This window comes from Mycolicibacter acidiphilus, from assembly GCF_018455725.1.
GTDB lineage: Bacteria > Actinomycetota > Actinomycetes > Mycobacteriales > Mycobacteriaceae > Mycobacterium > Mycobacterium acidiphilum.
In genome coordinates this window covers 1-84,915 of record NZ_JAHCLR010000027.1, presented here as the reverse complement: position 1 = coordinate 84,915, position 84,915 = coordinate 1, and the positions used below count along the sequence as shown (strand labels likewise).

General features: G+C 69.4%; 79 protein-coding genes, 1 tRNA gene, 5 pseudogenes and 1 riboswitch. Of the genes and pseudogenes, 38 read left to right on the top strand and 47 right to left on the bottom strand.

Annotated elements, in window-relative coordinates; genetic code table 11:
* From KIH27_RS13795 to KIH27_RS13775, 6 genes and pseudogenes are all read right to left on the bottom strand, one after another.
* Positions 1-612, bottom strand: a pseudogene (locus KIH27_RS13795) (phosphoenolpyruvate carboxykinase (GTP)); the annotation flags it as partial.
* A 168-nt stretch (positions 613-780) separates the two neighbouring features.
* Entirely contained in the window at positions 781-2,025 is a 1,245-nt protein-coding gene (locus KIH27_RS13790) for an MFS transporter (RefSeq protein WP_214093521.1), read from the bottom strand.
* Between the two features lie 41 nt (positions 2,026-2,066).
* A complete protein-coding gene (locus tag KIH27_RS13785) occupies positions 2,067-3,323 on the bottom strand; it encodes a PPE family protein (RefSeq protein WP_214093520.1) in 1,257 nt (418 codons plus the stop codon).
* 52 nt (positions 3,324-3,375) lie between these two features.
* Positions 3,376-3,585, bottom strand: a complete 210-nt coding sequence (locus KIH27_RS23300; protein ID WP_372451382.1) for a PPE family protein, SVP subgroup — start codon at positions 3,583-3,585, stop codon at positions 3,376-3,378.
* A gap of 564 nt (positions 3,586-4,149) precedes the next feature.
* Positions 4,150-4,635: pseudogene (locus KIH27_RS23295) on the bottom strand (PPE family protein); the annotation flags it as partial.
* Positions 4,636-4,650: 15 nt separating this feature from the next.
* Positions 4,651-4,950 (bottom strand): PE family protein, encoded by a 300-nt coding sequence (locus KIH27_RS13775; protein ID WP_214093518.1) that lies wholly within the window; start codon positions 4,948-4,950, stop codon positions 4,651-4,653.
* Between the two features lie 277 nt (positions 4,951-5,227).
* Positions 5,228-5,400: riboswitch (M-box (ykoK) riboswitch) on the bottom strand.
* A 381-nt stretch (positions 5,401-5,781) separates the two neighbouring features.
* Here KIH27_RS13775 and KIH27_RS13770 point away from each other — a divergent pair.
* Entirely contained in the window at positions 5,782-6,282 is a 501-nt protein-coding gene (locus KIH27_RS13770; protein WP_214093517.1) for a ferritin, read from the top strand.
* Positions 6,283-6,422: 140 nt separating this feature from the next.
* Entirely contained in the window at positions 6,423-7,559 is a 1,137-nt protein-coding gene (gene nicT / locus KIH27_RS13765) for a Nickel transporter NicT (RefSeq protein WP_214093516.1), read from the top strand.
* Between the two features lie 18 nt (positions 7,560-7,577).
* On the opposite strand, the gene KIH27_RS13760 is transcribed toward nicT, so the two are convergent.
* From KIH27_RS13760 to KIH27_RS13730, 7 genes are all read right to left on the bottom strand, one after another.
* Positions 7,578-8,015: an MTB12 C-terminal domain-containing protein gene (locus KIH27_RS13760; RefSeq protein ID WP_214093515.1), complete on the bottom strand. Its 438-nt coding sequence runs from the start codon at positions 8,013-8,015 to the stop codon at positions 7,578-7,580.
* A 227-nt stretch (positions 8,016-8,242) separates the two neighbouring features.
* Positions 8,243-8,503 carry a hypothetical protein gene (locus KIH27_RS13755; RefSeq protein ID WP_214093528.1) on the bottom strand — a complete coding sequence of 87 codons (261 nt, stop codon included), beginning with the start codon at positions 8,501-8,503 and terminating at the stop codon, positions 8,243-8,245.
* 424 nt (positions 8,504-8,927) lie between these two features.
* Positions 8,928-9,000 (bottom strand) — tRNA-Ala (locus tag KIH27_RS13750).
* 49 nt (positions 9,001-9,049) lie between these two features.
* Positions 9,050-10,051, bottom strand: coding sequence for a divisome protein SepX/GlpR (gene sepX, locus KIH27_RS13745; RefSeq protein ID WP_214093514.1), 1,002 nt, complete (start codon positions 10,049-10,051; stop codon positions 9,050-9,052).
* 135 nt (positions 10,052-10,186) lie between these two features.
* A complete protein-coding gene (locus KIH27_RS13740; RefSeq protein ID WP_214093513.1) occupies positions 10,187-10,849 on the bottom strand; it encodes a GNAT family N-acetyltransferase in 663 nt (220 codons plus the stop codon).
* A gap of 12 nt (positions 10,850-10,861) precedes the next feature.
* Positions 10,862-12,130 (bottom strand): molybdotransferase-like divisome protein Glp, encoded by a 1,269-nt coding sequence (gene glp / locus KIH27_RS13735; protein WP_214093512.1) that lies wholly within the window; start codon positions 12,128-12,130, stop codon positions 10,862-10,864.
* A gap of 41 nt (positions 12,131-12,171) precedes the next feature.
* Positions 12,172-13,083 carry a UTP--glucose-1-phosphate uridylyltransferase gene (locus KIH27_RS13730; RefSeq protein ID WP_214093527.1) on the bottom strand — a complete coding sequence of 304 codons (912 nt, stop codon included), beginning with the start codon at positions 13,081-13,083 and terminating at the stop codon, positions 12,172-12,174.
* A gap of 86 nt (positions 13,084-13,169) precedes the next feature.
* Between KIH27_RS13730 and KIH27_RS13725 the strand changes: the two genes are divergently transcribed.
* The 3 genes from KIH27_RS13725 (at position 13,170) to KIH27_RS13715 (ending at position 14,908) form a co-directional block, all read left to right on the top strand.
* Positions 13,170-13,808: a 5-formyltetrahydrofolate cyclo-ligase gene (locus KIH27_RS13725; RefSeq protein ID WP_214093511.1), complete on the top strand. Its 639-nt coding sequence runs from the start codon at positions 13,170-13,172 to the stop codon at positions 13,806-13,808.
* Positions 13,809-13,853: 45 nt separating this feature from the next.
* The gene (locus KIH27_RS13720; protein ID WP_214093510.1) at positions 13,854-14,186 is read left to right on the top strand and encodes an FmdB family zinc ribbon protein; all 333 of its coding nucleotides are present in this window, start codon (positions 13,854-13,856) and stop codon (positions 14,184-14,186) included.
* Positions 14,187-14,251: 65 nt separating this feature from the next.
* Positions 14,252-14,908: an SAF domain-containing protein gene (locus KIH27_RS13715; RefSeq protein ID WP_214093509.1), complete on the top strand. Its 657-nt coding sequence runs from the start codon at positions 14,252-14,254 to the stop codon at positions 14,906-14,908.
* 6 nt (positions 14,909-14,914) lie between these two features.
* Here KIH27_RS13715 and KIH27_RS13710 read toward each other — a convergent pair whose 3' ends face one another.
* From KIH27_RS13710 to rpmF, 6 genes are all read right to left on the bottom strand, one after another.
* Complete coding sequence (locus KIH27_RS13710; protein ID WP_214093508.1) at positions 14,915-15,352, bottom strand: large conductance mechanosensitive channel protein MscL; 438 nt, start codon at positions 15,350-15,352, stop codon at positions 14,915-14,917.
* A 231-nt stretch (positions 15,353-15,583) separates the two neighbouring features.
* Complete coding sequence (locus KIH27_RS13705; protein ID WP_214093507.1) at positions 15,584-16,078, bottom strand: MogA/MoaB family molybdenum cofactor biosynthesis protein; 495 nt, start codon at positions 16,076-16,078, stop codon at positions 15,584-15,586.
* 47 nt (positions 16,079-16,125) lie between these two features.
* On the bottom strand, positions 16,126-17,460 hold the full coding sequence (locus tag KIH27_RS13700) for a S1C family serine protease (protein WP_214093506.1): 1,335 nt from the start codon (positions 17,458-17,460) through the stop codon (positions 16,126-16,128).
* A gap of 58 nt (positions 17,461-17,518) precedes the next feature.
* Complete coding sequence (locus KIH27_RS13695; RefSeq protein WP_214093505.1) at positions 17,519-18,988, bottom strand: HAMP domain-containing sensor histidine kinase; 1,470 nt, start codon at positions 18,986-18,988, stop codon at positions 17,519-17,521.
* Entirely contained in the window at positions 18,988-19,680 is a 693-nt protein-coding gene (locus KIH27_RS13690) for a response regulator transcription factor (RefSeq protein WP_214093504.1), read from the bottom strand. Before KIH27_RS13690 ends, KIH27_RS13695 begins: the two co-directional genes overlap by 1 nt.
* Positions 19,681-19,744: 64 nt before the next feature.
* Entirely contained in the window at positions 19,745-19,918 is a 174-nt protein-coding gene (gene rpmF / locus KIH27_RS13685; protein ID WP_214093503.1) for a 50S ribosomal protein L32, read from the bottom strand.
* Positions 19,919-20,096: 178 nt separating this feature from the next.
* Between rpmF and KIH27_RS13680 the strand changes: the two genes are divergently transcribed.
* The 8 genes from KIH27_RS13680 to KIH27_RS22615 all read left to right on the top strand — a co-directional run bounded on the left by KIH27_RS13680 (position 20,097) and on the right by KIH27_RS22615 (position 29,465).
* On the top strand, positions 20,097-21,797 hold the full coding sequence (locus KIH27_RS13680; protein WP_214093502.1) for an acyclic terpene utilization AtuA family protein: 1,701 nt from the start codon (positions 20,097-20,099) through the stop codon (positions 21,795-21,797).
* Positions 21,794-22,942: an acyl-CoA dehydrogenase family protein gene (locus tag KIH27_RS13675; RefSeq protein WP_214093501.1), complete on the top strand. Its 1,149-nt coding sequence runs from the start codon at positions 21,794-21,796 to the stop codon at positions 22,940-22,942. The genes KIH27_RS13680 and KIH27_RS13675 overlap by 4 nt, the downstream gene beginning before the upstream one ends.
* Positions 22,939-24,534: an acyl-CoA carboxylase subunit beta gene (locus KIH27_RS13670; RefSeq protein WP_214093500.1), complete on the top strand. Its 1,596-nt coding sequence runs from the start codon at positions 22,939-22,941 to the stop codon at positions 24,532-24,534. Before KIH27_RS13675 ends, KIH27_RS13670 begins: the two co-directional genes overlap by 4 nt.
* Before the next feature lie 8 nt (positions 24,535-24,542).
* The gene (locus KIH27_RS13665) at positions 24,543-26,531 is read left to right on the top strand and encodes an acetyl/propionyl/methylcrotonyl-CoA carboxylase subunit alpha (protein ID WP_214093499.1); all 1,989 of its coding nucleotides are present in this window, start codon (positions 24,543-24,545) and stop codon (positions 26,529-26,531) included.
* Positions 26,528-27,694, top strand: coding sequence for an acyl-CoA dehydrogenase family protein (locus KIH27_RS13660; protein WP_214093498.1), 1,167 nt, complete (start codon positions 26,528-26,530; stop codon positions 27,692-27,694). The genes KIH27_RS13665 and KIH27_RS13660 overlap by 4 nt, the downstream gene beginning before the upstream one ends.
* Positions 27,694-28,470 (top strand): enoyl-CoA hydratase family protein, encoded by a 777-nt coding sequence (locus KIH27_RS13655; protein WP_214093497.1) that lies wholly within the window; start codon positions 27,694-27,696, stop codon positions 28,468-28,470. The genes KIH27_RS13660 and KIH27_RS13655 overlap by 1 nt, the downstream gene beginning before the upstream one ends.
* A gap of 46 nt (positions 28,471-28,516) precedes the next feature.
* Positions 28,517-29,116, top strand: a complete 600-nt coding sequence (locus tag KIH27_RS13650; RefSeq protein WP_214093496.1) for a DUF1707 SHOCT-like domain-containing protein — start codon at positions 28,517-28,519, stop codon at positions 29,114-29,116.
* An 85-nt stretch (positions 29,117-29,201) separates the two neighbouring features.
* Positions 29,202-29,465: a hypothetical protein gene (locus KIH27_RS22615; protein WP_250150106.1), complete on the top strand. Its 264-nt coding sequence runs from the start codon at positions 29,202-29,204 to the stop codon at positions 29,463-29,465.
* A gap of 99 nt (positions 29,466-29,564) precedes the next feature.
* On the opposite strand, the gene KIH27_RS13645 is transcribed toward KIH27_RS22615, so the two are convergent.
* The 4 genes from KIH27_RS13645 to KIH27_RS13630 are packed head-to-tail and all read right to left on the bottom strand — an operon-like array spanning position 29,565 to position 33,504.
* Positions 29,565-29,732: a hypothetical protein gene (locus tag KIH27_RS13645; RefSeq protein WP_214093495.1), complete on the bottom strand. Its 168-nt coding sequence runs from the start codon at positions 29,730-29,732 to the stop codon at positions 29,565-29,567.
* A gap of 45 nt (positions 29,733-29,777) precedes the next feature.
* Positions 29,778-30,125, bottom strand: coding sequence for a hypothetical protein (locus tag KIH27_RS13640; RefSeq protein ID WP_214093494.1), 348 nt, complete (start codon positions 30,123-30,125; stop codon positions 29,778-29,780).
* 9 nt (positions 30,126-30,134) lie between these two features.
* Positions 30,135-32,114, bottom strand: coding sequence for a VWA domain-containing protein (locus KIH27_RS13635; protein ID WP_214093493.1), 1,980 nt, complete (start codon positions 32,112-32,114; stop codon positions 30,135-30,137).
* On the bottom strand, positions 32,107-33,504 hold the full coding sequence (locus KIH27_RS13630; protein WP_214093526.1) for a sigma 54-interacting transcriptional regulator: 1,398 nt from the start codon (positions 33,502-33,504) through the stop codon (positions 32,107-32,109). The genes KIH27_RS13635 and KIH27_RS13630 overlap by 8 nt, the downstream gene beginning before the upstream one ends.
* Before the next feature lie 107 nt (positions 33,505-33,611).
* On the opposite strand from KIH27_RS13630, the gene KIH27_RS13625 reads away from it, so the two are divergent.
* The gene (locus KIH27_RS13625) at positions 33,612-34,634 is read left to right on the top strand and encodes an alpha/beta hydrolase (protein ID WP_214093492.1); all 1,023 of its coding nucleotides are present in this window, start codon (positions 33,612-33,614) and stop codon (positions 34,632-34,634) included.
* An 18-nt stretch (positions 34,635-34,652) separates the two neighbouring features.
* On the opposite strand, the gene purH is transcribed toward KIH27_RS13625, so the two are convergent.
* The 4 genes from purH to KIH27_RS13605 form a co-directional block, all read right to left on the bottom strand.
* Entirely contained in the window at positions 34,653-36,230 is a 1,578-nt protein-coding gene (purH, locus tag KIH27_RS13620; RefSeq protein WP_214093491.1) for a bifunctional phosphoribosylaminoimidazolecarboxamide formyltransferase/IMP cyclohydrolase, read from the bottom strand.
* Positions 36,227-36,853 carry a phosphoribosylglycinamide formyltransferase gene (gene purN / locus KIH27_RS13615; protein ID WP_214093490.1) on the bottom strand — a complete coding sequence of 209 codons (627 nt, stop codon included), beginning with the start codon at positions 36,851-36,853 and terminating at the stop codon, positions 36,227-36,229. The genes purH and purN overlap by 4 nt, the downstream gene beginning before the upstream one ends.
* A 67-nt stretch (positions 36,854-36,920) precedes the next feature.
* Positions 36,921-38,417 carry a cell division protein PerM gene (locus KIH27_RS13610; protein WP_214093489.1) on the bottom strand — a complete coding sequence of 499 codons (1,497 nt, stop codon included), beginning with the start codon at positions 38,415-38,417 and terminating at the stop codon, positions 36,921-36,923.
* Between the two features lie 42 nt (positions 38,418-38,459).
* A complete protein-coding gene (locus KIH27_RS13605; protein WP_214093488.1) occupies positions 38,460-39,386 on the bottom strand; it encodes a DUF5336 domain-containing protein in 927 nt (308 codons plus the stop codon).
* A 156-nt stretch (positions 39,387-39,542) separates the two neighbouring features.
* Here KIH27_RS13605 and KIH27_RS13600 point away from each other — a divergent pair, with 156 nt between their 5' ends.
* Positions 39,543-40,394 carry an LLM class F420-dependent oxidoreductase gene (locus tag KIH27_RS13600; RefSeq protein ID WP_214093487.1) on the top strand — a complete coding sequence of 284 codons (852 nt, stop codon included), beginning with the start codon at positions 39,543-39,545 and terminating at the stop codon, positions 40,392-40,394.
* A gap of 97 nt (positions 40,395-40,491) precedes the next feature.
* Here KIH27_RS13600 and KIH27_RS13595 read toward each other — a convergent pair whose 3' ends face one another.
* The 3 genes from KIH27_RS13595 to sucC form a co-directional block, all read right to left on the bottom strand.
* Entirely contained in the window at positions 40,492-42,024 is a 1,533-nt protein-coding gene (locus KIH27_RS13595; protein WP_214093486.1) for an acetyl-CoA acetyltransferase, read from the bottom strand.
* 69 nt (positions 42,025-42,093) lie between these two features.
* Complete coding sequence (gene sucD, locus KIH27_RS13590) at positions 42,094-42,996, bottom strand: succinate--CoA ligase subunit alpha (protein WP_214093485.1); 903 nt, start codon at positions 42,994-42,996, stop codon at positions 42,094-42,096.
* A 4-nt stretch (positions 42,997-43,000) separates the two neighbouring features.
* Entirely contained in the window at positions 43,001-44,176 is a 1,176-nt protein-coding gene (sucC, locus tag KIH27_RS13585; protein WP_214093484.1) for an ADP-forming succinate--CoA ligase subunit beta, read from the bottom strand.
* Between the two features lie 289 nt (positions 44,177-44,465).
* Here sucC and KIH27_RS13580 point away from each other — a divergent pair, with 289 nt between their 5' ends.
* Genes KIH27_RS13580 through KIH27_RS13570 form a run of 3 tightly spaced genes read left to right on the top strand, consistent with a single transcriptional unit; the run spans position 44,466 to position 46,910 of the window.
* Complete coding sequence (locus tag KIH27_RS13580; RefSeq protein ID WP_372451380.1) at positions 44,466-45,431, top strand: M23 family metallopeptidase; 966 nt, start codon at positions 44,466-44,468, stop codon at positions 45,429-45,431.
* A 9-nt stretch (positions 45,432-45,440) separates the two neighbouring features.
* Positions 45,441-46,010: a hypothetical protein gene (locus KIH27_RS13575; RefSeq protein ID WP_372451379.1), complete on the top strand. Its 570-nt coding sequence runs from the start codon at positions 45,441-45,443 to the stop codon at positions 46,008-46,010.
* 3 nt (positions 46,011-46,013) lie between these two features.
* The gene (locus tag KIH27_RS13570; protein ID WP_214093530.1) at positions 46,014-46,910 is read left to right on the top strand and encodes a hypothetical protein; all 897 of its coding nucleotides are present in this window, start codon (positions 46,014-46,016) and stop codon (positions 46,908-46,910) included.
* Positions 46,911-46,916: 6 nt separating this feature from the next.
* Here KIH27_RS13570 and pcrA read toward each other — a convergent pair whose 3' ends face one another.
* Positions 46,917-49,268: a DNA helicase PcrA gene (pcrA, locus tag KIH27_RS13565; protein ID WP_214093482.1), complete on the bottom strand. Its 2,352-nt coding sequence runs from the start codon at positions 49,266-49,268 to the stop codon at positions 46,917-46,919.
* Positions 49,269-49,332: 64 nt separating this feature from the next.
* Here pcrA and KIH27_RS13560 point away from each other — a divergent pair, with 64 nt between their 5' ends.
* Positions 49,333-49,584 (top strand): chorismate mutase, encoded by a 252-nt coding sequence (locus KIH27_RS13560; RefSeq protein ID WP_214093481.1) that lies wholly within the window; start codon positions 49,333-49,335, stop codon positions 49,582-49,584.
* Positions 49,585-49,668: 84 nt separating this feature from the next.
* Positions 49,669-51,330 carry a glucose-6-phosphate isomerase gene (gene pgi, locus KIH27_RS13555; protein ID WP_214093480.1) on the top strand — a complete coding sequence of 554 codons (1,662 nt, stop codon included), beginning with the start codon at positions 49,669-49,671 and terminating at the stop codon, positions 51,328-51,330.
* Between the two features lie 92 nt (positions 51,331-51,422).
* Here the strand turns inward: pgi and KIH27_RS13550 are convergent, their stop codons facing one another.
* Genes KIH27_RS13550 through KIH27_RS13540 form a run of 3 tightly spaced genes read right to left on the bottom strand, consistent with a single transcriptional unit; the run spans position 51,423 to position 53,473 of the window.
* Complete coding sequence (locus KIH27_RS13550; RefSeq protein WP_214093479.1) at positions 51,423-52,172, bottom strand: SDR family oxidoreductase; 750 nt, start codon at positions 52,170-52,172, stop codon at positions 51,423-51,425.
* A 32-nt stretch (positions 52,173-52,204) separates the two neighbouring features.
* Positions 52,205-53,062: an Fpg/Nei family DNA glycosylase gene (locus KIH27_RS23015; protein WP_214093478.1), complete on the bottom strand. Its 858-nt coding sequence runs from the start codon at positions 53,060-53,062 to the stop codon at positions 52,205-52,207.
* Positions 53,063-53,074: 12 nt separating this feature from the next.
* Positions 53,075-53,473, bottom strand: coding sequence for a phage holin family protein (locus KIH27_RS13540; protein WP_214093477.1), 399 nt, complete (start codon positions 53,471-53,473; stop codon positions 53,075-53,077).
* A gap of 135 nt (positions 53,474-53,608) precedes the next feature.
* Between KIH27_RS13540 and KIH27_RS13535 the strand changes: the two genes are divergently transcribed.
* Together KIH27_RS13535 and KIH27_RS13530 are read left to right on the top strand one after the other, a co-directional pair.
* A complete protein-coding gene (locus KIH27_RS13535) occupies positions 53,609-54,511 on the top strand; it encodes an AurF N-oxygenase family protein (RefSeq protein WP_214093476.1) in 903 nt (300 codons plus the stop codon).
* Entirely contained in the window at positions 54,508-55,218 is a 711-nt protein-coding gene (locus KIH27_RS13530) for a DUF4873 domain-containing protein (RefSeq protein WP_214093475.1), read from the top strand. Before KIH27_RS13535 ends, KIH27_RS13530 begins: the two co-directional genes overlap by 4 nt.
* Here KIH27_RS13530 and KIH27_RS13525 read toward each other — a convergent pair.
* Positions 55,215-55,616 carry a hypothetical protein gene (locus tag KIH27_RS13525; protein WP_307856877.1) on the bottom strand — a complete coding sequence of 134 codons (402 nt, stop codon included), beginning with the start codon at positions 55,614-55,616 and terminating at the stop codon, positions 55,215-55,217. The two genes, KIH27_RS13530 and KIH27_RS13525, sit on opposite strands and share 4 nt — an antisense overlap.
* A 181-nt stretch (positions 55,617-55,797) precedes the next feature.
* Here KIH27_RS13525 and KIH27_RS13520 point away from each other — a divergent pair, with 181 nt between their 5' ends.
* From KIH27_RS13520 to KIH27_RS13510, 3 genes are all read left to right on the top strand, one after another.
* The gene (locus KIH27_RS13520; RefSeq protein WP_214093474.1) at positions 55,798-56,676 is read left to right on the top strand and encodes a TIGR03619 family F420-dependent LLM class oxidoreductase; all 879 of its coding nucleotides are present in this window, start codon (positions 55,798-55,800) and stop codon (positions 56,674-56,676) included.
* A gap of 163 nt (positions 56,677-56,839) precedes the next feature.
* The gene (locus KIH27_RS13515; RefSeq protein WP_214093473.1) at positions 56,840-56,986 is read left to right on the top strand and encodes a hypothetical protein; all 147 of its coding nucleotides are present in this window, start codon (positions 56,840-56,842) and stop codon (positions 56,984-56,986) included.
* A gap of 95 nt (positions 56,987-57,081) precedes the next feature.
* Entirely contained in the window at positions 57,082-59,118 is a 2,037-nt protein-coding gene (locus KIH27_RS13510) for a cellulase family glycosylhydrolase (protein ID WP_214093472.1), read from the top strand.
* A 6-nt stretch (positions 59,119-59,124) separates the two neighbouring features.
* Here KIH27_RS13510 and KIH27_RS13505 read toward each other — a convergent pair.
* A pseudogene (locus tag KIH27_RS13505) lies at positions 59,125-60,084 on the bottom strand (fumarylacetoacetate hydrolase family protein); the annotation flags it as partial.
* A 6-nt stretch (positions 60,085-60,090) separates the two neighbouring features.
* The gene (gene ligD, locus KIH27_RS13500) at positions 60,091-61,875 is read right to left on the bottom strand and encodes a non-homologous end-joining DNA ligase (protein WP_214093470.1); all 1,785 of its coding nucleotides are present in this window, start codon (positions 61,873-61,875) and stop codon (positions 60,091-60,093) included.
* A 72-nt stretch (positions 61,876-61,947) separates the two neighbouring features.
* On the opposite strand from ligD, the gene KIH27_RS13495 reads away from it, so the two are divergent.
* The 5 genes and pseudogenes from KIH27_RS13495 (at position 61,948) to KIH27_RS13475 (ending at position 64,114) form a co-directional block, all read left to right on the top strand.
* Positions 61,948-62,367, top strand: a complete 420-nt coding sequence (locus KIH27_RS13495; protein ID WP_214093469.1) for a DUF7144 family membrane protein — start codon at positions 61,948-61,950, stop codon at positions 62,365-62,367.
* Positions 62,368-62,407: 40 nt separating this feature from the next.
* Positions 62,408-63,208, top strand: coding sequence for a non-homologous end joining protein Ku (ku, locus tag KIH27_RS13490; RefSeq protein WP_214093468.1), 801 nt, complete (start codon positions 62,408-62,410; stop codon positions 63,206-63,208).
* 31 nt (positions 63,209-63,239) lie between these two features.
* Positions 63,240-63,398, top strand: a pseudogene (locus KIH27_RS13485) (hypothetical protein); the annotation flags it as partial.
* Positions 63,399-63,467: 69 nt separating this feature from the next.
* A pseudogene (locus KIH27_RS13480) lies at positions 63,468-63,623 on the top strand (type II toxin-antitoxin system Phd/YefM family antitoxin); the annotation flags it as partial.
* A gap of 92 nt (positions 63,624-63,715) precedes the next feature.
* Positions 63,716-64,114 (top strand): type II toxin-antitoxin system VapC family toxin, encoded by a 399-nt coding sequence (locus KIH27_RS13475; protein WP_214093467.1) that lies wholly within the window; start codon positions 63,716-63,718, stop codon positions 64,112-64,114.
* A gap of 259 nt (positions 64,115-64,373) precedes the next feature.
* Here the strand turns inward: KIH27_RS13475 and KIH27_RS13470 are convergent, their stop codons facing one another.
* The gene (locus tag KIH27_RS13470; protein ID WP_214093466.1) at positions 64,374-64,901 is read right to left on the bottom strand and encodes an MTB12 C-terminal domain-containing protein; all 528 of its coding nucleotides are present in this window, start codon (positions 64,899-64,901) and stop codon (positions 64,374-64,376) included.
* Between the two features lie 120 nt (positions 64,902-65,021).
* On the opposite strand from KIH27_RS13470, the gene KIH27_RS13465 reads away from it, so the two are divergent.
* The 4 genes from KIH27_RS13465 (at position 65,022) to KIH27_RS13450 (ending at position 68,611) form a co-directional block, all read left to right on the top strand.
* Complete coding sequence (locus KIH27_RS13465) at positions 65,022-65,423, top strand: styrene oxide isomerase (RefSeq protein ID WP_214093465.1); 402 nt, start codon at positions 65,022-65,024, stop codon at positions 65,421-65,423.
* Positions 65,424-65,493: 70 nt separating this feature from the next.
* Positions 65,494-66,285, top strand: coding sequence for an SDR family oxidoreductase (locus tag KIH27_RS13460; protein WP_214093464.1), 792 nt, complete (start codon positions 65,494-65,496; stop codon positions 66,283-66,285).
* Between the two features lie 11 nt (positions 66,286-66,296).
* Positions 66,297-67,373: an NAD(P)H-dependent amine dehydrogenase family protein gene (locus KIH27_RS13455; RefSeq protein WP_214093463.1), complete on the top strand. Its 1,077-nt coding sequence runs from the start codon at positions 66,297-66,299 to the stop codon at positions 67,371-67,373.
* Positions 67,374-67,378: 5 nt separating this feature from the next.
* Positions 67,379-68,611, top strand: coding sequence for an Nramp family divalent metal transporter (locus KIH27_RS13450; protein ID WP_214093462.1), 1,233 nt, complete (start codon positions 67,379-67,381; stop codon positions 68,609-68,611).
* On the opposite strand, the gene KIH27_RS13445 is transcribed toward KIH27_RS13450, so the two are convergent.
* The 3 genes from KIH27_RS13445 to KIH27_RS13435 form a co-directional block, all read right to left on the bottom strand.
* Entirely contained in the window at positions 68,608-69,540 is a 933-nt protein-coding gene (locus KIH27_RS13445) for an acyl-ACP desaturase (protein WP_214093461.1), read from the bottom strand. The genes KIH27_RS13450 and KIH27_RS13445 overlap by 4 nt on opposite strands.
* A gap of 132 nt (positions 69,541-69,672) precedes the next feature.
* Complete coding sequence (locus tag KIH27_RS13440) at positions 69,673-70,851, bottom strand: lipase family protein (protein WP_214093460.1); 1,179 nt, start codon at positions 70,849-70,851, stop codon at positions 69,673-69,675.
* Positions 70,852-71,056: 205 nt separating this feature from the next.
* Positions 71,057-72,073, bottom strand: a complete 1,017-nt coding sequence (locus tag KIH27_RS13435) for an AraC family transcriptional regulator (protein WP_250150108.1) — start codon at positions 72,071-72,073, stop codon at positions 71,057-71,059.
* Between the two features lie 383 nt (positions 72,074-72,456).
* On the opposite strand from KIH27_RS13435, the gene KIH27_RS13430 reads away from it, so the two are divergent.
* Positions 72,457-73,935, top strand: a complete 1,479-nt coding sequence (locus KIH27_RS13430) for a cytochrome P450 (protein WP_214093458.1) — start codon at positions 72,457-72,459, stop codon at positions 73,933-73,935.
* A gap of 9 nt (positions 73,936-73,944) precedes the next feature.
* Here the strand turns inward: KIH27_RS13430 and KIH27_RS13425 are convergent, their stop codons facing one another.
* Complete coding sequence (locus tag KIH27_RS13425) at positions 73,945-74,781, bottom strand: SDR family NAD(P)-dependent oxidoreductase (protein WP_214093457.1); 837 nt, start codon at positions 74,779-74,781, stop codon at positions 73,945-73,947.
* The gene (locus KIH27_RS13420; RefSeq protein ID WP_214093456.1) at positions 74,778-75,434 is read right to left on the bottom strand and encodes a TetR/AcrR family transcriptional regulator; all 657 of its coding nucleotides are present in this window, start codon (positions 75,432-75,434) and stop codon (positions 74,778-74,780) included. The genes KIH27_RS13425 and KIH27_RS13420 overlap by 4 nt, the downstream gene beginning before the upstream one ends.
* A gap of 44 nt (positions 75,435-75,478) precedes the next feature.
* On the opposite strand from KIH27_RS13420, the gene KIH27_RS13415 reads away from it, so the two are divergent.
* Positions 75,479-76,450: an alpha/beta hydrolase gene (locus KIH27_RS13415; protein WP_250150104.1), complete on the top strand. Its 972-nt coding sequence runs from the start codon at positions 75,479-75,481 to the stop codon at positions 76,448-76,450.
* Here KIH27_RS13415 and KIH27_RS13410 read toward each other — a convergent pair.
* Positions 76,447-76,839 (bottom strand): ArsR/SmtB family transcription factor, encoded by a 393-nt coding sequence (locus KIH27_RS13410; RefSeq protein ID WP_214093455.1) that lies wholly within the window; start codon positions 76,837-76,839, stop codon positions 76,447-76,449. The two genes, KIH27_RS13415 and KIH27_RS13410, sit on opposite strands and share 4 nt — an antisense overlap.
* 123 nt (positions 76,840-76,962) lie before the next feature.
* On the opposite strand from KIH27_RS13410, the gene KIH27_RS13405 reads away from it, so the two are divergent.
* Positions 76,963-81,186: an HAD-IC family P-type ATPase gene (locus KIH27_RS13405; protein WP_372451376.1), complete on the top strand. Its 4,224-nt coding sequence runs from the start codon at positions 76,963-76,965 to the stop codon at positions 81,184-81,186.
* Between the two features lie 43 nt (positions 81,187-81,229).
* Here KIH27_RS13405 and KIH27_RS13400 read toward each other — a convergent pair whose 3' ends face one another.
* A complete protein-coding gene (locus KIH27_RS13400) occupies positions 81,230-81,493 on the bottom strand; it encodes a type II toxin-antitoxin system RelE family toxin (RefSeq protein ID WP_214093454.1) in 264 nt (87 codons plus the stop codon).
* A 93-nt stretch (positions 81,494-81,586) separates the two neighbouring features.
* On the opposite strand from KIH27_RS13400, the gene KIH27_RS13395 reads away from it, so the two are divergent.
* The gene (locus KIH27_RS13395; protein ID WP_214093453.1) at positions 81,587-81,868 is read left to right on the top strand and encodes a type II toxin-antitoxin system prevent-host-death family antitoxin; all 282 of its coding nucleotides are present in this window, start codon (positions 81,587-81,589) and stop codon (positions 81,866-81,868) included.
* 10 nt (positions 81,869-81,878) lie between these two features.
* Here the strand turns inward: KIH27_RS13395 and KIH27_RS13390 are convergent, their stop codons facing one another.
* Positions 81,879-82,358 (bottom strand): hypothetical protein, encoded by a 480-nt coding sequence (locus KIH27_RS13390; RefSeq protein WP_214093452.1) that lies wholly within the window; start codon positions 82,356-82,358, stop codon positions 81,879-81,881.
* Between the two features lie 2 nt (positions 82,359-82,360).
* Positions 82,361-84,739 carry a molybdopterin oxidoreductase family protein gene (locus KIH27_RS13385; RefSeq protein ID WP_214093451.1) on the bottom strand — a complete coding sequence of 793 codons (2,379 nt, stop codon included), beginning with the start codon at positions 84,737-84,739 and terminating at the stop codon, positions 82,361-82,363.
* Positions 84,740-84,915 lie beyond the last annotated feature (176 nt).

Here is an 84,915-nt window from a genome sequence, read left to right as displayed (position 1 = left end):
GATGTACTTCTCGGTGTTGCACGGCCACGGCACGTCCTTCTGGCCGGGCTGCAACGGCGCCCCCACTGAGTGCAGGCCCTTCACGAACGCGCCGTCCTCGCCGATCTTCTCCAGCGCGGCGGTACCCATCCGGGTCATGATCTTCATCGACGCAACCACATACGGCGAGTCGGTGATCTCGATGCCCAGCTTCGGGTCCTCGGCGCCGAGCGGGCCCATGCAGAACGGGATGACGTACATGGTGCGCCCGCGCATGCAGCCGCGGTACAGCTCGGTCATGATGGCCCGCATCTCGATCGGGTCCACCCAGTTGTTCGTCGGACCGGCGTCGTCGGGGTCCGCGCTGCAGATGAACGTGCGGGACTCGACGCGCGCGACGTCCGCGGGGTCCGACACGGCCAGGTAGGAGTTCGGCTTCTTCGCGTCGTCGAGCTTGACGACGGTGCCGGCAACCATCATCTCGGCCATCAGGCGATCCCACTCGCCGTCGGTGCCGTTGGACCACTCCACCCGGTCGGGCTGGGTGAGCTCAGCGACCTCCTGGACCCAGGCCAGCAGTTCCCGATGCTTGGTCGGCGCGTGCTCGAGACCCGGAATCGCCGCTACCGTCATCACACTCTCCTCTGTCGCCCCCACGAGCGCCATGCCCGGTGGCCGCATGCCCGGCCCGCTTGCAGACCGACGCTAGCAGCAATATCCGTGAATTGAAAATATTTTCACATGCTGAATCCGACAGTACCCGGCATCGGCGGGTACGAACGCGGACCGGATAGCCCGGGCTCAGACCACCAGCCGTCGCACCCACGCGTAGGCAGTGAACGTCAGCAACATCAACCCCGCCGAGAACAGCCACGGCGCTGAGGCGTGGCCGGCGAACAGCGTCGTGTACGCCATCGGGGCCAGCACCCCGCCCACCGACCAGGACGCCGAGTGGATCGAGGCGTGCCGGCCGGACAGATGCCGGGGCGCGAACGACAGCGCCACGGCGGTGCCCAGCGCCGCACCCGTCCCGTCCGCCGCCCCGAACAGGCCGGACGCCACGGTCAGCACCACCACGCCCGCCGTCAGACCGACCGCGCCGGACAGGTAGTAGCCGACGAACGCAGCGGCGCCGGCGAGAGCGGCCACCATCAGCATCGGCACGCTGCCGAAACGCTTCGCCAGTCGGTGCACGACCAGTGGGACCGCCGCCGCGACCGCGCAGGCGACCGCGGTGGACAGCGGCACCGACCAGCGCGGCAGCCCGACCGCCAGGACGTACAGCGCCAGCACGCTGTCCAGGCCCATCGTCACCAGCGCCACCCCGAACTGACCGAACACGAACACCATGAACGGCGTCTCGGCCAGCACCGAGGCGTACGACGGCGGGTCGTCGTCGCATTTCTCGGTGTCGCCGTAGGGAATCCAGGTGTCGTCGACGTGCCGGAGCGTCCAGAAGACCACGGCCACCGCGATCAGGACGACGGCGCAGGATTCGACGCCGGCCACCCACAGCCACGGGTGCCGCCGCTCGAACATCAGCACCAGGCCGCCGAACCCGGCCCCCAGCCCGAAGCTGACCAGCCGGGCCGACGCCATCTGCGCGAACATCCGATCGCACTGCTCGGTATCGGCGGAGACACGGCGGATCCCCTCGGTGTCGGCGGTGAAGAAGATGTTGTTGCCGGCCCCGCCGATGAACGCCACCACCGCCGGCAGCGCCAGCGAATGCACCGGGGCCGCGGTGAGCGCCGCCCCGATCGCCTGCAGCACCGCCCCGAGGCTCTGGGCGCGCAGCGGCCCGATCCGGTCGGACAGCACCCCCGCCGGGCGGATCGACAGCACCGCCGCGGCGCCCGCCCCCACCGTCAGCGCGGCGCCGGTGCCGGCGACCGAGAACCCGCGGTACACGGTGTAGAAGACCAGCGCCAACGGCGCCCACACCCCGAACGCCAGGAACCCCATCGCCCCGGCGCCCATGAACCGTCGCCGCGCCGACGGCAGCGCTGCCGCGCGGGCGGCGACGAGGTCCATCTCGGTGTGCACCCGCTCAACAAAAACAGAACGCACACCGCACGGACAACTCGTTATCCGCCGGCCGGCGTGCGCATCAGCGCTCGGGTGGGGCTGCCGTAGACCGGGCCGTCCTCCTCCTCGTCCTCGGCCTTGTCCACCATGCGCGATGCGGTCGACGCGGCCGCGCCGGGCAGGGCGGAGGTGATCACGGGGCTGGGCGTCACGACCGACGGCGCCGCGATCGTCGGCACCGGCGGCGCGGGGACGGCTGCCACCGGCCCGGTCGGCGACGTCCAGGCGGGCGGCACCGACAGCGCCCGGACCAGGCTGGCTTTGCCGACTTCGGCGGTGACGCCCGCGCTCGCCGCCGACGCGGCCGGCGCCGCGCTGACCAGGGTGCCGGTCCCGGCGGTCAGCGGAGTGGCCGCGGAGGTCGGGCCCGCTGTCGCCACCGGCGCCATGGTCCGGCCCAGCACGGTTTCCAGCGCGCTCATGTCGCCGACGACCTGCCCGATGAACGCCGGACTGTAGGGCGCACCCGCGATGGCGGAGTTCACCAGGGTCGAGTTCATGAAACTCGAGAACGGTGTCGCCCCATTGGATCCGGAGAGCAGGTTGAACAGTTCATCGAGACCGAGCGAGGAGTTGCCCGAACCGGGTGCGGTGATGTTCAGCCCCATCGCCTGCAGCGCGTTGGGCAGCGCACCCAGCAGTTGCGACATGTTGGTGGGGGTGGCCGCCGACGCCGACGCGGTGGCCTGCGCCGAGGCCGCCGTCTGACCGGCCGACGCCGACGCGGTGGTGGTCGTCGGGGGTGTGCTCAACGGCTTGAGGGTGGTCGCGACCGCCGCGTCGCCGGCGTAGCGGTACATCGCCGCGGCATCCTGCGCCCACATCTGGGCGTAGGCGGCCTCGGTGGCCGCGATCGCCGGGGTGTTCTGCCCCAGCAGGTTCGTGGCGATCAGCGTCGCCAACCGGGTGCGGTTCTCGGCGATCACCGGCGGCGGCACCGTCGCGGCGAACGCTGCCTCGTAAGCGCCGGCGGCGGCCGCGGCCTGACCCGCGGCGTGGGCGGCGTGACCGGCAGTGGCCCGCATCCAGGCCGTGTACGGGGCGGCGGCCGCGGTCATCGACGCGGCGGCGGGTCCGTACCAGTCGGCGGTCAGCCCGGACAGCACATCACCGCACGCGGTCGCGGCGGCGCCGAGTTCGGCAGCGAGATCCGCCCAGGCCGTCGCGGCTGCGACCAGCGGGCTGACACCCGCACCGGCGTACATCAGGCCGGAGTTGACCTCAGGGGGCAGCGCCCCGAAATTCAGTGCGCTCACGGCGGCGCCTCCTCGGATCGGATCGGAAGTCAGGGACTCAGCGGGTTCGGCGTCAGCCGCCGGCCGGCGGGCGGGACGTGACGGTCGGACGGAACCCATAGCGACGGGCGTAGCGACTCTTGCCGCGGACCGCACCGGGCATCGGTGCACCGGGCAGCATCGTCGGCCCGGCGCCGAAACTCATTGGTGCTGCGGTCGATCCGGCCAATGCGGCGGTCGCACCCGCCGTCGGAGCCACCAGCGCCGCCCACTTCGGCGGCACGGCCAACGACCGCACCAGGGTGGCTTTGCCGGTCTCGGCGCTGACCTGGCCGGGGCCGACGGGGTGCGCACCGGGTGCTGTCGTCGGCGGCACGGGCGTGACGTCGCTGATCTGCGAGACCATCGGTCCCAGCGCACCCAGTCCGCTCTCGGCGGCCTGCGCGGCGGCGGCGTCCTGCGCGGCGTAGATCAGCAGGTAGTCGAACGAGTTGAACACGTTGAACACACCGGTCGGGTTCCACCAGCCCGAGGAGAACACGCTGTTGCCGAAGAATGCGTTCAGCAGATCCCCGAGAGCCGAATTGCTGCGCCCGCTCAGCATGTTCAGCAGGCCCGACAGTCCGGCGTTGGATGCCCCGTTGGCCGGGCTAAAGATGTTCGCCCCGTCCAGCGACGGCGAGGTGAGCGCCTGCAGCGCGCCGGACAGCTGTCCCAGCACCTGGGTCAGGTTGGTGGGGTCGCTGCCGGCCGCGGCGACGGTCGCCTGGGTGGTCGCAGCGGCCTGCCCGGCCTGCGCGTCGGCGGTGGTGGCCGGCGGTGGCGTGCTCAGCGGTGTGAGGGTGGCCGCGGCGGCCGACTCCCCGGCGTAGCGGTACATGGCGGCCGCGTCCTGCGCCCACATCTGGGTGTATTCGCCGTCGGTCGCCGCGATCCCGGCTGCGTTCTGCCCCAGCACATTCGTGGCGAGCAGGTTCGCCAGCCGGGCCCGGTTCGCGGCGATCGCCGGCGGCGGCACGATGGCCGCCAGCGCCGTCTGATAGGCGGTGGCAGCGGCCGCCGCCTGCCCGGCCGCGTGGGCGGCCTGGCCGGCGGTGGTCCGCATCCAACCGGCGTACCGGGTCGCCGCGGCCGTCATCGACGCTGACGACTCCCCCTGCCAGGCGCCGCCGGTCAGCCCCGACAGCGCCGCGGCGCACGCGTCCGCAGCCGAGCCCAGTTCCTCAGCCAGCGCGGCCCAACTCGCCGCGGCCTCGGTCAGCGGGGCAGCCCCGGCGCCGACGTACAGCAGCCCGGAGTTGATCTCCGGGGGCAGTGCCCCGAAATCCAGCATGTCGTTTACGACGGATCAGCCGGCGAGGGCGACGTTGGCGTCTTCGGTCATCGCGTACGAGCCCGCGGCGCCGCGCAACGCGCTGGTGAACAGTTCCAGGATGGTGTCCGCCTGGGCGCTGAGCGTCTGGTAGAGGTGCCCGTACGCGGCGAACTGCGCGGCCGTCAGGACCGAAACCTGGTCTGCCGCAGCGGGAAGCACGGCGGTGATCGAGGCCGCGGCCGCGGTGTCGCGCGCGGCGACGGTGGAGCCGATACCAGCCAGGTTGCCGGCGGCCGCCGCCATCAGTTCGGGCTGGGTGGTGACAAAGGACATCTGAATTCCCTTTCGGGGTGGGCGGATCCACGCTGGGCGCAGCGTCCGCGCAGGCTGGACAGCACCCCGACGCATGGCGCAGCGGGGTGTGTGAGAAGTGTTTTCGGGGAAGCCGATTCAGACTGTTCGACGGCCACGGTGGAACGGAACAGTCATCGGCTCGGCATGCGAACTATCGCCGTTGGGACTCAATTGCGTTCTCACCTCCTTGCCGCCTGGACACACGCGGATGTCAACCGGACGCGCGCGGGGAGGATCGGGCAGCCGACGGCCACCCGACGCACCCCTCTCGTCAGAGCTTCGGCACCACACGGCGTAGTCCGGCCGAAGCCGGTAGCCACTTGGGCTCAACCCTTAAGCCGGGAGGAGCTGTCCTGACCCGAGGCGTCTTTCGACGTTTGGGGTCAGTGGCCTGTGTCCGTGCAGGAGCCTCACCTAGCGAGGCGCTTTTCGGTTGGATCGTTTCAGCCCCGGAGGACCCCGGTCAAATCGAGACGAACGCCCACAGAAACTTGGCAGAATACCCGGACCTGTTGGCGAGCAACCGATTTCATTCCATTGGCACGCCGTTCACCGAGCGTTCACCGACGGCGCGGGCGGGATGCGAGCAACGGCGACCGGAGAGGCCCGGCGGACGCCGTCCCGACCGGGCCGGCCTGCGGAAATGCCGCAGCGGTGAGCCTCAGCTTATTTAATAGAGGCTTCCCTTTCAGCAACAAAAATGCATCAGAACACCCCTGTCAATGGAGCCTAAGTTTACTTTGCAAAGCCTTTCTTGAATGAGTATCACCTTCGTTGCGACACGGATTGACCTGCATTAACGTGCCCTCCATGACCAAAAACAACACCCCTGACACGAAATTTCACCAACTGCTCCAGGAACAAATCCGACACGAATTCACCGCGGTGCAGCAATACACTGCGATCGCTGCGTATTTCGACAACGACGACCTGCCGCAGTTGGCGGAATTCTTCTACCGGCATGCCGCCGAGGAACGCGAGCACGCGATGAAGATCGTCAAGTACTTCATCGACCGTGACTACGCGGTCACGATCCCGGGAACCGATGAGGTTCGCAACCGGTTCGACACCCCCCGGCATGCGCTCGCGCTGACCCTCGACCTGGAGCGCACCGTCACCAAGCAGGTGAGTGCGCTGACGACCGCGGCACGCGAGGACGGCGACCACCTCGATGAGCAGTTCATGTGGTGGTTCCTGGAGGAGCAGCGCGAAGAGGAAGCGGTGATGACGACGCTGCTCAACGTGGCCGAACGCGCCGGGGACAACCTCTTCGACCTCGAAGAATTCGTCGCTCGCGACATCAACTCCTAGCTCGCCCGACTCGCGCCGGTGCCGTCGTCCGCCTTGGGCGACGGCACCGGCCGCTCACACCGGAGTTACTGTCAGCAGCAGGGGAATCCGGCCCAGGCCGCCCCTCGACGCATAAGCACCCAGAGAGAGGATGCCGCTGCATGGAAGTCACCGTCTCCGACCCGGCACCCGATCCAGTCCGTGGCGGCATCCGCGGCCTGACTGCCGTCTTCGACCGCCGCGACCGTATCGACATCGCCGTGCTGCTGGGTGTGATCGCGGTCATGCACCTCGTCGGATTCGGCACCCTCGTGCTGGTGATAGCGCCTCGCGACTACCACGCCGGCACCGAGGCGTTCGGCATCGGACTCGGGGTCACCGCCTATCTGTTCGGTCTGCGGCATGGATTCGATGCCGACCACATCGCGGCGATCGACAACACCACCCGAAAACTGTTGAGCGACGGCCAGAAACCCAAGTCGGTCGGCTTCTGGTTCGCGATGGGCCATTCCAGCCTGGTGCTGCTGATGGCCGTGCTGGTGATCGCGGGTTCCCACTCGGTGGGCACGCTCAGCGATGATGCCTCACCGACCCGCCGAATACTCGGGCTGGCCGGGATCGTGGCGTCGGGACTGTTCCTGTATCTGATCGCGATCATGAACATCATCGCGATGGTGGGGATATTCCACGCGTTCCGGCGCATGCGCGCCGGCTCCTACGCTGACGAAGACCTCGAATCGGCACTGGGCGACCGCGGTCTGCTGGCCCGCATCCTTCGCCCGATCATGCACCGAATCACCCGGCCCTGGCAGATGTTTCCGGTCGGCGCCCTGTTCGGGATCGGCTTCGACACCGCAACCGAGATCACCATCCTGGCGCTGGCCGGCAGCGGCGCCGCCACGGGCATGCCGTGGTACGCGGTGCTGGTGCTGCCACTGCTGTTCGCCGCCGGCATGGCCCTGGCCGACACCGCCGACGGGCTGCTGATGACCGCCGCCTACGACTGGGCGTTCCTGAATCCGGCACGCAAGATCTACTACAACTTCGCCGTCACCGGCCTGTCGGTCGCCGTCGCCATGCTGATCGGCACGATCGAACTGGTGACGGTGCTGCACGACGATCTGCACTGGACCGACCCGGTCAGCACCTGGATCAGCGGGATCAGCCTGAACAACGCCGGCCTGGCGATCGTGGTGCTGTTCGCCGTCACCTGGCTGTGCGCCGTCAGCTACTGGAAACTGGGCAAGCTCGAACAGCGCTGGACTACGAACTCCCAGCCGGTGCCCTCCACCGAGTAGCCGGCTGGCTGAACAGCTTCAGATCCCGGCGAATCCTCGATTGCGGTCGCGGGCCGCATGCCAGATCGCGTACATCAACGGTGTCAGGGTGTCGTCGGTGACCTTCCACTGACCGCCTTGCCGATTCAGAACTATCGGAGTCGGCGGAAGCTCCCACAGGTTCGCGGCGGCCACCGTCGCCCCGGCGTAGTCGATGGGCGCGGGCTGAATGTCGGTGACCACGAAATCCAGGGGCAGTCGGTTCCAGAAGATCAACCGCCGCTGGGCGGCGGCTATCTGAGTCTCATCCTCCGGCGACAGGCTGGGCGTGATCACAGCCGACTTGTCCGCTGAGTCCACGTTCGGGTCGAGAACACGATTCAATATGTCCCCCACCTGATCCGGGGTAGGCACGGCGCCGGGATCGGCAACCGCGGTCGAGGCCATGCCCAGCAGCAGTGCACCGACCGCAGCCACCAGTGCAACCCAACGCCGAAGACGAGGGCACATGGGAAACCACGCTACGCCGCCACCCCGAACGCCCCCCGAGAAACATGAAACCCCCAGATGCGCTGCAGTCGATCGCCGCTATGCGGAAGCACCTGAAACGACTTCTCGTGAACTGCGGAAACAACGACACGCGTTGACTGTGTCAACAACAGCTCACCGTGTCGGCACGCGAACACGGACGACACGATCACAGATCAGCGGGCAGAGATGTAGCGCTGTCGCGCCGCCTCGCCGCTCGTTCCGACCACCCTGCCGATCTTGGCCCAGGAAGTTCCTTCACGGCGTGCGGCGGCAACGGCGGCAGCCACCCGCGCTTCAGCCTTCGCGCGATCTCGGGCGGCGGCGACCAGTTCGTACTCAGCCGGACTGACCTGCTCCCCATCGAAGTCATCGGACTCGAAACGGTCGGCCAGTTCGTCGGCGTGGGCGAGAATCTCTTCAACAGTGCGGGGCATGGCGATCACCTCAGAAACTTCTTGCGCGCGGGCATCGAGTGCAGGATTACGACTTCACCCTCGGCGGACCGGATGAATCCGATCTCCAGGAGAGTTCCATCGCGTGCCGGGCCGATAGCCATGGCCATGTCGTCGTTGCCGACAACGAGATACATGGTGTTCCGGTGGGCATGCAGGGTGTCTTCGACGTCGATTCCATGTCGGTGTGCGGTGCGAGCGACGATTGGTCACCCTGCATGAACCAGCAAGTTACCTTGCTACCCCTTGTGCCGCAAGTGATCTTGCGGTACGTATCGCCAAGTCCACCAACACGATCTCAGTAACCGCGCCATGGAAATGCCCCCGCAGACGGGTCAGCCAGTGAACGGTTGACGCAACCCTCGACCAAGTCGGGAAAACACTTCGCATACCTGCACAAACCCTGTGGAGCTAAGGGGAATCGAACCCCTGACCTTCTCGATGCGAACGAGACGCGCTACCAACTGCGCTATAGCCCCTGACCGCTAGGAGATTACCAGTCGACCACCCGGCGACAGAAACCGGAGGCTACTGGCCGGCCGCGCGCGGCAGATCGCCCCGCCAGCCGTATCCCCGGCCCGCGGACGTGTACTCCAGGTGCTCGAACACCGGGTCCTCGTCGTCGATCTCCAGCACCGCGACACCGGGCCGGCGCAGCCGCGACGGCACGACCTCGAACGCGTTGTCGCGGACGTCTTCCCGGGCTGCCCGCGGGCGCTCCGTGCGGCGCATCCGCCGCGCCCGCACCTGCTGCTCGATCCGGGTCTGCCTGCGCAGGTAGGCCAGGTAGAGCACCGTCACCCCGGCCGTCGCGGCGCACAGCCACCAGGCGCTCGGCACCGCGGTGAACGCCGAGGCGGCCGAGCCCACCAGGACCGCGGCCAGGCCCAGCAGCACTCGCTTGCGGAACTCGAACTTGCGGGCGCTGACGGCCGCGGCCGTGGCGCTGGTCCGACGCTGCCGGGCGGCCGGCGGCGCGGCAGACGGTGCGGCGACCGGTTCCGCCTCGGCCTCCAGCCCGGAGGTGTCGTCGACGTACTCGTATTCGTGGTCGGCGGCGGCTTCAGCCTCATCGGCGGCGTCGAGATCCACTTCGACCTCAACCGAAGCCTCGGCCGGGGGCTCGACCTCGACCTCGATCTCCGCCTCGATCTCGGTTTCGGTCTCGGCGACCGGTTCCGCCGCAGGGGTCTCCTCGACGACGTCGACGTCGAGGTAGTCCAGTTCGGTCTGGCCCTCCGCGGACGCGACGAACACCATCGGCTTCGCCGGCTCGTCGAGGTCGTCCTCGGCCGAGTCGTCGGCGTCACGCACCGAGTGCTTCCAGTCGGGGTCGCTGCGATGGCCGGTCGCCGGTCCGGTGCGCCGGAGCAGGCGCGCACTGGCGCCACTGGTCAGCACTCGGGTGGCCAGGGCGACGTCGCTGGTGCGGCGCACCGCGTCGCGCTTGCTGACCAGCATCGGCACCAGGACGAACAGCCAGAGCACGACGAGCGAGAGCCAGAGCAATGATTGCGGGATGCTGGGCATGGTGACCTGCTCCTTTCCCAGCCAAGGCTAGGTCTGTGACGCACCCGACTCCGAGCGACGCGCCGAGCCAATTACATTCTTGTAATTTACCCGTCGGCCTCGACAGTCACAACTGCAACACCCGTAACATTCGGTTCAAACCCAGGTCGCTCGGCCGGCCTGGACCAGCGCCGACGTCACCGAACCGTGCAGCTCCTCGACCGTCATCGCCACCAGTAGGTGGTCCCGCCAGGCGCCGTCGACGTCGAGATAGCGCTTCAGCAGCCCCTCCTGCCGGAAGCCGACCTTGTCCAGCACCGCGCGGCTGGGCGCGTTCTCCGGGCGCACCGTCGCCTCCACCCGGTGCAGCCGGACCGGGCCGAAGCAGTGGTCGAGGCCGAGCGCCAGCGCCCCGGTGGCCACTCCCCCGCCCGTCACCGCACTGGACACCCAGTAGCCGATCCAGGCCGACCGCAGCGCGCCGTGCGCGATGTTGCCCACGGTCAGCTGCCCGCAGAACTTCCCGTCCAGTTCGATGACGAACGGCAGCATCCGCCCGTAACGGGCCTCGGTGCGCAGGCTGGAGCAGACCGGGGGCCAGGCGGCCGCGGCATGCCGGGTCACCCAGTCCACGGCGACGCTGGGCTCCCACGGCTCCAGGTGCGCCCGGTCCGCCAGCCGGATGTGGCTCCACTGCACGCCGTCGCGCATCCGCACCGGCCGCAGCCGGATCACCCCGGCGCTGACCCGCAGCGGGCCGAGCACAGCAGGCCAGCCGGGGTGTTGAACGCCCTTGAACGGCCACAGATTGACCAGCATGTGGCGTCGGATTCAGCCGCGCTGCGCCAGGAAGGCGACGTTCACGATCTCACCGGTGTCGATCTGCTCGACCCCCTCCGGCACCACCACCAGACAGTTCGCCTCGGCCAGTGAGGTCAACAGGTGCGACGAGCCGCCCGGCGCCCCGTCCAGCACCTGCACCAGGTATTCGTCGGTAGCCTCGTCGCGCATCAGCTGACCGCGCAGATAACCCTTGCGGCCCGGGCTGGAGCTGATCGGGCCCAGCGTCCGCGCCGACACAATCCGGCGCATCGGCTCGCGTTTGCCCAGTGACAGCCGGATCAGCGGCCGGACCATCACCTCGAACACCACCAGCGCGCTCACCGGGTTGGTGGGCAGCAGGAAGGTCGGAACCCCGTCCGGACCGAGCTGCCCGAAACCCTGCACCGAACCGGGGTGCATCGCGATCCGGGCCACCTCCAGGTCGCCGAGGTCGGCCAGTGCCGCCCGCACCTCGTCGGCTGCGGCCCCGCCGACACCGCCGGCGATCACCACCACCTCGGCCCGGTTGAGCTGCCCCTCGACCACCTCGCGCAGCTTCTTCGGGTCACCGCTGACGATGCCGACCCGGTTCACCTCGGCGCCCGCGTCCCGGCCGGCCGCCGCCAGCGCGTAGGAGTCCACGTCGTAGACCTGGCCGTTGCCGGGGGTGCGGGAGACGTCGACCAGTTCGCCGCCGACCGCCAGCACCGACAGCCGGGGCCGCGGATGCACCAGCACCCGCTCCCGCCCGACCGCGGCCAGCAGACCCACCTGGGCGGCGCCGACGACGGTGCCGGCGCGCACCGCGACGTCGCCGGGTTGCACGTCGTCGCCGACCCGCCGCACGTAGGCGCCCGGGCGCACCGCGCGCAGCACGCGCACGCGGGTCTGGCCGCCGTCGGTCCAGCGCAGTGGCAGCACCGCATCGGCCAGGGTCGGCATCGGCGCGCCGGTCTGGATGCGGGTGGCCAGTTTCGGTTGCAGTCGGGTCGGAGTGCGCGCCCCGGCCTCGATCGTGCCGAGCACCGGCAGCGTCACCGCCGCCTCCACCCCCTCGCGAACGTCGGGGTCCTCACCGATCGCGCCGGCGCCGAGCACGTCCACGCTGCGCACCGCGTAGCCGTCGATCGCAGCCTGATCGAAGCCGGGCATCGGCCGCTCGGCGACGACCTCCTCCGCGCACATCAAGCCCTGCGCCTCGGCGATCGCCACCCGAACCGGCCGCGGCGCCACCGCCGCAGCCGCAACCCGGGCCTGCTGCTCCTCAACCGAACGCACGATGCGCCTTTCTCCGGGGACTTCGGGCCTGTGGGCCGACGTTAACCCTCGGCCAAGCCCAACCGCGCCACCAGCCATCGGCGCAAGTCCGGACCGTAGTCGTCGCGGTCCAACGCAAAGTCAACCGCAGCCTTGAGGTAGCCGCCCGGATTTCCCAGGTCGTGTCGCGACCCGCGGTGCACGACGACGTGCACCGGGTGCCCCTCCTCGATCAGCAGCGCGATGGCGTCGGTGAGTTGCACCTCACCGCCGGCGCCCCGGTCGATCCGGCGCAGCGCGTCGAAAACCGCACGGTCCAGGACGTACCGGCCGGCCGCGGCGAACCGCGACGGCGCATCCTCGACCTTCGGCTTCTCCACCATGCCGTTGACCCGCAGTACATCCGGGTGCTCGGCATCGGATGCTGGCTCCACGTCGAACACCCCGTACGCACTGACCTCGTCGGGTCCGACCTCGATCGCGCACAGCACCGACCCGCCGTAGCGGGCCCGCACCTTCGACATCGTCTCCAGCACCCCGGTGGGCAGCACCAGGTCGTCGGGGAGCAGCACCGCCACCGCGTCCTCGTCGGCCGACAGCACCGACTCGACGCAGCCGATCGCGTGTCCCAGCCCCAGCGGTTCGGCCTGCACCACCGACTCGACCTTGATCAACTCCGGCGCGCGACGCACTTTGGCCAGCATCGCCTTCTTGCCGCGCGCCTCCAGCGTGCCCTCCAGCACCAGATCCTCGACGAAGTGCGCGACGACACCGTCCTTGCCCTCCGAGGTGATGATCACCAGCCGTTCGGCGCCGGCTTCGGCGGCCTCGGCGGCGACCAGTTCGATCCCCGGGGTGTCGACAACCGGCAATAGCTCTTTGGGCACGGTTTTCGTCGCCGGCAGGAAGCGGGTGCCCAGACCGGCCGCAGGCACTATGGCAGTGCGCGGAATCGCAACCTTCGGCCTTGACAACATGGACATTGCTCACACGATAACGGCTAGCGGCTCACGTACACGCCCCTGGCGGTGGCGCGGCGGCTGCTGACAGGGTGGAGGGCGTGACCCGGCGTCCCGCGATCGAAACCAAGTCCGCACTGCGGGCCCGGCTGCTGGCGGCCCGGCGCGCGGCCGGCGACGACGTGCGCGACGCCGAGGCCCGCGCCCTGGCCAACGCACTGGAAAACGCCCTGGAACACCTGGTGTCGCCGGGCAGCACGGTCTGCGCCTATGTGCCGGTGGGCGCCGAGCCGGGCGGCCTGGACCTGCTCGACGTCCTGCTGCGCCGCGGCGCGCGGGTGCTGCTGCCGGTGGTGCGCACCGGTGACGACGGCACCCCCGAGCCGCTGGCGTGGGGCGAGTACCGGTCAGGACAACTGGTGACCGCCCGGTTCGGGCTGCTCGAACCCGCGCCGCCGCTGCTGCCGCCCGCCGCGCTGGCGGACGCGGACCTGGTGGTGGTGCCCGCCCTGGCCGTCGACCGTCGCGGCGGGCGATTGGGCCGCGGCGCCGGCTACTATGACCGCTCACTGGCACTGCGGGCGCCGCGGGCACGGCTGGTCGCCGTGGTCCGGGACGCAGAGCTGGTCGACGAGTTGCCGGTCGAGCCGCACGACGTGCCGATGACGCACGCACTGACCCCCGGCCGCGGGCTGGTTCCGCTGGAATGCCCCGGGCCAAATGGCGGTTCTAGCACTTAACACGGTAGAGTGCTAACCCGATTGGCCGATTCACGGAGGTTTTCTGTGCCCACCTACAGCTACGCGTGCACGGAGTGCGACAACCGCTTCGACGTGGTGCAGGCCTTCACCGACGACGCACTGACCACCTGCGACAAGTGCGACGGCCGCCTCCGCAAGATCTTCGGCAAGGTCGGCGTGGTGTTCAAGGGCAGCGGCTTCTACCGGACCGACAGCCGCGAGGCGGGCAAGTCGTCGTCCAACGGCAGCAGCTCCGCCAAGCCCGCCGCGTCGACTGACTCCGGCAGCACGTCGAGCGAGAAGCCGGCATCCACCGAGAAGGCGGCGCCCGCCACCGCCAAGAGCGAGCCGGCCAAGGCCGCCTCCGCGACCGCCTGACCGGTTATCCACAGCCCGGCATTCATCCGGACATTCCCGCGGCGCCGGCCGGTTAACGTGCCGGCATGGGCGACTCGCTCAACCCGACGGCGCTGACCCGGCTCATGCTGGCCCTGCGCCCGGACTGGACCCGCACGGTACGAGCCCGCCGGGTCGCGGCCAGCGCCCTGGTGGTGCTGGCCGGTGTCGCCGCGATCCGCCCCGATCCGCACGGTCACCACGTCGACGTGGCGGTCCTCACCCGTGACATGCGCCCCGGCACGGCACTGACCACCGGCGACGTCGCGCTCGAAAGCCGTTCCGCGGACACGGTTCCCGACGGCGCCACCACGGTGACGGCGGCGGTGGGCAGCACCCTGGCCGGCCCGGCGCGGCGCGGCGAAGTGCTCACCGACGTCCGGCTGCTGGGGCCGCGGCTGACCGAGGCGGCCGCCGGGCCGGACGCCCGCATCGTAGGGGTGCATCCGGCCGACGCCGCCCTGACCGACCTGGTGCATCCCGGCGACGTCGTCGACATCGTGGCGGCGGCCTCGACCGATCCGGCCGCGGACCCGCTCAGCGCGCCCCGGATCGTGGCGACCGGTGCCGTGGTGGTGCTGGTCTCCGCCCGCGGGGATCGCGGCGCCGATGACCGGGTCGTGCTGGTGGCGCTGCCGGCCACCGCGGCTGTCGCGGTGGCCGGCGCCGCCCTCGGTCAGACGGTGACGCTTACCCTGCGGTGAGCCCGGTCAGGCGGCCTGCAGGCTCGTGCAGAACTTGCACTTACGCGCGTCGACCGCGATCTCGGACTTGCACTCCTCGCAGGTCTTGGTCGGTGCGGGGTCGCCGAACACCGTCGTGCCGCGTCGCGCCTGAATGTGCTTGTACGGCAGCACGATCAGGAAGTAGACGGTGGCCATGAAGACGATGAAGTAGATGATCGCGGAGATCAGCGCGCCGTAGTCGACGAACGTCGCTTTGCATTCGTCGACGCCACTGCACGCCGAGCTCAACTGGTAGCCCAGTCCGAGCCCGCCGGTGTCCGGCTGCAGCGCGGCGACGAGCGGGTTGATGATGCTGTCGGTGAACGCCTTGACCAGGTTGGAGAAGGCCAGCGCGACAACCAGACCGATGGCGACCGTGATGACGTCGTCGCGCATCATGAAATTCTTGAATCCCTTGAGCATGCCGTGGCTCCTTCTCGGTGAGGATTCCAATGAGCGGCGCTACACCGCCCATCGGAAAGATAGCCACGTCACAGCCGCTATGGGGCCGGTCGTTATGAACCCGGTTCTCAACCGTGATGCGGCGGGACGTTGTCCCGCAGCCACTCCTCGCGCTCCGCGGCCTCGCGGGCCTCGTCCGGGTCGCGTTCGTCGGACGATTCCCGGCGGTCCTCCAGACCGGGCATCGCAGCCTCAGATCTCCAGCCGGGACAGTTCACCGATGATCGCCGCGGCCAGCGGATTCAGCGTCGCCATGCCGTCCCGCAGCGCCGCACGGGAACCGGGCAGGTTCACCACCAGCGTGCTGCCGGAGATCCCGGCCAGCCCGCGCGACAGGCCGGCGTCGGAGATCCCGGCGGACAGGCCGGAGGCCCGCAGTGCCTCGGCGATGCCGAGCACCTCCCGGTCGAGGATGTCCCGGGTGGCCTCCGGGGTGACGTCGCGCGGGGTCACACCAGTGCCGCCCACCGACACCACCAGGTCCACCCCGCCGATCACGGCCATGTTCAGCGCGTTGCGGATCTCCACCTCGTCGGCCTCCACCGCGATCACCGCGTCGACCATGAACCCGCCCTCACCCAGCAACTCGGTGACCAGTGGTCCGCTGTGGTCCTCGTCGCCGTGGGCGGTGCGGTCGTCGACGACGACGACGAGGGCGCGTCCGGCGAGTTCTGGGGGCTGTTCCATGGCTGCAACCGTATAACCGACGCCCGACCCCGCACCGACTAGTCCCGTTATTGCTGCGCCCTACCCAATTTGACCTGCATGGTCTTGGAGGCGCCGGAGGGATCCAGGAAGGTCAGGGTGACGTCGTCGCCGGGTGCCTTGGAGCGGACCGCGGCGACCAGGGCGTCGGCGCTGGCGATCGGGCGCTTGTCGAACGCGGTCACGACCGACCCCTCCGGCAGGCCGGCCTTCGACGCCGCCTCACCGGGCACCACCTCGACCACCTTGGCGCCGTGCAGGCTGCGCTCACTGGTGACCCGGACACCGAGCGAGGCGCGCGACGCCGTGTGATCCGGCGAGTTGATCAGTTCGTCGGCGATCCGTTTGGCCTGGTCGATCGGGATGGCGAAACCGAGGCCGATCGACCCGCTCTGCGCTTCGGCGGAGTCGCCGCCCATGGTGGCGATCGCCGAGTTGATCCCGACCAGGTCACCGTTCATGTCGACCAGCGCGCCACCGGAGTTGCCCGGGTTGATGGCCGCGTCGGTCTGGATGGCGTCGAGCACGGTGTTCTGGTTGCCGGCTTCGCCGCTGGTCGACACCGGCCGGTTCAGCGAGCTGACGATGCCGCTGGTCACCGTGCCCTCCAGGCCCAGCGGCGAGCCGATCGCCACCACCGGCTGGCCGACCCGCAGGTCCGCGGACCGGCCGAGGGTGATCGGCACCAGGTCGGACACGCCCTCGACGCGGACGACGGCGATGTCGCTGGCCGGGTCGGTCCCGACGACGGAGAACGAGGACGTCCGGCCGTCGGCGAACGTCACCATGGTCTTCGGCGCCGGCTTCGCCGGGTCGGCCTTGCCGGCGGCGGAGACGACATGGTTGTTGGTCAGGATCATCCCGTCGTCGGACAGGATGATGCCGGAGCCCTCCTCGGACTGCCGGCCCAGGTCGGTCTCCAGCATGACGACGCTGGGCACCACCTTCGCTGCGACCTTCTCGATCGAACCGTCGGGCAGGTTGGCGGCGGCCCGCGACGCGTGGGCGCGGGCGGTGGACGACGAGCTGCCGCCGTGCATCGACGACCCCACGGCCCCGCCGATCCCGCCCGACAGGACGGCGATCGCCACCGCCCCCAGCGCCAGCGCGCCGAGCCCCGGGCGGCCCTGCCCGGGCGGCTGCGGAACGACACCCGGAAAACCGGGGCGGAGGCCGTCATAGCCGTCGTAGCCCGGGCGGTAGGCGGGCTGCTGGGCGTACCGCCAGTCGTAGGGGTGCGGGTACGACGGCTGCGGCCCCTGGCCCGGGTAGCCCGCAGGCGGGTACTGGCCCGGCTCCTGCGCCCGAGCCTGGCCGGGCCCCTCGGGCTGCTGGGACGACGGGTATCCCGGGTAATTCGTCATCGTGCTGGTTACTCCCCTTGTGAAACTCAGGGCGGCGACGGCCGCCTCCCCACCATGCCTACGTGGACTGAGAACCGGCTGTGACCGTCTTCTGCCGCCCGGTTCCGGCGTCACCCGGGTCACCCGCGACCACCGGGCCGCCCGGCAGCACCATCCGGATCGAGGTGCCCGGCGGGTCGCCGCCGGGGACGGTCTCCTCGACGCTGATCGTCCCGCCGTGCTTGAGCACCACCTGCTTGACGATCGCCAGGCCCAGACCCGATCCGGGCATCGCCCGCGCCTGATCCGACCGGAAGAACCGTTCGAACACCAACTCCCGCTCGTGCTCCGGGATGCCGGGCCCCTCATCGGAGACCACCATCTCGACGTGCGACGGGTCGACCTGCCGCATCCGCAGCCCGACGACCCCGCCCGACGGGCTCCACTTGGCGGCGTTGTCGAGCATGTTCAGCACCGCCCGGGACAGGCCGGCGGCATCGCCGTACACGTGCCAGGGCACCACCTGGATGTCGAAGTCGATGTCGTTGCGGCGGCGCCGGACCCGTTCCATGCTGCGGTCGACGATCTCGGTGAGGTCGATCTGCTCGTATACCGCCTCGCGCTGCTCGTCGCGGGTGAGGTCGACCAGGTCGCCGACCAGCGTGGACAGCTCCTCGATCTGGCCGATCGCGTCGGCGCGCAACTCCGCCATCTCCTCTTCGGGGATGTCCGGCGCGCCGGGCGCCGCGGAAGCCATCAGCAACTCCACGTTGGTGCGCAGCGAGGTCAGTGGGGTCTTCAGTTCGTGTCCGGCGTCGGCGACCAGCCGCGCCTGTCTCTCCCGGGACTCGGCCAGCGCCCGCAGCATCGCGTTGAACGCCTCGGTGAGCCGGGCCAGTTCGTCGCTGCCGTAGACCGGGATCGGGCGCAGGTCGTCGGTGCGCGCCACGCGTTCGGCAGCCTCGGTCAGCCGGCCCACCGGTCGCAGCCCGGCGCGGGTGACCATCCCGCCGGCCACCGCCGCGACCACCACCCCGACACCGCCGACGACCAGCAGCACCCAGCGCAGCTTCATCGTGACTGCCCGGGTCGGTGCCAGGCTCTTGGAGATCAGCAGGGTGCTGCCGTTGGGCAGGTGCACGGCGAGCACCCGCTGGCCGGCCGCGGTGCGGCGGGACAGGAACAGTTCGCCGCGGATGACGGCCTTCTCCTGCTGACCGACCGGCAGCCGCTGCCCGGGCTGGTTGGCCGTGTAGATCGACCGGCCGGGGTTGACCAGCATCGCGTTGACGTCGGAGTAGGCGGTGCCCTCGATGGCCTTGCGCGGGTCGGCGGCCAGCGAACCGCTGGCGATCAGCATCTCGGTGCGGCTCTGCAGCTGATTGTCGATGTCGTTGTAGAGCGCCCGGGAGATCACCGCGTACACGGCGACCGACATCAGGACGACGACCATCGCCACCATCGACATGGCCATCAGCATCACGCGCCAGCGCAGCGACAGTGATGTGTTCGGTGCCGGGTCACCTTCCCCCCGGCGGAACAGCTGCATCAGGGAGGTGTCTCGCGAAGCACGTAACCTACCCCGCGCACGGTGTAGATCAGCCGCGGCTCCCCTTCGGCTTCAGTCTTGCGGCGCAGGTACCCGATGTAGACCTCCAGCGCGTTGCCCGAGGTCGGGAAGTCGAAGCCCCACACCTCCTCGAGGATCCGGCTGCGGGTCAGCACCCGGCGCGGGTTGGCGATCAGCATCTCCAGCAGCGCGAACTCGGTGCGGGTCAGGCTGATCTGCCGCTCGCCACGGGTGACCTCGCGGGTCACCGGGTCCAGCGTCAGGTCCTCGAAGCTCATCGCGACCGACTCGGACAGCTCCTCGGCGGTGGTGCGGCGCAGCAGAGCGCGCATCCGCGCCAGCAACTCCTCCAGCGCGAACGGCTTCGGCAGGTAGTCGTCGGCGCCCGCGTCCAGGCCGGCGACCCGCTCGGAGACCGAGTCGCGGGCGGTCAGCACCAGGATCGGCAGGTCGTCACCGGTGCTGCGCAGCTGCCGACAGACCTCCAGACCGTCCAGCCGCGGCATCATGACGTCCAGGATCATCGCGTCGGGGCGGTCACTGGTGATCGCCTCCAGCGCCTCGACGCCGTCGGTCGCCAGGGAGACCGAGTAACCGTTGAAGGACAGTGATCGGCGCAGTGACTCGCGCACAGCGCGATCGTCGTCAACAACCAGTACCCGGGTAGCCATGAGTGCTATCCAATCATCGGTGAGCGGTCTGGGACGTCAGGCGCCGGTCGTGTCGGGCTGTTTTTCAGCGACGGTCCAGGTCGACGAGGCCCAGGCGGGCGGCCTTGAGCAGGCGCCGGGGCACCTTGTGTGCGCGGCCGGCGACGGTGACGTTGACCAGGCCGGTGGCCTCGGCCTTCCACTGCGCCCGGCGGCTGCGGGTGTTCGAACGCGACATCCGGCGTTTCGGCACGGCCATGGTCGAGTCTCTCCTCAGTCAGGGGTTTTGCCGCAAGCCTGCCAGCGGCGACACTTCCTGACAGGATAGCCGGTGATCAGTGCCGGTTCCAAAATCGGGGCCGCAGCCTCCCCTCCGCTTGACGCGGTACCAACGGTATCTACTAACCTACCGGTTGGTTGAGTGATTGGGGTTACAGGTGACGGCAGCCGTTCGGATCGGCAACTGCTCAGGGTTCTACGGTGACCGCCACGCGGCGATGCGCGAGATGCTCACCGACGGCGAACTGGACTATCTCACCGGCGACTACCTGGCCGAACTCACCATGCTGATCCTGGGCCGGGACCGGATGAAGAACCCGGACCGCGGCTACGCCAAGACGTTCCTGACCCAGCTCGAGGAGTGCCTCGGGCTGGCGCACGACAAGGGTGTGCGGATCGTTGCGAACGCCGGCGGGCTCAACCCGGCGGGCCTGGCCACCGCGGTGCGGGCGCTGGCCGAGCGGCTCGGCGTGCCCACGCGGGTGGCGCACGTCGAAGGTGACGACCTGCTCCCGCGGGCGGCTGAACTCGGGCTGGGCAGCCCCCTGACGGCCAACGCCTACCTGGGCGCCTGGGGGATCGTCGACTGTCTCAACACCGGCGCCGACGTCGTGGTCACCGGCCGGGTCACCGACGCGTCGGTGATCGTCGGCCCGGCGGCCGCGCACTTCGGCTGGGGACGCACCGACTACGACCGGCTGGCCGGGGCGGTGGTCGCCGGACACGTCATCGAATGCGGCATCCAGGCCAGCGGCGGCAACTACGCCTTCTTCACCGAGATCCCGACCGAGCAGCTGATGCATCCCGGCTTCCCGCTCGCCGAGATCCACGCCGACGGGTCCTCGGTGATCACCAAGCACGCCGGCACCGGAGGCCTGGTCAGCGTCGACACCGTCACCGCGCAGCTGCTCTACGAGGTGACCGGGGCCCGGTACGCCAACCCGGACGTCACCGCCCGGATGGACAGCGCCGAGCTGACCGCCGACGGGCCCGACCGGGTGCGGATCACCGGGGTGACCGGGGAGGCGCCACCGCCGACCTACAAGGTCTCGCTGAACTCGATCGGCGGCTTCCGCAACGCGTTCACGTTCGTGCTGACCGGGCTGGACATCGAGGCCAAGGCCGCACTGATCCAGGCGCAACTGGAAGCGGCCCTGACCGTCCGGCCCGCCGAGCTGGTGTGGACGCTGGCCCGCACCGACCGCCCGGACGCCGACACCGAGGAGACGGCCAGCGCCCTGCTGCACTGCGCCGTCCGCGATCCGGACCCGGCCAAGGTCGGGCGGCCGTTCACCGCACCGGCGATCGAGCTGGCGCTGGCCAGCTACCCCGGTTTCTGCGTCACCGCCCCGCCGGCCGCGGGCCAGGTCTACGGGGTGTTCACCCCGGGCTACGTCGACGCCGCGCAGGTGCCGCACGTCGCGGTGCACGCCGACGGCACTCGCACCGATATCGCGCCGGCCGCCGACACCCTGGCGCTGGCACCGGCCGCCTCGCCGGAGCTCCCGGACCGCCTGCCGGCCGGCCCGACCCGGCGGGTCCCGCTGGGGCTGATCGCCGGCGCCCGCAGCGGCGACAAGGGCGGCTCGGCCAACATCGGGGTCTGGGTGCGCACCGACGACCAGTGGCGATGGCTGGCCCACACTCTGACCGTCGAGACGCTGCGGGCGCTTCTTCCCGAGACCGCCGACCTGCCGGTCACCCGGCATCTGCTGCCCAACCTGCGCGCGGTGAACTTCGTCGTCGAAGGCATTCTCGGCCAGGGCGTGGCGTCCCAGGCCCGGTTCGATCCACAAGCCAAGGGGCTGGGCGAATGGTTGCGCAGCCGTCACATGGAGATCCCGGAGGTACTGCTGTGAGCATCTGGACCACCCCCGAACGCGAGGATCTGCGCAAGACCGTGCGGGCCTTCGTCGAGCGGGAGATCGCCCCGAACATCGACGAGTGGGAGCGCACCGGAGATCTCCCCCGCGAACTGCACCGCAAGGCCGCCGACGCGGGCCTGCTCGGTGCGGGCTTCCCCGAGGCGGTCGGCGGTGGCGGCGGCGACCCCGCCGACGCGGTGGTGATCTGCGAGGAGATGCATCAGTCCGGTGCGCCCGGCGGGGTCTTCGCGTCGCTGTTCACCTGCGGCATCTCGGTGCCGCACATGATCGCCTCCGGCGACCGGCGGCTGATCGAGGAGTTCGTGCGCCCGACGCTGGCCGGCGAGAAGATCGGTTCGCTGGCGATCACCGAGCCCGGCGGCGGCTCCGACGTCGGGCACCTGCGCACCACCGCGGTGCGGGACGGCGACCATTACGTGGTCAACGGCGCCAAGACCTTCATCACCTCCGCGGTGCGCGCCGACTACGTGGTCACCGCGGTGCGCACCGGCGGACCGGGCGCGGCGGGGGTGTCGCTGCTGGTCGTGGAGAGCGGCACGCCGGGGTTCACGGTCAGCCGCAAACTGGACAAGATGGGCTGGCGGTCCTCGGACACCGCGGAGCTGTCCTACGTCGACGCAAGGGTGCCGGTGGCGAACCTGGTCGGCGTCGAGAACACCGGCTTCGCGCAGATCGCCGCGGCGTTCGTCTCCGAGCGGGTCGGGCTGGCCGCCCAGGCCTACGCCAGCGCCCAGCGCTGCCTGGACCTGACGCTGGCATGGTGCCGGGACCGGGAGACGTTCGGCCGGCCACTGATCTCCCGGCAGGCCGTGCAGAACACCCTCGCCGAGATGGCCCGCCGGATCGACGTGGCCCGGGTGTACACCCGTCACGTCGTCGAGCGGCAGCAGACCGGCGAGCAGAACCTGATCGCCGAGGTGTGCTTCGCCAAGAACACTGCGGTGGAAGCCGGTGAGTGGGTGGCCAATCAGGCGGTGCAGCTGTTCGGCGGGATGGGCTACATGACCGAGTCCGAGGTGGAGCGGCAGTACCGTGACATGCGGATCATCGGCATCGGCGGCGGCACCACCGAGATCCTCACGTCGCTGGCCGCCAAGGTGCTGGGGTATCAGGCATGACCGCCCTGCGCTCCACCCTCGACCCGGCCTCGTCCGCCTATCGGGAGGCGGAGGCGGCGCTGACCGAGAAGCTCACCGAACTCGACACCGAACTCGCCAAGGCGCTAGCCGGCGGCGGACCGAAATACGTTGAGCGCCACCACGCCCGCGGCAAGCTCACCGCCCGGGAACGCATCGAGGCGCTCGTCGACCCGGATTCGCCGTTCCTGGAGTTGTGCCCGCTGGCCGCGTGGGGCAGCCAGTTCCAGGTCGGGGCCAGCCTGGTCACCGGGATCGGTGTGGTCGAAGGCGTCGAAGCCATGATCGTCGCCAACGATCCCACGGTGAAGGGCGGCACCTCCAACCCGTGGACGCTGCGGAAGATCCTGCGGGCCAACCAGATAGCGTTCGAGAACCGGCTACCGGTGATCTCGCTGGTGGAGTCCGGCGGTGCCGACCTGCCCACCCAGAAAGAGGTGTTCATCCCGGGCGGGCAGATGTTCCGCGACCTGACCCGACTGTCGGCGGCCGGCATCCCGACGATCGCGCTGGTGTTCGGCAATTCGACCGCGGGCGGGGCGTACGTGCCCGGCATGTCCGATCACGTGGTGATGATCAAGGAACGCTCCAAGGTGTTCCTGGCCGGCCCGCCGCTGGTGAAGATGGCGACCGGTGAGGAGTCCGACGACGAGTCGCTGGGCGGCGCCGAGATGCACGCCCGCACTTCGGGTCTGGCCGACTACTTCGCCGCCGACGAACTCGACGCGATCCGGATCGGGCGCCGCATCGTGGCCCGGCTGAACTGGGTCAAAAAGGGCCCGACGCCTTCGCCGGTGATCGAGCCGCGGTACTCCGCGGAGGAGCTGATCGGGATCGTCCCGGCCGACCTGCGCATCCCGTTCGACCCGCGCGAGGTGATCGCCCGCATCGTCGACGGTTCCGAGTTCGACGAGTTCAAAGGCATGTACGGCTCGTCGCTGATCACCGGTTGGGCACGGCTGCACGGCTACCCGATCGGGATCCTGGCCAACGCCCGCGGCGTGCTGTTCAGCGAGGAGGCGCAGAAGGCCACTCAGTTCATCCAGCTGGCGAACCGCTCCAACACCCCACTGCTGTTCCTGCACAACACCACCGGCTACATGGTCGGCAAGGCGTACGAGGAAGGCGGGATGATCAAACACGGCTCGATGATGATCAACGCCGTCTCCAACTCGACGGTGCCGCACATCTCGCTGCTGATCGGCGCCTCCTACGGCGCCGGGCACTACGGCATGTGCGGGCGGGCCTACGACCCGCGGTTCCTGTTCGCCTGGCCGAGCGCGAAGTCCGCGGTGATGGGCGGCGCGCAGCTGGCCGGGGTCATCTCGATCGTCAGTCGGGCCGCGGCGGAAGCACGCGGTCAGGCGGTCGACGAGGCCGCCGACGCCGCGCTGCGGGCGGCGATCGAGGCGCAGATCGAAGCCGAGTCGCTACCGACGTTCCTGTCCGGGATGCTCTACGACGACGGGGTGATCGACCCGCGCGACACCCGCACCGTGCTCGGAATGTGTTTGTCCGCCATCGCCAGCGGCCCGATTGAGGGGACGTCGAACTTCGGCGTCTTCCGGATGTGAGGACGCCCATGATCAGCAGAGTTCTGGTAGCCAACCGAGGCGAGATCGCCCGGCGGGTGTTCGCGACCTGTCGCCGGCTGGGTCTGAGCACGGTCGCCGTCTACACCGACCCGGACGCCGGCGCACCGCACGTCGCCGAAGCCGACGCCCGCGTGCGACTGCCGGAGACCACCAGCTACCTGTCGGCGCCGGCGATCATCGCCGCCGCGCAGGCCGCCGGGGCCGACGCGGTGCACCCCGGTTACGGGTTCCTGTCCGAGAACGCCGATTTCGCCGCCGCGGTAACCGCTGCGGGGCTGACCTGGATCGGCCCGCCGGTGGCGGCGGTGCAGTCGATGGGCTCCAAGATCGAGTCCAAGAAGATGATGGCCGCCGCCGGGGTGCCGGTGCTCGAGGAACTCGACCCGGCCACGGTCACCACCGCCCAGTTGCCGGTGTTGGTGAAAGCCTCCGCCGGCGGCGGCGGGCGCGGGATGCGGGTGGTGACGGAGCTGTCGGCGCTGGCAAGCGAAGTCGAGGCCGCGAGCCGGGAGGCCGCCTCGGCGTTCGGGGACGCGACGGTGTTCTGTGAACGGTATCTGCCCACCGGGCATCACATCGAGGTCCAGGTGATGGCCGATCAGCACGGCACGGTGTGGGCGGTCGGCGAGCGCGAATGCTCGATTCAGCGCCGGCACCAGAAGGTCATCGAGGAGGCGCCGTCCCCGCTGGTGGAACGCACCCCCGAGATGCGGGCGAAACTGTTCGAGGCGGCCCGGCTGGCCACGTCGGCGATCGGCTACACCGGGGCGGGCACCGTGGAGTTCCTTGCCGACGATCACGGCGAGTTCTACTTCCTGGAGATGAACACCCGCCTGCAGGTGGAGCACCCGGTCACCGAGGAGACCACCGGCTGCGATCTCGTCGAACTGCAGATCGCCGTCGCTGACGGTCAACGACTGGACCCCGAACCGCCTGCCGCGCACGGTCATTCGATCGAGGTTCGGCTGTACGCGGAGGACCCGGCACGAGGCTGGCAGCCGCAAGCCGGGCCGGTGTACACCGTCGACGTCCCCGGTGTGGCGGCGCGGTTCGCGACGCTGGGCGGGCGCACCGGGATCCGGCTGGACTCCGGCATCGAGGACGGCTCGGTGGTGTCCATTCACTACGACCCGATGCTGGCCAAGGTGATCAGCTACGCCCCCACCCGGGCGCAGGCGGCGGCTGTGCTGGCCCGCGGCCTGGCGCGCACCCGACTGCACGGGCTGCGCACCAACCGGGATCTGCTGGTGAACGTGCTGCGGCACCCGGCGTTTCTGGACGGTGCCACCGACACCGCGTTCTTCGACACCCACGGCCTCGATGTCCTGTCGGCGCCACTGGCCGACGCGGCGACCGTGCGGGCCTCGGCGGTGGCGGCCGCACTGGCCGACGCGGCGCACAACCGGGCCGCCGCCACCGCACTGCGGTCACTGCCCAGCGGCTGGCGCAACCTGGCGTCGGGGCCGCAGTCGAAGGTCTACACCGGCGACGACGACACCGAGTACCGCGTCGAATACCGGTTCACCCGAACCGGATTGACGCTCGATGATGACCTGACGCTGGTCTCCGCCGCCCCGGACGCGGTGGTGCTGGCCGACGGCGCCGGGGTGGCCCGGACGTTCACCGTCGCCCGGTACGGTTCGGACGTCTACGTCGACTCCCCCGGCGGCCCGGTGCACCTGCTGGCCCAGCCACGGTTCCCGGAGCCCGATTCGGCCGTCGAGCAGGGGTCGCTGGTGGCGCCGATGCCCGGCAACGTGATCCGACTGGGCGCCGGCGTCGGCGACGAGGTCACCGCCGGTCAGCCGCTGATCTGGCTGGAGGCGATGAAGATGGAGCACACCATCGCCGCACCGGCCGACGGCGTGCTCGCCGAACTGAACGTCAAACCCGGGGATCAGGTCGAGGTCGGCGCTGTGCTGGCCCGCCTGCAAACCAACGAACCGACACCCACCGCAGAAGGAGATCCGAAGTGACCGAGACCAGCTTCATCGAGAACGACGAGCGTCGCGCCCTGCGGGAGGCGGTCGCGGCGATGGCCTCCAACTACGGCCAGGATTACTACCTGGAGAAGGCCCGCGCCGGTGAGCACACCGACGAATTGTGGAACGAGGCGGGCAAACTCGGCTTTATCGGGGTGAACCTGCCCGAGGAGTACGGCGGCGGCGGCGCCGGCATGTACGAGCTGTCACTGGTGATGGAGGAGATGGCGGCCAACGGCTGCGGGCTGCTGATGATGGTCGTCTCCCCGGCGATCAACGGCACGATCATCTCCAAGTTCGGCACCGACGAGCAGAAGCAGCGGTGGATCCCGAGCATCGCCGACGGGTCGCTGACGATGGCGTTCGCCATCACCGAACCGGACGCCGGATCGAACTCGCACAAGATCACCACCACCGCGCGCCGCGACGGCAGCGACTGGATCCTCAAGGGCCAGAAGACGTTCATCTCCGGCATCGACCAAGCGCAGGCGGTGCTGGTGGTGGGCCGCACCGAGGACGCCAAGACCGGCAACCTCAAACCCGCACTGTTCGTCGTTCCCACTGACGCCAAGGGGCTGAGCTACACCCCGATCGAGATGGAGCTGATCAGCCCGGAGCGGCAGTTCCAGGTCTTCCTCGACGACGTCCGGTTGCCCGCCGACGCACTGGTGGGCTCGGAGGACGCCGCGATCGCGCAGCTGTTCGCCGGACTGAACCCGGAGCGCATCATGGGTGCGGCCAGCGCGGTCGGCATGGGCCGCTTCGCCATCAAGAAGGCCGTCGACTACGTCAGCACCCGCCAGGTGTGGAAGACCCCGATCGGCTCGCACCAGGGTCTGTCGCATCCGTTGGCGCAGAACCACATCGAGATTCAGCTGGCCAAGCTGATGATGCAGAAGGCCGCCACCCTGTACGACGCCGGCGACGACTTCGGCGCCGCTGAGGCCGCCAACATGGCCAAGTACGCGGCCGGGGAGGCGTCGACGCGGGCGGTCGACCAGGCCGTGCAGTCGTTGGGCGGCAACGGTTTGACCAAGGAATACGGCATCGCCGCGGCGATCACCTCGTCCCGGCTGGCCCGGATCGCGCCGGTGAGCCGGGAGATGATCCTGAACTTCGTCGCGCAGACCTCGCTGGGCCTGCCCCGGTCCTACTGATGGGCACGCTGGTCGAATACGCGGTCAGCGGGCCGGTCGCGCGGCTGACGCTGAACTCCCCGCACAACCGCAACGCCCTGAGCGGCACCCTGGTCCGCGAACTGCACGCGGGGCTGCGGGACGCCGCCGCCGACACGAGCGTGCGGGTGGTGGTGCTGGGCCACACCGGCAACACGTTCTGTGCCGGGGCGGATCTGAGCGAGGCATCCGGCGGTGACCCATCCGAGCAGGCCGCCGACCGGGGGCGCGAGCTCGCGGCGCTGCTGCGCGCGATCGTCGAATGCCCGCGGCCGGTGATCGCCGCCGTCGACGGCCACGTGCGGGCCGGTGGGATGGGTCTGGTCGGCGCCTGCGACATCGCCGTCGCTGGTCCGCGCAGCACATTCGCGCTCACCGAGGCCCGGATCGGGGTGGCGCCGGCGATCATCTCGCTGACGCTGCTGCCGAAGCTGTCGGCGCGCGCCGCGGCCCGCTACTACCTGACCGGGGAGAAATTCGACGCCGCGCAGGCCGCGGCGATCGGGCTGATCACCGCGGCGGCGGACGACGTCGAGGCCGCTGTCGCCGGGCTGGTGGACGAGTTGCGGCACGGCTCCCCGCAGGGATTGGCCGCCTCCAAGGCGCTGACGACGGCGGCGGTGCTGGCCGGGTTCGACGCCGACGCCGAGCGGCTCAGCGTGGAATCGGCGCGGTTGTTCGTCTCCGACGAGGCCCGCGAGGGGATGCTGGCGTTCCTGCAGAAGCGGCCGGCGCCGTGGGTGACGGACACGATTTAGCAAACAGTTGCCGACACCGCAACGGTCCGTCGTAGGCTCTTAGCCGATGAACGATTCAGCACCGCGCGGTAAGGACGCACCCGATGCTCGGCCGCGTGCTGCAGACACCGATCGCATCCAGCTGGCGCAGCTGCTCGGCGACGCCGCGGCACACGGTCAGCTGCAGCTGGGCGAGTACGAGAACCGGCTCGCCAAGGCCTACGCCGCGCAGACCTACGACGAGCTGGATCAGCTGCGCGCCGACCTGCCGGGCTCCTCGGTCTGCTCGCACCGCGGCGGTGAGTGCAAACCCGCACCGTCCACCCTGCTGGTGGCCATCACCAGCGCCTTCGAGCGGCGCGGCCGGTGGAACGTGCCGAAGAAGCTGACGACGTTCTCGCTGTGGGGCGGCGGCGTCATCGACCTGCGCTACGCCGATTTCACCTCCCCGGACGTCGAGATCAACGCGTACTCGATCATGGGCGGTCAGACGATCCTGCTGCCGCCGGAGGTCAACGTGGAGATCCACGGCCACGGGGTGATGGGCGGCTTCGATCAGGAGGTCGAGGGCAAGGGCACCCCGGGCGCGCCGACGGTCAAGGTCAAGGGCTTCTCGCTGTGGGGCGGGGTCGGCATCAAGCGGAAGAACCGCAAACGCCGCGACTGACGGTGCCGACCGTTGCGATACGGCTTCCCCTGAACCCGGGGCGGGTCCACCGGCGGCGGAGAGGAACATCAGGTCGTCACTCAACATGGCATACAACGACACATTCTTCTCACCGGAAGACCGCTATTCCGTCGGCATAGAAGACCGGACATCACGGTGTTACGTATCAATTCCGGTGAGCAACGGGCCCGTCGACTACGAAGAGCGCTACGCGATAACTCCGAGTCAGTACCAACTCTTCCTGGCCGATCGCGTTGCCGCGATCGAGTTCGTTGGTTCCTGCCGCAGGCGTGAGTGTGACGATTTGTTGATGGAGAAGCCCGGATGGAACCGCGGAACGCCCGTGTGACAACCCGTGCCGCAGCAAGATTCATGGACTGATCGGATGCCATACGATTTCTCCCACTTCTCAAGGGAGCGCGATTACTGGCTCGGCATCGACCCCGAGTCAAACCGGCACATCCTTGGAATCCCGGTGTCCAGTTCCACGGCCGACTACATCGAGTCCTACTGGCTCACTGACAACCAATATCGAGAGTTCCTTGAGCGCGCGGATCTGGCATTTGAGTTCGCAGAAGCCTGCCGTCAGCGCAAGCATGATGATCTGCTCACGCATACGCCGGGAAAGTATCGAGGAACCCCGAGGTAGCCCGAGCAGTGCTCAGTGCACCACCTTGAACGCCGCGACGAGAACCCCCACCAGCCCCAGCAGCCCGAGGAACGGCCAGCCGAACACGATGCGGCCGTTGATCGATCGGACGAGCATGACGACAACGGTCGCCAGCAGCACACCGGCGATCCCGTACTGCAGGATGCGCATTCCCGCGTCGACGTGGTAGCTGGCGTCGCACGCCGCGTCATGACACGCATCAGTCGACATGGCGAAGGCCAGACCGGCGAACAGGTACTCGTAGAACCCGAGTACGACGAGTCCCAGGTAGAGCAGGTAGCCCGCGATGTTCCAGGCCTTGACGTTGGGCTCCGCGACGACCATCCCCTCGGTTTTCACGAGGACAACCTAGCTCCGGCGCCGGGACCGCAGGTAGTCACCGACCACCGCCGCGCCCAGCCCGCCCAACTCCGGCACCACCACCCGGCCGGAGACCCGACGCGCCACCTGGTCGATGAACCGGGCCAGTCCGGGGTCGTCGCCGAGGCGGAAGATCGTCACCTGCGCACCCAGGCGGGCCACCTCGTCGAAACCGCGCACGGTGAACGCGATCGTGCGGGGGTGCGGCGGGTAGTCGAAGAAGACCGAGGTGCCCTCGCCGCCATAGTCCTCCAGGTGCGCGGTCGGCTCTCCGTCGGTGACCACCAGCACCACCGGCTGGGCGTTGGGGTGCCGGCGCAAGTGCCGGCTGGCCAGGGCCAGCGCGTGGTGCAGGTTGGTGCCCTGCTCGTAGACGCCGGCCAGCCCGGTCAGTTCGGCAGCCGACACGGTGCGGGCGTGCCGGCCGAACGCGATGATCTGCAACGCATCTGAGCGGAACCGGGTGCTGATGAGCTGGTGCAGGGCCAGCGCGGTCTGCTTCATCGGCAGCCAGCGGTTGTCCATCACCATCGAGAACGACGTGTCGACCAGCAGCGCCACCGCGGCCTGGGTGCGGGTCTCGGTCTCGGAGATCTCCACGTCGTCGACGCTGATCTGAAGTCGCGAACCCGATGACGCATCGGGGTTTCCGGCCCGCCGCAGCACCGCGTTGGTCAGGGTCCGGGTGACGTTCCACGGCTCGGTGTCGCCGAACTGCCAGGGCCGGGTCGCCCCGGTCAGCTCGCCGGCCGCGCCGGCCCGCCGATGGTCACGTTCCCCGCGGCGCCCGGACAGCTGCCGCGCCACGTCACGCAGCACCGACTGTCCCAGCTGGCGGATCGCCTTGGGCGACAACCGCCATTGGCCGTCGGAGCTGTGGTCGAGGAAACCCTCGCTGAGCAGGGCGCGTTCCAGCTCGGCCAGCGTGCGGGCGTCGACGGCCGCCTGATCGCCGAGTTGGCGGGCCAGCGCGTCCAGGTCGACGTCGTCCATGCTGGCGCCCGGGTAGGCCTGCGAGAGTTGCTCGGCGAGTTGCTCCAACTCGGCGATGTCGCTCAAAGCCTGCGCACCCTCCCCCATGCCGAGCGGATTGTCGCCGGAGAATTCCGACGAGCCGTTCCAGTCCTCCCCCGGCCGGGCCGCCTGCAGGTGCGAGTCCAGCCGGTTCAGCGCCTGCTGCAGCGCCGGGGAGCCGAAAGCCTGCTGCGCCAGCGCATCCAACTCGGCGCGCTGCTCAGCAGAAAGACTGTTGCGGAAGCGCTGCGCGGCGGCGGCGCGGCGGGCCAGCGAGTCCAGCAGTTCCTCGACGTTGCGCGGGTTCTCGGGGAAGAACTCGCCGTGCTTGGCCATGAAGTCATCGAAGTCTTGTTCGGAGTCTTCACCGCGGGAGTGCTTGTCCAGCAACTCGTTCAGATCATCGAGCATGTCGGAGACCCGTTGCCGGTCGTCGTCGGTGGCGCCTTCCAGTGCTTGCTTCATGCCGGCGAACCGCTGGTCGAGCATCTCCCGGCCGAGTAGGTCCTTGATCTTCTCGTAGGACTCCCGCGCTTCCGCAGAACGCCACCGGTAGTCGGACAGTTCCTGCACGGCTTTGGCCGGTGACGGTGACAGCGACTCGATCTGCAGTTCGGCGAAGCGGGCGTCATCATCCAGCGCGCGGGCCAGTTCCTTGCGTTCGGCCAGCACCGCCTCGTCGAGCAGTTTCTTGATCTCGGCCAGCGTCCCGTCGAGGTTGTTGCGCGCCAACAACTCCCGCCGGCGCCGCTGCACTTCGGCTGCCAGCCGGTCGGTGCCGCGCATCCCGGCGGTGCCGCGGCGCAGCAACTCCGACAGCGCCCGCCGCGGCGACGTCCCCTCCATCACGTCGCGGCCGATCTCCGCCAGTGCCTCGCTCAGATCGACCGGCGGCGCCAGCGGATCCGGCCCACCGGTGTAGGCCGAATACCGCGAGGCGTGACCTCTACCCATAGACGGTTTCACCCTCGTCGGAGCTCTTGTCGATCCGCTTCGCCAGATACAGTGCCTCCAAAGCCAATTCGAGCGCTGCGGCACGCTCACCGTCGGAGTGCGCGCCCAACCGGTCGGCGATCGCGTCGATCACCGGCAGGTCCGGCAGCGCCGCCAGCACCGTTTTAGCCGACACCCGCTCCCCCGTCGTCACCGCCGAACCGCCCTCGACCGCCGCCACCAGCGACCCCACGTCGATCCCGCCGAGCGCCCGTGACGCGGTGTCGGCGGTGGCCCGGCGCAGCAGGTGCTCCAGTACGTCGCGTTCACGCCCCTCCTCACCGGATTCGAACTCCAGCTTGCCGCGCAGCACGTCGATGATGGTCGAAAGATCCACCACCCGGGCCACCGGATCGGTCTCACCGAGCACCGCACCGCGGTGTCGCGCGGAGGCGGCGACGGTCTCCGCGGCGGCGATCGCGAACCGCGCCGACACCCCGGATCGCTGGTCGATCGAGCGGGACTCGCGCAGGTAGCGGGCGAACCTGGCCAGCACCGCCAGCAGGTAGTGCGGGACCGCCGCGCTCAGCTGCGCCTCCTGGGTGATGACGCCGACCTCCGCATCGAGTTCGAGCGGGTAGTGGGTGCGGATCTCGGCGCCGAACCGGTCTTTGAGCGGGGTGATGATCCGGCCGCGGTTGGTGTAGTCCTCCGGGTTGGCGCTGGCCACCACCAGCACGTCCAGCGGCAGCCGCAGCGTGTAGCCGCGCACCTGGATGTCGCGCTCCTCCATCACGTTGAGCATCGCCACCTGGATGCGTTCGGCCAGGTCGGGCAGTTCGTTGACGGCGACGATGCCGCGGTGCGCCCGCGGGATCAGCCCGTAGGCGATGGTCTCCGGGTCCCCGAGGCTGCGGCCCTCGGCGACCTTGATCGGGTCGATGTCCCCGACCAAATCGGCGACGCTGGTGTCCGGGGTGGCCAGCTTCTCGGTGTACCGCTCGCTGCGGTGCTTCCACGCCACCGGCAGGGCGTCACCGAGTTCAGCGGCGCGGCGGATCGACTCGGGCGTGATCGGCGAGTACGGGTGCTCGCCGAGTTCGGACCCGGCGATCACCGGTGTCCACTCGTCGAGCAGGTCGGTCAGCGCCCGCAGCAGCCGGGTCTTGCCCTGGCCGCGCTCGCCGAGCAGCACGATGTCGTGTTCGGCGATCAGCGCCCGCTCCAACTGCGGGATCACGGTGTCGTCGAACCCGAAGATGCCCGGCCAGATCGCGTCGGGCCCGTCACCGGCGGCGAGACGCGTCAGCAGGTTCTCCGAGATCTCCTGTTTGACACCTCGCTCGTGGTGGCCGGCGGCACGCAGCTCACCGAGGGTTCCGGGCAGATGGGGCGGTGGAGTCGGCTGGATAGGCGCAGTCACCACTCCACGCTACGACGGCGCCCGGTGCCCGTCACCGTCTCCGCCGAACCGGGGGCGGGTGCGGATCACCCCGTCTTCCCGATACCCTCGGTACCGTGAATTCGCTGGAATGGCGTGATCGGCCGGCACAGACCTATTTCGGCCCGGCATCCTGGCAGGCCCGGCTGCTGTCCCTGTGGGCGCGGCTGCTGGTCCGCACCTCGATCGCCGTGCTGACCGTCGTCGGGATGGTCGTCAACCGGTTCTGGCCGGCCGCAATGCAGCGAGCCCGCCTGGACGTCATCGACAAGCCGATGCGGGCCATCCGGCCACTGCCCGACACGGCGATAAGCAGGGTCCCGCTGCCGAACTGCCCGGCTGAATGGGTGATCGCCAAGGACGCCCGCAACTCCGACACCGTGATCGTCTACTTCCACGGGTCGGCGCTGGTCACGCTCGGCCTGAACTCGCACCGCCGGTTCGTGTCGAAACTCTCGGAGTCGACCGGTTCACGAGTCTTCAATGTCGGCTACCGCCTGGCACCACAGGCCGGGGTCGAGGAGGCCATCGCCGACGGGATCGACGCCTACCGACAGGTGCTGGCCGACGGGTACGCCGCGGACCGCGTGGTGTTCGCCGGTGATTCGGCGGGTGGCCTGATGGCGGCGATGACGGCGGTCGCGGCCCGCGACGCAGGCCTGCCGGTGCCCGCCGGTCAGGTACTGCTGTCGGCGTTGACGTCGTCGGACATGGACATCAAACGGGATGCCGCGGCGGCGCACAGCGACCCGTTCTTCCCGTTCATGGCGTTCATGTTCATCTACCGGGTGTTCGCCACCGTCAACGGCACCCGGGAACTGCCGGTGATGCCGCCGGAGGCGGATCTGCGCGGGCTCGGGCCGTTCCTGCTGCAGGTCGGCAACGACGAGATGCTGCGCAACGACACCTTCGCCCTGGCGGATGCGCTCACCGCTGCGCAGGTCCCGAACTGGGTTCAGGTGTGGGACCGCTCACTGCACATGTTCCAGCTGACGTTCGACTTCAACCCCGACGCCCGCCGGGCGATCGACGAGATCACCGAGTTCGTCGGTTACGTCACCGCCGCGGGCAGCCAAGCCGACACCGAAGCCACCGCCTGAGTCAGCCGAGCCCTCGGCTCAGTGCGCGAAGTGCCGCGCGCCGGTCAGGTACAGCGTGATCCCGGCATCGGCGGCCGCGGCGGTGACCTCGTCGTCGCGGACCGAACCACCCGGGTGCACGATCGCCTTGACCCCGGCACCGGTCAGCGTCTGCAGGCCGTCCGGGAACGGGAAGAACGCATCCGAGGCCGCCACCGCACCGGCCACCCGTTCGCCCCCGCGTTCCACGGCCAGGCGGGCAGCGTCGACCCGGTTGACCTGGCCCATGCCGACCCCGACGGTCGCGCCGTCCGCGGCGACCACGATCGCGTTGGATTTCACCGCGCGGCAGGCCCGCCAGGCGAAGACCAGGTCGGCCAGGGTCGCGGCATCGGCCGCTGACCCGGTGGCCAGCGTCCAGTTGGCCGGGTCGTCGCCGGCCGCGTCGAGCTGGTCGCGCTGCTGGGCGAGCAGCCCGCCGCTGATCTGACGCACCTCGAAGCCGTCGCGCATCGGCTCGGGCGCCACCAGCACCCGGATGTTCTTCTTGCGCGCCAGGATCTCGACGGCGCCGGGGGCGTAGGCCGGGGCGACGATCACCTCGGTGAAGATCGTGCTGACGTATTCGGCCATCTCCACGCTGACCTCGGTGTTGGTGGCGATCACGCCACCGAACGCGCTGGTCGCATCGCACTCGTGCGCCTTGCGGTGTGCGTCGGCCACCGAGGTCGCCGACACCGCGATCCCGCACGGGTTGGCGTGCTTGATGATCGCCACGCAGATCTGCTCGTGGTCGAACGCGGCCCGCCACGCCGCGTCGGCGTCGGTGTAGTTGTTGTAGGACATCTCCTTGCCGTGCAGCTGGTCGGCCTGCGCCAGGCCCGGCCAGGCGCCGGGGTCGTTGTACAGTGCCGCCTGCTGGTGCGGGTTCTCGCCGTAGCGCAGCTGCGCCGACCGGTGGTAGGTGCGGCCGATCCACTCCGGCAGCAGCTGCCGCGGCTCTCCGGTGTTTTCCTCCGGCGCCAGCGTGGACGCCATCCAGCCGGCGACCGCGACGTCGTACTCGGCGGTGTGCCGGAAAGCCAGCGACGCCAAGCGTTTCCGCTCCGCGAGGGTGAACCCGCCGGCGTTGACCTCGGCCAGCACACCGGCGTAGCCGAGCGGTTCCACCACCACGGCGACGCTGGGGTGGTTCTTGGCGGCCGCGCGGATCATCGACGGTCCGCCAATGTCGATCTGCTCGACGCACTCGTCGTCGTCGGCACCGGAATCCACCGTCTCGCTGAACGGGTACAGGTTGACCACCACCAGCTCGAACGGCGCGATGTCGTGTTCGGCCAGCGCGGCTTCGTGCTCGGGTTTGCGCAGATCCGCCAGCAGCCCGGCGTGCACCCGCGGATGCAGCGTCTTCACCCGGCCGTCGAGGATCTCCGGGAATCCGGTCACCTCCTCCACCGGCGTCACCGGAATGCCTTTGGCGGCAATGGCCTTCGCGGTGGAACCGGTGGAGACGATGTCGACCCCGGCGGCGTGCAGGCCGGTGGCCAGATCGATGAGCCCGGTCTTGTCGTAGACGCTGATCAATGCCCGGCGTACCGGCTTTCTGCCGTCGGTCATCCTATGGTCGCCTTTCGTCCGGTCCAGGTGACGCCGCCGGTCGCCAGTGCGGCCAGCACGTCCACCAGGAGCTTGCGCTCCACTGTCTTGATGCGTTCATGCAGGGTGTCTTCGTCGTCGTCGTCGAACACGGTGACGGCTTGCTGGGCCAGGATCGGCCCGGTGTCGGTGCCGGGGTCCACCAGGTGCACGCTGCAACCGGTCACCTTGACGCCGTAGGCCAGCGCATCCGGCACCGCGTGCGCGCCGGGGAACGCCGGCAGCAGCGCGGGGTGGGTGTTGACGGTGCGGCCCATGAACTTCGAGAGGAATTGCGGCCCAAGGATCTTCATGAACCCTGCCGAGACCACCAGATCGGGTGCGTGCGCGGCGGTGGCGGCGGCCAGCGCGGCGTCCCAGGTCGCCCGGTCGGGGTGGTCGCCCAGCGCGACGGTGAAGGCGGGCAGGCCGGCGGCCCGAGCTATCTCCACGGCCCGGCAGTCCCGGTCGGTGCCGACGGCGACCACCCGCGCGGGATAGTCCCCCACCGCCGCGTCGAGCAGCGATTGAAGCAGTGATCCGGTCCCGGATGCCAGCACCACCAGGCGGGCGGGCACGCTCGGGGCGACATGGATCGGTTGCACGTCTAAGCAGCCTAGTAGCTACGGTGCAGCCGGGCGGACCAGCCCGGTCCGGCTGCCCGTCGATCGGTCACACGGGCCCGCGATCGTCGCGCAGGTCGTCGTCGGTGAACATCAGGTCCTCGGGATCCTCCAGCGGCCCGGGTGGCGCTGTCGGCCGGGACAGTTCGGGCTCCGACAGCCACGCCGGCGGCCCGGGTGGCGCTGTCGGCCGGGACAGTTCGGGCTCCGACAGCCACGCCGGCGGGCCGGTGCCCGCCACCTCGTCGGGCACCTCGGGTTCGTCGGATTCGCTCGAAGCCTCGGGTTCGTCGGGAACGTCGGGCTCGTCGCATTCGGCGACCGGATCGGCCACGTCCGGCTCCTCCGGTTCCGGCGCCCCGCGCTCAGCGACCGGCGGCGCGCCGGCCGACAGCACCGGTCGCGGCCGGCTCGGCAGCCGCCAATACACGCCGCCGGTCATCACCACCGTCACCGCACCCACCGTCGCGAACCAGAACAGCACCGCCGGCCCGAACGTCAGCTGGTCGACGCCGACGTCCCCGAAGTTGCCCAGCCGACCGCCGCCGGCGTAGCCGAGCAGCGCCATCGTCACCGCCGCGATCAGTGCCGCGGCCGCGACCTTGCCCAGAGCCGGGATCAGCGGCAGCCGCCGCCGGGCGCACTGCTGGCCGACGGCGACACCCGAGGACGCACCGATGATCAGCAGCGCCACCCAGATCGGGCCGAGCGGCGGGGTGGGCGCCGCGGCCAGGATCGGCAGCGCCGGGATGTCGCCGCCCAGGACGGTGAACGAGCTGAACAGCGCGACGCCGATGTGCGCACTCGACCCGACCGCCATCGCCGCCGTTCCGACGATCACGTTGGGTACGTACAGCACCGACAGCAAGGTGAGGCTGAGCTCGCCGAACAGCGAATCGGTGATCGTGTACAGGTGGTCCATCGTCCCCCAGTGCAGGACCATCGACACGACCGTCACCACGCCGGACAGCCCCAGCAGTGCCAGCACCCCGGCGACCGCGGCCCGCAGCGAGTCCGCCAGCCAGTCCGGCAGCGGCGACGCCGACAGCAGCCGCCGGCCCGCCTGCGACCCCACCCCGATCGCGGCGCCGAGCGCATGCACCACGAGCACATGGGCGAACGCCACCGATGCGTTCGGCGTCTGCAATTCGGTGATCACCGACGCCGCGTCATGGATGACCGCCAGGCAGAGCGCGGCGATCAGCAGCGGGCCGCCCAGCGCGGACGCCACGATCCAGCGGATGACAAACCAGGACGCGCTGCCGGCGGTCGCCTGCGCGGTGGTCCGCGCGGTGCCGGCCACCATCAACAGCACCGGCAGCAGCGGTAGCACGCCGAGTTCGCTGCCGCCGATCGAGATCGGCACCTGGTGCACGCCGAGCCACATGCTGGCGATGGCACCGGAGGCGCCGGTCATGTCGCTGTTGGCGATCAGCAGCTCCAGCAACGTCACCGCGGCGATCACCGTCAACGCCACGACGGCCGGGCCGAAGGCGACCCGGATCAGGTCGCGGGTCGGGTTGGAGCTTGCGCGGTCACCTGCCACCGGGGTCACGCTGTGGACTTGCTCTCGGCGCGCGGGCGCCGGTTACGACTGCGCCGGCCCCGACGGGGCCGAACCGCCCTGCGCCTGCGGACCGCTCGCACCACCGCCGGGCGGCGGGCCGAAGCTGGGGAAGCCGGTCGGCGGGGTGGGCGGGCCCTGCGGGGCAGGCGGCGGGCTGGACGGCTGGGGTGCCAACGGGGCCGACGGTGCCGGGGCGGACCCGAATCCGCCCGACTGCGGGGCCGATTGCGGGGCCGACTGCGGTCCGGACGGCGCGTTGAACCCGCCGCTGGTCGGTCCGGTCGGGTAACCGCCGCCGTACGACGGGTAGCCGGACTGCTGCGAGTTCTGCTGACTGAAGAGCTGCGGGGTGCCGGACTGACTCGGCTGACTCGACTGAGCCGGCTGTCCCGACTGCCCGTAGTAGCCGCCGCCGGGGGGCAGCCCGTACTGGGAGTACGGGTCGTACTTGGCACGCGGAGCGGGCGCGGTGATCACGCCGGACTCCAGCAGCAGCGCCCCCAGCGCGACGACGGCCTGCAGGATGCTGAACGACAGCACCAGCCACAACCCCCAGCCGAACGAGACGTCGTCACCGGAACTGAGGCTGGTGTGGATCACCAGCAGCGCACCCAGCGCGGCGACCACCGCGATGACCGCCGTGTACACCTTCGCCTTGGGCAGCAGCCCGACCGCGGCCAGCAATCCGGCCAGCACCGCCAGCGGCACCGCGTAGCTGATGTTGCCGAGGAACATCGGGTACTCGCTGCCGGAGATGCTCAGGAGCGGCCCGAAATAGCCCAGGTAGACCCCGATGCCCAGCACCGCCACCGCGATCTGCAGGTACAGCGGCAGCTTGCTCTCGGTGTCCGCCGACTTGCTGAACGACGGGCTCGACGCTCCGTAGGATCCTGACGGCTGGGCAGACGGGTAGCCGGAGGTTCCGGGCGGGCCGGGGGGGTAAGTCATGACCTCTCCTGTGCTTGTAAGCAGGCGGCTGCGGGCGGGGTGGCGCAGTTCGATCATTCACGCTACTGCACGCCGCGACCTGCTCGCCGCACCAACTTGTGTGGGATGGCCGACCCGCCGACGACCGACAGACTGACACACGTTCTAATCACCGGCATGGACTACGGACTCGTGCTGTTCACCAGTGACCGCGGGATCAGCCCGGCAGCCGCGGCCAAACTCGCCGATGACCACGGCTTTCACACGTTCTACGTCCCCGAGCACACCCACATCCCGGTGAAGCGGCAGGCCGCGCATCCCACCACCGGCGACGAGTCGCTGCCCGACGACCGCTACATGCGCACCCTGGACCCGTGGGTGAGCCTCGGCGCGGCCTGTGCCGTCACCTCCGGCGTCCGGTTGTCGACGGCGGTGGCACTGCCGGTCGAGCACGACCCGATCACGCTGGCGAAGTCGATCGCCACCCTGGACCACCTGTCCGGCGGCCGGGTGAGCCTGGGCGTCGGGTTCGGCTGGAACACCGACGAACTCGCCGATCACGGTGTGCCCGCCGGGCGCCGGCGCACCATGCTGCGGGAGTACCTGGAGGCGATGCGGGCGCTGTGGACGCAGGAGGAAGCCAGCTTCGAGGGCGAGTTCGTCAACTTCGGTCCCAGCTGGGCGTGGCCGAAGCCGGTGCAGTCGCACATCCCGGTGCTGGTCGGCGCGGCCGGCACCGAGAAGAACTTCAAATGGATCGCCCGCAGCGCCGACGGGTGGATCACCACCCCGCGCGACTTCGACATCGACGCCCCGGTGCGACTGCTGCAGGACACCTGGGCCGCCGCCGGTCGCGACGGCGCACCGCAGATCGTCGCCCTGGACTTCAAACCGGTGCCGGAGAAGCTGGCGCACTGGGCGGAGTTGGGCGTCACCGAGGTGCTGTTCGGCCTGCCCGACAAATCCGAGGCCGAGGTGGCCGGTTACGTCGAGCGCCTCGCCGGCAAGCTGGGACTCACCCCCCGCTAGCTCCCTCCTCAGCTCACCCCCTGGCGCGGCCGTGCGGAGTTCACCGGCAAAACCCCAGGTCGGGGTGGACAACTCTGCACGGTCGCGCAAGGGGGAGTCAGGCCAGCGAGCAGCGGTTGCCGTAGTCCAGCGCCCGCACCGTGATCGGCGCCCCCAGCGGTTCGCCATCGGACAGCAGCGCCACCAGGTCGTCGTCCTCGGAGGTGGCCAGGAACCGGCTGCCGTCGGCGTCGAGGCGCCCGACGATCACACCGGTGCGCGTCGGCCAGTCGTAGTGCACGCTGTAGGTCTCGATAGTGGCGGGTCCGTCGGCCTGCTCGACGACGGCGACACGGTCCCGCTCATCGACCTCGGCCTGCAACTCCGCGCTGCGGTCCGGCCGCCATGGCACCGGCGTCGTCGAGTACACCCCGACCGAGTACTTGCTCATGATCCCGCCGTTGGCGCCGACCAGCGCGTAGTCGCCGCGGCCCTTGCGCGCGGCGGCGACGGCCTCAGCGATGGCGTGCATCGAGTAGTTGTTGCCGGCCCCGCCGAAGAACGGCAGCCCGCCGGTGAGCGTCAGCCCGCGCGGGTCGTCGGCCGTCAGGCCGAACGCGTCGCAGATGTTGAACACCGGCACCGGGAAGCAGCTGTACAGGTCCATCGCGGCGATGTCGCCCATGCCGATGCCGGCCACCCGCAGCGCCTCGGTGACCGCGGCGACCGCCGCCGGGCTGTGACCCAGGTCGGCCCGCTCCAGCAGCCGCTGTTCGCGCAGGTCGGCATGGCCGTGCAGGTACACCCAGTTGCGTTCGGGCACCCCGAGCCGGCGGGCCGCCGCCACCGACATCAGCAGCGTCGCGGCGCCCTGGTTGACCTGGTCACGGGCCACCAGCAGCCGCGGGTAGGGGTCGCAGATCATCCGGTTCCCGGCACTGACCGTGACCAGCTCGTCCACCGAGCGGATCACCGGCGCCGCGGAGAACGGGTTGCCGGCGGCGATCCGGGTCATCGGGGCGAACAGTTCGCCCATCGCCTGCAGGTAGTCGGCCGGACTCAGCCCGACGTCGGCCCGCCGTGCGTTCTCCATCAGCCCGTACTGGACCGTCGCCCCGGTGAAGCCGTGGATGATGCCGTACCGGTCGACGAACTCCTCCAGCCCGAACCCGCGGTCCTCCAGCGAACCGTCGACGGTCTCAGTGAAGTCCGGCCGGTCCCCCGCCTTCGCCAGATGCCGGGTGGTGGAGGTCGCATCCGAGCCGCACAGCAGCACCACGTCGGCGTCGCCGGCGGCGATGGCCCCGGCGAACTCGGTGAGCAGTTTCTGCGGCCCCTGACCGCCCACCACGTCGAGCACGGCGCGCACCGGTTCGGCGCCGATCCGTCGGCATACCGAGCGCGGGAAGTTGTTCGACTTGCCCAGCGGCACCGGCGCCTGCGGGATGGAGTTCTCGAACTGGCGGGTGGCGACGACGGTATCGATGGCCCGGGCGGCGACGGCGGCGTCCGCGCCGCAGTCCTCCAGGGCGACCAGGGCCGCCGCGGCAGCCAACTCGACCGGCGACATGCCGCAGTAGTCGGCGTCGTCGATCCGTTCGGCGGCCTGGCCGACGCCGACGATCACCGGGGTGCGCGGGTCGATGCTCATGGGGTCACTTTCTGCCGTGTGAAGACACAAAAGCCCCCGCCGTAGCGGGGGCTTTTGTGCTCACAGAAATTACAGGCTCTGCAGGATCTGCCGGGCCAGTGCGGCGGTCGCCGACGGGGTCTTGCCGACCTTGACGCCGGCGGCCTCCAGGGCCTCCTGCTTCGCTGCGGCGGTGCCCGACGAACCGGAGACGATCGCGCCGGCGTGACCCATGGTCTTGCCCTCCGGCGCGGTGAACCCGGCGACGTAGCCGACGACCGGCTTGGTGACGTTGGCCTTGATGTAGGCCGCGGCCCGCTCCTCGGCGTCGCCGCCGATCTCGCCGATCATCACGATGACCTTGGTGTTCGGGTCCTTCTCGAACGCCTCGATGGCGTCGATGTGGGTGGTGCCGATCACCGGGTCGCCGCCGATGCCGATCGCGGTGGAGAAACCGAAGTCCCGCAGCTCGTACATCATCTGGTAGGTCAGCGTGCCGGACTTCGAGACCAGGCCGATCGGGCCGGTGCCGGAGATGTCGGCCGGGGTGATCCCGACCAGGCACTCACCGGGGGTGATGATGCCGGGGCAGTTCGGCCCGATGATCCGGGTCTTCTCACCCTTGTCCACGTTGTAGGCCCACGCGTAGGCGCTGTCCTGCACCGGGATGCCCTCGGTGATCACGACCAGCAGCGGGACCTCGGCGTCGATGGCCTCGATCATCGCGTCCTTGGCGAACTTCGGCGGCACGAAGGCGATCGACACGTCGGCGCCGGTCTCCTTCATGGCCTCGGCGACACTGCCGTACACCGGCAGTTCGACGTCGGAGCCGTCCTTAGCCTTGTGCGACACCGTGGTGCCGGCCTTGCGCGCGTTGACGCCGCCGACGATCTGGGTGCCGGCGGCGAGCATGCGCGCGGTGTGCTTGGTGGCCTCGGCACCGGTGATGCCCTGGACGATGACCTTGCTGTCCTTGTTGACGAAGATCGACATGGGGTTAGACCGCCTTTCCAGCGTTGGCCAGCTCAGCGGCCTTGTCAGCGGCCTCGTCCATCGTGGCGACGACGGTGACCAGCGGGTGGTTGGCCTCGGCCAGGATGCGACGGCCCTCGTCGACGTTGTTGCCGTCGAGGCGGACCACCAGCGGCTTGGTGGCCGCGGCGCCGAGCATCTCCAGCGCCTTGACGATGCCGTTGGCGACCGCGTCACAGGCGGTGATGCCACCGAACACGTTGACGAACACGCTCTTGACCTGCTTGTCACCCAGGATGACGTCCAGACCGGCGGCCATCACCTCGGCCGAGGCGCCACCACCGATGTCGAGGAAGTTCGCCGGCTTCACGCCGCCATGCTTCTCACCGGCGTAGGCGGTGACGTCCAGGGTCGACATGACCAGACCGGCACCGTTGCCGATGATGCCGACCTCGCCGTCGAGCTTGACGTAGTTGAGGTGATTCTCCTTGGCCTTGACCTCCAGCGGGTCCTCGGCCGCGAGGTCGGCGAACTCGGCGTGGCCGGGCTGCCGGAAGTCGGCGTTGGCGTCCAGGGTGACCTTGCCGTCGAGCGCCAGGATCTGGTTGTCCGGCGTGCGCACCAGCGGGTTGACCTCGACCAGGGTGGCGTCCTCGTTGACGAAGACCTCCCACAGCTTCTGGATGGTCACGGCCGCGGCGTCCAGCACGTCGGCGGGCAGGTGGCCCTGCTCGGCGATCGAACGGGCGAACGCCAGGTCGACACCCTTGACGGCGTCGACCGGCACCTTGGCGAGCCGCTCCGGCTTCGTCGCGGCGACCTCTTCGATCTCCATGCCGCCCTCGACCGAACACATGGCCAGGTAGGTGCGGTTGGAGCGGTCCAGCAGGAAGGAGATGTAGTACTCCTCGGCGATGTCACTCGCCTCGGCGACCAGCAGCTTCTTCACGATGTGGCCCTTGATGTCCAGGCCGAGGATGTTCTGCGCGTGGGTGAACGCGTCGTCGGGAGTGGCGGCGTACTTCACGCCACCGGCCTTGCCACGGCCACCGGCCTTGACCTGTGCCTTGACCATCACCGGCCGGCCGATCTCGGTGGCGATCGCCTTGGCGTCTTCAGCGGTCTCGGTAACTCGGCCCGGGGTGGTGGGCACGTTGTGCTTGGCGAACAGTTCCTTCGCCTGATACTCGAATAGATCCATGGGCTCACTGTCTTATAGGGGTTGCCGGGGTCTCCGGCGGTGTCGGATTCATAAGGAGTTCACTCCGCAGGGAACTGTATCGAGCCTGCCGCGAGGTTCCCGACTCGCATACCACTCCTGTGGCACATCTCACCGCACCAAAAGCGTGATTCAGTTCACACTTTCGAAGTGAACCGTCGCATGGCTTGCCAGTGCGGGGTGGCGTTGGTTACCGTCTCCAGGTCTGAGTCTTTGTAACGTTCTGATCACGACCAGAGGATTCCCCAGGCTGATGCAGCACGAATCGCCCATGCGTTCAGGTCCCGGTGCGGGTACGTCCCGCCGCCGTGGGCTGGGCATGGACGACCGGCCCAGCCCCACCGAGGTCACGGACATCATTCCGTTCAACGCGTTCGCCGAGTTCGACGAGATCGACGACGCCAGCACCGAGGTGTTGCGCGCCCCCGAACTCGACGACATGCAGGACACCGACAACATGCCTGTGCTGCGACTCGTCCCGCCCCGCGGCGGCTACCCGGAGGAATACCTCTACAACCCGCCCCCGGTCGAGATGCCGGCCCGCGGCGGCAAGCACCGCAGCCAGCCGACCAGCGCCGTGAAGAGCCGGGTGATGGTGGCCGCGATGGCCGCCGGCGCCGCAGCCGCCGCAGCGCACGCCGCCACCCACTCCAGCACCACCGTCTCGCGCCCGGCCGTGCTGGCCGCCAGCAAGACGGTGATCGCCGACGGCGCGGCCAACGCCCGCCACGGCATCCAGATGATCACCGTGAAGGCCGCTGCCAACGCCGTCGTCCACGACGAGGAACTGGCCAAGGGCGTGGCGTTCGCCCAGGAGCGCGCCGAGCGCGAGGCCCGACTGCAGCGGCCGCTGTTCGTGGCGCCGACCAAGGGCGCGTTCACCTCCAACTTCGGTTACCGCTGGGGCGTCCTGCACGCCGGCATCGACATCGCCAACTCGATCGGCACCCCGATCTACGCCGCCTCCGACGGCGTCGTCATCGAGGCCGGGCCGACCGCCGGGTACGGCGCGTACGTGAAGATCCGGCACTCCGATGGCACGGTGACGCTCTACGGCCACATCAACACCTGGACGGTCAGCGTCGGCGAACAGGTGATGGCCGGCGACCAGATCGCGACGATGGGCAACCGGGGCTACTCCACCGGCCCGCACTGCCACTTCGAGGTCCTGCAGAACGGCACCACCCGGATCGACCCGGTTTCGTGGCTTGCCAAGCGCGGTGTCAACGTCGTATAACCCGGGTTTGTGACCGACCGCCCCAGCGCTGGCTCCGGCGCAACTCCGCCCCGCCGGGATTCCCCCGGCACCGGCATCATCCGGCGCGCTCCCACCGGCAGTTTCCCGGTGACCGCCGCACCGATGGCGCCGACGGGCCGGACACCCGTCGCGCCACCCCCGACCTCCGCCTCAGCGGCGATCGACTTCAGCCCGAGCCCGCGCACCGAGCCCAGCGGCGTCGTCCCGATCGCCGCCTGCGCGATCGCGATCGTCAGCGGGTGGGCGACGTCGGTGGTCGCCACCGACCTGGTCGCCAGCTGGTGGCAGAGCGACCGGCTGTTCTGCGTCGCGGTCACCTTCCTCAGCCTGGTGTTCGCGGCGACGACGGTGGCCGGCGTGATCCTGCTGCTGCGCCGCCGGTGGCTCGGCGCTCAGCTGATCGCGATCGGCGCGCTGGTCGCCCTGCTGACCTTCGGCAGCCTGTTCATCGCCGGCGCCCATGTGCCGTGGATCGTGCACCTCATCCCGGTCGTCCAGATCGCCAGCGCGGCGCTGGCCCTGCATCCCGCCACTCGGCGCTGGCTTGCGGGCGCCTGACGGATGACGCTGAGGTTCAATCCGCCACCCAACTGGCCGCCCGCCCCACCCGGCTGGGTCCCGGATCCGAACTGGCAGCCCGACCCGTCGTGGCCGCCCGCGCCGCCGGGTTGGCGACTCTGGGTCGAGGACACCACGCCGTGGCCGGCGAAGTCCCGGCACCGGCTGTGGCTGGCGCTGGGGGCCATCACCGCTGTGGTGGTCGTGGTCGCCGGCTCGCTCTGGTACTCGCGCGGCGGTGAGCACCGGACTTCCGGCGCTGCGATCTCCACGAAGCCTGACATCACCACCCTGACCAGAGACCTCCTGCTCGGCAGATCTCAATTCTCCGGATTCGACGGGGACACCTGGGAATCCGGCGTTGACAACGACTATCAGCCAGGCGGCCCGTCCGATCCGGACGGCGACACCACCATCAGCCCGCAGCAGTGCGCGGGCCTTCGGGTCGGTCAGCCGAAAGAGGGCTCGTCCTACACCCAGATCGCCGGCGCGATCCTGTCCGCGGCCGACGGTTCGGGCAAGCACACAACCATGGCGACGCTGCAGATCGTGACGAACGAAGTCGATCTGAAGGACCTGGTGAACAGCTGCGGGCAGTACACCAGCTCGTTCGGCGGTGGCGAATCCGCGCCGACGGCTACGACGGTTCGTGCGCTCACACCGAAGGGCCTGCCGAAGTGGGCGGTCGCCTACAGCAACGTGACGCGCCCGCTGACCAGGCCGGACGACTTCAAGTTCGGTGAGAGCAAGGTCGTCAGCATCGAGGGGTACTACCGCGGGGTGCTCGTCAACACCTCGCACCTGGCGATGAGCCACAACGACATCGACACGGCCGCCATCGCCGACAAGCTCGTCGTGCTGTTCACTGCGCAAGTGCAGAAACTCGAAGCGGCACCGTAAGCGCCACTACAGTTTCGTGACCGGTGCATGGTTGTGCATCAGCTTCACCCGTCCGGCGCTGCCGAAGTCGATCAGCGACATCGCCGACTCCCCCACCCCGGAGACCTCCTCGACCCGGCCGAGCCCGTACTTGTCGTGGGTGACCCGGTCGCCGGGCGCCAGCACCAGCAGCGGCCGGTTGCCGCGTGGTGAGCGCACCGGCGCCGATCGGCCGGCGCCGAACCCGCTGCCACTGACCGGCGCACTCGGTGCCGGTGTCGCCTCGGTGCGCCGCCAGTCGATGAGCTGCTGCGGAATCTCCCGCAGGAAGCGCGATTCCGGGTTCAGCATGGGCTGCCCCCACGCCGAGCGGATCTTGGCCCGGGTCAGGTAGAGCCGCTGGCGCGCGCGGGTGAGGCCGACGTAGGCCAGCCGCCGCTCCTCGGAGAGTTCCTTGGCGTCGCCGAGTGAGCGCATGTGCGGGAACATGCCGTCCTCCCAGCCGGTGACGAACACGACCGGAAACTCCAGCCCCTTGGCCGTGTGCAGCGTCATCAGGGTGACCACCCCGGTGTCGTGCTCGGGGATCTCGTCAGAGTCGGCGACCAGCGACACCCGCTCCAGGAACGACGCCAGCAGTCCGGTGTCGGGCACGTCGTCCTCGACCGTCTCATCCGCGGCGTTCGCCAGAGCGTTGGCCCGATCGATGCTGAATTCGTGTGCGACGCTGACGAGTTCGTTGATGTTGTCAAGGCGCGCCAGATCTTGCGGGTCGGTGGAGGCCTCCAGTTCGCCGCGGTATCCGGTGCGGTCCAGCACCGCCTCGACCACCCCGCCGAGGTCGTCGTTCGCGGCGGCCAGTTGCTCGCGCAGTTCGTCGACGAGCTGCAGGAAGCCGGCGATCGCGTTCTGCGCCCGGGTGTTCAGCAGCGGGACGTTGCCGTCGGCCGCGGCGGTCAGCGCCGCCGCGAAACCGGTGCCGGTGTTCTCGGCGTGCACCGACACGCACGCCTCGGCCCGGTCCCCGATGCCGCGCCGCGGCGTGTTGAGGATCCGGCGCAGGCTGACGGTGTCACCGGGGTTGTCCAGCACCCGCAGGTAGGCGACGATGTCGCGGATCTCCTTGCGCTCGTAGAAGCGCACCCCGCCGACGACCTTGTACGGGATACCGGCGCGGATGAACACCTCCTCCAGGGAGCGCGACGAGTTGTTGGTCCGGTAGAACACCGCGACGTCGCCGTAGTTGACGCCGGAGCCGTCAGCCAGGGTGTCGATCTCCTCGGCGACGAACCGGGCCTCGTCGTGCTCGTTGTCGGCGACGTAGCCGACGATCAGCTCGCCGTCGCCGGAGTCGGTCCACAGCCGTTTCTCCCGGCGCCCGGTGTTGCAGGAGATCACCGCGTTCGCCGCCGACAGGATGTTCTGGGTGGAGCGGTAGTTCTGCTCCAGCAGCATGGTGGTGGCGTCGGGGTAGTCGCGTTCGAAGTCCTCGATGTTGCGGATGGTGGCGCCGCGGAACGCGTAGATCGACTGATCGGCGTCACCGACCACGCACAGTTCGGCCGGCGGGGTGTCGGCGCCGTCCGCGGCGATCTGCCCGCCTCCGACGGAATGGCCCGCCAACTCCCGCACCAGCACGTACTGGGCGTGGTTGGTGTCCTGGTACTCGTCGACCAGGATGTGCCGGAACCGGCGCCGGTAGTGCTCGGCGATCTGCGGGAACGCCTGCAGCACGCCGACGGTCTCACCGATAAGGTCGTCGAAGTCCAGCGCGTTGGCGCTGCGCAACCGGCGCTGGTATTCGCCGTAGACGCTCGCCACGGTGCGGGTCAGGTCGTCGGAGTCCTCGGTCAGGTCCGACACCGCCCGGTCGGGGTCGATCAGCTCGTTCTTCAGGTTGGAGATCGCGGTGGCCAGCAGCCGCGGCGTGTACCGCTTGACGTCCAACCCCAGGTCCCGCCCAATCATCAACAGCAGCCGCCGCGAGTCGTCGGCGTCGTAGATGGAGAAGTTCGAGTTCAGCCCGGGGATCACCGACGCTTGGTTGCGCAGGATCCGCACGCAGGTGGAGTGGAACGTCGACACCCACATGGCGCGGGCTCGGGGGCCGACCAGCTCCACCACCCGCTCGCGCATCTCGGCGGCGGCCTTGTTGGTGAAGGTGATCGCCAGCACCTGCCCGACGCCGATGTCGCGGGCCGCCAGCAGGTAGGCGATCCGGCGGGTCAGCACCGCTGTTTTACCGGAGCCGGCGCCGGCGACGATCAGCAGCGGCGACCCGTGGTGCAGCACCGCCTGGCGCTGCTGCGGGTTGAGTCCGTCCAGGAGCTGGTCGGCGTCGGCGGATCCGGGGTGGGGGGAAGACAGGTGCAGCGTCATAACCAAACCAACCTACCGCTGACCGTCTTTGCGCTGGCACAGCCCTTAATGGCACACTCGACGGGTGCTTGACGCCCCCGACATCGACGCGCTCCGCCAGGAGATCGACCGGCTGGACGCCGAGATCCTGGCCGCGGTGAAACGGCGCACCGAGGTGTCCCGCGAGATCGGCAAGGTCCGGATGGCCTCCGGCGGCACCCGCCTGGTGCACAGCCGGGAGATGAAGGTCATCGAGCGCTACAGCGAGCTCGGCCAGGACGGCAAGGACCTGGCGATGCTGCTGCTGCGGCTGGGCCGCGGCCGGCTCGGCCACTGATCCGCTGTCCTGGGGCAGCTGTGTCGCCTGTGAACCCGCTGGCGGTCCTACCCCCGTCGTGACGGCCCCCATTAGGGTCGGGGCATGAGTTCCGTTTCCCCGATTCCCGATATCACCGCCACCCCGGCCTGGTCCGCCCTGAGCAAGCACCACCAGCAGATCGCCGACACCCATCTGCGAGAGTTCTTCGCCGACGACCCCGAGCGCGGTTCGCGGTTCACCGTCACCGTCGGCGACCTGTACATCGACTACAGCAAGCACCGCATCACCACCGAGACCGTGGCGCTGCTACTCGACCTGGCTCGCGCCGCGAACCTGGAGGCGCTGCGCGACCGGATGTTCGCCGGGCTGCACATCAACACCAGCGAGAACCGGGCGGTGCTGCACACCGCGCTGCGGCTCCCGCGCGACGCGACACTCGTCGTCGACGGGCACGACGTCGTCGCCGAGGTGCACGAGACGCTGGACGCGATGGGCGACTTCACCGACCGGTTGCGCAGCGGCGCGTGGACCGGCGCCACCGGCAAGCGCATCAGTACCGTCGTCAACATCGGCATCGGCGGCTCCGACCTGGGCCCGGTGATGGTGTACCGGGCGCTGCGCCACTACGCCGACGCCGGCATCTCCGCGCGTTTCGTCTCCAACGTCGACCCCGCCGACCTGACCGCGAAGCTGGCCGACTTGGACCCGGCCACAACGCTTTTCATCGTCGCATCCAAGACGTTCTCCACCCTGGAGACGCTGACCAACGCCACCGCCGCACGCCGCTGGCTGACCGACGCGCTGGGTGACGACGCGGTGAGCAAGCACTTCGTCGCGGTCTCCACCAACGCCGAGCGGGTCGCCGAGTTCGGCATCGACACTGCCAACATGTTCGGCTTCTGGGACTGGGTCGGCGGACGGTATTCGGTCGACTCGGCGATCGGGCTGAGCGTGATGGCGGCGATCGGCCGGGAACGGTTCGGCGAGTTCCTGTCCGGGTTCCACACCGTCGACGAGCATTTCCGCACGGCGCCGCTGGAGACCAACGCGCCGGCACTGCTCGGCCTGATCGGGTTGTGGTACTCGAATTTCTTCGGCGCGCAGTCCCGCGCGGTGCTGCCCTACTCCAACGACCTGGCCCGCTTCGCGGCCTACCTGCAGCAGTTGACGATGGAGTCCAACGGCAAGTCGACCCGCGCCGACGGCACCCCGGTGGTCACCGACACCGGTGAAATCTATTGGGGCGAAACGGGAACCAACGGTCAGCACGCCTTCTACCAGTTGCTGCACCAAGGCACCCGGCTGGTGCCGGCCGACTTCATCGGGTTCTCGCTGCCGGTCGACGACCTGCCCACCGCCGATGGCACCGGCAGCATGCACGACCTGCTGATGAGCAACTTCTTCGCCCAGACGCAGGTGCTGGCGTTCGGCAAGACCGCCGAGGAGATCGCCGCCGAGGGCACCCCCGCGAACGTGGTGCCGCACAAGGTGATGCCCGGCAACCGGCCCACCACGTCGATCCTCGCGACCCGGCTCACCCCGTCGGTGCTCGGCCAGCTGATCGCGCTCTACGAGCACCAGGTGTTCACCGAGGGCGTGGTGTGGGGCATCGACTCGTTCGACCAGTGGGGCGTGGAGTTGGGCAAGACCCAAGCCAAGGCGCTGCTGCCGGTGCTCACCGCCGACGCCGCGCCGGCGTCGCAGTCCGACACCTCCACCGATGCGCTGGTGCGCCGCTACCGCTCCGAGCGCGGCCGCTCCTAACCCCTTCCCGCGACCGTGCAGAACTCACCGGTAAAACCCCAGGTGGGGCTGGACGGTTCTGCACGGTCACGGGGCAACGGGACCGGGAAACCTCAGGCGAACGGCTTGGTGAACCGCGGCGGCAGCGCCCGCATCAGCCAGACCAGCGGCGTCCACGGCCACGGCGGCACCACCGCCCGACCCGACTCCCGCTCGATCGCCCGGACCATCGCGGCGACCCCGGTCTCGTTGTCGACCATCAGCATCGTCGACCCGGACTTGGCCGTCATCTCCGATTCGATGTAGCCGGGCTCCAGCACCGTCACCGTGATCGGCCCGCTCGGGTACTCCGCGCGCAGCGACTCCCCCAGCGACGACACGCCCGCCTTGCTGGCGGCGTAGGCGGCCTTCACACCGGGCACGCCCTTGTTGCCCAGCACCGAGGAGACCAGCACGAGGTGGCCCGACCCGGCGGCCTTGAACATCTCCATGGCGGTCTCGATCTGCACCAGCGCCGCAACCAGATTCGTCTCGATCGTGGCCTTGTTGGCCCACAGCTTCCCCGAGCCGAGCACCGCGCCTTTGCCGATGCCGGCGTTGACGATCACCCGGTCGATCCCGCCGAGTTCACCGGCGAGTTCGGCGAACACCTTGGGCACCTGCTCGTGGTCGTTGACGTCGAGCGCGGCCACCGCCACCGTGACACCCGGATGGCGTTCGGCCAGTTCGGCTTTCAGTTCGTCCAGCCGGTCCAGCCGGCGCGCGCAGAGCGCCAGGTCATAGCCTTTGGCGGCGAACGCCCGCGCCATGCCGGCGCCCAGGCCGGAGCTGGCACCGGTGATCAGAATTCTCTGACGTCTCATGCCAGGCAGCATAACCAGGGGGCTCATGCGGCTCAGCGCAGCAATCGGGACATCCGCCGGTCGGCGAGAACCTTGCCCCCGGTCTGACAGGTCGGGCAGTACTGGAACGACTTCTCGGCGAACGACACCTCGCGCACGGTGTCGCCGCAGACCGGGCAGGGCAGCCCGGTGCGGGCGTGCACCCGCAGCCCGGACCGCTTCTCGCCCTTCAGCGTCGCCGCGCCCTGCCCCACCGACCGGGCCACCGCCGCAACCAGCACTGACGTCATCGCCTCGTGCAGCGCCGTCAGCTGCGCACCGGTCAGCTTCGCCGCGGTGGCGAACGGGGAGATCCGCGCGGTGTGCAGGATCTCGTCGCTGTAGGCGTTGCCGATCCCGGCCAGCACCTTCTGGTCGGTGAGGACGGTCTTGATCCGGCCGGTGTTGCCGGCCAGCAGCGCGGCCAGCTCCGACCCGCTCACCGTCAGCGCGTCCGGCCCCAGCGCCGCGATGCCGGGAACGTCCTGCGGGGAGCCCACCACCCAGACCGCCAGCCGTTTCTGGGTGCCGGCCTCGGTGAGGTCGAAGCCGGGTCCCGGCGAACCGAGGTGTACCCGCAGCGCGATCGGCCCGCGGCCCGGCCGTGGCGGCGCTGCCGGCAACTCATCGGACCAGCGCAGCCACCCGGCCCGGGCCAGGTGCATGACCAGGTACAGCTCCCCGGCGGCCACGCCCAGGTACTTACCCCACCGCAGCGCCCCGGTCACCTCCCGGCCGCGCAGCGCGTCGACGGGCGGATCGAACGTCTTGAGCACCGACAGCGCCGTGACGTCCACCCGCTCGATCGTCAGCCCCAGCGCGTGCCGGCGCAGGTGGTCGGCGAGTGCTTCGACCTCGGGCAGTTCCGGCACGGGAGCTTCAGCTCAGCCGGTGATCCGCCGGGCGTCGCGGGCCACCAGCGACAGCACCCAGCTGACCAGCGACAGCACGATCGCCGCCCAGATCGCGTCCCACCAGAAGTCGTCGATGTGCAGGCCCCAGTGCGTGGTGTGGTCGGTGATCCAGGCGGTGATCCACAGCATCAGTGCGTTCACCACGATGTGGAAGAGCCCCAGCGTGAGGATGTACAGCGGGATCGACAAGATCTTCACGATCGGTTTGATGAACGCGTTGACCAGCCCGAAGATCACCGCGACGACGAAGATGACGCCCACCCGCTGCACCGGTGTGTCACCACCGACGAACTGCAGCCCGGGCACGATCAGCGTCACCACCCACAGGGCGAACCCGGTCAGTCCGGCGCGCAGCAGAAAGCTCGTCATGCTGTCGAATTCTGCCACGGTATCGAGGTGATCACGATCACAACGCGGACCGCAAGTACCCGGTACCGTTGGTATTGACATGTCCGATCCTCGCTCCTAATTTTTTCCTAAACCACGCCCAGAAGGGATCCTGCGATGACGACTGCGGTGCGCCCCAGTGAGCCGACCCGTGACGAGTTCGCCGAACGGCTGCTGAAGGGCTCGGTGAAGAAGTCCTACGCACCCGTCGTCGACATCGACTGGGACGCCCCGATCGATCCAGACCGCTTCTTCCTGCCGCCAAGGATGTGCACGCTGTACGGCACGCCGCTGTGGGAGGCGATGACCCGCGAGCAGCAGATCGAGATGTCCCGGCAGGAACTGGTCAACGTCCTGAGCGCCGGCATCTGGTTCGAGAACATCCTCAACCAGGCGCTGCTGCGCGACATGATGCACAAGAACCCGACGGCGCGCACCACCCACTACTCGCTGACCGAACTCGGCGACGAGACCCGGCACATGCTGATGTTCGGCAAGACCATCGACCGCATCGGCGGCGTCCCGGTCCGCCCGAAGCTCTACCAGCGCATCGTCATCAACTCGCTGCCGTTCGCGTTCCGCGGCGCCATCCTGTGGGGCGCGGCACTGGTCGGCGAGGAGATCTTCGACTCGCTGCAGCGCCAGATCCTCGATGACCCGGAGCTGCAGCCGATCGTCCGCCGGGTGATGCGCATCCACGTCACCGAGGAAGCCCGCCACATCCAGTACGCCCGGGATGGGCTGCGCCGGCGGGTGCCGACGATGCCCCGCTACCGCCGGGCGCTGCTGGCCAACCTGCAGGGTGTCGGCGGGCCGTTCTACCGCCACCTGTTCACCCTGCCGATCGTCTACAACCGGGTCGGTCTCGACGGCCGCGAGGCGCGCCGGATCGCCCGCGCCAACCCGAACTTCCGGGCCGCCGCTCGCTCGTCGTTCGCCCCGCTGGCCGCGTTCTTCGAAGAGGTCGGTCTGATGGGCCGGCTGGCCCGCCGGATGTGGCGGCGGGCCGGCTTCCTGTGACCGGTGCCCCCGACGTCCTGGACGTGCTGCTACTGGGTGATCCGGCCCGCGCGCACGGGCTGCACTATGCGGCGGTCGTCGACGCCGGCGCGACGACGGCGTTCGACAGCGCCACCGACACCTGGACGGTGACGACGCCCGACGGCGACCACCTGACCGCCCGGGTGCTGGTGGACGCGACCGCCTCCGACGACGATCTGGTCGCCGCGCACGGCACCCCGAACCGGTTCCGGATCCCCGGGCCGCACACCGGCCGCCAGGCGCGCTACGTGGCCCGGCTGCTCGACGGGTTGCGGCGCAGCGGGGCCAGTCGCATCGAGGCCCGTGCGCGGGTGCGGGTGCGGCCGCTGCTGCCCACCCGCGGGCTGACCCGGTTCTACCTGACCGGGTCGATCGGCGTGGACGACGAGACGTTCGACGGGCCGGCGGTGCTCACCCACCGTGGCCAGGACTATGACACCCGGGTGCGGCTGACCGGGCACTTCGACCCGATCGACGGTCAATACCATTGGCAGGGCATGTTTTTCACCGACCTGCCGGGCGCGAACGTCACCGGCTCGCAGGTCGACATCCGGATCGGTGAGCACACCGCGACCGGGCGGATCGCCGAGCGCACCCCCTGGGGCACGCTGACCGTGATCGGCGCCGCCGGGTATCCGCCGTATCCGCTGGAGAACGTCGAGATCGTGATGCCGCCCCGGGTTTAGCCGGGGGGCGGGGGCGGTGGCGCAGGAGTTCCCGGGGGCGCCGGTTCACCGGCCGGCGGGGGTGCGTCCGGCGGCGGTTCGGGCGGGATCGCGCCGTCACACCCGCCGGGCGGCGGTGGCGCCGGCATGACGTTGTTGCCGCTGTCGCCGACACAGTCGTAGTGGAATGTCGGACCGCCCCAGCCGCCGTCGCTCATCCACTGGTGCCAGTAGGAACCGTCGGCGTACTTCTCCCCGTCGCAGATCCGAAGTCGGCCGAAACCCCACTGCCCGCCCGGGCAGAAGTTTCGGGTCATCTCCGGTTGATGCGGGTCCGGCGGGTCGGCGAACGCCGGCGCCGACGGCACGACCGTCGCCGCGACGCAGCCGATGAGCGCACCGATGTACCCCAGTCGCACTATTGCCCACCGCCTTCCCGTCTCGCGGAACCGCCGGTCAGGCTAGCCACCGTAGCTGGGAGTCCGCTCACAGGGTCGACGTCGTCACCGAAACGCGTTGCGCGGAAACACGATCGGCCATCGCCGAACTCTGCTATGCAGAAGCCGGCCCCCTGCTCCCTGCACCGACCGAGGAGATCCCGTGCGATTCACCTACGCCGAGGCGATGACGGACCCGAGCTACTACATTCCGCTGGCGAAGGCCGCCGAGGCCGCGGGGTATCACAGCATGGCGATCCCGGACAGCATCGCCTACCCGTACGAGTCCGACGCGAAATACCCCTACACCCCCGACGGCAGCCGGGAATTCCTGGACGGCAAGGCGTTCATCGAGACGTTCGTGCTGATCGGCGCACTGGGCGCGGTGACCTCTACGCTGCGATTCGTCCCATTCGTGCTGAAGCTACCGATCCGGCCGCCGACGCTGGTGGCCAAGCAGGCCGGCTCACTGGCCGCGCTGATCGGCGACCGGTTGAGCCTGGGGGTGGGCACCAGCCCGTGGCCGGAGGATTACGACCTGCTGGGGGTGCCGTTCGCGCGACGCGGCAAGCGGATGGACGAGTGCATCGAGATCATCCGGGGGCTGACCACCGGCGACTACTTCGAGTTCCACGGCGAGTTCTACGACGTGCCGAAGGCCAAGATGACCCCGGCACCGAGCCGGCCGATCCCGATCCTGATCGGCGGGCACGCCGAGGCGGCGCTGCGCCGCGCAGTCCGCAACGACGGCTGGATGCACGGCGGCGACGGCGGGGAACCCGGCGCCCTGGACCGGCTCCTCACCCGGCTGGAGCAGATCCGCGCTGAGGAGGGCCGGACCGGTCCGTTCGAGATCCACGTGATCTCGATCGACGGCTTCACCGTCGACGGCGTCAAACGTCTGGAGGACAAGGGCGTCACCGACGTCATCGTGGGTTTCCGGGTGCCCTACATCACCGGGCCTGACACCGAACCGCTGGACGCCAAGATCCGCAACCTGGAGCGCTTCGCCGAGCATGTGATCGCCAAAGTCGGCAGCTGACGACGATGTGACGCAGCACATATTTTAAGCGCATACGTGCCCGGTTTCACCGCCGCCGTTGGGAGAACTTCGCCCCCGATCGGCGTTCAATGGGTATGTACGCTGATCGCCCGAAGTGGGCGAATTGGGAACTGCATCCGGCATTGATCTGCAGGAGGTAGCAATGACAACCCAAACACACGCACCCGCCGAGCGGCGGATGAGCCTCAGCGACTACGAGCGGGCCATCCAACTGTTGCGGATCGCGGCATCCGACGCCAGGCAGAGCGACGCCCGGCGGCGGTGGATCCGCGCTGCCACCCAGTGTTGATTTTTTCAGCGAATACCTCGATATCTCTGAGGTAGATCGTTAAGGTTTTCAGATCCGGCTCATAAAGCGAGTTCGCTGCGGGGGGTCTGTTGCCGATGACTGGTCAACGTCGTACAACGGTCGCGGGCACCGCCGCGGTCCTGGCCCTCGGAATATCCGGTCTGCTGCCGGCCGCACCCGCGCAGGCCGAGACCTTCGACGACGTGCTGGATCAGGTGTTCGCGGCGTTGCTGACGCCGGACCACTGGGACACGGCGCTTTCCGGTTCGGCGGGCTTCGACGGCGGTGACATCTACACCCTGCTGCACGACGCCGAACAGCAGTGGATCACCAGTGACCTGGGCAAACAGGTCGACAGCATCATCAACCTCCTCGCCCCGGCCGGCCAGCAGATCATCGGCAACGGCACCGCCGGTACCGAAGCCCACCCCGACGGCGGTGTTGGCGGCTGGCTGTTCGGCGATGGCGGCGCCGGCTGGGACAGCACGACTGCCGGGGTGGCCGGCGGCGCAGGGGGTGCGGCCGGACTCTTCGGCAACGGCGGTAACGGCGGTGACGGCGGTGCGGGTGCGGCCGGTGGTGACGGCGGCGCCGGCGGCTCGGTGTTCGGCGTCGGCGGCAACGGGGGCGACGCCGGTGACGGCGGTGACGGCCTGCCCGCCCTCGGCGGCGCCGGCGGTCTCGCGGGCGCGTTCGGCGTCCACGGGGCGGTCGGCCACGCCGGCACCCTGCCCGGCGGCACCGGGGAGACGACGTCCCCGGTCGAGGTCACCAACAACTGGCTCACCGACGCCGACGGCAAGGTCGTGATGCTGCACGGGCTCAATCAGGTCTACAAGATTCCACCGTACGAGCCGTCGGCCGACGGGTTCAGCGACGACGACGCGGCGTTCCTGGAAGCCAACGGCTTCAACGCGGTGCGGCTCGGCGTGATCTGGGCCGGGGTCGAACCGCAGCCCGGGGTGATCGACACCGAGTACCTGGCATCGATCGCGCAGACCGTGCAGGTTCTCGCCAAGCACCACATCGTGGCGATCCTCGACATGCACCAGGACCTCTACAACGAGATGTTCCAGGGCGAGGGCGCGCCGGACTGGGCAGTGCAGGACGGCGGCCTGCCCAACCCGGCGCTGGGCTTCCCGGGCAACTACCTGCTCAACCCCGCCGAGAACCACGCCTGGGATGCGTTCTGGGGCAACGCGAAAGCCTCCGACGGTGTGGGCCTGGAGAACCACTACGCCCAGATGTGGGAGGCGGTCGCCCACTACTTCAAGGACAACCCGAACGTCGCCGGCTACGAGATCATGAACGAACCGTGGGCCGGATCGCAGACGCTGCCCAGCATCTTCGGCAGCGCCCACTTCGGCGAGCAGCAACTCACGCCGTTCTACAACCAGGTGGACGCCGCGATCCGCGCCGTCGACCCGAGCAAACCGGTGTTCTTCGAGCCGAGTCCACTGGTCGGCAGCCTGCCGCTGCAGACCCACCTCGGGTCGGTGGACGACCCGAACAGCGTCTACTCGTTCCACAACTACTGCATCGTCACGTCACTGATCCCCACCAGCGATTTCGGCTGCGGTCTGAACGCCGACATCGTCACCGGCAATGCGGCGGACTACGCGCAGGCGCACAACATCCCGGCGATGATGACCGAGTTCGGCGCCACCGACACCATCGGAACGATCACCGCCGGGATGCAGGCCGCCAACCAGCACATGATGGGCTGGACCGAATGGGCCTACACCGGCCACGACATCACCAGCAGTTCGCCCAACGGGCAGGCCCTGGTGCTCGACCCCAGCAAGCCGCCGGTCGGCGACAACGTCAACGACGCGAAGCTGGACGCGCTCGCCGAGCCGTACCCGCAGACGGTGGCCGGCACGCCGACGGGCTGGTCGTTCGAGAACGGCGTCTTCACGTTCAGCTACTCCACCGCCCACGCCGACGGCTCCGGGGACTTCGGCGCCGGCTCGCAGACCACGATCTCGGTGCCGTCCGTCGAATACCCCAACGGCTATCAGGTGAGCGTCACCGGTGGCCATGTGGTCTCGGCGCCCAACGCCGGCCAGCTACTGATCGCGTCGGATCCGGGGGCGACTTCGGTCAGCGTCACCGTTAACGCGGCCCACTAGGTCACCGGGCCGCGGCCGCTCGGGCAGTGGCAGCGGTGTCGCGCTGGCCCGCACCGTCTGGCGGACCTCGCCGAGCCCCTGCACCTGCAGGGTCACCACGTCACCGTCGACGAGCCAGCCCGGAAACGACTGCGGTGCAGCCGGATCCAGGTGCTCCACCAGCGTGCAGGTGGGCACGGTCCCGGAGCCGATCACGTCGCCGGGGGTCAGCGTCACGCCGCGGGAGACGTAGCTGATGATCTCGCCGAAGCTCCAGTCCATCCGGCCGGTCGACCCGGTGCCCACGATCATGTCGTTGACGATCGCGGTGGCGTGCAGGCTCAGTCGGCCGTCGCGGCGATACGGTTCGAGTTCATCGGGGGTCACCAGGTACGGCCCGAGCGTGACCCCGCTGTCCTTGCTCTTGCCCTGCCCGATCGCCAACTGCGCCTCCTGCAACTGCAGGTCGCGTGCCGACCAGTCGTTGAAGATGGTGTAGCCGATGATCGCCTGTTCGGCTTCTTCGACCGACAGATCCTTTCCAGCCGTCCCGATCACCGCCGCGATCTCCAGTTCGAAATCCTGACAGGCGCTGCCCGGCGCGGCCGGAACGTCGTCGTACGGGCCGAACACCGTTGTCGGGCAGGCGAAGTAGAACGCCGGTATCCGGTACCAGGCATCGCCGAGTTCGGGGTCGCGGCCGGTGGCCTTCAGGCAGTTGCGCATGTGGTCGAGGAAGCAGAGGCTGTCCCGGATCGACGGCGGGCGCGGGATCGGCGCCAGCAGGCGCACCTCGTCGGGCCGCACGACGGCCGCGGGCGACCGCAGCGCCCGCTCCCCCGCCTCGTGCAGCGCGGCTGCTCCGCGGCCGATCAGATCCAGCAGGGTCACGCCGGGTGCCAGCGCATGGATCACGTCCCCGTCCGCAGATCCGCCGAGCACCCCGGTGCGTTCGCCGTCGTCACCTCGATAGGTCACCCACCGCATGGCTGATCACTCCTCACGAACCACCTCATCGGGCGCCTTGTCCGGCCGCAGCCCCCGCCAGCTGGGCTGACGCAGCCGACCGTCCGTCGTACGCTCGCCGTAGCGTACTTCAGCGACGATCTCCGGACGCACGTACGTCACGTCCCGGGCGTCGTCCCCGGAAAGCTTTGCAGCGAACGGCGATTCGGCGGTGTGCAGCGGCTCCAACAGTGCTTTCAGCCGATCCAGATCTCGCTCAGCGAATCCGGTGCCCACTTTCCCGACGAACGTCAGCCCCCCGTCGCCGGGAATGCCCATCAGCAGCGAGCCGATCCCACCGTCGCGCCCGCCCGCGCCCGCGGACCACCCGCCGATCACCACCTCCTGGGTGCGCCAGTGCTTGGCTTTGATCCAGGCCCTCGACCGGCGGCGCGGCTGGTAGCCGGAGTCCCAGCGTTTCGCCACCACCCCCTCCCAGCCCAGCCGCCGGGACTGCTGCATCGCCTCGGCGCCGTCGGGCGCCAGCAGCGGATGCACGATCAGTCCGGTGTTCACCCCCAGCGCCTCCAGCAGCCGGCGCCGGTCTCGATAATGCGCCCGCAGCAGCGACCGGCCGTCGAGGTAGAGCAGATCGAACGCCCAGAACTGCACCGTGGCCGCACGCGCGTGGTTCTGCATCTCGCTGAACCGCGGCACGCCGCCGGCGTCGAGCGCCACCGCTTCGCCGTCGAGCACGACGTGCCGCCCGGCCAGGTCCGTCCCGAGCGACGCCAGTTGCGGGTACTCGCCGGTGACCTCGCGCCCGTTACGCGACCGCAGCCGCAGCGTGCCGCGATCGGCCTCCACCAGCATCCGGTAGCCGTCCCATTTCCCCTCGAACGCCCACTGCCCGGGATCCAGGTCGATCACGGTCCCCTGCGTGGCGAGCATCGGGAAGAGTTCTCCGAACGCGAACGCCGATCGGGCCGGCCGGTCCAGCGCGGCGAGCAGGTCGCCGTCGTGCGCGACGCGGGCCAGCACCTCGTCGTAGCGCAGCTGCCGCAGGTTCGGGTCATCGAGTTCGGCCCAACTGCGTGGCGCGGCGACCGTCGGTTGTGCGCGGCCTCGCAGCGAATACGGTGCGACCGTGGTCTTCGACGCGTTGTTCTGACTCCAGTCGACGAAGACCCGCCCGGCCCGCAGACTGCGGGTCATGGTCGCGGTCACCAACGTCGGCATCTCCGATTCGAGTTGCTGCGCAACACGTTTGGCCAGCAGCACCGCCGACTCACTACTCACCGGGCGATCCAGCGCGACGTACAGGTGCAGCCCCTTGCTGCCGCTGGTCACCGGGAAGGCGGTCAGGTCGAGGTCGGCCATCAGGTCCCGGATGGCGCGGGCCACCTGCGCGAGTTGGCTCATCGGGACGCCCTGGCCGGGATCGAGGTCGAAGACCAGCCGGGTGTTCGGGCCCGGCTTTCCGTCGACGTAACGCCACTGCGGCACATGCACTTCCAGCGCCGCCTGCTGGGCGATCCAGGCCAGCCCGTCGGCGTCGTCGATCAGCGGGTAGTCCGCGGCGCCGGCGCGATGCTGCAGCACCGCGCGCGGCAGCCAGGCCGGGGCCGACGGTGCCAGTTGCTTCTCGAAGAACGGTTCCTGCTCGACGCCGTCGGGCCAGCGTTTGCGGGTGACCGGCCGCCCGGCGATGTGCGGCAGCATCACCTCGGCGATGGCGGTGTAGTAGTCGAAGACGTCGCGCTTGGTGGTCCCGGCCGCGGGGTACAGCACCTTGTCGGCGTTGGTCAGCGTCACCCTGGGCGTGCAACCCATGTTCCCAACATAATCCCAGGAAGCGCTGGGTAGCGTGATTCCATTCGTCCCGCCGACCGATGGAGACAGTCGATGACCGACACCGACAAGCACGACCACCTCCCCGCCAAGCAGGTGGTGGCCGGCAGCGCGACGTTCGCCGCTGCGGCGCTGATTCTGACGTCGGCGCTGCTGACGATCCTGCAGGGTATCTCCGCACTCGGCGCCGACGACCTCGTGGTGGTCGGCGAGGGCGACCTGGACTACGTCTACGAGTTCAACACCACCGTGTGGGGCTGGATCCTGATCGTGCTCGGGGCCGCCGCGCTCGCGGTCGCCTTCGGCCTGTTCTGGGGCAAGTCCTGGGCCCGGGTGACCGCCGTCGTGATGGCGGCGTTCTCGATCGTCGGCATGTTCCTGTGGCTGCCGCACTACCCGGTGTGGGCGATCATCGTGATCGCACTCGACGTCATCGTGATCTGGGCGGTCAGCGCCTGGCACCCGTCGGCGTAAAGGCCGGCTGAGCGCTCGCCGAGGTGGGCATACTGGCGTCATGCGTTCCATCTGGAAGGGTTCGATCGCCTTCGGGCTGGTCAACGTTCCGGTGAAGGTCTACAGCGCCACCGAGGACCACGACGTCAAGTTCCATCAGGTGCACGCCAAGGACGGCGGCCACATCCACTACCGGCGGGTGTGCGAGGTGTGCGGCGAGTCCGTGGATTTCGGGGACATCGCGCGGGCCTACGAGTCCGACGACGGTCGCACGGTGACGATCACCGACGACGACATCGCGGGACTGCCCGCCGAACGCGAACACGAGATCGAGGTGCTCGAGTTCGTGCCGGCCCGCGAACTGGACCCGCTGCTGTTCGACCACAGCTACTACCTGGAGCCGGCGTCGAAGTCCATCAAGTCCTATGTGCTGCTGGCCAAGACGCTGGCCGACACCGACCGGGTGGCGATCGTCCACTTCGCACTGCGCAGCAAAACCCAACTGGCGGCGTTGCGGGTCAAGGACTTCGGCACACGCCAGGTGATGGTGGTGCAGACCCTGCTGTGGCCGGATGAGGTCCGCGACCCCGACTTCCCGGCGCTGGACACGAAGGTGGAGATCAAGCCGGCCGAGTTGACGATGGCCGGACAGGTGGTCGAGTCGATGGCCGACGATTTCGATCCTGACCGCTACCGCGACGTCTACACCGAGCAGTTGCATGAGTTGATCGACGCCAAACTTCAAGGCGGCGAAGCGTTCACCGCCTCGGAAGCGCCGGCCGATCTGGACGCCGGCGATGACGTCTCGGATCTGCTGGCGAAACTGGAGGCCAGCGTGAAGAAGCGGTCGAAGCAGCACTGATCCCGTCGGTGCCCGGTGCGCTGCTGTCGTTATGTCCTCGATCGCGGAGTCACCCGATACCCGGGTGGGGGCGTGTGCGCGGCTGGAGGTGTTGTTCGAGGAGCTGGCGGAGCTGACCGGTCAGCGCAACGCGATCGACGGGCGCATCGTGGAGATCGTCGCCGAGATCGACCACGACGGCCTGTGGGGGCCCGCCTACCCCCATCCCGAGATTCAACATGCTAGACAAAGGTAGACAATTCCCTGGTAGCCTGGCTTCATGAAGTCGATCTCCGTCGGCGAACTGCGCCAGAATCCTGCTTCAATGATCGCCGACCTCGAAGGGGGCGAGCCGTACACGCTGACCCGTCATAACCACCGGATCGGCACGATCCTTCCCGCCGTCTCGTCAGCAGCCCTTATCCCCCGGAAAGCAAGCGGACCCGCACGTACCCGCACAATCGCCCGGCATGACCTCACCACGGCATCGACAATCGACGAGCTTCTCAATGAAGAAAAGGGCCCGTGGTGACTTACCACTACCTCGACAGCTCCGTCGCGGTACGCATCATGCTCGGCCATTCGGTGTCAGCGGCCCAATGGTTCGACAGTGTGACCGGCAGAGACGACGATCGCGTCGTTTCCTCACGCATCCTCCGCACCGAGATCACTCGCGTATTGCGACGGGAGAGCTTGCCGGTCGCCGACCGCGACCAGATTCTGGACTATATCGACACGATCCCGCTCGACCACGCCGTTTTGCAGGAAGCGGAAGCAATCATCCCTCGCATTCGCACGCTCGATGCAATTCACCTTGCGTCGGCGTTGCGTTCCGGCCTCGATGACCTTGTTGTCACCACGCACGACGCGACGATGAAATCAGTGGCTGTGATGCTTGGATTCCGGATCGCCGATCCGGTGGAGTAGCGCTCGACCAGTCGTGACCGGACCGCCCGGGCCGCCGGGTCACACAGCGTAATCACCTCGCGACGGGCTTGAACCTGAGGGATAGTTTCCGAATTTGCCAACAACCCGGATCACTGGACGGACCACCCACGCAACCCCCACCGGCTGCGCCACCGTGCACCGGACGACCGTCGAACGCACCCAATGGTGGTGGTACGACCCCTACCAACCCCAACCACCACGGACGAGCTAGCTCGTTCGGACTGCCTGCTGCCGTGGGCTACCCGAGCCGGCCGGGCATCGGCGCGAACGGCGCCAGCGGTGGCCCACCCGGAGACGACCCACCGCGCCCATTGGCGTTGTACCAGATCGCATCCAACGCCTTCATGGCCGTGTCGTGGGTGATCAGCCACCGCCCGTCCTGGTCGGTCAGCACGATCGGGCCAGCCGGCGTCCATGGCCGCGAGACGGACACGGTGGTTCCCGCGAAGTTGTCCGCGGCGGGCTGGATGTCGGTCACGACGAAGGTCAGCGGCAGGTACCCGCGCGCGTTCAACCGGTTCAGGCGGTCGTCGACCTGCTGCGCTTCCTCCGGGGTGAAGCCGGGGGTGACGATGTCGCCTTTGGCGGCGGCCGGCACGTTCGGATCGGTCATCGCCTCCAGTACGGCGACCACCTGGTCGACCGTGGGCACCGGCCCCACACAGGCCTGTTGCCCCGGGTCGCCGCAATCCGCCTGGGCCGGGACAGCAACGGCCATGGGCAGGGCGATCAGCACCGCCGCCGCGACACCGGAGAATCTGACCATCGGTTCACCCTCCCCTCCTGCTAACCGGCGTGAAAGCCGGAAGCCCCCGCAAAGCGGCCCGCCTCCACGTTACGGTGACACGGTGACCCGGGACCGGTTCCACAGCTAGCGAGGGTCGGCATGGACAAGCTGCTGATACAGCTGGGCGTCCTGCTGATCCTGCTCGGCCTGCTGACCGGGCTGGCCATCCCGAAGCTGAAGAACCCCCGGATGGGCTTGTCCAGCCACCTCGAAGGCGTGCTGAACGGCATGCTCCTGATGATCGTCGGCCTGATCTGGCCGCGGCTCACACTGTCGCACGCCTGGCTGTCCGTCGGCTTCTGCCTCGTCGTGTACGCCGCGTTCGCCAACTGGATGGCCACCCTGCTGGGGGCGGCCTGGGGTGCGCGGACATTGATGCCGATCGCTGCGGGAGACCACGGCACATCCTCCGGCCGGGAGGGGGTGATCGGTTTTCTGCTGGTCTCCCTGGCGCTGAGCATCATTGCCGCATCCGTGCTGATCCTGGTGGGGCTCTGCTGAGGCCGCCCCGTCAGCACCCGGCGCGGCGTTACCCCCGCGGATCCACCCACCCACACGTTACGGTGGCACGGTGATCCTGGACCGGTTTCGCATCGAAGACAACGTCGCCGTCGTCACCGGGGCCGGCCGTGGGCTGGGCGCGGCGATAGCGGTCGCCTTCGCGCAAGCCGGCGCCGACGTCGTGATCGCCGCACGCACCCGCTCACAGTTGGAAGACGTTGCGGCACAGGTGCACAGCGCCGGCCGGAAGGCTCACATCGTCGTCGCGGACCTGGCCCAGCCGGAGGAGACGGCGAAACTCGCGCACCAAGCCGTCGAGGCGTTCGGCCGCCTGGACATCGTCGTCAACAACGTCGGCGGCACCATGCCCAACACCTTGCTGACCACCTCCAGCAAGGAGTTGCAGGACGCGTTCACGTTCAACGTCGGCACTGCGCACGCGCTGACCACCGCGGCGGTGCCGCTGATGCTGGAGCATTCCGGCGGCGGGTCGATCATCAACATCACCTCGACGATGGGCCGGCTGGCCGGGCGCGGGTTCGCCGCGTACGGCGCTGCGAAAGCCGCACTGGCGCACTACACCCGACTGGCGGCGCTGGATCTGTGCCCGCGGATCCGGGTGAACGCGATCGCGCCCGGGTCGATCCTCACCTCCGCGCTGGACGTGGTGGCGTCCAACGACGAACTGCGCGCCCCGATGGAGCGGGTGACGCCGATGCGCCGGCTCGGCGTACCCGAGGACATCGCCGCGGCGGCGGTGTACCTGGCGTCGCCGGCGAGCAGCTATCTCACCGGCAAGACGCTGGAGGTCGACGGCGGCCTGATCGCCCCCAACCTCGACCTGCCCATCCCCGACCTGTGAAGGAGACCGGCATGACCATCCGCGTAGTTCAGATCGGCACCGGCAACGTCGGTGTGCACGCGCTGCGGTCGCTGATCGCCGACCCGCAGATCGAACTGACCGGGGTGTGGGTGTCGTCGGCGGCGAAGGCCGGTGTCGACGCGGGTGAGCTTGCCGGCCTGGATGTTTCGACCGGTGTCACGGCAAGCACCGACCTGGACGCGGTCCTCGCGACCGGACCGGACTGTGCGGTGTACACCGCGATGGCCGACAACCGGCTGCCCGAGGCGCTGGAGGACTACCGGCGGATCCTGGCCGCCGGCGTCAATGTCGTCGGCAGCGGCCCGGTATTCCTGCAGTATCCGTGGCAGGTGATACCCGCGGAGCTGATCGGCCCGCTGGAAGACGCTGCGCAGCAGGGCGGTTCGAGTCTGTTCGTCAACGGGATCGATCCGGGTTTCGCCAACGACCTGCTACCGCTGGCATTGGCCGGCACCTGCGCGCACATCGAACAACTGCGCTGCATGGAGATCGTCGACTACGCCACCTACGACAGCGCGACAGTAATGTTCGACGTGATGGGCTTCGGCAAACCGATCGACGAGATCCCGCTGCTGCTGCAGCCCGGGGTTCTTTCGCTGGCGTGGGGTTCGGTGGTCCGGCAGCTCGCGGCCGGGATCGGCGTCGAACTCGACGAGGTGATGGAGATCTACCAGCGCGAGCCCGCCCCCGACGATTTCGACATCGCGTCCGGGCACATCCCGAAGGGCAGTGCCGCGGCGCTGCGTTTCGAGGTTCGCGGTCTCGTCGACGGCAAACCAGCGGTGGTGCTCGAACACGTCACCCGGTTGCGCGCGGACCTCTGCCCGGACTGGCCGCAGCCGGCTCAGCCCGGCGGCTCGTACCGCATCGAGATCACCGGCGAACCCTGCTATGAGATGGACGTCTGCCTGTCCAGCCGCAACGGCGACCACAACCACGCCGGACTGGTGGCGACCGCGATGCGCATCGTCAACGCGATCCCTGCGGTGGTGGCCGCCGAACCCGGCGTGCGAACCACCCTCGACCTGCCGCTGGTGACCGGGCGCGGGCGTTACCGCGGGGCCTGATCCGCTTGGCACAGGACACCCGGGAACCGGCGAGGCCGGGCTGGTATCTGCTGGGTCCGGCGTTCGTCGCCGCCATCGCCTACGTCGACCCGGGCAATGTCGCGGCCAACGTCAGCGCCGGCGCGAAGTTCGGCTACCTGCTGGTGTGGGTGATCGTCGCCGCCAACGTGATGGCCGGTCTGGTGCAGTACCTGTCGGCCAAACTGGGTCTGGTCACCGGCCGATCGTTGCCCGAGACGGTCGGGGCGAACACCCGTCGTCCCACCCGGATCGCCTACTGGCTCCAGGCCGAACTGGTGGCGATGGCAACCGATCTGGCGGAGGTCGTCGGCGGGGCGATCGCGCTGAACCTGATCTTCGGGCTGCCGGTGCTGCTCGGCGGCGTCATCACCGGGGTGGTGTCGATGGTGCTGCTGGCCGTCGGGGACCGGCGCGGCCCGCGGGTCTTCGAGCAGGTGTCCAGCGGTCTGCTGCTGATCATCGCGATCGGCTTCCTGGCCAGCCTGGTGGTGGATCCGCCGCCGGCGGCCGCGGTCGCCGGCGGGTTGCTGCCCCGGTTCGACGGCGCCGAGAGCCTGCTGCTGGCGACCGCGATCCTCGGCGCCACCGTGATGCCGCACGCGGTGTATCTGCACTCCGGCCTGGCCCGCGACCGGCACGGGCAGCCCGCGCCGGGTGCGCCGCGGCGGCGCCTGCTGCGGGTGACCCGCTGGGATGTGAGCCTGGCGATGCTGGTGGCCGGGGCGGTGAACCTGGCGATGCTGGTGGTGGCGGCCGCACACCTGTCCGGGCAGGACAGCACGGGTTCGATCGAGGGTGCGCACGCCGCCGTCCACGACGCGCTGGGGCCGACGATCGCGCTGTTCTTCGCGGTCGGTCTGCTGGCCTCCGGCCTGGCGTCGACGTCGGTCGGCGCCTACGCCGGCGCGATGATCATGCAGGGTCTGCTGCGGGTGTCGGTGCCGCTGCTGTGGCGGCGGGTGATCACCCTGATCCCGGCGTTGGCGATCCTGGCCGCCGGCCTGGATCCCAGCCGGGCGCTGGTCATCTCCCAGGTGGTGCTGTCGTTCGGGATCCCGTTCGCGCTGGTGCCGCTGATCCGGCTGACCAGTGACCGCGCCCTGATGGGCGACGACGTCAACCGGCGGGCCACCTCGGCCCTCGGCTGGGGTGTGACCGGGGTGATCAGCGCCCTCAACGGGGTGCTGATCTACCTGACCGTGACCGGCGGCTCCTAAACCGAGACGGTCTCGGCTTCCTTCGCGGCCCGCGCGGCCTTCTTCTCCTCGTAGATCTTGGCCTGCGCGTCGAGGAAGGCGAGGAAGTTGACGACCTCCTCGCGGGCCTTCTCCCCGTCGGGTCCGAAGTCGTCACGCTCAAGCACCCGCCAGTACCGCAGCACCGGGTGCAGCACGTCGTCGTGGTGGATTCGCAGGTCGTAGATGCCGGCCTTGGCGATGACCTTGGCCTTGTCGGCGAAGCCGGGCATGTTCATGCCGGGCATGTGGAAGCCGAGCACCTCGTCGCGGATCGCCTGCATGGCGGTGTCCGGGTCGATGTCGAGGGACGCCTCCATGAGGTTGCGGTAGAAGATCATGTGCAGGTTCTCGTCGAGGGCGATCCGTGCCAGCATCTGGTCGGCGAGCGGACAGCCGGAGGCCTTGCCGGTGTTGCGGTGCGACAGCCGGGTCGCCAGTTCCTGGAACGAGACGTAGGCCAGCGCCTGCAGCGGGGTCTTGTCACCGGAGTCGTAGCCGGCGATGGTGTGCTGCATCCGCAGGTGCTCCAACTCCACCGGGTCCACACCGCGGGTGACGACGAGGTAGTCACGCATGACGATGCTGTGGCGGCCCTCTTCGGCGGTCCACTGCCCCACCCAGCTGCCCCAGGCGCCGTCGCGCCCGAAGCGGGTCGCGATCTCGCGGTGGTACGACGGCAGGTTGTCCTCGGTGAGGAGGTTGACGATCAACGCGGCCTTGGCGACCGGGTCCAGTGGCGAGTCCTCGGGCTTCCAGTCCTCGCCACCGAGGAAGGCGAAGTCGCGCCCCTGGCTCCACGGCACGTAGTCGTGCGGGTGCCACGGCTTGGCCGCTTTGAGGTGGCGATTGAGGTTCTGCTCGACAATCGGCTCCAACTCGTGCAGCAGCGCAGCCTGGGCGTTCGTCATCTTCACTCCATTCCGGACCGGTGTTCGGTGCACCGATCGGATTCCGCTGTAGCTACCTGACGCATCGGTAACTTACGGTTCCGTAGGTTCGGTTTCACGGTAAGCGCGCTCCGGACCGGATGTCAATAGCGGTCAGCTAACCCGGCGGCCCAGCCGGCCGAGCGCCACCCGCACCGCGATGCCACCGACCCGGGCCAGCCCGACGAGCGTCTGCGGCGACAGCACCAGCAGCCCCCTGCTGGTCCGCGGCGGCCGAACCGACTGGTTCGCGAAGCGCTCCGAGATCCACTTGAGCACCACCGGCACCGACAGCGGGTGCAGCAGGAAGTGCTCGCTGAGCTGATCCCGCAGATAGGTCACCTGCGCGCCCATCTCCCGGTAGTTCGCCACCAGGGCGTCGATGTGGCGCACATCGATGATCTGATCGCCGGCCGCCTGTAACACCAGCAACGGCATCCCCGGGGCGGCGTGGCCGAGCCGGATCTCGTCGAACAACTCGACGACCGCCGGGGACGCGAGGATTTCATCAAGCGGCTCATCGAAATAGCGGTCTACCCGGTGCCGGAACAGCCGGGCCAGCGCACCGATCGTCGTCGCCGTCTGCATGCCGGCCAGCAACGACTTACCAGCCAGGTCGACGTGCGCCTGCACGACGCGGCGCAGGCCGGAATGTTCCCGGGTGAGCGCCGCCAGGCCCATCGCGGCGAGCCCCGCGAAGGCCGAGCCGTTGAGGTCGCGCAGCGCCTCGCCGGGATTGCCGACCGGTGAGCCGAGCACCGCACCAACGACGTTGAGCTCCGGTGCGTAGTCCGCCCACAGCTCGGCCGCCCAGGCCGAGGCGAGCCCGCCGCCGGAGTAACCCCACAGCGCGACCGGCGACTGCGCCGAGATGCCTGATGGCGCGAAGTTCGCGGCGGCCCGGATGCCGTCCAGCACGCAGTACCCCGGCTCCCGCGGCGCCACCCAGCTGCCGCGGGGTCCCTCGTGGTCGGGGACGATCACCGCCCAACCGTTGTCCAGGGCACACGCCATCAGCGGGAATTCCAGCGGCGGGAAGCCGCCCCAGACCTTCGCCTGCCGGCGCAGGACGTAGGACGGGAACGCCTCCGACGCCACGGCATCGATCGCGCACTGGTAGGACACCACCGGCCGGGGGCCGCGCGGCGCATCGCCGCCGGGCAGGATCACCGTGGTGAGCGTGGCCTGCGGTGCGCCGTGCATGTCGGTGGTGCGGTAGAGCAGCTGATAGGCGGTCACCGGTTGGTCGACGACGCCCAAAAACGCCAGCCGGACCTCGCGGGAGCGCAGCACCGTGCCCGGTGCGGTTGCGGCGTAACCGGCGGGCGGTTCGCAGAACGGATCGCAATCCGGGGGTAGTGGTCGCCCGAAGTCAATACTGTGATTAACATATACACAGCCTTGGCTTGCGACCTCATGTGCCTGAGTCATCTGGAGCAGTATGGGGTTTTCGCCGCGGTAAAACTTGTCTCAAAGCGACAACTTCACCGCGGGGACTTCAGGGTGCCCGTCCGACCCCGGCCCGCCGCCGCAGGTCCCGCGGGCTGACCCCACGCCAGCGGCGCACCGCGTGGCTCAACGCGGACTGACTGGCGAACCCGGCCATCACCGCAACCTGGCTCAGCGGCAGGTCGGTGGTCAGGATGTAGCGCAGAGCGTGGTCGCGGCGCACGTCGTCGAGAATCTCCTCGAACGTGGTGGACTCCTCGGCCAGCCGGCGCTGCAGGGTGCGCGGATGGACCGCGAAGAGCCGAGCGACGTTGTCGATCGTCGTCGCCGTCACGCCCACCTGCTCGGCCAGGGCACGCTGCACGTCGGTGGCCAGGCGCGTCTCCGGGTCGGTGTGCCGGCTGGCCAGGTAGTCGAGTGCGAGCTGCCTCAGCACGGCGTTGCCGGTGGCGAACTCCTCGTCGAGCACGCTGCGGTGCACCCGCACCATCGCCCGCGACGAGCCGAACCGCACGTCGGTGCCGAAGAAGTCCGTGTAGGTGCGCAGCGGCGCCACCGGCTGGTGCGGGAACTCCACCGACCGCAGCCCCAGCCGGTCGCCGACCAGGGCGACGGCCACCTGATACAGCAGGCCGATGCCCTGCTCGGCGCCCTGCGGACTGTAGGGCGACCGGGTCAGATCCTTCTGGTAGGTCAGTGCGACGACGTCGCGCCGGCCGTGCGGGTCGTCCTCGACCCCGACGCGCAGCGCCGGACTGTGCACGAACATGAACCGGGACGCGCAGTCGATCACCTCAGACACCGTCGACGACGCCTCGATGGCCAGCGCCAGCGGCCCCAGAATGCTCAGGTCCTGCACCCGGGCCAGCCGCAGCCCCAGATCCGGGCAGTCCAGGTCGCGGGCGGCGGCCTCCATCATCAGGTCGACGGCGGTGATCGGCAGCAGATCCTCACCGGACACCAGCGCCGAAACGGGGATGTCGAACCGGCGCGCGAACTGTTCGGGGTCGCCGCCGAGTTCGGCGACCAGTTGCGCGAAGCCGCGCACACCGGCGGCCCGGACCATCGCCTCCACAGCTTCGCATCGTAGGGGTCCGCGGCCGTCGGCGCGCCGATTCACCCGACGCCCTCCCGACGCAACAGCGCCACGCCGTAAGCTTGCTTACACCCCCGCAACCGAGTGGTTGTCGTCACACGGATACTGACCAAATACCGTGATTGCCAACACCTTTCGGTGTCAACACGCCGCCCGGTTGACTAGCGTCTCCGACCATGAAACTTCATGGACTGGTGATTGCAGCTGTTACGGCCATCGTTGGACTGTTCGCCTCGGCCTTCCTGATGCTCGAGGTCGTCTTCGGAATGGGCTGATCGGATACCCGCTTGACGGGTGTCAATCCTGACCCGACGATGATGTGAGACGCATCACTCATCGTCGGCGAAGGAGCCTTGATGACCACGATCAGCACGCCGCACTACCTGCTCGATCAGGCCAGGCGCCGGTTGACGCCGACGCTGAACAATCTCCCGGGTCTGGGGACGATCGAGAAGCGGCTGCTGACCGTGGACTTCAAGCAGAAGGTGCTGGCCGATCCGCCCCCGGGCAGCGGCCTCAAGCCGGTGGTCGGCGACGCGGGGTTGCCGATCATCGGCCACGCCATCGAGACGTTCCGCGAAGGGCCCGAGTACGCGCTGCATCTGTATCGGAAATACGGTCCGATGTACTTCGCCGACTCGCAGATCATGCCGTGCGTCGTCGCACTCGGCCCCGACGCCACCCAGGCCGTTTTCACCAACGCGGACAAGGACTTCAGCACCTCGGGCTGGGTGCAGGCGATCGGACCGTTCTTTCCGCGCGGCCTGATGCTGCTGGACTTCGACGAGCATCTGCACCACAAGCGCATCCTGCAGGGGGCGTTCACCCGCCCGCGGATCGCCGAGTACGTCAAGGACATGGATGCCGTGGCGACCGACGTCGTGGCGGACTGGCCGACCGACGACACAAGGTTCCTGTTCTATCCGGCGGTCAAGGAACTGACGCTGGACGTGGCATCGGTGGTGTTCATGGGGCAGGACCTGCGCGACGACCACCACCTGCTCGCCGAGGTGAACCACGCGTTCGAGCAGGCCATCCGCGCCGGCATGGCGATCGTGCGGGCACCGGTGCCGCCGTTTCGGTGGTGGCGCGGCCTGCAGGGCCGAAAGGTGCTGGAGCGCTACTTCTATCAGCGAGTCCGCGAACGCCGGCACGCCGAGGGCACCGACATGCTCACGGTGCTGTGCCACACCGCCGACGAGGACGGCAACACCTTCACCGACGCCGACATCGTCAACCACATGATCTTCTTGATGATGGCCGCCCACGACACCACCACGTCGGCGCTGAGCACGATGGTCTATCACCTGGCCGCCAACCCGGAGTGGCAGGAGCGGGCCCGCGACGAGTCGGCCCGCCTCGGCGACGGACCGCTGGACATCGAGGCGCTGGAGGGACTGACGACGCTGGACCTGGTGATGGACGAGTCGCTTCGGCTGGTCACCCCGCTGCACATGAACGTGCGGCAGGCGGTGCGCGACACCGACCTGCTCGGCTACTACATCCCGGCCGGCACCCTGGTGGTGACCTGGCCGAGCATGAACCATCGGCTGCCGGAGTTGTACACCGACCCGGAGCGGTTCGACCCGGACCGGTTCTGCGCGCCACGCTCGGAGCACAAGAAGCACCGCTACGCCTGGGCGCCGTTCGGCGGCGGTGCGCACAAGTGCATCGGGATGACCTACGCGCGCCTGGAGATCAAGACCGTGCTGCACCGGATGCTGCGCCGCTACCGGATGGAACTGTCGCACCCCGGTTACCGGGCGCACTGGGACTACGCCGGCATGCCGATCCCGGCGGACGGCATGCCGATCCTGTTGCGCCGCCTGTAGTCCCGGCCGTCAGCGGGCGTCGAGACCCACCAGGCCGGTCGAGATCTCCCACAGCCCGTCGATCAGCGTCTGGTCGTGAGCCTGTCGGTTCTCCGCGCCGTTCGCACGGTGCCGATCGAAGTACACGCCGTTGAGCGACGGGTCGGCGCCGCGCCGGGCCAGGTCGATCAGCGGGGCGGCCCCGCTCTCCGGGGAGATCAGCGCCAGCCGCCGCAGCGGGGTGCGGTAGATCAGGCCGGTGCTGCGCGACTCCCGGCCGAAGCTGGTGGCCACCGGGCCGGGATGCACTGCGGCGGCGACGATCCCGTCGGCCGACCAGCGCTGGGCGATGCCGCGGGCGAACAGGATGTTCATCAGTTTGCTCGACCCGTAGGCGAACTGCTGCAGCGCCCGGCGCCGCCGGTAGTCCAGATCCGTCAAGTCGATACGCCCGAACCGGTTCGCCACGCTCGACGTATTCAGCACCAGGGCCCCGCTGGCTGCGGCGAGCCGGTCATGGAGCAGGTTGGTGAGCAGGAACGGCGCCAGGTGGTTGATCTGGAAGTTCGGTTCATGCCCGTCGACGGTCGGGGTCCGCGGCGCGAACATGCCGCCGGCGTTATTGATCAGCACGTCGATCCGGTCGACGCGGCCGGCGATCTCCTTCGCCAGGGTGCGCACCTCGTCGAGTCGGGCGAAATCCGCCGTCAGCGCAACGCCGCCGGTGTCGGCAGCGACCGGTGCGAGCTTCTCCGGCGACCGGCCCACCACCAGGAGATCGACCGCGGGGCCGGCCAGTGCTCGCGCGGCCACCGCCCCGATGCCGTCGCTGGCGCCGGTGATCACGATCGTCGGTCGTGAACTCATGGGTGAATCTCCTCATCGTCGGGTTGAGATGGCCGGGTCGAGATGCCGTCGATCATGGTCGCGGCGGCGAAATCGACCATCGCCCGGAGCTCCACCGGGGCAACGTCTTTGCGGTCCGCACGCCAGCCGAGCGAAAGCACGCCCTCCAGCATCGCCCACAGTGCGGTGGCCGCCACCGGGGGCTCCAGCGTCGGATCGAAGGTGCCATCGGCCACGCCGGCGGCCAGGATCTCAGCGAGCCTGCCGACCTGCTCATCGATCTTGGCCGCGATGCTGGCCAGCGCGTCGGGCTCGTCAGGCGGGGTGTTGAGCAGTTCGAACTGGCGCGGACGTTCCCACGCGAAGGCGATGTAGGCACGTGCCACCCCGGCGAGACGCTGTCGCGGCGTACCGGGCGCGGCGAACGCCGGTTCCAGGTAGCGCCGGTTCTCGGCCACCGCCCGCTCGGCCACCGCGACCAGCACCTCCGGCCGCCGTCCGACGCGGTTGTACACGGTCTGGATCGCCACGTCGGCCCGCTCGGCCACCGCCTCCACCGTGACCGCACCCAGGCCGCCCGCTTCGAGCAGTTCCTCGGCCGCGTCGATGATCGCCTCCCGATTGGCCGCTGCTCGGCGCGCCGTCCGATCGGCGGTGAGATTCGGCTCGGGCACGCCGATTACTGTACTCGACTCCATGATTGGAGTACATTCCAAATATGGGATCGACTCAAATCATGTATTACCGCGAGCAGCAGGCATGGCGTGACCTGCAGGAATTTCTGCCCGAGCGGCTCCGGCTGACCGACACGACGGCACCGGCCGAGGAGTTCTGGGACTACCGCGGGCACCGGGTCCACCTGGACCGGTACGCCAACCCGGACGCACCCGCCAAGATCGTGTTGCACCACGGGGTCGGCACCAACGGCCGCCAGATGAGCCTGATCGTCGGCGGGCCACTGGCGCAGCGCGGATTCGAGACCATCGCGCTGGACAACCTCGGCTACGGGCTGACACGGGTGGCACCCGGCGCCGTACCGTCCTATGCCGACTGGGTCGATCTGGTGGTGGACTTCCTCGCCTACGAGCAGTCGCGGGACGACCGGCCGATCGCGCTGTACGGCTTGAGCGCCGGCGGGATGCTCACCTACCACGTCGCCGCCAAGGCACCCCGGGGAACCCTGCGCGGGATCGTCGGCATGACCTTCCTGGACCAGCGTCACCAGAACGTTCGCGACGACACCGCGCACGACAAGGTCATCTCGCGCGTCGGCGCGCCGGCGATGCGAGTGCTCGCCCGAACCCCCTTGGCGCGCATGCCGTTTCCGATGACGGTGGCATCGAAGATGTCCACGCTGGTGAACGACGCGGGGGCGTTGAAGGTGATGACGGCGGATCGGACCTCCGGTGGGAACTGGGTGTCGATCAAGTTCCTGGACAGCTACCTGAATTACGTCCCGGCGGTGGAGCCGGCGGACTTCGACGCCTGCCCGGTGCTGCTTACCCAGCCCGCCGAGGACCGCTGGTCGCCGCTGGAACTCAGCCAACCGGTGCTGTCGCCGATCACCCGGGTGCCGGTGACCACCGTCATGCTCACCAACGCCGGCCACTACCCCATCGAGGAACCCGGGTTGACGCAGATGCAGGACGCGATCGCGGAGTTCACCACCGGCGTGACCCGCACGGCCTAGCGGGCGGGCCCTCCCGGGTCGGGCGCGAGGCTGCCGTCCGGGGCGATGTGGGCGAAGATCTGCTGCAGCAGGGTCAGGATGTGCGGGTCGTCGACCGTGTAGAAGTGCCGGCGGCCCTCCCGTCGGGAACTGATCAGCCCCGCGAGTCGCAGCTTCGTCAGATGCTGGCTCATGGTGGCCACGCCCAGGCCGGTGCGTTGCGCCAGCGTCGTCACATCGCAGGTGTCGTTGGCGGCCAGCCACAGCACCCGCAACCGGGCGGGGCTGCTGAGCAGGCCGAACGTCGCCGCAGCGGAGACGACCTGCGGCTCGGTCGGCTCCCCGGGCGGGGCGGATTCAGTGGCGATTTCGGGTTGCCGTTCTTCTCGTTTTGTTGAGGCGGGACTCATTCTCGCGCACCGCTGACGGTGGGATTCGCACAACATAACAATTGCATAGTTGCGTAATCATCAAACTAACGACAGGATTGGGGCCGCACAACGCATCCGGCTCACCCGATTGGCGACTCCACCGTGATCCCCACCTCCCTGCCGCGCCGCGCGGCCGCCCTGCTCATCCAGGCCACCGTCGCGAGCGTCGACGCCGCGACCGGCGCCGCATCGTCGGCCGTTGGAACCGCCGGATCGGTGGTCTCGGCCAGTCTCGGCCTCGCCACCATCCCGATCCGCGAAGGCGCCAAGGTGCTCTCCGGCGAGGTTTCGGTGGCCACCCTGACCCGGCACACCTGGCACGGCGACGGCCGGATGTGGATCGAGGTCCGCGGCCTCGACGAGACCGGCGGGGAGGCCCGCGGCCGCGCCGTCGTCGACGCGCTGCGCGGTCGGCCCGGCGTCACCGCGGTGCGCCTGAACCGTCCGCTGGCTCGGGTGGTGGTCGAGATCAACGATGCGCAGACCACGCTGCACGACCTGTGCCAGGTCGTCGACGACGTCGAACGGCGGCACGCGCCGAGCACCGGTGCCGTCACGCCGCACCCGAGTGCCCGGCGCCTACCGGGCGACGGCCTGCTGCTGGTCAGTCGCGGCGTGATGATCGGCATGAACGCCGCCGGGCTGGCGATCACCGTCGCGGGCCGGCTGCTGCGGATCCCCGGTGCGCCGGTCGCCGTCGACGCGGCCGCGGCGCTGCTGACCTACCAGCCCAAGGTGCGCCAGGTGCTCGAAGACCGATTCGGCACCGCCGCCACCGACACCGTCATGCTGCTGGTGTCCATCGGGGCACGCATCGCGGTGCTGTCGCCGGTGACACTCTCGGTGGACCTCGCACTGCAGGGCATCAAGGCCACCGAGAGTCGCGCCGCCGCGCACGCCTGGGGCCGCTACGAACCCCTGCTGGCCCGGCACGCCGAGCAGGACGCCGTGCACCGGTCGGTGCGTCCGGCGCCGGTCGCGGTGAGTAAGGCCGAGCGGCACGGCAAGCGGATGGCGATGGTGCAACTGATCGGCACCGGGCTGGTCGGCGTCATCACCCGCAACGTCACGATGGCCTCGCAGACCGCGGTCGCGGCCGCACCGAAAGCCTTGCGCACCACCACCGAATCGTTCGCCGCGACGCTGGGCCACGGACTGGCCGAGCACCACGGGGTGCTCCCGCTGCGGCCGGGGAGCCTGCGCCGCCTCGACACGATCGACACCGTGCTGATCGACCCCCGCGTGCTCGTCGGCAACCCGCTGGCGTCGGCGATCATCGCCGAGGCGCGCACCGCCGATGTGCAGATCGCTGCCGTCGACACCGGCGACCTCGGCGAACTGCGGCCCGCGTTCGACCACCTGTCGCCGGTCGGCTCCGACGGGGTGGACGCCGCGCTGGCGGCCGCCGTACTGGACCTGCAGACCGCCGACCGCACGGTTGCGGTGCTGTCCTCAGCAGCTTTCCAGGCGCTCGCCGCCGCGGATGTGGCGCTGGGGGTCATGCCCGGCGACGACATCGCACCGCCGTGGGAGTCCGACCTGCTGCTGGAGGATCTGGTCGGCGCCTGGCAGGTGCTGCACGCCCTGCCCGCGGCCCGTGACGCCGCACAGCGCGGCATCACGATCTCCACCGGCGCGTCGACGCTGGCCGGGCTGCTGATCGTGCCCGGGGTGCGGGGTGGACGCCGGGCGAACCCGGTCGACCTGGGTGCCGCCGCCGGACTGCTGTCGGGCTACCTGTCGGCCCGGCGGATCGTGCGCGCCGCCGCACCGAAACCGGCGGTCGTGCAGGACTGGCACGCGCTGTCGGTCGACGACGTTCGTGCGGCACTGCCGGTTCCCGACGTGACGGCCCGCACCGTCGCCGTCGCACCGCCGGAGAACATGGTGTGGCAGTTCGCCAAAGCCGTGCGGGCGGAGCTCTCCGACCCGCTGATGCCGGTGCTCGCGCTGTGCTCCGCGGCCACCGCGATGCTCGGGTCACCGGTCGACGCGATGATGGTCTCCACCGTGCTGATCGGCAACTGCATGCTCGCCGCCGGGCAGCAGTTGCAGGCCGAGAACCGGCTGAATCGCCTGCTGGCCGCCCAGACCCCGCCGGCCCGCCTCGTCGACACCGTGGCCGACGACACCGCCGGCTACCGCGAGATCGTCGCCGATCAGCTGCTCCCCGGCGACCTCATCGAAATCCGCAGCAACGAGGTGGTCCCCGCCGACGCCCGGATCATCGAGGCCACCGACCTGGAGGTCGACGAGTCCTCCCTGACCGGCGAGTCGCTGTCGGTGGACAAGCAGACCGCCCCTGTGCTGCCCGGCGCCGAACTCGCCGAGCGCTACTGCATGCTCTACGCCGGCACCACGGTGGTGGCCGGCACCGCGGTCGCGGTGGTGACCGCCGTCGGCGCCGACACCCAGGTGCGCCGGGCCGCCGAACTGGCTGCGGGCACTCCGCCCGTCGTCGGGCTGCAGCACCAGCTCAGCACGCTGATGAGCCAGGCATTCCCGGCCAGCGCGATCGGCGGCGGCATGGTCGGTCTGCTCGGCATGCTGCGCGGCGGCGGCCTGAAGATGGCGCTGGGCAACGCGATCGCGGTGGCGGTGGCGGCGGTGCCCGAGGGGATGCCGCTGATGGCGACCCTGGCCCAGCACGCCTCGTCGCAGCGGCTGACCAAGACCGGTGCGCTGGTGCGGGTTCCGCGGTCGGTGGAGGCGCTCGGCCGGCTCGAGGTGGTGTGCTTCGACAAGACCGGCACGCTCAGCGAGAACCGGCTGCGGGTGACCCGGATCCAGCCGATGCCCGGGCAGTCCGACGACGATGTGTTGCGCTGCGCCGCGCACGCCGCCCCGGCCCCCGAAGGCGCCGCCCACGCCCACGCCACCGATCAGGCGATCCTCGAGGCCGCCGGACAGGCCGGTGTCGCGCATCCGGCTTCGGTCCCCGACGCGCACCTGCCGTTCCGCTCCGGCCGGGCATTCTCCGCATCGGTGTCGGGCACCCGGCTGACGATCAAGGGCGCACCGGAGGTGGTGCTGGCCGCGTGCGCCGGTGCCGACCCGGCGTTGGCCGACACCGTGGCCGACCTGGCCGCCGACGGACTGCGGGTGATCGCGGTGGCCCACCGGGACCTGAACGCCAAGCAGGCCAAGGCGATTCGGGACGACGCCGACGCCATCGGCGGCCTGTGCGCCGACGGGCTGTCGCTGGTCGGCTTCCTCGGGATCTCCGACACCCCGCGCCCCGAGGCGCCGCAGCTGCTGGCCGACCTGGCCGAGCGCGGCATCGGGATCCGGCTGATCACCGGCGACCACCCGGTGACCGCCACCGCGATCGCCGCGGAACTGGGCATGCCGGTGGCCGCCGAGCAGGTGATCACCGGTTCGCAGTGGAATGCGCTGTCCCGCACCGACCAGGAGGCCGCGGTGCATGAGCGGGTGATCTTCGCCCGGATGGCACCGGAGAACAAGGTGCAGATCGTGCAGACCCTGGAGCGCACCGGCACGGTCTGCGCGATGGTCGGCGACGGCGCCAACGACGCCGCCGCGATCCGCGCTGCCAGCGTCGGCCTCGGCGTCGTCGCCCGCGGCAGCGACTCCGCGCACGCCACCGCCGACATCGTCCTCACCGACGGCCGGATCGGTGCGCTGACCGACGCCGTCGACGAGGGCCGCCGGCTGTGGCGCGGCGTGCAACTGGCCGTGGAGGGCCTGCTTGGCGGGAACCTCGGTGAGGTGATGTTCGGCGTGATCGGCACCGCGATCGCCGGGACGTCGCCGCTGAACAACCGGCAGCTGCTGCTGCTGAACATGCTCACCGACGCGCTGCCGGCCACGTCGGTGGCGGTCAGCACCCCGGCCGGTGCGGTGCAGCGCGTCGGCCGCGGCCTGGACAGGGCGAAGCTGATGCGCGCGGTGGCGGTGCGCGGCGTCATCACCGGGACCGCCGCCACCGCCGCGTGGACGCTGGCCTCGATGACCGGGACCCCGCAGCGGGCTGCCACCGTCGCGCTGATCTCGCTGGTCAGCACCGAACTCGGGCAGAGCCTGATCGACTCGCACGCCCCGCTGGTGGTGCTCACCTCGGTTGGTTCGTTCGTGGCATTCGCAGCGATGGTCGGGCTCCCGGGGATCAGTCAGCTGCTCGGCTGCACCCCGGTCGGCCCGATCGGCTGGGGCATCGGGGTCGGATCGGCGGCCGCGGCGGTGGCGGCGGTGGCCGTCGCGCCGCGGCTGCTGCCGGCGGGCTGGCAGCAGCCGGAGACCGCGCCGGTTGCCGTCACGCCGGTCGTCGAACCCCGGGCGGCGGTCAGCGCCGGCGCCGTGGCCTGACGAGTCGTCCGCACTGTCCGGCAAGGCGACTCGGGAACTGCGTTCAGTGGTAGACCTCGCCACGTTTGGCGACACGAAAGACCTCGACCAGCACCTTCCGGTCTTCGATCGTGTACAGCACGCGACAGCCGCGAACTCGAATGCGGTAGCCGTCGCGGCCAGTGAGCGATTCGCAGCCGGGCGGGCGCGGGTCGGTGCGGAGTGCGGCGATCGCGGTGACGAGCTGCTTGTGCAGCTTCGGATCGCTGCGGGCGATGCGGCCCAGGGCTTTGTCCGCCTCACGGGTCAACTCAACGCGGTACGCCACCGCGAAACGGTAACATCAACTGCACACTTCGATCGATTCAGACAAATCAAACATTTTGTACAATTCTTCAAGAATGGTGATACCGTCCACGTTATGAACTCAGTCACCGCTTCTCGCCACCCCGAGGTCGCCCTCGCTGAGTTGCGCGCCAGCATCGGCGACATCATCAACCGTGCCGCCTACGCCGGTGAGCGGGTTGTGGTCACCCGCAACGGCAAACCCGCTGCGGCACTGATTTCGGCCGAAGAACTGGCCTACTTCGAGGAATTGGAAAACGCGGCCGACGCAGCCGCGCTCGACGCTGCCCGCGCCACCGACGATGACGCCCGCATCAGCATCGAGGAACACGCAGGAGCACACGACATCGGCCTCTGACCGTTCACAGTTACCCGGTCCGGAGGCCCGACCCGTCGGCGACCAACAGCGCCTGCGGCGCTTCAGCTTTCATCCGGGCCCGCAGCCACGCCAGCTGACCGGTCGTCTGCTGGTTGCAGCGCGCAACGACCGCCATCAGCTCCCGGTCGCGAGCGGCCTGGGCGGCCTGACCGACCAGCGTCCAGGTGATGTCGAGGAAGCTGGCGAGCTGGTAGACGTCCTGCAGATCCCGCAACAGCCCGATCGGCCCGCTGCGAGGGCAGTCCAGGCCGGCCGGCCGCAAGTGATCGGGTGCGGGTTCAGCGACGTCGGCGTAGCGCTCGGCGACCGATGTCAGTGCGCCGCAGTGGTTTTCGCACTGACCGGCGAACCCCAGGCATGCGTAGTGGACGTCGAAGTCCAGCCGGTGTCCCTCGGCGACCAGCCGGTAGGACGCGGCCAGGCTCTGCCCGGTGTCGTCGAGCAGCCGCAGGTACGTGGTCAGGTGCATGTTCACGACCGTCCTTCGCCATTTGCGGGGGCCGACGCGGTGTTGGTGGGCGCCGGGGCCGGTCCGTCTCCGGCGCGGACCCGTTCCAGGGCGACGGCGGCGACCTTGAACTCGGGCTGGCGGGAGATCGGGTCCCAGGCGTTCAGCGTGAGCTCGTTGATCGGGTCGTCCCCGTAGTGCCAGGGGCCGAACACCACGCCCTCCCGCACGTGCGAGATCCGGGCCGGCGCTTCCAGGCTTCCCCGGCGCGACGTCACGCGCACGATGTCGCCCTCGGCGACGCCGTACTGCTTCGCGTCCTGACGGGACACCTCCAGCCACATGCTCGGCGCCGCCTGCTGCAGCTGCGGCGCGCGGGCGGTCTTGGTGCGGGTGTGCCAGTGATAGACGGTGCGGCCGGTCGTCAGTCGCAGCGGGTAGTGATCGTCGGGCAGTTCGTAGGCGGGCTCGTAGGCCGCCGCCTTGAGGATGGCCCGGCCGGCGGGATCGGTAGCGCGGTACTGCGTCTCGGTCACCGGCGCCCCGGTCGCAAGGTCGTGACCGTAGGACTGGCAGTACTGCGCGTCGGTGGGAAACACCCCGTCGGCGTAGAGCCGTTCGGTGCCCGCGGGAACCGCGGTGTTGCACGGCCATTGGATTCCGCCGTGCTCGTGCAGCAGTTCGTAGCTGAGCCCGGTGTAGTCCACCGGGCGGCCCGCACTGCAGCGCTGCCACGCCTCGAACGCCTCGGCCGGGGTGTTCCACGGCGGCAGCGGCCCACCGTCCTTATCGGTCAGCCCCAGTCTCCGGGCGTAGTCGATCCAGATCGCCAGGTCCGATCGGGCCTGCCCCGGCGGTTGCACGGCCTGTTCGGACAGGTGCACGGTGCGGTCCACGTTGGTGTGGGTGCCGGTCTTCTCGGCCCACAGCGCGGTCGGCAGCACGACGTCGGCGAGTTCGGTGGTCTCGGTGCGGTAGCCGTCGGAGACCACGACGAAACACTGGTCGCCGGAGAGGATTCGGCGCACCCGGGCCAGATCCGGCATCGAGACGCCCGGGTTGGTCCCGGCGATCCACAGGAAGCCGATCGAACCCTGTTCGGCGTACCGGAACATCGTCATCGCATCCGTCGGTGGCGCCCAGTGCGGGATCGCGAGCGGGTCGACGTTCCACAATGCGGCAAGCTCGGCCACATGCTCCGGATTGGCCCAGTTGCGAAACCCGGGAAGCGCTGGGCCGCATCCGCATTCACGGTTGTTCTGCGCGGTGGGCTGGCCGTTCATCTGCAGCACGCCGGCGCCGGGGCGGCCGATCATGCCGCGCAGCAGGTGCATATTGTTCACCTGGCAGGACGCCGCGGTCGCCTGATGGGATTGGTAGAAGCCCATCGACACCGTCGACACCACCCGTTTGCTGGTGCCGAAGATCTCCGCGGCCCGGCGGATGTCGTCGGCGGGGACGTCGCAGATCTCCGCGGCCCACTCCGGGGTGGTGTCGCGGGTCAGTTCCTCCAGCGCGTCGATGCCGACGGTGTGCGCGGCGACGTAGTCTTCGTCGACGAACCCGTTCGCGATCAGTTCGTGCACCAGGGCGTTCATCAACGCGAGGTTCGTGCCGTTGCGCAGCGGCAGGTGCACGGTGGCGCGTTCGGCGACCTTGGTGCGCCGGGGGTCGACGCAGACCAGCCGGGGCGGGTCGGCGCCGTCGAGTCGGTCGAGCATCCGCGCCCACAGCACGGTCTGCGTTTCGGCGACGTTGTGGCCGTATAGAAAGATCGCGTCGCAGGAGTCGATGTCGGTGTAGGAACCGGGTTGGCCGTCGCAGCCGAAGGTCTCCTGGAACGCCGCGGCCGCCGTCGAGGTGCACCAGCGGGTGTTGCCGTCCATGTGCGGGGTGCCGATCCCGCCCTTGCCGATCATCGCCAGCGTGTAGTACTCCTCGGACATCAGCTGCCCGGAGGTGAAGAAGCCGTGCGACAGTGGGCCTTTGGTGTCGAGCAGCGTTCGGGAGCGCTGCACCACCGCAGTCATCGCGGTCTCCCAGTCGGTCTCGACGAGTTGCCCGTTGCGGCGGATCAGCGGTGTGGTGAGCCGGTCACGCTGCTGCCCCTGCCAGCCGTACAGTCCCTTCGGGCCGAGCCGGCCGTGGTTGACCCGGTCCTCGGGTCGACCCCGCACCCCGACGATGCGGCCGTCCCGGACCGCGATCTCCACCCCGCAACCGTTGGAGCACAGCAGACACGCGCTGCGCACCCAGCGGTCGACGTCGGCGGCGGTCAGGCCGTCGGCCAGGTACTGGTCGACGCGGGCCGGCCACTGGGTCCCCGACGCGTGCGGGGTTCGAGTGCCCCAGATGTCGGCGATGCGGTCGGCGTGCTGCGCGTGTGAGGACTTCTCGGTCATCCGCTCACTTCCCCGTTCGGCGGTGTCATCGACAGAATATGAGCATCCCCCGGCGAGGCTGCCCTGTCGGGCGTACGCGAATTTCCCCCCGAATCCCCAGGTGGAGTCCTCAGATTCCCGAGCCGGGGTTGAGGATGCCGAGTGGGTCCAGCGCGTTCTTGATGCGTTCGTTGAGT

Excerpts from the sequence above, each read along its gene's own strand:
- KIH27_RS13775 (WP_214093518.1), bottom strand. The coding sequence starts at position 4,950 with ATGTCCTTTGTCACCACCCAGCCCGAACTGATGGCGGCGGCCGCCGGC.
- KIH27_RS13770 (WP_214093517.1), top strand. The coding sequence starts at position 5,782 with ATGACCAAAAACAACACCCCTGACACGAAATTTCACCAACTGCTCCAG.
- nicT (WP_214093516.1), top strand. The coding sequence starts at position 6,423 with ATGGAAGTCACCGTCTCCGACCCGGCACCCGATCCAGTCCGTGGCGGC.
- KIH27_RS13755 (WP_214093528.1), bottom strand. The coding sequence starts at position 8,503 with ATGCCCCGCACTGTTGAAGAGATTCTCGCCCACGCCGACGAACTGGCC.
- sepX (WP_214093514.1), bottom strand. The coding sequence starts at position 10,051 with ATGCCCAGCATCCCGCAATCATTGCTCTGGCTCTCGCTCGTCGTGCTC.
- KIH27_RS13740 (WP_214093513.1), bottom strand. The coding sequence starts at position 10,849 with ATGCTGGTCAATCTGTGGCCGTTCAAGGGCGTTCAACACCCCGGCTGG.
- KIH27_RS13715 (WP_214093509.1), top strand. The coding sequence starts at position 14,252 with ATGGGCGACTCGCTCAACCCGACGGCGCTGACCCGGCTCATGCTGGCC.
- KIH27_RS13710 (WP_214093508.1), bottom strand. The coding sequence starts at position 15,352 with ATGCTCAAGGGATTCAAGAATTTCATGATGCGCGACGACGTCATCACG.
- KIH27_RS13705 (WP_214093507.1), bottom strand. The coding sequence starts at position 16,078 with ATGGAACAGCCCCCAGAACTCGCCGGACGCGCCCTCGTCGTCGTCGTC.
- KIH27_RS13700 (WP_214093506.1), bottom strand. The coding sequence starts at position 17,460 with ATGACGAATTACCCGGGATACCCGTCGTCCCAGCAGCCCGAGGGGCCC.
- KIH27_RS13695 (WP_214093505.1), bottom strand. The coding sequence starts at position 18,988 with ATGCAGCTGTTCCGCCGGGGGGAAGGTGACCCGGCACCGAACACATCA.
- KIH27_RS13690 (WP_214093504.1), bottom strand. The coding sequence starts at position 19,680 with ATGGCTACCCGGGTACTGGTTGTTGACGACGATCGCGCTGTGCGCGAG.
- rpmF (WP_214093503.1), bottom strand. The coding sequence starts at position 19,918 with ATGGCCGTGCCGAAACGCCGGATGTCGCGTTCGAACACCCGCAGCCGC.
- KIH27_RS13670 (WP_214093500.1), top strand. The coding sequence starts at position 22,939 with ATGACCGCCCTGCGCTCCACCCTCGACCCGGCCTCGTCCGCCTATCGG.
- KIH27_RS13665 (WP_214093499.1), top strand. The coding sequence starts at position 24,543 with ATGATCAGCAGAGTTCTGGTAGCCAACCGAGGCGAGATCGCCCGGCGG.
- KIH27_RS13655 (WP_214093497.1), top strand. The coding sequence starts at position 27,694 with ATGGGCACGCTGGTCGAATACGCGGTCAGCGGGCCGGTCGCGCGGCTG.
- KIH27_RS13650 (WP_214093496.1), top strand. The coding sequence starts at position 28,517 with ATGAACGATTCAGCACCGCGCGGTAAGGACGCACCCGATGCTCGGCCG.
- KIH27_RS22615 (WP_250150106.1), top strand. The coding sequence starts at position 29,202 with ATGGCATACAACGACACATTCTTCTCACCGGAAGACCGCTATTCCGTC.
- KIH27_RS13645 (WP_214093495.1), bottom strand. The coding sequence starts at position 29,732 with ATGCGTGAGCAGATCATCATGCTTGCGCTGACGGCAGGCTTCTGCGAA.
- KIH27_RS13635 (WP_214093493.1), bottom strand. The coding sequence starts at position 32,114 with ATGGGTAGAGGTCACGCCTCGCGGTATTCGGCCTACACCGGTGGGCCG.
- purH (WP_214093491.1), bottom strand. The coding sequence starts at position 36,230 with ATGACCGACGGCAGAAAGCCGGTACGCCGGGCATTGATCAGCGTCTAC.
- KIH27_RS13605 (WP_214093488.1), bottom strand. The coding sequence starts at position 39,386 with ATGACTTACCCCCCCGGCCCGCCCGGAACCTCCGGCTACCCGTCTGCC.
- KIH27_RS13600 (WP_214093487.1), top strand. The coding sequence starts at position 39,543 with ATGGACTACGGACTCGTGCTGTTCACCAGTGACCGCGGGATCAGCCCG.
- KIH27_RS13595 (WP_214093486.1), bottom strand. The coding sequence starts at position 42,024 with ATGAGCATCGACCCGCGCACCCCGGTGATCGTCGGCGTCGGCCAGGCC.
- sucD (WP_214093485.1), bottom strand. The coding sequence starts at position 42,996 with ATGTCGATCTTCGTCAACAAGGACAGCAAGGTCATCGTCCAGGGCATC.
- sucC (WP_214093484.1), bottom strand. The coding sequence starts at position 44,176 with ATGGATCTATTCGAGTATCAGGCGAAGGAACTGTTCGCCAAGCACAAC.
- KIH27_RS13580 (WP_372451380.1), top strand. The coding sequence starts at position 44,466 with ATGCGTTCAGGTCCCGGTGCGGGTACGTCCCGCCGCCGTGGGCTGGGC.
- KIH27_RS13570 (WP_214093530.1), top strand. The coding sequence starts at position 46,014 with ATGACGCTGAGGTTCAATCCGCCACCCAACTGGCCGCCCGCCCCACCC.
- pcrA (WP_214093482.1), bottom strand. The coding sequence starts at position 49,268 with ATGACGCTGCACCTGTCTTCCCCCCACCCCGGATCCGCCGACGCCGAC.
- pgi (WP_214093480.1), top strand. The coding sequence starts at position 49,669 with ATGAGTTCCGTTTCCCCGATTCCCGATATCACCGCCACCCCGGCCTGG.
- KIH27_RS13550 (WP_214093479.1), bottom strand. The coding sequence starts at position 52,172 with ATGAGACGTCAGAGAATTCTGATCACCGGTGCCAGCTCCGGCCTGGGC.
- KIH27_RS13540 (WP_214093477.1), bottom strand. The coding sequence starts at position 53,473 with ATGACGAGCTTTCTGCTGCGCGCCGGACTGACCGGGTTCGCCCTGTGG.
- KIH27_RS13535 (WP_214093476.1), top strand. The coding sequence starts at position 53,609 with ATGACGACTGCGGTGCGCCCCAGTGAGCCGACCCGTGACGAGTTCGCC.
- KIH27_RS13515 (WP_214093473.1), top strand. The coding sequence starts at position 56,840 with ATGACAACCCAAACACACGCACCCGCCGAGCGGCGGATGAGCCTCAGC.
- KIH27_RS13510 (WP_214093472.1), top strand. The coding sequence starts at position 57,082 with ATGACTGGTCAACGTCGTACAACGGTCGCGGGCACCGCCGCGGTCCTG.
- ligD (WP_214093470.1), bottom strand. The coding sequence starts at position 61,875 with ATGGGTTGCACGCCCAGGGTGACGCTGACCAACGCCGACAAGGTGCTG.
- KIH27_RS13495 (WP_214093469.1), top strand. The coding sequence starts at position 61,948 with ATGACCGACACCGACAAGCACGACCACCTCCCCGCCAAGCAGGTGGTG.
- ku (WP_214093468.1), top strand. The coding sequence starts at position 62,408 with ATGCGTTCCATCTGGAAGGGTTCGATCGCCTTCGGGCTGGTCAACGTT.
- KIH27_RS13470 (WP_214093466.1), bottom strand. The coding sequence starts at position 64,901 with ATGGTCAGATTCTCCGGTGTCGCGGCGGCGGTGCTGATCGCCCTGCCC.
- KIH27_RS13465 (WP_214093465.1), top strand. The coding sequence starts at position 65,022 with ATGGACAAGCTGCTGATACAGCTGGGCGTCCTGCTGATCCTGCTCGGC.
- KIH27_RS13455 (WP_214093463.1), top strand. The coding sequence starts at position 66,297 with ATGACCATCCGCGTAGTTCAGATCGGCACCGGCAACGTCGGTGTGCAC.
- KIH27_RS13445 (WP_214093461.1), bottom strand. The coding sequence starts at position 69,540 with ATGACGAACGCCCAGGCTGCGCTGCTGCACGAGTTGGAGCCGATTGTC.
- KIH27_RS13435 (WP_250150108.1), bottom strand. The coding sequence starts at position 72,073 with ATGGTCCGGGCCGCCGGTGTGCGCGGCTTCGCGCAACTGGTCGCCGAA.
- KIH27_RS13425 (WP_214093457.1), bottom strand. The coding sequence starts at position 74,781 with ATGAGTTCACGACCGACGATCGTGATCACCGGCGCCAGCGACGGCATC.
- KIH27_RS13415 (WP_250150104.1), top strand. The coding sequence starts at position 75,479 with ATGGGATCGACTCAAATCATGTATTACCGCGAGCAGCAGGCATGGCGT.
- KIH27_RS13410 (WP_214093455.1), bottom strand. The coding sequence starts at position 76,839 with ATGAGTCCCGCCTCAACAAAACGAGAAGAACGGCAACCCGAAATCGCC.
- KIH27_RS13395 (WP_214093453.1), top strand. The coding sequence starts at position 81,587 with ATGAACTCAGTCACCGCTTCTCGCCACCCCGAGGTCGCCCTCGCTGAG.
- KIH27_RS13390 (WP_214093452.1), bottom strand. The coding sequence starts at position 82,358 with ATGCACCTGACCACGTACCTGCGGCTGCTCGACGACACCGGGCAGAGC.
- KIH27_RS13385 (WP_214093451.1), bottom strand. The coding sequence starts at position 84,739 with ATGACCGAGAAGTCCTCACACGCGCAGCACGCCGACCGCATCGCCGAC.